Annotated in this window: 96 protein-coding genes, 1 other RNA gene and 1 riboswitch (2 of these 98 running past the window's edge); of the genes, 33 read left to right on the forward strand and 64 right to left on the reverse strand. The window is 37.3% G+C overall.

What is annotated here, in order from left to right:
* From CKV78_RS03935 to CKV78_RS10605, 10 genes are all read right to left on the reverse strand, one after another.
* On the reverse strand, window positions 1-3008 hold the 5' portion of the coding sequence (locus CKV78_RS03935; RefSeq protein WP_005762203.1) for a YadA-like family protein. It extends 7243 nt beyond the left edge of the window; only the first 3008 of its 10251 coding nucleotides appear in the window; its start codon is at window positions 3006-3008; the stop codon falls past the left edge of the window.
* 244 nt (window positions 3009-3252) lie between these two features.
* A complete protein-coding gene (locus CKV78_RS03940; protein ID WP_005762204.1) occupies window positions 3253-5709 on the reverse strand; it encodes a glycogen/starch/alpha-glucan phosphorylase in 2457 nt (818 codons plus the stop codon).
* A gap of 126 nt (window positions 5710-5835) precedes the next feature.
* Window positions 5836-7275 carry a glycogen synthase GlgA gene (gene glgA / locus CKV78_RS03945; RefSeq protein ID WP_005762205.1) on the reverse strand — a complete coding sequence of 480 codons (1440 nt, stop codon included), beginning with the start codon at window positions 7273-7275 and terminating at the stop codon, window positions 5836-5838.
* A gap of 78 nt (window positions 7276-7353) precedes the next feature.
* Window positions 7354-8661, reverse strand: a complete 1308-nt coding sequence (glgC, locus tag CKV78_RS03950; RefSeq protein ID WP_032855150.1) for a glucose-1-phosphate adenylyltransferase — start codon at window positions 8659-8661, stop codon at window positions 7354-7356.
* 75 nt (window positions 8662-8736) lie between these two features.
* Window positions 8737-10728 carry a glycogen debranching protein GlgX gene (glgX, locus tag CKV78_RS03955; RefSeq protein ID WP_005762208.1) on the reverse strand — a complete coding sequence of 664 codons (1992 nt, stop codon included), beginning with the start codon at window positions 10726-10728 and terminating at the stop codon, window positions 8737-8739.
* 74 nt (window positions 10729-10802) lie between these two features.
* Window positions 10803-12995, reverse strand: a complete 2193-nt coding sequence (glgB, locus tag CKV78_RS03960; protein ID WP_005762209.1) for a 1,4-alpha-glucan branching protein GlgB — start codon at window positions 12993-12995, stop codon at window positions 10803-10805.
* 33 nt (window positions 12996-13028) lie between these two features.
* Window positions 13029-15119, reverse strand: coding sequence for a 4-alpha-glucanotransferase (gene malQ / locus CKV78_RS03965; RefSeq protein WP_005762210.1), 2091 nt, complete (start codon window positions 15117-15119; stop codon window positions 13029-13031).
* Window positions 15120-15512: 393 nt separating this feature from the next.
* Window positions 15513-15725: a hypothetical protein gene (locus CKV78_RS03970; RefSeq protein WP_005762211.1), complete on the reverse strand. Its 213-nt coding sequence runs from the start codon at window positions 15723-15725 to the stop codon at window positions 15513-15515.
* A 137-nt stretch (window positions 15726-15862) separates the two neighbouring features.
* Window positions 15863-16120, reverse strand: coding sequence for a DUF1772 domain-containing protein (locus CKV78_RS03975; protein WP_005762212.1), 258 nt, complete (start codon window positions 16118-16120; stop codon window positions 15863-15865).
* A 179-nt stretch (window positions 16121-16299) separates the two neighbouring features.
* On the reverse strand, window positions 16300-18633 hold the full coding sequence (locus tag CKV78_RS10605) for a MuF-C-terminal domain-containing protein (RefSeq protein WP_005762213.1): 2334 nt from the start codon (window positions 18631-18633) through the stop codon (window positions 16300-16302).
* 209 nt (window positions 18634-18842) lie between these two features.
* Between CKV78_RS10605 and CKV78_RS03985 the strand changes: the two genes are divergently transcribed.
* Entirely contained in the window at window positions 18843-19376 is a 534-nt protein-coding gene (locus tag CKV78_RS03985) for a tyrosine-type recombinase/integrase (protein ID WP_005762215.1), read from the forward strand.
* Between the two features lie 92 nt (window positions 19377-19468).
* Here the strand turns inward: CKV78_RS03985 and CKV78_RS03990 are convergent, their stop codons facing one another.
* From CKV78_RS03990 to msrP, 3 genes are all read right to left on the reverse strand, one after another.
* Window positions 19469-19912 (reverse strand): YcgN family cysteine cluster protein, encoded by a 444-nt coding sequence (locus CKV78_RS03990; RefSeq protein ID WP_005762216.1) that lies wholly within the window; start codon window positions 19910-19912, stop codon window positions 19469-19471.
* A gap of 73 nt (window positions 19913-19985) precedes the next feature.
* The gene (locus CKV78_RS03995) at window positions 19986-20585 is read right to left on the reverse strand and encodes a protein-methionine-sulfoxide reductase heme-binding subunit MsrQ (protein ID WP_005762217.1); all 600 of its coding nucleotides are present in this window, start codon (window positions 20583-20585) and stop codon (window positions 19986-19988) included.
* Window positions 20585-21538, reverse strand: a complete 954-nt coding sequence (gene msrP / locus CKV78_RS04000; RefSeq protein ID WP_032855151.1) for a protein-methionine-sulfoxide reductase catalytic subunit MsrP — start codon at window positions 21536-21538, stop codon at window positions 20585-20587. The genes CKV78_RS03995 and msrP overlap by 1 nt, the downstream gene beginning before the upstream one ends.
* Window positions 21539-21756: 218 nt before the next feature.
* Here msrP and CKV78_RS04005 point away from each other — a divergent pair, with 218 nt between their 5' ends.
* A complete protein-coding gene (locus CKV78_RS04005; RefSeq protein ID WP_175270893.1) occupies window positions 21757-22077 on the forward strand; it encodes an HI1450 family dsDNA-mimic protein in 321 nt (106 codons plus the stop codon).
* 61 nt (window positions 22078-22138) lie between these two features.
* On the opposite strand, the gene thiI is transcribed toward CKV78_RS04005, so the two are convergent.
* Complete coding sequence (thiI, locus tag CKV78_RS04010; RefSeq protein WP_005762220.1) at window positions 22139-23581, reverse strand: tRNA uracil 4-sulfurtransferase ThiI; 1443 nt, start codon at window positions 23579-23581, stop codon at window positions 22139-22141.
* 310 nt (window positions 23582-23891) lie between these two features.
* On the opposite strand from thiI, the gene CKV78_RS04015 reads away from it, so the two are divergent.
* The 5 genes from CKV78_RS04015 to dxs all read left to right on the forward strand — a co-directional run bounded on the left by CKV78_RS04015 (window position 23892) and on the right by dxs (window position 30885).
* Entirely contained in the window at window positions 23892-25007 is a 1116-nt protein-coding gene (locus tag CKV78_RS04015) for a NapC/NirT family cytochrome c (protein ID WP_005762221.1), read from the forward strand.
* A 2-nt stretch (window positions 25008-25009) separates the two neighbouring features.
* Window positions 25010-25146, forward strand: a riboswitch (molybdenum cofactor riboswitch).
* A 23-nt stretch (window positions 25147-25169) separates the two neighbouring features.
* The gene (gene torA, locus CKV78_RS04020) at window positions 25170-27656 is read left to right on the forward strand and encodes a trimethylamine-N-oxide reductase TorA (protein ID WP_005762222.1); all 2487 of its coding nucleotides are present in this window, start codon (window positions 25170-25172) and stop codon (window positions 27654-27656) included.
* Between the two features lie 177 nt (window positions 27657-27833).
* A complete protein-coding gene (gene xseB / locus CKV78_RS04025) occupies window positions 27834-28079 on the forward strand; it encodes an exodeoxyribonuclease VII small subunit (protein WP_005762223.1) in 246 nt (81 codons plus the stop codon).
* A gap of 10 nt (window positions 28080-28089) precedes the next feature.
* Complete coding sequence (gene ispA, locus CKV78_RS04030; protein ID WP_032855152.1) at window positions 28090-28977, forward strand: (2E,6E)-farnesyl diphosphate synthase; 888 nt, start codon at window positions 28090-28092, stop codon at window positions 28975-28977.
* 63 nt (window positions 28978-29040) lie between these two features.
* Window positions 29041-30885: a 1-deoxy-D-xylulose-5-phosphate synthase gene (gene dxs, locus CKV78_RS04035; RefSeq protein WP_005762225.1), complete on the forward strand. Its 1845-nt coding sequence runs from the start codon at window positions 29041-29043 to the stop codon at window positions 30883-30885.
* A 106-nt stretch (window positions 30886-30991) separates the two neighbouring features.
* Here the strand turns inward: dxs and CKV78_RS04040 are convergent, their stop codons facing one another.
* From CKV78_RS04040 to glnS, 4 genes are all read right to left on the reverse strand, one after another.
* Window positions 30992-31531, reverse strand: a complete 540-nt coding sequence (locus CKV78_RS04040; RefSeq protein WP_032855267.1) for a hypothetical protein — start codon at window positions 31529-31531, stop codon at window positions 30992-30994.
* 44 nt (window positions 31532-31575) lie between these two features.
* The gene (locus CKV78_RS04045) at window positions 31576-31851 is read right to left on the reverse strand and encodes a hypothetical protein (RefSeq protein ID WP_005762227.1); all 276 of its coding nucleotides are present in this window, start codon (window positions 31849-31851) and stop codon (window positions 31576-31578) included.
* A 91-nt stretch (window positions 31852-31942) separates the two neighbouring features.
* The gene (locus tag CKV78_RS04050; protein WP_005762228.1) at window positions 31943-33391 is read right to left on the reverse strand and encodes an alanine/glycine:cation symporter family protein; all 1449 of its coding nucleotides are present in this window, start codon (window positions 33389-33391) and stop codon (window positions 31943-31945) included.
* A 163-nt stretch (window positions 33392-33554) separates the two neighbouring features.
* Window positions 33555-35234, reverse strand: coding sequence for a glutamine--tRNA ligase (gene glnS / locus CKV78_RS04055; RefSeq protein ID WP_005762229.1), 1680 nt, complete (start codon window positions 35232-35234; stop codon window positions 33555-33557).
* Between the two features lie 361 nt (window positions 35235-35595).
* Here glnS and tdeA point away from each other — a divergent pair, with 361 nt between their 5' ends.
* A complete protein-coding gene (gene tdeA / locus CKV78_RS04060) occupies window positions 35596-36963 on the forward strand; it encodes a toxin/drug exporter TdeA (protein WP_005762230.1) in 1368 nt (455 codons plus the stop codon).
* Between the two features lie 47 nt (window positions 36964-37010).
* Window positions 37011-37751: a copper homeostasis protein CutC gene (locus tag CKV78_RS04065; protein WP_005762231.1), complete on the forward strand. Its 741-nt coding sequence runs from the start codon at window positions 37011-37013 to the stop codon at window positions 37749-37751.
* A gap of 3 nt (window positions 37752-37754) precedes the next feature.
* Here CKV78_RS04065 and rnpB read toward each other — a convergent pair.
* Window positions 37755-38133: RNase P RNA component class A (rnpB, locus tag CKV78_RS04070), an RNA gene on the reverse strand.
* A 192-nt stretch (window positions 38134-38325) separates the two neighbouring features.
* Here rnpB and CKV78_RS04075 point away from each other — a divergent pair.
* Both CKV78_RS04075 and CKV78_RS04080 read left to right on the forward strand, forming a co-directional pair.
* The gene (locus CKV78_RS04075) at window positions 38326-39261 is read left to right on the forward strand and encodes a KpsF/GutQ family sugar-phosphate isomerase (protein ID WP_005762232.1); all 936 of its coding nucleotides are present in this window, start codon (window positions 38326-38328) and stop codon (window positions 39259-39261) included.
* Entirely contained in the window at window positions 39261-39806 is a 546-nt protein-coding gene (locus CKV78_RS04080; protein WP_005762233.1) for a KdsC family phosphatase, read from the forward strand. The genes CKV78_RS04075 and CKV78_RS04080 overlap by 1 nt, the downstream gene beginning before the upstream one ends.
* A 56-nt stretch (window positions 39807-39862) precedes the next feature.
* On the opposite strand, the gene CKV78_RS04085 is transcribed toward CKV78_RS04080, so the two are convergent.
* From CKV78_RS04085 to CKV78_RS04165, 17 genes are all read right to left on the reverse strand, one after another.
* Window positions 39863-40324, reverse strand: coding sequence for a ClpXP protease specificity-enhancing factor (locus CKV78_RS04085; RefSeq protein ID WP_005762234.1), 462 nt, complete (start codon window positions 40322-40324; stop codon window positions 39863-39865).
* 6 nt (window positions 40325-40330) lie between these two features.
* Window positions 40331-40969 carry a stringent starvation protein SspA gene (gene sspA, locus CKV78_RS04090; protein ID WP_005762235.1) on the reverse strand — a complete coding sequence of 213 codons (639 nt, stop codon included), beginning with the start codon at window positions 40967-40969 and terminating at the stop codon, window positions 40331-40333.
* Between the two features lie 203 nt (window positions 40970-41172).
* Entirely contained in the window at window positions 41173-41565 is a 393-nt protein-coding gene (rpsI, locus tag CKV78_RS04095) for a 30S ribosomal protein S9 (RefSeq protein WP_005762236.1), read from the reverse strand.
* 16 nt (window positions 41566-41581) lie between these two features.
* A complete protein-coding gene (gene rplM / locus CKV78_RS04100) occupies window positions 41582-42010 on the reverse strand; it encodes a 50S ribosomal protein L13 (protein ID WP_005762238.1) in 429 nt (142 codons plus the stop codon).
* Between the two features lie 303 nt (window positions 42011-42313).
* Entirely contained in the window at window positions 42314-42658 is a 345-nt protein-coding gene (locus CKV78_RS04105) for a YegP family protein (protein WP_005762239.1), read from the reverse strand.
* Between the two features lie 89 nt (window positions 42659-42747).
* Complete coding sequence (locus CKV78_RS04110) at window positions 42748-43395, reverse strand: GrxB family glutaredoxin (RefSeq protein ID WP_032855153.1); 648 nt, start codon at window positions 43393-43395, stop codon at window positions 42748-42750.
* A gap of 27 nt (window positions 43396-43422) precedes the next feature.
* Window positions 43423-45417, reverse strand: a complete 1995-nt coding sequence (gene recD, locus CKV78_RS04115) for an exodeoxyribonuclease V subunit alpha (protein WP_005762241.1) — start codon at window positions 45415-45417, stop codon at window positions 43423-43425.
* Window positions 45417-49121 (reverse strand): exodeoxyribonuclease V subunit beta, encoded by a 3705-nt coding sequence (recB, locus tag CKV78_RS04120; RefSeq protein ID WP_005762242.1) that lies wholly within the window; start codon window positions 49119-49121, stop codon window positions 45417-45419. Before recB ends, recD begins: the two co-directional genes overlap by 1 nt.
* Window positions 49122-49209: 88 nt before the next feature.
* A complete protein-coding gene (locus CKV78_RS04125; protein ID WP_005762243.1) occupies window positions 49210-49566 on the reverse strand; it encodes a DsrE/DsrF/TusD sulfur relay family protein in 357 nt (118 codons plus the stop codon).
* A 1-nt stretch (window position 49567) separates the two neighbouring features.
* Window positions 49568-50878, reverse strand: a complete 1311-nt coding sequence (locus tag CKV78_RS04130; RefSeq protein WP_005762244.1) for an NCS2 family permease — start codon at window positions 50876-50878, stop codon at window positions 49568-49570.
* A gap of 199 nt (window positions 50879-51077) precedes the next feature.
* Window positions 51078-52172 (reverse strand): lytic murein transglycosylase, encoded by a 1095-nt coding sequence (locus tag CKV78_RS04135; protein ID WP_005762246.1) that lies wholly within the window; start codon window positions 52170-52172, stop codon window positions 51078-51080.
* A gap of 10 nt (window positions 52173-52182) precedes the next feature.
* A complete protein-coding gene (locus CKV78_RS04140; protein ID WP_005762247.1) occupies window positions 52183-52986 on the reverse strand; it encodes a glycosyltransferase family 2 protein in 804 nt (267 codons plus the stop codon).
* Complete coding sequence (locus CKV78_RS04145) at window positions 52986-53870, reverse strand: glycosyltransferase family 2 protein (RefSeq protein ID WP_005762248.1); 885 nt, start codon at window positions 53868-53870, stop codon at window positions 52986-52988. The genes CKV78_RS04140 and CKV78_RS04145 overlap by 1 nt, the downstream gene beginning before the upstream one ends.
* A complete protein-coding gene (locus CKV78_RS04150) occupies window positions 53870-55105 on the reverse strand; it encodes a hypothetical protein (RefSeq protein WP_005762249.1) in 1236 nt (411 codons plus the stop codon). Before CKV78_RS04150 ends, CKV78_RS04145 begins: the two co-directional genes overlap by 1 nt.
* Window position 55106: 1 nt before the next feature.
* Window positions 55107-55886: a glycosyltransferase family 25 protein gene (locus CKV78_RS04155; RefSeq protein ID WP_005762250.1), complete on the reverse strand. Its 780-nt coding sequence runs from the start codon at window positions 55884-55886 to the stop codon at window positions 55107-55109.
* 1 nt (window position 55887) lies between these two features.
* On the reverse strand, window positions 55888-56814 hold the full coding sequence (gene lst, locus CKV78_RS04160; RefSeq protein WP_005762252.1) for a CMP-N-acetylneuraminate:beta-galactoside alpha-2,3-sialyltransferase: 927 nt from the start codon (window positions 56812-56814) through the stop codon (window positions 55888-55890).
* The gene (locus CKV78_RS04165; protein WP_032855271.1) at window positions 56811-58016 is read right to left on the reverse strand and encodes a flippase; all 1206 of its coding nucleotides are present in this window, start codon (window positions 58014-58016) and stop codon (window positions 56811-56813) included. Before CKV78_RS04165 ends, lst begins: the two co-directional genes overlap by 4 nt.
* 130 nt (window positions 58017-58146) lie before the next feature.
* On the opposite strand from CKV78_RS04165, the gene CKV78_RS04170 reads away from it, so the two are divergent.
* Entirely contained in the window at window positions 58147-58896 is a 750-nt protein-coding gene (locus CKV78_RS04170) for a YdcF family protein (RefSeq protein ID WP_005762254.1), read from the forward strand.
* A gap of 86 nt (window positions 58897-58982) precedes the next feature.
* Here the strand turns inward: CKV78_RS04170 and CKV78_RS04175 are convergent, their stop codons facing one another.
* Window positions 58983-59954: an oxidoreductase gene (locus tag CKV78_RS04175; protein WP_032855154.1), complete on the reverse strand. Its 972-nt coding sequence runs from the start codon at window positions 59952-59954 to the stop codon at window positions 58983-58985.
* Between the two features lie 56 nt (window positions 59955-60010).
* On the opposite strand from CKV78_RS04175, the gene ybaK reads away from it, so the two are divergent.
* The gene (ybaK, locus tag CKV78_RS04180) at window positions 60011-60493 is read left to right on the forward strand and encodes a Cys-tRNA(Pro) deacylase (RefSeq protein ID WP_005762256.1); all 483 of its coding nucleotides are present in this window, start codon (window positions 60011-60013) and stop codon (window positions 60491-60493) included.
* Window positions 60494-60579: 86 nt separating this feature from the next.
* Here the strand turns inward: ybaK and fabA are convergent, their stop codons facing one another.
* A complete protein-coding gene (gene fabA / locus CKV78_RS04185; protein WP_005762257.1) occupies window positions 60580-61110 on the reverse strand; it encodes a bifunctional 3-hydroxydecanoyl-ACP dehydratase/trans-2-decenoyl-ACP isomerase in 531 nt (176 codons plus the stop codon).
* Window positions 61111-61227: 117 nt separating this feature from the next.
* Window positions 61228-63018 (reverse strand): AAA family ATPase, encoded by a 1791-nt coding sequence (locus tag CKV78_RS04190; protein ID WP_005762259.1) that lies wholly within the window; start codon window positions 63016-63018, stop codon window positions 61228-61230.
* A gap of 140 nt (window positions 63019-63158) precedes the next feature.
* On the opposite strand from CKV78_RS04190, the gene matP reads away from it, so the two are divergent.
* Window positions 63159-63605 (forward strand): macrodomain Ter protein MatP, encoded by a 447-nt coding sequence (gene matP, locus CKV78_RS04195; protein ID WP_005762261.1) that lies wholly within the window; start codon window positions 63159-63161, stop codon window positions 63603-63605.
* Between the two features lie 89 nt (window positions 63606-63694).
* Here the strand turns inward: matP and cspD are convergent, their stop codons facing one another.
* The 4 genes from cspD to CKV78_RS04215 form a co-directional block, all read right to left on the reverse strand.
* Window positions 63695-63904, reverse strand: coding sequence for a cold shock domain-containing protein CspD (cspD, locus tag CKV78_RS04200; RefSeq protein WP_005762262.1), 210 nt, complete (start codon window positions 63902-63904; stop codon window positions 63695-63697).
* Window positions 63905-64110: 206 nt separating this feature from the next.
* The gene (locus tag CKV78_RS10610) at window positions 64111-64272 is read right to left on the reverse strand and encodes a YoaH family protein (protein ID WP_005762263.1); all 162 of its coding nucleotides are present in this window, start codon (window positions 64270-64272) and stop codon (window positions 64111-64113) included.
* 69 nt (window positions 64273-64341) lie between these two features.
* A complete protein-coding gene (gene truC, locus CKV78_RS04210) occupies window positions 64342-65067 on the reverse strand; it encodes a tRNA pseudouridine(65) synthase TruC (protein WP_005762264.1) in 726 nt (241 codons plus the stop codon).
* 3 nt (window positions 65068-65070) lie between these two features.
* On the reverse strand, window positions 65071-65382 hold the full coding sequence (locus CKV78_RS04215; RefSeq protein ID WP_032855156.1) for a YqcC family protein: 312 nt from the start codon (window positions 65380-65382) through the stop codon (window positions 65071-65073).
* Between the two features lie 134 nt (window positions 65383-65516).
* Between CKV78_RS04215 and CKV78_RS04220 the strand changes: the two genes are divergently transcribed.
* The 3 genes from CKV78_RS04220 (at window position 65517) to ppnN (ending at window position 68709) form a co-directional block, all read left to right on the forward strand.
* On the forward strand, window positions 65517-66299 hold the full coding sequence (locus CKV78_RS04220; protein ID WP_005762266.1) for a Zn-ribbon-containing protein: 783 nt from the start codon (window positions 65517-65519) through the stop codon (window positions 66297-66299).
* 193 nt (window positions 66300-66492) lie between these two features.
* Window positions 66493-67332 carry an NADPH-dependent 7-cyano-7-deazaguanine reductase QueF gene (gene queF / locus CKV78_RS04225; RefSeq protein ID WP_032855158.1) on the forward strand — a complete coding sequence of 280 codons (840 nt, stop codon included), beginning with the start codon at window positions 66493-66495 and terminating at the stop codon, window positions 67330-67332.
* Between the two features lie 9 nt (window positions 67333-67341).
* Window positions 67342-68709 (forward strand): nucleotide 5'-monophosphate nucleosidase PpnN, encoded by a 1368-nt coding sequence (gene ppnN, locus CKV78_RS04230; RefSeq protein ID WP_032855159.1) that lies wholly within the window; start codon window positions 67342-67344, stop codon window positions 68707-68709.
* Window positions 68710-68783: 74 nt separating this feature from the next.
* Here the strand turns inward: ppnN and pgi are convergent, their stop codons facing one another.
* The 5 genes from pgi to fdhD form a co-directional block, all read right to left on the reverse strand.
* Window positions 68784-70433, reverse strand: coding sequence for a glucose-6-phosphate isomerase (gene pgi, locus CKV78_RS04235; protein ID WP_005762269.1), 1650 nt, complete (start codon window positions 70431-70433; stop codon window positions 68784-68786).
* A 42-nt stretch (window positions 70434-70475) separates the two neighbouring features.
* Window positions 70476-71552 (reverse strand): alanine racemase, encoded by a 1077-nt coding sequence (alr, locus tag CKV78_RS04240; RefSeq protein ID WP_197696251.1) that lies wholly within the window; start codon window positions 71550-71552, stop codon window positions 70476-70478.
* Between the two features lie 5 nt (window positions 71553-71557).
* Window positions 71558-72961 carry a replicative DNA helicase gene (locus CKV78_RS04245; RefSeq protein WP_005762272.1) on the reverse strand — a complete coding sequence of 468 codons (1404 nt, stop codon included), beginning with the start codon at window positions 72959-72961 and terminating at the stop codon, window positions 71558-71560.
* Between the two features lie 199 nt (window positions 72962-73160).
* Window positions 73161-75338 carry a DNA helicase II gene (gene uvrD / locus CKV78_RS04250; protein ID WP_005762274.1) on the reverse strand — a complete coding sequence of 726 codons (2178 nt, stop codon included), beginning with the start codon at window positions 75336-75338 and terminating at the stop codon, window positions 73161-73163.
* Between the two features lie 139 nt (window positions 75339-75477).
* A complete protein-coding gene (gene fdhD / locus CKV78_RS04255; protein WP_005762275.1) occupies window positions 75478-76299 on the reverse strand; it encodes a formate dehydrogenase accessory sulfurtransferase FdhD in 822 nt (273 codons plus the stop codon).
* Between the two features lie 291 nt (window positions 76300-76590).
* Between fdhD and fdnG the strand changes: the two genes are divergently transcribed.
* From fdnG to fdhE, 4 genes are all read left to right on the forward strand, one after another.
* Window positions 76591-79656, forward strand: a complete 3066-nt coding sequence (gene fdnG, locus CKV78_RS04265) for a formate dehydrogenase-N subunit alpha (RefSeq protein WP_155811607.1) — start codon at window positions 76591-76593, stop codon at window positions 79654-79656.
* A gap of 1 nt (window position 79657) precedes the next feature.
* Window positions 79658-80563: a formate dehydrogenase subunit beta gene (gene fdxH / locus CKV78_RS04270; protein ID WP_005762280.1), complete on the forward strand. Its 906-nt coding sequence runs from the start codon at window positions 79658-79660 to the stop codon at window positions 80561-80563.
* On the forward strand, window positions 80556-81236 hold the full coding sequence (locus CKV78_RS04275; protein WP_005762282.1) for a formate dehydrogenase subunit gamma: 681 nt from the start codon (window positions 80556-80558) through the stop codon (window positions 81234-81236). Before fdxH ends, CKV78_RS04275 begins: the two co-directional genes overlap by 8 nt.
* A 100-nt stretch (window positions 81237-81336) precedes the next feature.
* Entirely contained in the window at window positions 81337-82260 is a 924-nt protein-coding gene (gene fdhE, locus CKV78_RS04280) for a formate dehydrogenase accessory protein FdhE (protein ID WP_005762284.1), read from the forward strand.
* Between the two features lie 86 nt (window positions 82261-82346).
* On the opposite strand, the gene CKV78_RS04285 is transcribed toward fdhE, so the two are convergent.
* Complete coding sequence (locus tag CKV78_RS04285; protein WP_032855161.1) at window positions 82347-82703, reverse strand: MliC family protein; 357 nt, start codon at window positions 82701-82703, stop codon at window positions 82347-82349.
* Between the two features lie 251 nt (window positions 82704-82954).
* Between CKV78_RS04285 and accA the strand changes: the two genes are divergently transcribed.
* Genes accA through tilS form a run of 4 tightly spaced genes read left to right on the forward strand, consistent with a single transcriptional unit; the run spans window position 82955 to window position 86899 of the window.
* Window positions 82955-83908, forward strand: a complete 954-nt coding sequence (gene accA / locus CKV78_RS04290; RefSeq protein WP_005762286.1) for an acetyl-CoA carboxylase carboxyl transferase subunit alpha — start codon at window positions 82955-82957, stop codon at window positions 83906-83908.
* A gap of 52 nt (window positions 83909-83960) precedes the next feature.
* A complete protein-coding gene (locus CKV78_RS04295; RefSeq protein ID WP_005762288.1) occupies window positions 83961-84674 on the forward strand; it encodes a DUF4850 domain-containing protein in 714 nt (237 codons plus the stop codon).
* A gap of 1 nt (window position 84675) precedes the next feature.
* Window positions 84676-85536, forward strand: a complete 861-nt coding sequence (pdxY, locus tag CKV78_RS04300; RefSeq protein ID WP_005762290.1) for a pyridoxal kinase PdxY — start codon at window positions 84676-84678, stop codon at window positions 85534-85536.
* 55 nt (window positions 85537-85591) lie between these two features.
* The gene (gene tilS / locus CKV78_RS04305; RefSeq protein ID WP_005762291.1) at window positions 85592-86899 is read left to right on the forward strand and encodes a tRNA lysidine(34) synthetase TilS; all 1308 of its coding nucleotides are present in this window, start codon (window positions 85592-85594) and stop codon (window positions 86897-86899) included.
* A gap of 62 nt (window positions 86900-86961) precedes the next feature.
* Here tilS and CKV78_RS04310 read toward each other — a convergent pair whose 3' ends face one another.
* On the reverse strand, window positions 86962-88275 hold the full coding sequence (locus tag CKV78_RS04310) for an NCS2 family permease (RefSeq protein ID WP_005762294.1): 1314 nt from the start codon (window positions 88273-88275) through the stop codon (window positions 86962-86964).
* Window positions 88276-88578: 303 nt separating this feature from the next.
* Here CKV78_RS04310 and galE point away from each other — a divergent pair, with 303 nt between their 5' ends.
* The 3 genes from galE to adk all read left to right on the forward strand — a co-directional run bounded on the left by galE (window position 88579) and on the right by adk (window position 91688).
* Complete coding sequence (gene galE / locus CKV78_RS04315) at window positions 88579-89595, forward strand: UDP-glucose 4-epimerase GalE (RefSeq protein WP_005762295.1); 1017 nt, start codon at window positions 88579-88581, stop codon at window positions 89593-89595.
* 2 nt (window positions 89596-89597) lie between these two features.
* Window positions 89598-90881: an AmpG family muropeptide MFS transporter gene (locus CKV78_RS04320; RefSeq protein WP_005762297.1), complete on the forward strand. Its 1284-nt coding sequence runs from the start codon at window positions 89598-89600 to the stop codon at window positions 90879-90881.
* A 162-nt stretch (window positions 90882-91043) separates the two neighbouring features.
* Window positions 91044-91688, forward strand: a complete 645-nt coding sequence (gene adk, locus CKV78_RS04325) for an adenylate kinase (protein WP_005762298.1) — start codon at window positions 91044-91046, stop codon at window positions 91686-91688.
* Between the two features lie 69 nt (window positions 91689-91757).
* Here adk and sucD read toward each other — a convergent pair whose 3' ends face one another.
* The 4 genes from sucD to sucA all read right to left on the reverse strand — a co-directional run bounded on the left by sucD (window position 91758) and on the right by sucA (window position 98442).
* Window positions 91758-92627, reverse strand: coding sequence for a succinate--CoA ligase subunit alpha (gene sucD / locus CKV78_RS04330; RefSeq protein WP_005762300.1), 870 nt, complete (start codon window positions 92625-92627; stop codon window positions 91758-91760).
* A 1-nt stretch (window position 92628) separates the two neighbouring features.
* Window positions 92629-93795, reverse strand: coding sequence for an ADP-forming succinate--CoA ligase subunit beta (gene sucC / locus CKV78_RS04335; RefSeq protein WP_005762301.1), 1167 nt, complete (start codon window positions 93793-93795; stop codon window positions 92629-92631).
* 564 nt (window positions 93796-94359) lie between these two features.
* Window positions 94360-95580 (reverse strand): 2-oxoglutarate dehydrogenase complex dihydrolipoyllysine-residue succinyltransferase, encoded by a 1221-nt coding sequence (odhB, locus tag CKV78_RS04340; protein WP_005762302.1) that lies wholly within the window; start codon window positions 95578-95580, stop codon window positions 94360-94362.
* 69 nt (window positions 95581-95649) lie between these two features.
* Window positions 95650-98442 (reverse strand): 2-oxoglutarate dehydrogenase E1 component, encoded by a 2793-nt coding sequence (gene sucA / locus CKV78_RS04345; RefSeq protein WP_032855164.1) that lies wholly within the window; start codon window positions 98440-98442, stop codon window positions 95650-95652.
* 323 nt (window positions 98443-98765) lie between these two features.
* Between sucA and CKV78_RS04350 the strand changes: the two genes are divergently transcribed.
* Window positions 98766-100052 carry a citrate synthase gene (locus CKV78_RS04350; RefSeq protein ID WP_005762304.1) on the forward strand — a complete coding sequence of 429 codons (1287 nt, stop codon included), beginning with the start codon at window positions 98766-98768 and terminating at the stop codon, window positions 100050-100052.
* Window positions 100053-100142: 90 nt separating this feature from the next.
* On the opposite strand, the gene metC is transcribed toward CKV78_RS04350, so the two are convergent.
* Entirely contained in the window at window positions 100143-101336 is a 1194-nt protein-coding gene (gene metC, locus CKV78_RS04355) for a cystathionine beta-lyase (protein ID WP_005762305.1), read from the reverse strand.
* Between the two features lie 167 nt (window positions 101337-101503).
* Here metC and CKV78_RS04360 point away from each other — a divergent pair, with 167 nt between their 5' ends.
* Entirely contained in the window at window positions 101504-102106 is a 603-nt protein-coding gene (locus CKV78_RS04360) for a peroxiredoxin C (RefSeq protein ID WP_005762307.1), read from the forward strand.
* A 66-nt stretch (window positions 102107-102172) separates the two neighbouring features.
* Here CKV78_RS04360 and rlmM read toward each other — a convergent pair whose 3' ends face one another.
* Both rlmM and CKV78_RS04370 read right to left on the reverse strand, forming a co-directional pair.
* Complete coding sequence (rlmM, locus tag CKV78_RS04365; RefSeq protein WP_005762308.1) at window positions 102173-103273, reverse strand: 23S rRNA (cytidine(2498)-2'-O)-methyltransferase RlmM; 1101 nt, start codon at window positions 103271-103273, stop codon at window positions 102173-102175.
* Window positions 103266-104153, reverse strand: coding sequence for a transcriptional regulator GcvA (locus tag CKV78_RS04370; RefSeq protein ID WP_005762309.1), 888 nt, complete (start codon window positions 104151-104153; stop codon window positions 103266-103268). Before CKV78_RS04370 ends, rlmM begins: the two co-directional genes overlap by 8 nt.
* Before the next feature lie 466 nt (window positions 104154-104619).
* Between CKV78_RS04370 and CKV78_RS04375 the strand changes: the two genes are divergently transcribed.
* Window positions 104620-105645, forward strand: coding sequence for a branched-chain amino acid aminotransferase (locus CKV78_RS04375; RefSeq protein WP_269457968.1), 1026 nt, complete (start codon window positions 104620-104622; stop codon window positions 105643-105645).
* A 198-nt stretch (window positions 105646-105843) separates the two neighbouring features.
* Window positions 105844-106671, forward strand: coding sequence for a DNA ligase (locus tag CKV78_RS04380; protein WP_032855166.1), 828 nt, complete (start codon window positions 105844-105846; stop codon window positions 106669-106671).
* A gap of 61 nt (window positions 106672-106732) precedes the next feature.
* Here CKV78_RS04380 and aroG read toward each other — a convergent pair whose 3' ends face one another.
* The 5 genes from aroG to CKV78_RS04405 form a co-directional block, all read right to left on the reverse strand.
* Window positions 106733-107812 (reverse strand): 3-deoxy-7-phosphoheptulonate synthase AroG, encoded by a 1080-nt coding sequence (gene aroG, locus CKV78_RS04385; protein ID WP_005762313.1) that lies wholly within the window; start codon window positions 107810-107812, stop codon window positions 106733-106735.
* Window positions 107813-107953: 141 nt separating this feature from the next.
* The gene (lolE, locus tag CKV78_RS04390) at window positions 107954-109207 is read right to left on the reverse strand and encodes a lipoprotein-releasing ABC transporter permease subunit LolE (RefSeq protein ID WP_005762315.1); all 1254 of its coding nucleotides are present in this window, start codon (window positions 109205-109207) and stop codon (window positions 107954-107956) included.
* On the reverse strand, window positions 109207-109890 hold the full coding sequence (lolD, locus tag CKV78_RS04395) for a lipoprotein-releasing ABC transporter ATP-binding protein LolD (protein WP_005762316.1): 684 nt from the start codon (window positions 109888-109890) through the stop codon (window positions 109207-109209). The genes lolE and lolD overlap by 1 nt, the downstream gene beginning before the upstream one ends.
* Window positions 109891-109906: 16 nt before the next feature.
* Window positions 109907-111097, reverse strand: a complete 1191-nt coding sequence (locus CKV78_RS04400) for a lipoprotein-releasing ABC transporter permease subunit (RefSeq protein ID WP_005762318.1) — start codon at window positions 111095-111097, stop codon at window positions 109907-109909.
* An 80-nt stretch (window positions 111098-111177) separates the two neighbouring features.
* Complete coding sequence (locus CKV78_RS04405; RefSeq protein WP_005762319.1) at window positions 111178-112128, reverse strand: 2-hydroxyacid dehydrogenase; 951 nt, start codon at window positions 112126-112128, stop codon at window positions 111178-111180.
* A 219-nt stretch (window positions 112129-112347) separates the two neighbouring features.
* Here CKV78_RS04405 and CKV78_RS04410 point away from each other — a divergent pair, with 219 nt between their 5' ends.
* Window positions 112348-114222: an acyltransferase family protein gene (locus tag CKV78_RS04410; protein WP_005762320.1), complete on the forward strand. Its 1875-nt coding sequence runs from the start codon at window positions 112348-112350 to the stop codon at window positions 114220-114222.
* Window positions 114223-114291: 69 nt separating this feature from the next.
* Here CKV78_RS04410 and CKV78_RS04415 read toward each other — a convergent pair whose 3' ends face one another.
* Window positions 114292-115233: a tetratricopeptide repeat protein gene (locus CKV78_RS04415; RefSeq protein WP_005762321.1), complete on the reverse strand. Its 942-nt coding sequence runs from the start codon at window positions 115231-115233 to the stop codon at window positions 114292-114294.
* 29 nt (window positions 115234-115262) lie between these two features.
* Window positions 115263-115343: the 3' end of a 3-deoxy-8-phosphooctulonate synthase gene (gene kdsA, locus CKV78_RS04420; protein ID WP_005762322.1), read on the reverse strand. It continues 774 nt past the right edge of the window; only the last 81 of its 855 coding nucleotides appear in the window; the start codon falls outside the window, past its right edge — the gene reads right to left on this strand; it ends in the stop codon at window positions 115263-115265.

Consider the following 115343-nt stretch of genomic DNA (forward strand, 5'->3'; position numbering starts at 1 on the left):
TTATGGTTATTTTTAACTTTTGCAACTTGTGAAGGTATGGATTGACTGCTAGCTTGTTTTTCAATAATAAAACCTGAATTATTGATCGACTCAGCAACATTTTTAGCTTTAGCTAATGCATGCTCATCAGTAGGCAGAACAATATCACCAGCAGTATTTGTTGTAATATCTGCTGTTCTTGCTATAAAACTAAGTATAGCACCATCAGTAGTATTTGTTACCGTCGCATTCACATTATTGCTATTCTCAAACTTGACTTTATTATTTGCCTTAATTGCTTTCGATACAGAGGCATCACTATTCTCAATTGTCCAACCTGCCTGAAGTGTTGTAATGTTTGCTTTATTAGCATCAATTACTTGGGAATTTTGATCAGCTTTATCTTTTGCAGCGTCTGCTATTGCTTTGGTCGTATTGAGTTGAGATAAATTTACTGCATCAGTATCTGAATCACCATTCTTTAATCCTGTAATTTTTTTATCTTTCATATTAATACCATCAGTATTAATAGTTGGACCATTATTAATGTCAACAGATGTAAAAGTTGGTGTTTTTGATATAGCAATTGTGAAGTTTGAGCTTGTGCGAGTAATATCTACATTATCGCCAGCAGTCAACGTTAAAGTTTCTCCCAAGGAGAATTTATTATCTGCTGCATTATTATCATTTGCGACTCCTGAACCTGATTGAGCAGCTTTTAAGGTGAATCCCTGATCAACCTTATTATTCAATGAGTTAATCTTATTTGCGTTTTTTTCAGTCAAGACCTTAGCCTCATCGGCTGTATTCTTAGCTGTATCTGCAGTATTCTTAGCTGCATCCGCAGTATCCTTAGCTACATCTGCAGTATCCTTAGCTACATCTGCAGTATTCTTAGCTGCATCTGCAGTATTCTTAGCTGCATCTGCAGTATCTTTAGCTACATCCGCAGTATCCTTAGCTACATCCGCAGTATCCTTAGCTACATCTGCAGTATTCTTAGCTACATCTGCAGTATTCTTAGCTACATCTGCAGTATTCTTAGCAGTTTCTGCCGTTTGTTTTACTTGATTCAATTGCCCCATATTTACAGCGTCATTAGGTGCACTTCCTGCCTCCAAGCCAGTGAGTTTCTTATTCATCATCTCGATACCACTAGCATTAATAGTTGGTCCGCTAGTAACGCCTATAGAGTCTGTGGCTGTGACAGAAGTAAAATTTGGGCTATCTACAGTCTTAATAGTAATATTTGAACCTGATTGTTCAATCTCAATATTTTTCCCTTTATTAATAGTTACTGAATCCCCATTAGTAACAGCATGACCAGTTACATTAGCGCTTGATTTGAGAATAAAACCAGAATTATTAATTGCTGTCACAACTTCTGATGTTTTCGCTAACCCATTACCTTGTAGTACAGTATAATCTTGAGCTGTTTTAGTAGATGCATCTGAAATCGCAGTAACATTCACATCAAATTTAACTGTCGCATTTCCATTCTGAGAAGTCACCACAGCAGTGGTATAGGTTCCGTCAACAAATTTCACAACACTATCATTATTAATTCGTGATTTGGGAGTATTTCCTTGATAAATATTAAACCCAAGATTTTTTGCAACATGATAAAGTTGGCTACCGTTGATAGCATCTGTTGAAGTAGCTGTAATTCGTCCCGCAGCTACATTATGTAATTGGCGTTCTTTGCCCTGTGAACCAAAAGAAATTGAGCCATTAGCTGTAGTTGGGGTTCCTGTAGGATTTGGTGTCACATTGCCATAACTAGCATTTTTGAAATTAATCATTGTGTCATTGGTATTTACATCGCTAGTTTTTGCACCTTGTCCTAATGCAACGGAGTTCTGATGAGTTGCATTAGCGCCTGTACCTATCGCAACGGCATGCTCTGCAGAAGCTGTCGCATTGAGACCGAAAGTGGCAGCTCCTGTTTTAATAGCACCGCCTTTTTCATCTACTTGACCTTCATTTGTTGTCGCATTACCGGCACCTTGCTTATTGTCCCCAGTGTTAACATGTGCATATATATTTCTTTCTGAACGCTCTGTAAGAATTTTCGCAATACTGTATAGCTGTGAGCCATTAACAGCATCCGTTGAGTCTGCAGAAACTTTACCTGGTGCAATATTTTTTAATTGACGCTCTGCACCTTTCCCCCCAAAAGAAACAATATCACCATCTAAAACTTGCTCACCACCAGCCCAAGTAAAATTAGTCTTGCCTATTGACACATTACTCTGTTTCGTTCCTTTATTACTTCCATCAGCTATTGCTCCCCCCCCAATAGCGATTGAGTTTGCTAATGTAGCTGTAGCCCCAGAGCCTATAGCAACAGTGTTAGTTGCTCCTGCCTTGGAATTTGTACCTAAAGCCAATGATAAATCTTGTGCATTAGCTTTTACCCCAATTGCTACTGCTAAAGTTTGGCTTTTAGTATTTATATAACTTAAATCTAAATCCTGCCCAGTTAAATCTTTATATGCATTTTGAATAGAGCCGCTTTTAGAATTACCTAAATTATCAATATAATTAGTCTGTTTCTTCGCAGCCTCTTTCAGATCATCTCCCCCTATAGCTATAGATGAATCCCCCTCAGCAATAGTATTACCACCTATAGCAATAGATTGATCTCCTTTAGCCCAAGCTCCGTCATTAGCACCATTGCCAGAGCCAATCGCTATGGACTGGTTAGTATTTCGACCTGAGATACCAGCTTGAGCGTTTTTACCAATAGCTATTTTTTGATTTCCTCCATGTACATTAGCAACATAACCAGCCCCCTTAGTAAATATATTTAAGTTGCTAACTTCTAGCTTAACCTCTGCAGCTATTGTTTGAAGAGATATTATACTTAAAGTTATAACCGTAGCACTTAAAGAAAACTTAGATAATCTATTTTTTTCAAGACTCACTTTTTTAGCGCTCGACGATTTCACATACCCACGAGCTAGTTCTGATACCGCAACCCAAGATTGTGTTGATTTATTCCAGATGGTTTTAAAAATATTATTCATAAAATTCCTTACTTAAGTAGTAATATTTACTCGGTTTTTTACTGAGATGCGGGTATCAGATATAGCGGCTATACAGAGCTGAAGTTTTACTAAGTAATACATCAGGGCTGATATAAAATAATTACTGAACCTGCTAAATATTGTTAGAAAATTAATGTTTAGCTTAGGTCAGTAATTATTTTGTGCATTTGCTAAATAACGGGTTTTTTAACCGCACTTTACACTCTTTTGGATAATTTTAGCCTTATTTTACGGGCTTAATTTTCCAAATTTTTTCTGCGTACTCTAAAATTGTACGATCTGACGAAAAATAACTCATATTTACAATATTTTGCAATGTACTGTCAAGCCAAGCTTCTTGATTTTGATATTTTCTATCAACTTCTTGTTGCATATCCACATAACTACGGAAGTCCGCAAATGCTTGATAATAATCGTGATATTGCAATGATTGTAATAATTGGTGATAGCGATTTGAGTCTGTTGGTGAGAAACGACCAGAAATAATTTGATCAACAACTTTACGTAACTTTTCATCATTTTGATAATAATCAAATGGACGATATCCATTACGGCGTAATTCTTCCACTTGTTCGACTGTATTACCAAAAATGAAGATGTGCTCTTTGCCTACATTATCTAGAATTTCAACATTTGCACCATCTAATGTACCAATTGTGAGCGCACCATTTAATGCAAATTTCATATTACTTGTACCAGATGCTTCCGTACCTGCTAATGAAATCTGTTCTGAAATATCTGCCGCTGGAATAATTAATTCCGCTAAACTTACACTGTAGTTTGGAATAAAGACAAGTTTTAAACGACCTTGTAAACGTTCATCATTATTAATGATATTTGCCACATCATTAATTAAGTTGATTGTTTGTTTAGCCGCATAATAGGCTGATGCTGCTTTACCCGCCAAAATGAATACACGTGGTACCCAATCTTTTTCTGGATTTTCAATCATTGCATTGTAACGTGCAATAATATGCAATACATTTAAGATTTGACGTTTATATTCGTGAATACGTTTTACTTGTACATCAAATAATGCGTTTGGACTTACTTCAATACCTAATTCATTTTTAATGTAGTTCGCTAATTTAACTTTGTTGTTGTACTTAATTTGTGCAACTGCTTTTTTCAGTTCAGGATCTTGTACTTTATCTTTTAACAAGGTTAATTGACTTAAATCTCGACGCCATTCTTTACCAATATATTTATCAAATAAAGCAGATAATTCTGGATTTGCAACCCCAATCCAACGACGTGGTGTAATACCATTTGTTACGTTAGTAAAACGTTCCGGGTAAATACGTGCAAAATCAGCAAATGTTGACGTTACCATTAAATCAGAATGGATTGCTGCTACACCATTGACTTTGTTTGAACCAACCACAGATAACCATCCCATACGTACTTTACGATGATCACCTTCTTCAATTAATGATACTCGACGAATAAAGTCAGCATCTGTTGTCACATAAGTACGGACATATTCTAAGAAGTAGTCATTGATTTCGAAGATCATTTGTAAATGGCGCGGTAAAATATGTGCCATCATTTCTACTGGCCAGGTTTCTAATGCTTCGGACATTAATGTATGGCAAGTATATGAGAATACACGACGAGTAATATCCCATGCTTTTTTCCACTCGAAACCTTCTTCATCAATTAAAATTACCATCAATTCTGGAATTGCTAATGCTGGGTGTGTATCGTTTAAGTGGATAGCCACTTTATCAGCAAAGTTTTCCATTGTGTTATGAATACGTTTATGGCGATAAATAATATCTTGTAATGATGCTGAAACTAAGAAATACTCTTGGCGTAAACGTAACTCACGTCCACTCCAAGTAGAATCATCAGGATATAAAACACGTGAGATATTTTTACTTAAAGTGCGGTCTTGGACAGCTGCAAAATAATCCCCTTTGTTGAAGTCAGCAAGATCAAAACGATCACCTGCATAGGCACCCCATAAACGCAGTGTTGCCGCAGAATCATTTGCATAACCTGGGATCATTTGGTCATATGCTAAAGCTACGACTTCTTCTTTACTTGTCCAAATACATTTTTTACCTTCAAAATGGATACCTCCACCAAAACGGATTGTGTGGCGTTTAGAAGGACGAATAAATTCCCAAGGTGCACCTTTATCTAACCATGCGTCTGGAGTTTCAACTTGGTGACCATCTTCAATTTCTTGCTTGAACATACCATATTCATAACGGATGCCGTATCCCACACCTGGTAACGCAAGTGTTGCAATAGAGTCCATAAAGCACGCAGCTAAACGACCTAAACCACCATTACCTAAACCTGGATCGACTTCTTTCTCAAGCACATCTTCCAAATTAACATTTAATTCAGCAAGTGCTTCTTTTGCTACATCGTAAACACCTTCTGCAAGCATTGCATTAGAAAGGGTTCGACCAATCAAAAACTCCATTGAAAGGTAATAGACTCGACGTGTTTCTTCATTTCTTGCTTGACGAGCCGTGGTGATCCAACCTTCAGTCACAAAATCACGAACAGCATACAATGTTGCATTTAACCAATCACGTTGGCTTGCTTCTTTTGGTGAACGACCTATAGAGAAGATCAATTTTGAAACAATACTTTTTTTCAAAGAATCGACAGTAATTTCTGGGCGATTATAGAGAAAAGGAGAATCAAAGTTATCCATAATCATAATTATTTTTACACTCCTAGTTATTTTTAAAAACGGTGCAATTTAGTCATTTTTGACTAAAAATGCAACAGATTTTTATTAAAAAATCTCAAAAAATCCAATTCACACAATTTGTGTCAACATGTATTAAATTGATAAAATACGCTGATATAACTCTTTATATCCCATTGCAGCGTTGCGCCAGCTAAAATCTTTTTCCATAGCAGTACACCTTACAGCAAACCATAAACGTTGTTTTTGCCATAAAGTAAAGGTATTTGCGATTGCTTGGCGTAATGCTTCACTAGTTGCCTGCTCAAAAACAAAGCCAGTTGCAGTATGATTTTTGATATTTTCTGCATTCGAGTTAACCACTGTATCGGCTAATCCACCTGTTGAACGTACTAATGGTAAGGTGCCATATTTCAAGCCATATAATTGTGTTAATCCACAAGGCTCAAAACGGCTTGGGACTAAAATCACATCACCACCGGCAATCATTAGATGTGATAAGGCCTCATCATAACCAATCTTTACTGCAATATTTTGAGGATATTGCTGTGCTAGGTGCTGAATACCCGCTTCTAAGTGTGGAGATCCAGAACCTAGAATCGCTAATTGACCGCCCTGCTTCACAATTTCATCAGCACTATCAATTAATAAGTCCACACCTTTTTGTTCTGTTAAACGAGTCACCATCACAAATAATAAAGTTTCTGGCTCTTGTGGTAAGTTAAAGTATGCTTGTAACTCGTTTTTATTTTTACGCTTACCTGTCATTGACTTCAATTTGTAGTGATGCTCAATATAATCATCATTATTTGGATGCCAGATTTGCTCATCTACTCCATTCAAAATACCGACTAATTTACCTTGTAAATCTAATGTAGTTAATAAACCTTGTAGTCCATAAGCAAATTCAGGCGTCGTAATTTCTTTCGCATAAGTTGGGCTAACAGCTGTTACAGCATCAGAATAATATAAACCTGCTTTCAAATATGAAATTTGTCCATGAAGTTCTAAACCATCAATATGGAACATTCCTGATGGCAAACCGATTTCAAACAAATGATGATATGCAAATTGCCCTTGATAAGCTAAGTTATGAATAGTAAAAATAGATTTTGCTGGGCGACCTTTATTGAATAAATAGGCACTGGTTAAACCCGCATGCCAATCATGTGCGTGTACAACTTCAGCTCTCCACCAACTATCTAGACCAGTTGTAAGTTCTGCTGCAACCCAAGCTAATAATGCAAAACGTTTATAATTATCGCCATAATCGTTATACCACTGGTCATGATAAGGATTACCCTCACGTTGATATAAATGTGGAGCATCAATTAGGTAAACACCAACACCTTTATACTCACCGTAGCGTAATAGAATATGCCCTGCAAAATTATCAAACTCACTCACAACAGAGGTATGAGGAATCCCGGCGACAATAGCAGGATAGGCTGGTAATACGATACGTGCATCAATCCCAATTTCTTTTTGCGCAAAAGGCAATGCCCCCATTACATCCGCAAGTCCACCAGTTTTTAATAAAGGATATAACTCCGAGCAAACATGTAATACTTTCATTTTTTATCCCTTTAAATCAATTACAAAAGAAAATACGGTATAACGTCTCACCGTATTTTCTCCTAAGTTTATCGCTGATTAATCAAGATGTGCTTCTGAAACAATTTTTTCACCATTCAATTTCTTTAACATTGAAGGAGTCACAAGCACCACTCCACCAGAGCTTACTCTGAAACGTTGGCGATCTAATTCAAGATTTACACCAATTTCCATACCATCAGGAATAACAGAATGGCGATCGATAATACAACGTTTTAATTTACAGTTTTTACCGATAGTCACTTGTGGTAATACAACACAATGCTCAATTTCAGAACCTTCATTGATCTTGATACGATCAAATAATACAGAATTACTAATTGAGGCATCTGTAATAACACAGCCACCAGAAATCAATGAATTATCCACTGGACGTACATTTTCTTTTTTATAGAAGAATTTTGATGGATAAGTTTGCACAGGATTTCCGCGGATTGGCCAAGTTTGGTCATAAATATCTAATTGTGGATTTTCGCAAACTAAATCAATATTTGACTGCCAGAAGCTATCTAATGTCCCGACATCACGCCAATAAATTTCACCTTCGGTATTACGCCCCATGCAAGAACGGCTGAATGGATGTGCGTATAATACGCCTTCTTCTAGTGCTTTTGGTAATACATCTTTACCAAAGTCGTGGGAAGTATAAGGTGAAGTCACTTCACGTTCTAAAACATCATAAAGGTAATCTGCATCAAACACATAAATACCCATTGAGGCTAATGATGTATTTGGTTTACCAACCATTGCAGGTGGATCTTTTGGTTTTTCCACGAAAGATTTCACTTTCAAGTTTTCATTCACTGCCATTACACCGAATTCACTAGCTTTTTCACGCTCAACTTCAATACAACCCACAGTACATTTCGCACCGCTATTGATATGGTCTAATAACATTTGGCTATAGTCTTGTTTATAAATATGATCGCCTGCCAAAATCAAGATATATTTCGGACAATAATGATCACGGATAATTGCCATATTTTGATAAACAGCGTCCGCAGTACCACGATACCATGTCGAATCATCAATTTGTTGACGAGCTGGTAGCATATCAATAAATTCACCACGCTCTGCGGGTAAGAAAGACCAACCATTTTGTAAGTGACGTAATAAAGAATGTGCAGCATATTGTGTCACAACACCAATACGGTTTAAGCCCGAGTTCAAACAGTTTGATAATGCAAAATCGATAATACGACGATTTCCCCCGAAATACAGTGCTGGTTTAGCTCGTTTATCTGTTAACTCATACAAGCGTGAGCCTCGTCCCCCTGCAAGAATCAGCACAAGTGTGTCTTTAACCAACTCATATTTATTAGGTAATTTAGCGATGCTACTATTCATAATGACCTCCATTATTGGGCAATGCTGCACTCCCTATATCAACAGCCCTTTTTATTGTTTACATATTACTTCTGCTTAATTTAATTTTTGCAACACACCAAAAGAGACGTCCTCTAGCTCAATAATACTTCTTTGAGCCTTTAAGTTTGTTGCACAATACACAACTTCCCAATCACCTTTTGGTAACAAAAAAGTTTGTAATTCTGCTTTGGTATTCATCAAGAACAACCATTGATCATCTAATAGAATTTGTAAGGCTTTAGTGTCTCGATTATGCCAATCTTCTACTGTCATTGGCTCACCTTTCGGGTTAAGCCATTGCACATTTGCATCAGACCACCACTCGTCTTTTTGCAAACTCTTAATTTGTTTTCTTAAAGCAATCGTTTGCTTGGTTAAATCGAAGAGTTTTTGATTAAAATCGTCCCACTTCAACCATGCAGTTTTATTATCTTGGCAATAGGCGTTGTTATTACCCAATTGTGAGTTGCCAAATTCATCCCCCGCTAATAACATCGGGGTACCATTGGCTAACAGCAAGCTACTCAACAATCCAGCACTGCTTAAAAATCTCGCATTTCCGACCGCACTTGGCACATTCTCAATGCCTTCTACACCATGGTTATAGCTATAGTTTTGGTTGCGACCATCACGATTTTCTTCTCCATTCGCCCAGTTATGCTTTTCGTTATAGCTCACTAAATCACGCAAGGTGAAGCCATCGTGTGCAGTAATGTAATTCACCGTACAATGTGGTTTACGATCACCACGTTTAAAAATATCACTTGAGCCTGCAAAACGTTGTGCAAATGCACCATTTTCACCACTCTTCCATAACCAGAAACGAGTCATATCATCACGGAAACGGTCATTCCATTCAGCAAAATTATCAGGGAAATTACCCACGTGATAACCAAAATCACCGATATCCCAAGGTTCTGCGATTAATTTGCATTTTTGTAAACTTGGTACTGCAATCATATCGGCAAATAATTGTGCCTGTCTGTTAAAACCACCTTCACCTTCTCGTCCAAGTACTGCACCAAGATCAAAACGGAAACCATCAACGTGACATTCCTCAACCCAATATCGCAAACAATCGATAACCCAACGGCGGGTCATCGGATGCGATAAATTGACAGTATTGCCACAGCCCGTCCAATTACGATAATATCCATTCTCATCTTGCCAATAATAAACAGCATCATCTATGCCTCTTTGGCTCAAAGTTGGGAAATGTTTTTCAGATTCAACGGTATGATTGAATACCACATCTAAAATCACTTCAATGCTAGCTTGGTGCAAAGCTTTGACCATATTTTTAAATTCAGTTAACGGTGTGCTATTGGCTTGTTTTGACCAATACTTTGGCTCAACAGCAAACATCGCTAATGGGCTATACCCCCAGTAGTTTTGTAAACCAAGTTCCTGCAAATGAATCTCATCCATTTGGTAATTAACTGGTAATAACTCCACTGCTGTTACACCAAGATCTTGCAAATAAGCAATCATTGTTGGGTGAGCTAACGCAGCATAAGTACCTCGAATGTTCTCGGGCAGATCATCACGTAATTTAGTCAAACCTTTCACATTCATTTCATAGATCACCGTTTGTGACCAAGGTGTATGTAAAGGCTTATCTTGTTGCCAATCAAATTCTTCATCGATAACCACAGCTTTCGGCGCAAGATGTGCATTATCTCGGTTATCAGATAAATCAAACCAAGCACGTTTTTCTGCAGTACTTAAGTCTGGTTTACCTACAACGGCTTTCGCATAAGGATCAAGCATTAGTTTGTTAGGATTCGCAAAAGTGCGGTCAGATTTTCCTAAAATTCGATAACCATATTCTGTTCCAACTGGAACATCACTTAACCAAATATGCCAAACACCCTCATCATTCGAAGTTAATTCAAATTTCTTCTCATTTCCTTTTGAATCAAAAAGGCACAACTCAACTTTTGCAGCTACGCTTGAAAAAAGTGCAAAATTACAACCAACGATTCCATTTTCAATTTGTTTTGAACAGCCTAATGGATATGGCTTCCCTGTTTTTATTACGTTCATATTTACAACAATTCAATTAATTACAACAAAATAAAGTTTTAAGGGGGATGTGCATCAATACACACCTAATTTATTTATTCCCCTTGATATTTCAAATAAATAGTTGCCAATGGTGGCACTGAAATAGAAATCGATTGTGGTTTCTCGTGGCTTTCAATTTCTTCAGAGACCACCTCACCATAGTTACCCACATTAGAACCTTGATAGAATTCAGAGTCTGTATTTAAAATTTCAACATATTTTCCAGCCACATTCACACCGATACGATAATCGTGACGAGGCACTGGTGTGAAGTTACTCACAACGATAATACGCTCATCATTTTTGCTACGACGCTCAAATGCGAATACTGAATTTGCACGATCTTCTACCACTAACCAATCGAAACCTTTTGGATCACCATCTAACTCAAAGAGCGGTGCATTTTTTTGATAAATATGATTCAAATCTTTCACTAACAATTGCACGCCTTGATGCCATTTACCACCGTGTTCTTCTTCAAGTAAGAACCAATCCAAACTTTCTTCATAGTTCCACTCACGACCCTGTGCAAACTCATTGCCCATAAATAGCAATTTCTTGCCTGGGTAGCCCCACATATAGCCATAATAGGCTCGTAAGTTTGCGAATTTTTGCCACGCATCTCCCGGCATTTTGCCTAACAATGACTGTTTTCCATGCACAACTTCATCGTGTGAAAGTGGCAATACAAAGTTCTCGCTGTATTGGTATACCATACCAAATGTCATTTGATCGTGATGATATTGGCGATAAACAGGATCTTTTTCCATATAGGATAGTGTGTCATTCATCCAGCCCATATTCCATTTGAAATGGAAACCTAAGCCACCATCTTCACTTGGTTTTGTCACTCCTGCGAATGAAGTTGATTCTTCTGCGATCGAAATTGCACCTTCTACTTCAGAGCCTATTTTCCAGTTAGTATGTTTTAAAAACTCAATCGCTTCTAAATTCTCGCGACCACCATATTGATTCGGAATCCACTCACCTTCTGCTCGGCTATAATCTCGATAAATCATTGAAGCAACAGCATCAACGCGAATACCGTCTAAGCCAAAACGCTCTAGCCAATAAAGTGCATTACTGGATAAGAAATTACGAACTTCATTACGACCATAGTTATAAATTAATGTGTTCCAGTCTTGATGGTAACCTTCACGAGGGTCTGCATGCTCATATAATGCTGTGCCATCAAATGCCGCTAATCCATGTGTATCACTTGGGAAGTGGCCTGGCACCCAGTCTAAAATCACATTAATTCCAGCTTCGTGTGCTTTTTCGACTAAACGTTTAAAACCTTCTGGTGTACCAAAACGGCTAGTTGGTGAATAAAGTCCAAGTGGTTGATAGCCCCAAGAACCGTCAAATGGGAATTCTGATAATGGTAAAAATTCAATATGCGTAAAGCCCATTTCTTTTACATAAGGGATTAACTCATCTGCAATTTGGTCGTAATCAAGCCAGAAATTATTTTCTAAATTACGACGCCAAGAGCCTAAATGAACTTCATAAATTGAAATGGGTTGATCAAATTGGTTTGCTTTGCGACGTTTTTCGGTCATTTCTACAACCGATGGCAGCATACTAATTTGTGATGCTGTATCTGGGCGTAATTGAGAACAGAATGCATATGGGTCAGCTTTTAAACGTAGCTGACCATGACAATCAATTAATTCAAATTTGTACAGTTGTCCGAGTGAAGCTTTTGGTAAAAATAACTCCCAAACACCGCTTTTTTGGTGGAAACGCATTGGGTGGCGACGACCATCCCAATAGTTAAAATCCCCAACCACAGAAACACGTTTCGCATTTGGTGCCCATAAACGGAAATTCACACCAGACACGCCGTCACATTCCATAAAATGTGCACCTAACACTTCATAAGGACGTAAATGCGAGCCTTCACTTAACAACCAGTTATCTAAATCGCCTAACATTGGGTGAAAGCGGTATGGATCTTCAATAATTTGTGATTCTTTACCCCAAAACACCTGTAATTGGTATGCAAAAAAGCTACGTGTTTCAGGAGCTATTCCAACAAAAAAGCCTTGTTCATCAACGCAAGTTAATTCGATGATTTCTCTACCTGTTTCTTTTTCAAGTACAATGACTTTGTTTGCATCTGGTAATAACGCACGAATTTCGATACCATTTTCAGTCTCGTGCATTCCTAATACAGAAAATGGATCAGAATGTGTTCCTTCAAAAAACTGATTGATAACTTCTGTTGAAACTAATTGAACCATAACAAATCCTCAATAAATAAACGGTTGTACAGACTATGCTTGGCGAGCTTGCGAAATTGTTCTTAAAAATGACGTTATGTTTTCGTCATTGAACATCACATCTAAAGAACAAGATAATTTCTTACGCCAATTAGGATACTCCCTATCCGTGCCTGGTAAGTTAAACGATACTTCTTGACTTAATAAATTTTCTAATTGCACCCCAATAAGTTGCGTACGACTTTTGGCAAGATATTGGTGGATAACATAATTCAAATGTGCGTGCATTGCCATCGATAACGCATCCCCCTCATAATTAGGTGGTAAAAATTGATCACGATGTAAGCTATTTAACAGTGCTTGTTTATCAATCACTCGTTGTTCGTATTTTTGTTGTAGCACATCGCCTTGCAGCACCCCTAATTGGTTGAATAAGTTCAAATCGACACAATGCCAGAAACTTTGTAATGACGGCACATCGTGTGTCCCAATCGTAGCAAAGGCTTTTAATGGGAATTCGTGGCCTAATGGGAATTGGTTGTTTCTTTGCTCAAAATACAGAACAAAATAAGAGAACACTTGAAACTCATTTAATTTTGACCGCACTTCATCAGGTACAGTGCCAAGGTCTTCACCAATCACTAAGCAACGATTACGCTGACTTTCAATCGCTAAGATCGCCATAAACGCATCAAATGGATAATGGACATAAACCCCGTCAACCGCAGTTTTTCCTTCTGGAATCAACCATAAACGGAATAAACCAAGTACGTGATCAATACGCAGAATACCGAAGTGTTGCATATTAGTGCGTAACATTTCGATAAACGGTTGGAAACCACGAGCTTTCAATTCTTCAGGATTATAAGGCGGTAAATTCCAGTTTTGACCAACAGGACCAAGCGGATCTGGTGGTGCACCCACTGACGCATTGACAAAATAAAGATCAGGATCAGACCAAACATCTACACTACCACGCGAGCTATTGACCGCTAAGTCGCCATAAATACCTAACTCCATACCGCAAGATTGACAACAAGCTTTAATCTCTTTGAGTTGTTCTTCCATTAGCCATTGTTGCCAAGCGTAGAATTCAATTTGTTTTTGATATTTTTTGAAAAATACTTTTTGCCCAGTCGCAGTCAGTTGTTTCCATTCATCTCGCCAACCAAGCCAGCCGATATCTAATTCTGTCGGTTCGGTTTCGTGCGATTGATGGTCTAGCACCTCAAATAAACCTTGCAGCAATAACGCATCGCCTTGCGCTTGCATAAATTGTTTAAATGCATCTCGACGTTGGATAATTTGAGCAGATTTACTACGTTTAGAAAACTCGAAAAGTTGTAAAAGTGCGGTCTGTTTTAAAGCAGTTACTGCAGAATAATCAACAAGTTCTGATTCTCTTAATGCAACGACTTGTGATTGCACTTCTGCACTTGTAAACCATTCTTGCGCAACTTTTGAGAATTTGAATTCGGGTAATGCTTGAATATCCAAATATATTGGATTCAACCAACGACGAGAAGAAGAACTATAAGGACTTGCCCATTCTGGTACAGCAGAGTACATTAAATGCAATGGGTTAATACCAATAAAATCAGCCCCTTGTTTTGTGGCTTGCTCAATTAAATAACGTAAATCACCAAAATCACCAATCCCCCAGTTTTGTTGTGAACGTAAACTATAAAGTTGAATGTTTAGCCCCCAAGCTTTCTTCTGATTTAGCAAAGGTGGTTGATACGCTGTTTTTGGTGAAATGATTAAACGTACTCGATATGTTTTTTTATTCGCTTTAATGACTAAAAAGTAATAACCATAATCGAGAGGAGCAAGAGAAAGAAAGTCGTTAGAAGAGAGAGAATTCTCGGACAATAACTGCCCATGTTCAGAAAATACTTGATAAGTAAGAGAGTGTTGAGAAAGGGATAAATTCGTTAAATGATATTGAATCGGCTCACTCTCAAAAAAAACGACGACATCATCAAAATAGTCAGCAGATTTTTTCTTTTTCCCTGATTTTTTCAATAATTCTGTGAAATACGTTAATGTTTCAGGACTGGCGTGAATCAAATGCCCATCAATGTCATAATGCGATGTTGCGATCCCCAGTTGCTTAGCTTCCTGCATTAAGTATGTAATATCCATTTATTACCTACCTACAAATTTGAATAATACTTAATAAGTATTCTATCCAAGCAGTCTACAAAGACAACAATTTTTATCCAAATTAGTGATCTCCATCAATAATAATTTATTTTCAGTATTTTCAATATCTCAAGGCATTTTTATGTTCCAAAAAAAATCTAAAAATGATTGTGATTTTTCTTTTAAAATCAATGTGCTTCATTTTTGTTTAGGAACACTTTTTGAGCGCTAAGAATTAGAAGTGACAGGGTTATTAATTAAGAGGAATTTACAATAAAAGGGCTGTATAGCCCTTTTACATTACTAGCTAACATAATACTTCTGACATAAATTGTCTCTATAAAAAAGCCCAACATTTGCTGATGCTTCTCGCTAATATTTCGTTTGTTCAGATTATTTCCAGTTTTTCACTACATTAATCGTCACATTAAAAATAAAACCACCTAAAAGACCTAAGGCTATGACTCCCCACCAAGGTAAATTAATATCAAAATAAATAAAAGTACTGGCTAAGAGACCAAGTGGGATTAACACAATTAGAAAAAGAATCAGAAAATAACCAACACTTTTTACTACAAAATCAAATAAGAATTTAATTTCCCTCATGTTTTTCCCTCCTTATTTACATTTGAATATAACAAAAACAACTTGTTTTGTTTAATATTTTATTAAAACAAAACATAGAGCGTTTTTTCTAGTCTAATAAAAAGACCTCTAAATTGTGTTTTTGAAAGAGGATAGATCTACTTAATAATGACGTATTTAACTTGATTTTGTTTATCTTCTTCTCGTTTCATTTCTTCAAGCTCTCTCTCGATCTTTTTATTGATAATATAAAAGGTGATTACCGCAGCGAATACTAAAAAACATAAGCCTCCAATAACATGATACCAATACAGGTTATTTAGAACAAAAAACAGCACGAAGAACAGTAATAATGGGATAAGAAAGAACCCTACCACAACACTGACCTCTTTAAATAAAAAACGCCACATTCCCATATTTCACCTCCTTATTTACCTTCAAACATAACAAAAATAGTCTATTTTTTCAACCGCACTATAAAAAGTGCGGTCGGTTTTTCAGTGGTTTTATGCTCTTACTCCAGTTAAATTTCTCTTATCAATAATCTTTTCAGCTAAATCTAACCAGTGGATACATTGTGCTTGGCAATCATAGGCTACCCCACAACAAATGCTGTGGGGTTGTTGGTTACTTCATCGGTTGAACCGTTAGCTTTGGCGTTATCTAATACCTTTTCAGCCTCTAGCATTGCTTGTTTGTCAGTTTTTAATAGTTCAATATTTTTTTCAATAGAATATCGTGCTGATACCCAATATGCAGCCTTTTCCTTAGCTGTTTCTTCATTAATTTTACCGTTAGATTTTTTGGCAATCTGTGCAATTTTGGAAAGGATTGATTTAAGGAAGTTAGTTTCTAATTCAGAATTTAATGCATCACGTTTACCTTTTGCGGTGTACATTGCATCTTTTAGTCTGCGTTTCTCGTGGTCGTGACTTGAAGTTTTTCCTGTATCATCACTGAATTTCATTTCATCAATCCAATCATTAACAGGTCGTAGGCTATCTGCTAACCACTCGTCTAATTTTGCAGCCCCTTTATTAACCGCCTCTTTGAGGTTCTTGCGTGAAGTGAATACATCCCACCATTTAGGCTCTGGATTGATATTGCCCCCGCGAGATAATTCTAGGACGGATGTATTTCCACCTTGAGAAAATGGAGTAGTTTTAGAAAACTTCATTTGCTCATTCTGATATTGACTTAGATCGGTTCCGGTTTTAATATTGAACGCAAAAAGGTTATCAACGCTAGTTAGCATATTGGGCAATTGAAGCCCGCCACTTCTAGCAAATTGATAGCCTTTTGTTTTGTTCCAATATATTGTTCTTGATAAATCATTTCCAATTTGAGTATTCCAATCACGTCCATAAACACTGGTAATATTGATTACTTCTAGCTTATCGTCGACACGCTTTAATTGTAGTGCAGCAATTAGAGGTTTATCTTTTCCATTTACGACTTCACTTAATTCAGTTAAAACTACTAATCCGTTTGGGTTCATTGAACTCGGATTTGAACGCATAATAGCGACTGGATTATTGATTTGCTCTGGCAAACGTTTTAAATCATCCCCTGTAACACTATGTTCAAAAAGGGCTTTTTTAATGACACTTTCACGCATTGCAATTTTTACCTCACTTAGTCCTAACATTTTCAATACAGGCGGTGTTGTTCCCATATTAATATAACGTTTTGGATTGGACGGTCCAGCATTTTCAATACGATCAACCGCCTTTGCAAAACTCGAACTTGGTTCCTCGTTTAAACTGAATTTGGCGTTATTAAATTTATTATTACTTAGAACATCTCCACCAGCACTTTTATTGATATCACTTAATAGACTAATTAAATCATTATGACCGAACTTATCCGCCGTTTCTTTACCAAATAATTTTGCAATAAACTCACGAATTCTTTGTGCGGTCATTTCAAACCAAGATTTAAGCCCTTTTTCATGTCCTTTTGGAATATCAATTCCATAGCGACTTTTAAGCTCGTCTAGCTTACCTGTTACATAGGCTGCGTGTAGCTCGGCTAATGCTTCTTCTACTGCTAAGTGACGATTCTGTGCGGTTTCTGAGCGTTGTTTTTGAATGGCGTTAGCAAGTTTATTAATGGTGCTGTTCTTATCAATCTTCGCCATAAGTTCGTTAAACTCCGCACCAAACTTAACGCCCAATCCTCTGTGTGCTAGTTCATGCCAAGCAACCCAAGCTAAACGCTCATCACGAGTTAAAACGTTACTTGCTCGGATGTTATCTGCAACAATGAAGATTTTACCTGTCTTAGGATTGTAGCCAGCTTCTACCGTTGGATCTGTAATACCTATTTCAGTAGCAGTTACGATTTCGACATGTTTGGATAGGTGCTTGCCGACAAAACGAGAGATTTTATTATGGATAGATGTAAGATTTGGGTTTTGAGGTTGTTTTTTGTTCTGAGTGTATTGACTTAGATCGGCTTCGGTTTTAATATTCTTTGCAGAAAGGTGGATATCTGAATCGAGTCCAGGGGGCAATTGAAGCCCGAGACGATTCATAAGATGTCTACCTTTTGTTCTATTAAGATAAAGCAGATCATTGTGTAAACCATTTTGGATTTGCGACTCACTTCTGCCATATACACTGGTGATGTTAATTAACTCAATACCCTGATTTGTTTTCTTCAAGTGAAGCGCTGCAATTACTGGCTTATCTCTATTCCCTTCTTGTTCTATTAATTCTGTTAAAACAACGTAAGAATTATCTCTTGTTGATGACTTCATTACTGCAACTGGATTATTAATTTGAGATGGTAATTGTTTTAATGTTTCAGATGTCACATTGTGTTTATCTTGCATTACTTTGTGCAACACTGCACCACTAATAACAACATTAGCATCAGGCAAGCCTAGCATTTTTAACACATCAGGCGTTGTGCCAACATCAATCACTTGTTGCTGTGTTGTTTTTGCGTTTCTTTCACAAGCAAAGCAGATGTACCACGTGCTACTACTTGCATATCGCCTTTCACCTCGTTATCGTCGCTCATTACCATATTGTATTCGTAAAAACGTCTAATCAATGGCTTAGTGACGGCATCATCCCACTCTTTTACCTGACGTCTTTACCTAGTCCTACTCTTGGAATTAAAAAGTTCAAAATGTCTGCAAGAGATGTTTATGTTGAAGATCATATCTATAAAATTTTTTACGATCTAGCGAATCAAGATATGAAAGACTTAATGGATATTGCATATTTAACTGGTCAAAGACCTGTTGATATCGTTGGTATGACCGTACATCAAATACATGATGGCATATTACATATTAATCAGAAAAAAACAAAAAAACGATTACGTTTCAAAATGACAGGTCAATTAGCGACTATCATTGAACGTAGAATCAAAAACACTTCACAAGTATTTTTATTTCAAAATAAGCGGAAGCAAAAACTTTCTCGCCAAACATTAACAAATTGGTTTAGTGATTTAAGAGAACTAGCATTGGCTCAGTATCCGAGCTTAGAAAGTGAAATAAAAGAAGTCCAATTTAGAGATCTACGAGCTAAAAGTGCGACAGATATATTCTTGTTACAAGATACAGAGACAGCGAAAATACAGCTAGGTCATACAGACCAAAAAACAACAAAACGTTACATCAGAAAAGACAAAATTATATTGCCGTTAAACTGTTAGTTTTGGAACACTTTCCCGTATTTCGGAACGTAACTTTTTAAAATTAGCTACAAGCAATTGATTTATAAGGCTAAAAAATAAGGCTTTTCAGTTTAATTGTTACCATCAATAACAAACTCAAACCAATCAATCACATCTTTTTCATGAATGCCGTTTTGAATTAGGATATTGGCATTTTTAACTGAATCAGCTGAACCGGAAATTAAGGGATGCCAATCAAAGAGAGGTTTGTTTTCGTGTAATAAACGATAGGCACAAGTTGAAGGAAGCCAATGAAAATCAGGTAGATTCTTTTTAGTGAGTTTTATGCAATCAGGTTCAAATTTAAAGCGCTGGCAATAATTGGTACATTTGCCAGTGTCTAAATCTAACAAGTTACACGCAATCCGAGTGTAGTATAATTTTTTGCGCTTGCCTCGCCCTTCAATGAATTTTCGGTAGCAACATTTACCACAGCCGTCACAAAGAGCCTCCCACTCTGCGTCATTCATTTCTAGCAATGTTTTATGTTTCCAAAATTCTGGATCTAGCTGCATTAGATTAATCACTCAATTTGCCCAAAAAATTAAGTGCGATATTTTACCGCACTTAATTTACAGATCAATGACTTTACATCGCTCTTGGCTTTTTATGGATAAAACTGAAATATAACTCCCAAATCACAATGATAGCCGTCAAGCTTAGATACACAATTGAGGCTAAAGTAATATTTTTCACTGACCAATAATAATGTATTGCTCCAAACAGCAAGGCAAAATAACCGAGTTTATGCACATACCGCCAAGATTTCCCCATTACATTTTTTACTGCAGGCAATGAGCTCACAGACATCAAAGTCAAAATCAAGAATGAACCAAGACCTATAATTAAATACTGTCGTGAAACAAGTTCTTGCAAAAACAAACTGAGATCACCGCCTAGCTCAAGAAGAAAATATGAGGCAATATGTAAAATAGCATAAAACCACCCCCATAATCCCAATGCACGACGCAAAATTTGTAACTGAAATTGTTTCAATAAATTAAAAATAATTCCTAATACAAATACAATTAACAAAATCGTGATCGCTGTGAATCCAAGAAAATGTTGAATTTCTTTAATCGGATCTGCACCGAGTTGCGTTTCATCGCCAGTTAATAATACACAGGCTAACCATAGTGCAGGTAATGCAGATAAACTATGTGCAACAACTCTTAACATTTTTAACATTAGAAATATTCCCTTAAATCTAAGCCTTTGTATAAATGAGCCACTTCTTTTTCATAGCCATTAAACATCAAGGTTGGTTCACGTTTGATGCCTAAGATGCCACCGCCACCAATGACACGTTCAGTTGCTTGTGACCAACGTGGATGATCCACTGTTGGGTTTACGTTTGCATAAAAACCATATTCTTGTGGAGCTGCTTGATTCCAAGTTGTTACTGGTTGCTCTGAGGTTAATTTAATTTTGACAATAGATTTAATATTTTTAAAACCATATTTCCAAGGTACAACTAAGCGAATTGGTGCACCATTTTGTGGTGCTAATGTTTTGCCATACAAACCAACGGATAATAGCGTTAATGGATGCATTGCTTCTTCGATCGTTAAGCCTTCAACATAAGGGTAAATTAATCCACCACCAAAGAAAGGATTTTTCACACCTGGCATTGTTTCTGGATCATATAAGGTTTCAAACGCCACATATTTTGCTTTGCTAGTTGGTTGAACTAAAGCAAGTAATTTATTTAATTCAAAACCGATCCAAGGGATCACCATTGACCAAGCTTCTACACAACGAAAACGGTAAATACGCTCTTCCAATGGTAATTGTTTCATTAGTTGATGAACATCAAAAGTCATTGGCTTTTCAACTTCACCTTCTACACGCAATGTCCAAGGTTCTGTTTTCATCGCCGAGGCATATTTCGCTGGCATTTCTTTGGCTAAACCAAATTCATAAAAGTTGTTATAACCAATAACTTTATTTTCAGGCGTTAATACGAGCGATTGTGAATTGTTGTCTTTTGCAAATGAAAGTACTTTACGCCCATCATCATTTGCTTGTGCAATATTGGGTATAAGTGACGCTGCCCCCATTACGCCCATTGCTTGAATCAATTTTCTACGTTCAAAAAAGATATGTTCTGGTGTGACATCATTTTCAGTAAATTTTCGCATTTTTCCCCCAATGTATGATTGGTTTATAAAATAAAACATAACTTCATTAATTATTGATATGATGAATTAGACGACAATCTGCTCAAAGTTCTTACAGGAAAATAACAATATTCTTCATATAAGAAAAGTGCGGTGGATTCTCCATAAATTTTTTATCACTTATGTTATGATACATCAGGTAAATATATAGCATATTTGAATTTAACAAAGGAATAATGATGACCGAAATTATAAAACTCGATCCGGATCAAGCTATTGATATTGCTTATGACATTTTTCTCGAAATGGCACCTGAAAACCTAGATCCTGCTGATATTTTATTATTCAACTTGCAATTTGAAGAACGTGGTGCAGTAGAATTTGTGGAAACCGCTGATGATTGGGATATGGAAATTGGTGTACTAATCGATCCTGAGGCTTATGCCGAAGTTTGGATTGGTTTAGTGAACGATAAAGATGAAATGGAAGATGTGTTTGCAAAATTCTTGATTTCACACCGTGAAGAAGATCGAGAATTCCATGTAATTTGGAAGAAATAATCAACATACACAAACAAAAATGCTGAGCTTTCCCTCAGCATTTTTTATTTTTCATATGAAATTAACGGCGAAAAACCTTCACATTTCTAAAACCTTGTTCTTTTAAGTACAACGCTTGTAGTTTACTCATTACGCCACGCTCACAATATAAAAGATAGTTTTTGCTTTGATCTAATGTTGAGAATTGTGAAGACAATTTATAGAACGGCATTAACTTCACATTATCCATTTTTAATGGATTTTCATCGGTTTCTTCAGGGCTACGAATATCCAGAATCACATCCTGCGATGCGAATACAGAAACAGTATCGACTTCAACCACTTCTCTTTCGGTTTGCTCTGCAATTTGACGAATATCTAAATATTGCGCATTTTGTACCGCACTTTCTAACACATCAAAATTGAAATTCCCCTCTTCCAATTCAATTTTTTCTTTTATCGCTTTTACTGTTGGATTTTTTGAAATCACACCACAAAATTCAGGCATTGATTTTGCAATATCATCTGTACCTATCTCTTTTGCCATTGCGATGATTTGTTCTTTATCGTGAGTGATCAATGGTCGTAGCACTAAGCAGTTAGACGCCTCATCAATTAAACGTAAATTCGTTAAGGTTTGGCTAGAAACTTGCCCCAACGCTTCGCCAGTGACAATGGCTTGAATACCAAAACGTTCTGCGATACGACTTGCCGCACGCACCATCATACGTTTTAACACAACGCCCATTTGCCCGTTATCGACTTTTTCTAAAATCTCGCCAACAACGCCTTCAAAATTGATCGCCACAAAACGGACTTTGTGTGATTCGCTATAACGTTGCCAAATATGATACGCCATTTGTTTCACGCCGATCTCGTGTGCTGCACCGCCTAAATTAAAGAAACAATAATGAACACGGGAACCACGACGAATCAACATATAACTGGATACGCCTGAATCAAAACCACCAGAAATCAACGAAAGCACATCTTCTTGTGTACCAATCGGATAACCACCAATCCCTTGGTGACGAGCTCTCACCAACATCATTTTGTCGTTTTCAATGTCAATGCGCACCGTCACATCAGGTTTACTTAACTGTACTTTTGCTGAAGCAATATGTTGGTTTAAACCACCACCTACATAACGCTCTACATCTAAAGAATTAAACTCGTGTTTCCCTTTACGTCTCACACGTACACAGAATGTTTTATTCTCAAGGCTTGAACCTACATCTTGCAATGTTTGCTCAAAAATATCATGCATTGTTTCAAATGGCTTTTCATCAACTTCTAAAAAGTGATGAATACCAGGAATACGCTGTAATAATTCTATCAAGTGCGGTCTATTTTCTTCATTTTTTGAGCGTACTTCAATGTAATCCCAATGGCGCACTACTGCTACTGAATCATCGTATTTATTTAAAATATTGCGAATGTTCCCTGTTAAAATCTTCACGAATCGTTTACGCACTGATTCACTTTTAATCATAATTTCAGGGAAAAGTTTGATGATAAATTTCATAATTTCCGTCTATTTAGTCACATAAATTTATAAGCCGTGCATTCTAGCAGATCACATAAAGAATAAAAAATCTTTAAATTATTTTTAAATACAACCCCATTATAAAAATAATTATATAACAATAAAGAATAAACATATTTAACGACCATTAAATAAGGCATTATTCCTCCCATACCCTTCCAATCTTTGATTTAAATCAAAAACAATTCTGCCTATACACCTACAATAAACTAACTATTTTTAAGTATTCAATGGTATCCATATCATTTTGTTATATAAGTAATTATATAACATTATTTTGGAGTGACTTATGTCAAAAATAAAAAAACGTTCTTTAATTACAGCCATAGGCTTAATGGCATTAGGAGCAAGCGTATTATATGGTGTTCAGTACGCAATGCATAAAACAAGTTCACCAGAATTTTGTATCAGTTGCCACTCAATGAGTTTTCCACAAGAAGAATGGGAAGCAAGTGTGCATTTTTCTAATCCAAAAGGTATTCGTGCAAATTGTGGTGATTGTCATGTTCCTCCTAATGGCTTGCATTACGTTAAAGCGAAAATTTTCGCATTAAAAGATGTTTGGTATGAACTCAATGGCAAAATTCCTGATCGTGAAGCCTTTGAAAAACACCGTTATGAAATGGCTAAAACCGTTTGGGATGATATGAAAGCTACAGACTCCGCTACTTGTCGTAGTTGCCACAGTTTAGAAGCAATGGAAATTTCATCACAATCTAAATCCGCACAAACAATGCATGAATTAGCTAAATCCAACGGACAAACTTGTATCGATTGCCACAAAGGTATTGTCCATTTCTTACCAGAAATTCCTGAAGATACAACACTATCATCGATAACAGACAACAAAATAACTGCTGTAGCAGATAATTCTCAACCACTTTACGCTCAATCTATTTCAACAGCACAAACAACAAGTGGGGGCGAAGTTCGTTTAATGCCTTATGCGACATTAATAAATTGGAAAAATGACGGACAAAAAACAACTGCAACATTAAAAGGTTGGCAACAAGTTGGAGCAGAATCTATCGTTTATATGGAACTCGGTAAACGTATTATTTTGGCGTTATTAGAAGAGGACGCTAAAGATCAAGTCAATGTGCTTAAAACAGTACAAGATGATATCACTGACTCTGAATGGAAAGAGGTTACACTTGAGCTCAGCATACCACAAGATAAATTAACGCCTAATTTGGTAGCTCTTAATCAAATAGGTAACAAGTTAAATCAAACCCATTGTAGTGGTTGCCACGCTGTAATTGAGGCCAATCACTACACTGCAAATCAATGGATTGGCGTCGTTAATTCAATGAAAGATCGTACTGCGTTAACGGCTGAAGAAGTGAGAGCATTAACTATTTATTTACAACGTAACAGTAAAGATATGGTAAATGCTAATCACTAGAAATTCATTACTGACTCCGAGCTTGTGATCCTAAGTCGAAAGATATGGTAGCAAGCCAGCAATAAGTTCGCTTATGCCATGGATAAGCAAGAAATTGATTATCCACTCATATTTAGAAAGGTGTCAAAACTTTAACTACTTATTAAATAAGCGAGGCTTTATATGAAAAAAGAGAACACAATAGACCTAAAACGCAGAGAGTTTCTCAAAAACTCATCTCTTGGTATTGCTGGTGCCTCTTTAAGCAGTGGTGTTGTAGGTACATTAGTTGCACCAAATGCGGTTGCAACTGAAAGCAAAACTGTGGTAACTGCTGCACATTGGGGGCCATTAGGTGTTGTAGTTGAAAATGGCAAAGCAGTAAAATCAGGTCCTGCGATACCAACAGTCATTGAAAATGAGCTACAATCTGTTGTACCTGATCAGCTTTACAGTGAAACTCGTATTAAATACCCAATGGTACGTAAAGGCTATTTAGCTAACCCAGGTAAAAGTGACACAACAATGCGTGGCCGTGATGAATGGGTACGCGTAACTTGGGATCAAGCTCTCGACTTAATCGATAAAGAGTTCAAACGTGTTCGTTCAGAAGGCGGATTTGAAAATATATTTGGTGGATCTTATGGCTGGAAAAGCTCTGGTTCTCTCCACTCAAGCCGTACTTTACTACACCGTTACCTCAATGCCACGGGTGGTTTCGTAGGACATAAAGGCGACTACTCTACTGGTGCTGCACAAGTGATTATGCCACATGTATTGGGGACAATCGAAGTCTATGAACAGCAAACCAGCTGGGAAACCATCTTAGAAAGCACTGATATTATCGTACTATGGTCTGCAAACCCACTTACCACACTACGGATTGCTTGGACTGCAACTGACCAACAAGGCATTGAGTATTTCAAAAAATATCAAGCAACAGGCAAACGTATTATTTGTATTGACCCAATTAAAAGTGAAACCTGTAAAATGCTTAATGCTGAATGGATCCCAACCAATACAGCAACAGACGTTCCATTAATGTTAGGAATTGCACATACTTTAGTAACGCAAGATAAACATGATAAAGCCTTCTTGAAAAAATACACCACAGGTTATGCAAAATTCGAAGAATATTTACTTGGTAAAGTAGATGGACAAGCAAAAGATGCTGAATGGGCAAGTAAACTTTGTGGTGTGCCTGTTGATGTAATCAAACAACTTGCGGCTGACTTCTCTTCTAAACGTACCATGTTAATGGGTGGATGGGGTATGCAGCGCCAACGTCATGGTGAACAAACTCATTGGATGATGGTAACGCTAGCTTCAATGCTCGGTCAAATTGGTTTACCTGGTGGTGGTTTTGGCTTTAGTTATCATTATTCAAATGGTGGGGCACCAACCACAACAGGTGGTGTAATTGGTTCAATGTCTGCAACATTAGATAGTGATACGACAAACACTGGACAATCTTGGTTATCTAAATCTGCGAAAATCAGTTTCCCTCTTGCGCGTATCGCCGATGTATTACTCAATCCAGGCAAAACAATTCAATATAATGGTACTGAAATTACTTATCCTGATATTAAATTAATTTACTGGGCAGGTGGTAATCCATTTGTACATCATCAAGATACCAATACATTAGTTAAAGCATGGCAAAAACCAGAAACGATTATCGTCAATGAGATTAACTGGACACCAACTGCACGTATGGCCGATATTGTGCTACCTATCACCACAAGTTATGAACGCAATGACTTAACGATGACGGGTGATTACTCAATGATGCACATTGTGCCTATGAAACAGGTTGTTGAGCCACAATTTGAAGCACGTAATGATTATGATGTCTTTGCGGAATTAGCCAAACGTGCTGGCGTAGAAGATAAATTCACTGAAGGTAAAACTGAAATGGATTGGTTAAAATTCTTCTATCAATCCGCCTTTGATGCCGCGCGTAAAAATCGTGTTCTAATGCCTAAATTTGAGAAATTCTGGGAAGAAAACAAACCAATCACATTTAATGCAAGTGAAAAAGCGAAAAAATGGGTGCGTTATGGTGAGTTCCGCGAAGATCCATTATTAAATCCACTTGGTACACCTTCAGGTAAAATTGAAATCTACTCTGACACAGTTGCTAAAATGAATTATGATGATTGTCGAGGCTATCCTTCTTGGTTTGAACCTGAAGAGTTCTCAGGTAATGTGACACCTGAGCACCCATTAGCGCTAGTTACACCTCATCCTTACTACCGTTTACACAGTCAATTAGCACACACTTCACTTCGCCAAAAATACGCAGTGAAAGATCGTGAGCCAGTGCTTATTCATACAGAAGATGCAAAGACTCGTGGTATTGCAGACGGCGATATTGTCCGTATATTCAACGGCCGTGGTCAAGTACTTGCTGGTGCAATTGTGAGCGATAATATCATTAAAGGTACAGTTGGTTTATGTGAAGGTGCTTGGTACGATCCATTAGACTTAGGTATGAGCGAGAAACCATTGTGTAAAAATGGTTGTCCAAACGTGTTAACGATGGACATTGGCACATCAAACCTTGCACAAGGTAATTCACCAAATACTTGTATTGTTCAAGTGGAAAAATTCACAGGTGAAGCCCCTGAAGTAACGGTGTTTAAACAACCAAAACAAGCAAACGCCTAAATTGGTTTTAAACAATGGGCTAAAACAAAAAGTGCGGTTAATTCGACCGCACTTTTTTATTAAATTCAGTCCAATAAAGCAAAAAGCTAGAGATAAAATCCACAAATATTTTTAACATAAACTGAAAAATAAAGTACAATATCCCACTTAACATGTTCAACCATTAAGGATGCTGATATGGCAAAGAAACCAACGGAAAAAGCTGAGTTAGATTTTGAAACTACCCTTAAACAACTAGAAGGCATTGTAACTCGTTTGGAAAGTGGTTCATTACCATTAGAAGAAGCATTGAAAGAATTTGAAAATGGCATCGTGTTAGCAAATTTAGGTCAAGAACGTTTACAACAGGCTGAACAACGCATTCAAATTCTGTTGAAAAAAAACGCTACCACTGAATTAAGTGATTATCAAATTGAAGAATAATAAGAAAATTATGTATCAATTTTCTCAAGATTTACAACAAGTCCAAGAACGAATTAATGCATTCTTAGCGCAACAACTGAATTTAAACACAGCCCCATCACCATTAATTGAAGCCATGCGCTATGGTGTTTTATTAGGTGGAAAACGTATTCGCCCGTTTCTCGTCTATGCCACGGGGCGTATGTTGGGGGCTGATTTAATCCAATTAGACTATGCTGCAGCTGGACTCGAAGCGATTCATGCTTATTCTTTAATTCACGACGATTTACCTGCAATGGATAATGACAGTTTGCGTCGAGGTCAACCCACTTGTCATATCGCATTTGATGAAGCAACAGCCATTTTAGCGGGTGATGCATTACAAGCATTCGCTTTTGAGATTTTAACACAAGCCCCCGCACTTTCTGCTGAACAAAAGCTTGCATTAGTTAGTACACTTGCACAAGCCTCTGGTGCCAAAGGAATGTGTTTAGGACAAAGTTTAGATTTGATTTCTGAACAAAAACAAATTAGTTTAGCTGAGCTAGAACAAATTCACCGCAATAAAACTGGTGCTTTACTCACTGCCGCACTTCAATTAGGTTTTATTTGTTCACCACATTTTGGTGACAAAACATTAGCACAACAACTACAGCGTTATTCCAGAGCGATAGGTTTAGCTTTCCAAGTGCAAGACGATATTTTAGACATCGAGGGTGAAAGTGAGGTATTAGGCAAAACCGTAGGATCAGATCTAATGGCAGATAAAAGCACTTATCCTAAATTATTAGGTTTAGATGGTGCTAAACAAAAAGCACAAGAGCTTTATCGAGAAGCCATTTCGACACTAGATGAGTTACCTTTTGATACACAAGCCTTACGCGCTATAACAGAATTTGTTGTAAATAGAAAAAGTTAAATCGCACACAGTTCAAATAAAGTGCGGTATGTTTTTTAATTATTTTGGAATTGACTAACGATTATGCAAAATTATCCTCTTTTATCTTTAATTAATTCGCCTGATGATTTGCGTTTATTAAACAAAGATCAACTTGCGCAAGTATGTCAGGAATTACGTGCATATTTATTAGAGTCAGTTAGTCAAAGTAGCGGGCATTTGGCTTCTGGCTTAGGTACAGTAGAGTTAACCGTTGCCTTACATTACGTGTATAAAACACCGTTTGATCAGTTAATTTGGGACGTGGGTCATCAAGCTTACCCACACAAAATCCTTACTGGCCGTCGTGATCAAATGCCGACAATCCGTCAAAAAAATGGAATTCATCCATTCCCTTGGCGTGAAGAAAGTGAATACGATGTGTTGAGCGTTGGTCATTCTTCCACTTCAATTAGCGCAGGATTAGGTATTGCTATTGCTGCTCAAAAAGAAAATGCAGGGCGCAAGACTGTCTGTGTAATTGGTGACGGTGCAATTACTGCTGGTATGGCATTTGAAGCAATGAATCATGCTGGCGCATTACATACTGATATGCTCGTGATTTTAAACGATAACGAGATGTCAATTTCCGAAAACGTTGGAGCGTTAAATAATCACCTAGCACGTTTATTAACCGGCTCATTTTACTCTTCAATTCGTGAAGGTGGAAAAAAGATTCTTTCTGGTATGCCACCAATCAAAGAATTTGTAAAGAAAACGGAAGAACACGTTAAAGGCTTTGTATCTCCTGTTGGTACAATGTTTGAACAGCTTGGATTCAATTATATTGGCCCAATTGATGGACATAATTTAGATGAGTTAATCAGTACACTCAAAAATATGCGTTCTTTAAAAGGTCCACAATTTTTACATATTATGACCAAAAAAGGCAAAGGTTATGCGCCAGCAGAAAAAGACCCAATTGGTTTCCACGGTGTGCCTAAATTTGACCATTTAAGTGGTCAATTACCAAAATCTAATGCTAATCCAACTTACTCAAAAATATTTGGTGATTGGCTATGTGAAATGGCAGAGAAAGATCAAAAATTAGTAGGTATCACCCCTGCAATGCGAGAAGGTTCAGGAATGGTTGAGTTTTCAAATCGTTTTCCTGACCAGTATTTTGATGTAGCCATCGCAGAACAACATGCTGTCACCTTTGCCGCTGGGCTAGCAATTGGAGGCTATAAACCAGTTGTAGCAATCTACTCAACTTTCTTACAGCGCGCTTATGATCAACTTATTCATGATGTAGCAATTCAAAACTTACCTGTTTTATTTGCCATCGATCGTGCAGGGATCGTAGGCGCTGACGGTCAAACCCACCAAGGTGCATTTGATATTAGCTTTATGCGCTGTATTCCCAATATGGTGATTATGACCCCAAGCGACGAAAATGAATGCCGTCAAATGCTTTATACAGGATACCACTTAAACCAACCAGCTGCAGTACGCTACCCTCGAGGAAATGCTATTGGTATAAAATTAGAGCCGTTAGAAATGTTGCCAGTAGGTAAATCAAAACTTGTTCGCCAAGGTGAGAAAATTGCGATTTTGAATTTCGGTACATTATTACCAATTGCATCAACAGTGGCAGAAAACCTAAATGCGACCTTAGCCGATATGCGTTTCGTGAAACCAATTGATATTGAGCGTATCATTGACATTGCAAATACACACGATTTAATCGTAACTTTGGAAGAAAATGCTATTCAAGGTGGAGCTGGTAGTGCGGTATCTGAAGTGCTTCAAGCACAACAAAAACAAGTGAAACTATTGCAGCTTGGTCTACCTGATTTCTTCATTCCACAAGGCACTCAACAAGAGATTTGGACCGACTTAAAATTAGACGCCGCAGGCATTGAAGAACAAATAAAAAATTTTTTATAAAAAATTAAATTTTTTACTGAACTATTTTTAAAATACTCAGTCTTAGATAATGCTAGTGCACTGCAAATGCAGTCGTCTTTTAACTTTCTTATATTAAGACCTCCCGCTACATCTTCTTAGTGTAGCGGTTTTTTCTTTTTGGGGCTTGTAATTTTTCAATTTCTGACCGCACTTTTGCTGACATCGGCTGAATAACTGGCACAAAAATCTCATCTTCCACTGGATTTTTCATCAAATTCAGATACATTTCGTACACAGTTTGTCGATTAACACAATGTGTATTCTCAAAAAAATTCTGCAAACGATAAATTTCTGTTTGTAAATACAATTCTGCTGCTCTTGTTTTCATTTGCAATATTTCTTGCGCATTACCGCCCACATTACTTACTACAATTAACACATCTTGCATTTTGTATCGTTGGCAAAAAATAAATGCCTCATCTAACAAGGCTTGGGCCTGCTGTTTCGCCTCTAGAAAACGTTCTGGTGTCCAGAAATATTCACTGTCTAGCATCAAGAAATGATCATTTTCAATATGAAAAACGCGCCCCAAAGGATAATCCTGTTGGAACGCGAGAATTTGGTGATGAGCAAACGTACTCTTACCTGAACCCGAATGCCCTCTGATAATAATTAATTTTTGCACGTCTAAAACATCTAAAATATTCACCGCACTTTTATGCTCACAAATTAATTGTATTGCATTGTTTGCGGAATTTCTCGGTTAAGTTCTACATACACTGCGTGGCTTCCATAAACAAGCACACAAAGTAACATCAAAATAATTGGCAAATTTTTTCTACGTTGTTTATATACCGTAAAAATAAGCCATAAATAAGCAAAATAAAAAATGAAAAAGCTCGATAATACAATAAGTTCGTTATAACCATCTAATAAAGACACATACAGCAAGATGTTGAGTAAAAATGGTAATACGAACGCAATTAGCCATAATACAATTTTCATAGCACCTCCTGACAATAAAAAACCGCACTTATTGATAAGTTAATCTTACCTAAAAGTGCGGTCATTTTAAAAGCAAATTTTATTTATGCGATTAAGACCAAATGTCTTTATCTACACCACGTTTTAATAACTCAGGATGTTCTTCAATGTTAAATACTGGCTCTTTGTTACCTGCTTTTGATTGTTTCATATAGTCTTTTAAGATTGTTATTACAATCGGTGATAATAAAACAATCGCCACTAAGTTAATCATCGCCATAATCGCCATTACGGTATCAGCAAAGTTCCACACGATATTGCCGTGGTTCACTGCGCCGAAATAAACGAAGAACAATACTACTAAACGGAAAATTAAAACGAAAGATGGTTTATTGCGAATAAAACGAATGTTACTTTCTGCGTAAGCATAGTTACCAATGATCGAAGAATACGCAAATAAGAACAAAATAAACGCTAAGAAGTGTAAACCAAAATCGCCTACGTGATATTGCAACGCGTTTTGTGTTAATGAAATGCCTTTTAAGGTTTCGCTACCATAATTGTCTGATAATAAGATAATCACTGCGGTGCAGGTACACACGATCATTGTATCAACAAACACACCTAGCATTTGGATTAAACCTTGGCTCGCTGGGTGTTTTACATCCGCTGTTGCAGCAGAGTTTGGTGCAGAACCCATACCCGCTTCGTTAGAGAATAAACCACGTTTAATCCCCATTAACATTGCTTTCGAGAAAATAGCACCGAACATACCGCCTGCTAATGCGCTAAAGTCGAATGCTTGGGTCACAATGCGAGAAATAATAGCTGGAATTGCACTCATATTCATACCTAAAATGATGACTGCAATGATCAAATAGAATAATGCCATCATTGGTACAAGGGTCGCACTAACCACTCCGATGCGTTTGACCCCACCAAAAATGATGAATGCAGTTAAAACAACCAAAGTAATACCCACATATTCCGGATCCCAACTCCAAGCATTACGCGTTGCTTCCACAATGGAGTTAGATTGAACTGCATTGAAAGCAAAACCAAAAGTGAAAATTAAACTCACAGCAAAACAAGCACCTAACCAAGGCGCTTTTAATCCTTTTGTAATGTAATAGGCAGGTCCACCACGATATAAACCACAAGGCTCTTTTACTTTAAATAATTGTGCAAGAGAAGACTCAGCAAATGCACTGCTCATACCAATTAGTGCAGTGACCCACATCCAGAAAACTGCACCCTCCCCACCGATTGCAATTGCGGTTGCCACACCACCGATATTGCCGACTCCAACTCGGCTTGCTAAACCTGTTGTAAATGCTTGGAAAGGAGTTAATGAATTTCCTTCTGCAGTACGTCCCGACCACATTTCACGCAAACTACGTGGTAATAAGCGAAGTTGAACAAAGCCAGTAATCACTGTAAAAAATAGGCCAACACCTAATAAAGTAATGATCGTGATATCCCAAAGTGGACCATCTACTTTTGTTACGAACCAAGTTAATGCTTGCTCTACACTACCAACAAACGTGTCAAATAAATTCATTTATGCTCCTCATTTTATGGGTAAATTAACTAAAAGCTTATTGTAATGATTTTTTCAAAAAAATATATGAAAAATAGAGTTTCATCTAAATAGTAAAACTTTAATTAAATTTTCTCAAAAAAATAAGGGTGTTTTTTAAACACCCTTATAAATTAAGGTTATATTAGAATCCTTCTTTTAAACTCACAGTTAAGTTAAAAACTAAATGCTCAGGTGAACTGTCTTTGCTATCTGCACAATAATACCCCTCACGCTCAAATTGATATGCTTTTTCTGGTTGTGCATTAGCTAAACTTTTCTCAACAACACCTTGTTTAACCACTAAAGATTCTGGATTCAGGACTTCATGAATATCATCTACTGCGCCTGGATTTGACACAGTAAATAAACGGTTATATTGACGGAACTCTGCTGGTAAATACTCTTCAGCAGATACCCATTGAATTACCCCTTTCACTTTGCGACCATCTGCAGGGTTTTTACCTAAAGTTTCTGGATCATAGGTACAATATACAACTGTGATATTACCATCTATATCTTTTTCAACACGCTCTGCTTTAATCACATAAGCATTACGTAAACGAACTTCTTTGCCTAATACAAGACGTTTATATTGTTTGTTCGCTTCTTCACGGAAATCTGCTCTATCAATATAAATCTCACGAGTAAATGCTAATTTACGTTGACCTAATTCTTCACGATTTGGATGATTTGGTGCAGTTAAAATTTCTTTTTCAGCAAAGTTCTCAATCACAATTTTTAAAGGATCAATGACTGCCATTGCGCGAGGTGCATTTTCGTTAAGATCTTCACGAATACATGCTTCTAATGCACTAAGCTCGACTACATTATCTTGTTTTGTTACACCAATACGGCGACAGAATTCACGTAGTGAAGCCGGTGTGTAACCACGACGACGCAAACCCGAAATGGTTGGCATACGAGGGTCGTTCCAACCATCTACAATCCCTTCATTGACTAATTGTAATAATTTACGCTTAGAGGTTAAGGTTGCCTCTAAATTTAAACGAGAAAATTCATATTGATGAGGTAATGGGCGCTCAATAGAAATATTTTCTAAAACCCAGTCATATAAACGGCGGTTATCTTGGAATTCTAATGTACAAAGTGAATGAGTAATACGTTCAATTGCATCAGAAATACAATGGGTGAAATCATACATTGGATAAATACACCATTTGTCACCTGTCTGATGATGGCTTGCAAATTTAATGCGGTACAACACAGGATCACGCATCACCATAAAAGGTGATGCCATATCAATTTTAGCACGTAAACTCGCTTTTCCTTCCTCAATTTCACCGTTTTTCATTTTTTCAAATAAAATAAGGTTTTCTTCAACAGAGCGATCACGATATGGGCTATTCTTACCTGGCTCAGTTAAGGTGCCACGATACTCACGCATTTCTTCTGGTGAAAGCTCATCAACATAGGCTAATCCTTTTTGAATTAACTCAATTGCATAGCCATATAACTGGTCAAAATAATCTGAAGCATAACGAGGTTGACCGTCCCATTTAAAACCTAGCCATTCTACGTCTTGCTTAATTGAATCCACATATTCCACATCTTCTTTCACTGGATTTGTATCATCAAAACGTAAATTACATAGTCCTTGATAGTCCTCTGCAATACCAAAGTTTAAGCAAATTGATTTGGCGTGACCAATATGTAAATAACCGTTTGGCTCAGGTGGGAAACGGGTTTGAACAGCTTGATGTTTACCCGAAGCTAAATCTTCATCAATGATTTGGCGAATAAAATTAGTAGGACGTTTTTCTGTATTTTCAACTGTTTCTGCACTTTCAATTCGGTTATTCATTCTGACCTCAAATTACAATAAATATTTTGCTATAAAAAATGCTATCTATTCTACATTGTTTGCCCTCAGAATACAAAAGTGCGGTCTATTTTCTTCTTATTTTGATCTTCCTATTTTTTGTTTTAATGATAAAATGAACGAACGTTCATTCACTAACTCATTTACGATATATCAAGCTACAATTGATTTAACAATTAACCTAATTTGAGTAAAACAATTAGAGAATATGATTATATTTTACTCAACATATGGCAAATTTAAACAAAATTAACGCTTTAGAAACCAAATAGAAAATTGCTATAATTTACACAATCGAAAGTGTGCAAAAATAGACCGCACTTTTTAATGGAAGGACAACAAAATGTTAAAACGTAATCAACTTACTTTGATTATCCTCTCAACTGCATTAGTCGGTTGTGCCAATATTGACACTTCATTTAACGAAGCCAAACAAAATTTCCAACAATATCAAGAAATTACTCAACAATATAGTGTGAAAGAAGATTGGTGGACGTTATATCAAGATCCACAACTGAATAATCTCATTGTGCAAGCCTTAGAAAACAATAAAAACCTTGCGAAAGCAGCGATTAATGTCAATAAAGCACTTTACGCAGCTAATTTAGTGGGCGCAAATTTAGTACCTGCGTTTAACGGGAAATTAGAATCCACGGCAGCACGTAATATTGAACATAGCCAACCATCAAGAATAAACCATAGTGGCGCACTGAATGTAGGCTATACATTAGATCTTTGGCAACGTTTAGCTGATTCTGCGTCTGCTGCCGAATGGACATACAAAGCATCTGCACAAGATTTAGCAGCAGCTCGTCTTGCATTAATCAACTCGGTGATTGCTACTTATTATCAACTATCATTTTTGAATGATGCAATCTACGCCACGGAAGACAGTATAAAATACTACAATCAAATTAGCCAAATTATGCAAAACCGCTTTAAATTAGGTGTAGCAGATAGTGCAAGTACCGTTCAAGCACAACAATCTGTATTGCGTGCAAGCAATCAGCTTTTAACGTATCAAACACAGCGCAAAATAGCAGAACAAACTCTACGCAATTTACTCAATTTAAAGCCAAGCGATCCATTAAATCTTAACTTACCAAAAATATTGAATGTCAAAAATGTTGGTATTAACACAAATGTGCCAGTTTCAACCATTGCAAACCGACCAGATATCAAAAGTGCACAATATCGTCTAAATGGGGCATTTAAAGATACTAAAGCAATGCAAAAAAGTTGGTTCCCAACTGTTACATTAGGTGCAAGTTTATCATCTGCAGGTACTAAAGTAGATAACGCATTACATACTCCAATTGCGGCAGGTTTAGTCAGCGTTAATTTACCATTTTTAAACTGGAATGTGGTGAGATGGAATGTCAAAATCTCTGAGGCAAATTATGAAACAGCACGTTTAAACTATGAGCAAAGTATCACAAAAGCCCTCAATGAAATTGACACGAACTACTTTGCTTACCAACAATCAAAATCGAGTTTTGACAACCTACAAAAAGCCTATACACATAACAAACGTATTACACAATATTACAAAAATCGTTATGACGCTGGTGTATCTCAATTACGTGATTGGCTAATGGCTGCAAATACTGAAAATGACTCTCAACTCGCTATTTTGAATGCAAAATACCAACTCATTCAGCAAGAAAATGCCATTTACAGTGCAATGGCTGGTTATTACACTGCGAAATAACACATCAGAAGAGGCGATTAAGCCTCTTTTTCTTAGGTAAAAATCAAATGAAACTTGAAGTTTGCATCGACAATATTGAATCGGCTATTACTGCTGAAAAAGCTGGTGCAGATCGCTTAGAGCTTTGTGGCTGCTTATCAGTGGGTGGTGTTACACCGCCTTATTCACTGATCAAAAGTGCGGTCAATTTAGTCAAAATTCCCTGCTATGTAATAATCCGCCCACGTGCAGGCGATTTTCTTTTTAGCGTAAATGAAGTGCAAATGATGTTAGATGATATCCAAATTGCAAAAGAGCTTGGTGCTAAAGGGATTGTGATTGGAGCATTAACTGAAGAAGCAAAAATCAACTTAACTGTTTGTGAAAAACTGATCCAAGCAGCAGATGGAATAGGCATTACATTTCACCGTGCTTTTGATTTATGCAAAGATCCATTTGAAAGTCTTGAACAAGTCATTTCATTAGGTTGCGAACGAGTTTTAACATCGGGGCAAAAAGTAACCGCACTTCAGGGCAAAACTTTACTCAAACAATTAGTCGAACAAGCAAGTGATCGCATTCAAATTATGGCAGGTGCTGGTATAAGTCCAGAAAATGTACAAGACTTAATTAATAGAACCAATGTTCAAGAATTACATTTATCTGGTAAAAGTTATCGTTTAAGCGCGATGAAATTAGAATCCGATGCCGTAATGGGCAATAACGCCGAAGACGATCAAAAGATTTGGATAACAGATTTCAATAAGATCCAAGCAGTACGAAAAGAATTGGATAAAAAAAGAAAATAAGAAAAGTTGAGTTGGTCGATAAGCCGAGTTCTGTCGTGGACAATCATTCCTCTAGGCGTACATTCACATATACGCTCAAGCAACCTACCCGAATCCTGAACGGGCCACTCATTGGATTCCTATTTGGTCTTGCTACGAGTGGAGTTTACCCTGCCGTGAACTGTTGCCAGCCACGCGGTGCGCTCTTACCGCACCCTTTCACCCTTACCAGCCGAAACTGGCGGTCTACTCTCTGTTGCACTTGTCGTGGGCTCACGCCCCCCAGGCGTTACCTGGCACTCTGCCCTGTGTAGCTCGGACTTTCCTCTCGTTTACTTGTCCCACTAGGTCGTCATAAGACGGTTAAGGGCTTCAATAAACCAGCGATTGCCTGACCAACTCAAGGCGAAAAGTATAATGGAATTCCTGATAAAAAAACAGATTTATTTAAAATTTCCGTAAAATGGACCGCTCTTTTGCTGAATTTTACTCATAGCCACTAATAATCCTCTTTCTCTATAAACTAAAACGCAAAATGAATAGAAAATCTTGTGCTATAATCAACCCAGTTTTTATGTAGATAAAGGACTCAGAAATGAATTATTTACAGATTGCCCGTGAAACCTTGCAAGTAGAAGAGAAAGCCCTTTCACGTTTGAGTAAAAATCTAGATGACAGCTTTAGCGATATTGTAGAGCTCATCCTCAATTGCCAAGGACGTTTAGTTATTGGCGGTATCGGAAAATCAGGATTAGTTGGAAAGAAAATGGTAGCAACATTTGCTTCAACAGGCACGCCAAGTTTCTTTTTACACCCAACCGAAGCCTTCCACGGCGATCTTGGAATGCTAAAACCTATTGATATTGTGATGCTTATTTCTTATAGCGGTGAAACTGACGATGTAAATAAATTGATCCCAAGTCTGAAAAATTTTGGTAATACCATCATTGCATTGACAGGCAATCCTAATTCTACTCTAGCCAAACATGCAGATTATGTACTAGACATTAGTGTCGAGCGTGAAGTTTGTCCAAATAATCTCGCTCCAACGACCTCTGTACTGGTGACAATGGCATTAGGTGATGCACTTGCAGTTTCACTGATTAAAGCTCGTGATTTCCAACCTGCAGACTTTGCAAAATTTCACCCTGGTGGTAGTCTTGGTCGCCGTTTATTGTGCCGAGTAAAAGATCAAATGCAAACTCGCTTACCAGTGACCGCACTTCATACGCCATTTACAGATTGCTTAACCATCATGAATGAAGGCAGAATGGGGGTGGCATTAGTAATGGAACAAGGTGAGTTAAAAGGCATTATTACTGATGGTGATATTCGTCGTGCATTAAGTGCCAACAGTGTTCAAACCCTTAGTAAAACGGCACAAGAATTAATGACATCAAATCCCAAAACTATTCATATGGATGCTTTTTTGTCGGAAGCTGATGCTTTAATGAAAGCAAAAAAAATTCACTCACTTGTTGTTGTTGATGATAACAATAAAGTTGTGGGCTTAGTGGAGTTCTCAAGCTAATGATTACTGAAAAATTAAAGAAAATTAAGCTCGTAATTACCGATATTGACGGTGTATTAACAGATGGCTTATTACATTATGATGCTAATGGAGAAGCAATAAAAAGTTTCCATGTCCGCGATGGATTAGGTATTCGAATGCTGATTGAATCTGGTATTCAAGTGGCTGTTTTGTCAGGCAGAGATTCGTCTATTTTACGCAAGCGCATTGCCGATTTAAAAATTTCGCACTTTATTTTAGGTAAACTTGAGAAAGAAAGTGCATGTTTCCAGCTAATGCAACAAAATAATGTAGCTGCTGAAGAAACGGCTTATATTGGAGATGATAGCGTGGATCTTCCTGCATTCGCAGTTTGCGGACTTTCATTCACAGTTGCAGACGCACCACAATATGTTAAAACTTGTGCAGACTATGTATTACAATTGGGTGGTGGTAAAGGCGCATTTCGTGAAATGTCAGATATGATTTTAGAAGCTCAAGGTAAAAGTGAAGTCTATGCTACAGCAAAAGGATTCTTAAAAACTGTAGAAAAAATGACACAATAGTCGATTACGCAAAAAAAACGCTACTCAAAAGTAGCGTTTTTTATTGAATGTTTTTACTATTTCACAATTCTTAAATGAGAAGGTGCTTTTTTCTCAGTTGATTGTGCCTGTGGTTTTGGTTGAGTTTTCGGCTTATCTACCGCTTCAGCAAAACTTAATGGCTGTTCAGACATTGTCTTCTCAAGCTCATCATAAATTTCTTCTGGCTCAAACATTACACCATCACCATTCTCACGTGCATAAATCGCTAATGCAGCACCCATTGGGATATAAATATCCTGTGGCACACCACGAAAACGTGCATTAAACGCAATAAAGTCATTAGTTAACTGCAAATTTCCAGTCGCATTTGTAGAGATATTCAACACAATTTGTCCATCTTTCACATATTCAACCGGTACTTTCACACCAAAATAAGTTGCATCAACAACCAAATAAGGGGTGAAATCGTTATCCACTAACCAATCGTAATAAGCACGCAATAAATATGGTCGCTTTGGTGAAGACTTATATTCCATTATACGTTACTTCTCATCCATTAAATTTTTTGGTGCTGTTGCGCCTAAAGACTGCATAAATGAATCACGTTCAAATACACGAGCCATATAAGTTTTAATTGCTTTACTACCAGCCCCTGTGAAATCAACGCCTAATTCCTGCATACGCCATAATAATGGTGCAATATAGCAGTCAATTAAACTAAACTCTTCACTCATAAAATAAGGCGTTTGTGAAAAAATTGGCGCAATCGCAAGAATTTCTTCTTTTAGTTGTTTTAATGCAGTTGCACGTTCAGCATCTGTACCTTTTTCTGCTTTTACTAGCGCTGGATACCAATCTTGCTCAATTCTTAACATCAATAAACGGCTTTTACCACGAGCAACTGGATACACAGGCATTAATGGAGGATGAGGAAAACGCTCATCAAGATATTCCATAATAATACGAGAATTAAATAATACTAAATCACGTTCGACTAATGTCGGTACAGTACCGTAAGGATTTAACTCCATTAAATCTTCTGATACAACTTGAGGATCTACAACTTCCGTTTCATAAGCGACACCCTTTTCTGCTAATACAATTCTCACTTGATGACAGTAAATATCTGTTTTATCTGAAAAAAGTGTCATTACTGAACGTTTATTTGCAGCGCTTGTCATCTATTCCTCCGACAGCTCTTAAATGAATTAAAATATCGTTATCATATCGCCTAAAATCAGGCATTACATCATATAAAAAATGGGTATTAATTCTATCATAAATAGAACCTATTTTTACAAAATAATCAAAATTTTTTTGCTAACAAAAAAAATTGCAAGCCCTTTTGGACTTGCAACTTGAATATAAAACGTAAAATATAAAATTAACGTTTTGAGAATTGTGGACGACGACGTGCTTTGCGTAAACCCACTTTTTTACGCTCAACTTGACGCGCATCACGGGTAACGAAACCAGCTGCACGTAATACAGAACGTAAGCTCTCATCATATTCAATTAATGCACGAGTGATACCGTGACGGATTGCACCCGCTTGACCTGAAATACCACCACCTTTAACAGTGATGTATAGGTCTAATTTCTCAGTCATTTCAACTAACTCTAAAGGTTGACGAACGATCATACGAGCTGTTTCGCGACCGAAATAAACGTCTAACTCACGTTGGTTGATAGTGATTTTACCACTGCCCGGTTTGATAAATACACGAGCTGAAGAGCTTTTGCGGCGACCTGTGCCGTAGTTTTGATTCTCTGCCATATCCTAAACCTCGTGATTAAATGTCTAAAACTTGTGGTTGTTGTGCTGCATGGTTATGTTCTGAACCCGCATACACTTTTAATTTACGATACATTGCGCGACCTAATGGGCCTTTTGGCAACATACCTTTAACCGCAATTTCAATCACTGCTTCAGGACGGCGTGCGATCATTTCTTTGAAAGTCGCTTGTTTGATACCACCTACATAGCCAGTGTGCCAGTAGTAAAGTTTATCGTCTGCTTTGTTACCTGTTACAGCAACTTTATCCGCATTGATAACGATGATGTAATCACCAGTGTCAACGTGTGGAGTATATTCAGCTTTATGTTTACCACGAAGGCGACGTGCTAATTCAGTCGCTAAACGACCTAAAGTTTTACCTGTCGCATCTACTACATACCAGTCGCGTTTAACCGTTTCTGGCTTTGCTACAAAAGTTTTCATTAATTAATTACCAAAATAATATTATTAATACCCAGTGTTTGTTGATAAATTCTTTAAAACAAACACAACCATTAATCTTAATCAAGCACCCCTTCGAGTGTGATCTCGATAAATAATGTGTGGTGGGAAATCCGACACATTTTACAGGGTCGCAAAATTATACATAAGAAAAATAGGAAAAGCGACTATTTTTTTAGAAGAATCAATAAGAAAAAATAACAAAGTAGAAAATAAAGAAAGGAAAAAATTTGCGGACAGTTTTTTCTCTCCGCAAATAGATAAATTAAGCCATAAAAAAACTGATTATGCTTTGGCTGTAAGATCTTTAATTACTGTTGTTGCAGAATTCCGAATAACAGACTGAATCCCTTTTTGTGCAGATGCAAGTGATGCATAATATTGACTACGCCCAATTTCTTGATGATTTTTTGCTTTTAACACAAAATAAGGTTTGTCATTTTTTGCGACTTTTACTTCAAAGCTTTCTGCTTCTAAACCATTTTTTTGTACCGAAGCAATACCATTTTCAGCTGCTGCTCTAGAACGATACAATTCACTAGTTAAAATCACTTGGCTATTTGCCGCCACAAGATTAAACATAAATTGTCCGTCTTTTGCTAATTTTAATTCATACCAGCCTAACGCCATAAGTTTCTCCTTATTTTCTTTCCTAGTGAGATGAATTTCTCATAGGCAAGAATAGATCCTCTGGTGAAAATTGCAACCTTTTTAATCAATTAAAGTGCTTGTTGCGTGTAAAGTTTTACTTTACTTAGTTCAGACATTTTATTTACATAACAACCTAATTTTTCAGGAAATTCTAAACCTTTCACACAGGTTAAGTTACGTAAAGTTGGAAAAACTAAAATATCTTCTAAAGACAATTCAGTATTCAATGAGCCTTCGCCTAAAACTAACGGCTCTAATTTTGCTAAATCAGAATGTAATCTGTCTAAATATTCATTGGTTTTTTCCCAATGCATTGCAAAATCGCCCACATATTCGGTTTTCTTTTTAGTGAAATAATCGACCGCACTTTGTGTTGCAAATTCTGGCACATCGAGCTTAATAAAACGTGGCATTAAAAGATAATTTGAATAGCTGGTAATCTCACTTAAAATCGCTTGTACTTCTGGACGAACCTCACCTTTTAATACTGGTTCTCCATAGTGTTGATCAACATAATGAACAATATCTAGGCTTTCAGGCATTGCTGTACCATCTTCTTTGATCAAGATTGGGACAACTTTCTTCCCGACCAAACTTATCGGTGTTGCATCATCATCGTTTAATAAAATGTGAAATTCAACGGGCAAATTTTTCAACCCAAAGATCATCATCGCACGCACACAATAAGGGCAATGATCGAATACATATAATTTCATTGTTTTCTCCTGTATAAAAAATAACAACTACACTTTACTGTTTTTTTGTAAGAATTCAACTAACAACTTGCCTAACCCACTTTGTCTTTTTACTGGATTTTTGACCGCACTTTTCCAAATATCCGGCGTGGTAAACACGGTCAGTTTTTCTTTAGCACGCGTAATGCCCGTATAAACAAGCTCGCGAGATAAAATTGGATTAGGTTCTGTCGGCAGCACTAAAAATGTATGGGTAAATTCTGAACCTTGTGATTTATGAATTGTCATCACAAATGCTGTTTCATAGTTCGGCACGCGGCTGGCTAACACCGTTTTATAATGCGCTTGCCCCTGTTCAAACCATACTTTCCCATCTCCTAGAAACAGACCTATATCCCCATTATATAAACCAACGTGGCTATCATTTTGAGTAATCATTATAGGTTTACCAATATACCAATCTCGCTCATGTTTAAAGTTTAACAAGCCTTTCTGTTTCAATTTATTCGCAATTTGAATATTTAATTGTTCTACACCTAACTCACCGACTCGCAAAGCGGTCAAAAAACGTACTTGATTAAAAGATGCAAAAATTGCCTGAATTTGCTGAGGACTTGGCGTTTCTCGTGCAAAGTTAAGTTGTTTGAGTTTTATTAAATATTCTTGATATTTTTCGACCGCACTTTCTACTACTAAATTAACGCAAGCTCGAATAGAGACTTTTTCTTCGTCGCTACTTTCCTCTGAGGCACAATTCTTTAGGAAATCAATCATTTCAATATCATTAAAATTGTCAAAATGTTGCCAACTTAATGTCGTTTTCCCTTTATTGATCGCATCTGCAAGCTGACCAATCCCCGAACTATCAGAGAAACGATGGCTATGATGTAAACGGCAAAGACTATCTCTAATTGGATGACCGTCTGGCTGTGAGGATACTTGGCAATCTGTCACCTCAAACAAATACTGTGCTAATTCAGTACTATAACCTTGGCTTGCGAACTGCCCTAATTCACCTAACGTTTCACCTGCTTCAACTGGCGATAACTGGTTCTGGTCACCTAACAAAATCAGTTTAGTTTGAGGTTTCAATGCCTGTAAAAGTTTCGCCATAAGTGGCAAATCAATCATTGACGCCTCGTCTACCACCAGCACATCTACTTGCAAAGGATTTTGACGATGATACGTGGTTCGCTCTTCAAAAAATCGTGTCCCCAGCAATCGATGCAAGGTTTGAGCAGAAGTTGGAATAGACTCAATCAATTCATTATCTAATGAAATATTTTCACGCACTTGCAGCGTATTCAATGCACCGTTAATTGATTCCGTTAGACGTGCTGCTGCTTTCCCTGTTGGAGCGACCAATTTAATATTCAGTGTGCGATGATGTAGCTCTTGTAACGCAAGCAATAAACGTGCCACCGTTGTAGTTTTACCCGTTCCCGGCCCACCCGTAATTAAACAAAAACGCTGGCGTAATGCGGTTGCCACTGCCACTTTCTGCCAGTTGATATCAGTCTCACTTTTCGTCGGAAAATATTTGCGTAAAATAGCTCGAATTTGTGCCCTATCAACCATATTCTCTGTAGAAGAAATTTGAGAATTATCGACTGCACTTTGTAGATAATCCGCCACGCGATATTCATCTTGCCAAATGCGATAAAAATACAGTGCATCAAATTGAAACACTAAAGGGGCGATTTTCTGTTGTGGTTCTGTACTAAAGGCAGTATTGTTTTGTAAACTTGATTGCCAATTTTCTACTGGTAAGAAATCGATTTTTTGTTGAATCTCACTTAAATATGGACGTTCAAATTGACGATAAGCCAAATTAAATGGGTTGCGCTCAAGGGCTTTATCTAAGAAAAGACAAGTATTACCTTGCTGATAGTTATAGCTACAAAGTGCGGCTAATAATGTGGCAAGATTGCGAATAACCTCAGGCGTTTCAGTGGTTTGTTTGTCTGCTATTAATTTTGCAAAATAATAATCACCTTGGCTAATCACCTGTTGCTGCTTTAATTCGTGTAAAATGCTAAGCATTAAAATAACTCCTCTAATTCCTGAATTAATGCAACATCAGGCACTGTAAAATAGACACCCCGAGCTGATTGACCATTCATTCCACGTAAAAAAGCATATACAACACCACCAAAATGTGACTCATATTGATAGTTTGGATCGCGTTCTTTTAAATAGCGATGCAATGCCACACAATAAAATAAATATTGCCAGTGATAATAGTGTTTACACATTGTCTTTTCGAGGTTTTCTGTACTGTAATCAGATAATAAGTTGCCTAATTTATTAGATTTATAATCAAGCAAATAATATTTACCATTATGACGGAAAACTAGGTCAATAAAACCGCGTAACATTCCTTTTATACCTTCTCGCACCACATCAAGTTGTAAAGGTTCCGAAAATAAATGGTATTTTTGCAATAAGTGATTAAAACGTACCACATCAAAAGTATTTTCTAATTTCAAATAAAATTCTAATTCTTTCAAGCAATCCTTCATCGCCAAATCAGATAAGCAAAATGTTGATGTGCTAAATAATGGTGTATGTAAAATTTGAGTTAACCAACGTTGTAAAGTGATTTGCCAAACATCTTCAAGCTGTAATTGTTGGCAAATTTTTTCGACTGCGTCCATTTCCACAGGTTGATTAAGCGGATATTTCTCAAAATAGCTATGCAACACTTTCCCTACTCGGGCACTAGCAGGAAAATCAAATGGGGAATAGTCAGCTTCATAACCTTCTAATATTGTCGTTCCAAAAGAAACTAACGCTGTATTGTCAATAACTACGTTTTGGTCATAATCTTTCTCTTGACTTAAAAATTGAGAAAAATCAACCGCACTTTGTTTAGCATCTAAGTAATGTTGTAAAACGGACTTTTCATGGAAATGACTAATCGCACTAAAGCTGGTCACTTGCCAGTTTTGTTCAATACTGCCAGTAAAAGTTGCTGCACTTAATTGTTCGTTTGGTTTTGCAAGCAATAACGGTGCTTTGCCTTCAATATCAAGCAAATCATCAATCGCAATTTGCACATTTTGTTTAGCCATTCGATCTTTAAATGCCGTCAATGCAGTTCTCACACTTGCCACATCCATTCTGCCTTGGGTTAACAAATATTGAATCGCATTCCAATTTGAAGAAAAGTTTTCTGGCATTGCGATTATCACTTGATATTTCGCACGCGTTAATGCTACATACAACAAACGCATTTCTTCTGCACGCAACTCACGTTGGATTTCGTCAGAATGTTCTCCTTCCATATCCCATAAAACGGCTTTTTGTTCTTCATTAAAATACGTTTGAATCAGGCTATCGTTGGATTTTGGTGGGTTAGCAATAAACGGTAACCACACAAGGTCATACTCTAACCCTTTTGATTTATGGAATGTCACGATTTTGACTAATTTGCGTTCGCTTTCTAAACGAATTTGCAGATCACCTTGGCGGTTTTCACCTTGGATTTTTTTCTCAAACCAACGTAACAAACTCGCTGGACTTTCGTTGAGCGGACTTGCTTCTTGCAATAATTCGGCAAGATGTAATAAGTCGGTTACCGCTCGTTCCCCCCCTTCAGTCATAAGTAGATTTTCGGCAATTTTCTTTTCTAAAAATAGCTGATGTAACATTGCTAAAATACTTTGCGTTTGCCAAATACGTTGATAACGTACAAAATCATCGACAGTATTCGTCCAACGTTGTTCATCTTGCTTGATTTGATTGATTTCTGCTGACGTTAAGCGCCAAATACTGGTTGCAATCGCATTTAGAATATTACGTTCACTAAATGGATTTAAACACGCCTTTAAAATCAAAACTAACTCTTGGGCTTGCGGACAATCAAATACATTGCTGTTATCAGACAAATATACCGATGCAATACCTACTTTTTGTAAAGCGGATTTAATGACTTCGGCTTCTTTCCAATCTCGCACTAAGACTGCAATACGTTCTTCTGTTAATGGTTCAATCTCTTCTTTGCTATCTCTTGATGCTTTAAAAACAGCTTGATTTTCGACCGCACTTTGTAGCCATTGATAAATAGATGCGGCACAGGTTTCCGCCAAAATATAACGTTGGTCTTCATTCAAACGCCCATTTCTACTCTCTTTGCCTAAATCACCGATATAACACTGAACCGCAGGTTGTACCTTACCGTTCAAATAGAATTTTGGCTTATTCGCTCGGAAAGAAACAGGCTGGAATTGGATTTGCTCGTATAAAAATGGTTGTACTAACGGATTTTCATCAAAGTCAAATAAACCATTCACTGCATTCACCACCGTTTCTTCAGAACGCCAGTTGGTACCTAAAGTGAATTTCTGTTTCGTTTCAAGTGCTGCTTTAAAATAAGTGAAAATATCTGCACCACGGAATTTATAGATCGCTTGCTTTGGATCACCGATCATAATAAAACCCGTTGGTGAAGAAGATAATTGGATATAAATTTTGGAAAATATTTGATACTGAATGTTATCTGTATCTTGGAATTCATCAATCATTGCAAAAGGATATTGCAAGCGAATAAATTGCGCTAATTCATCGCCTTTTTCGGAATATAACGCCTCTTGCAATAAACGTAATAGATCATTAAAGCCTTTTTCTGAATGGTCTAATTTATGCTGAATCAGTAGTTTCTGCACACCTTTCAAATAGTGATACATAATCACTTTGCGGTAAATACCTTGCATTTTTTGTGTTGCAACAGCCTCATCTGCCAATTCAAAGAAAGGATGAGTGATTGGGGTTACATCCTCTTCTGCATAGCCATTAAGTGCTTCTTGATTGAAATATTTAACCAGCACATCAGGTAAATTCACTCTATTGTTAGCACGAGCCCAATCTTTCATTGTTTGTAGCCACTTCGGCACAAAATTGCACTTAAATGTCGTGCGTTTTAAAGCTTTCTTTTCGCCTTTTTTGTAGCTTTTCGCTAACTCATTTTCAATTAATCCGATAATTTCGTCTTCATCTTTTAGCCACGCCTGTTTGAGATCGAGAATTTGTTGTTGGATTGGCAAAATGTATTCGGCAAGAAACTCTCTCAACGACAAAGCTAACAATTCAGTTTGCTTGATTTGTGGGCGTAAACCAAAATCAGATATTTGCGAGTATAGCTCACGACGCACCGCTTGCGGTGAACTCAACGCATTATAAATATAATTCGCTTCAGCAAAAGACAGCGGATAAAACTGCTCACGCCAGTATTCATTAAAGCAATGTTGGATCAGCTCCCCTTCGTCTTTGACTAATTCAAGATTGAAATGTACGCCTGAATTAAAGGCATATTGCATTAACATTCGGCGACAGAAACCGTGAATGGTATAAATCGCAGCCAAATCCATACTCTGTTCTGCGATTTTTAAACGCTGAATAGCAATATCAATATCTTCAATGTGTTGGATTAATTCTTGTAAAAATGGTTCTTCAGAAAGTGCGCTTTCACCTTGTTCTTTATAGGCAATAAAGGCTTGTTTGGTTTGATGAATACGTTCACGAATACGCCCTTTCAATTCGTTAGTCGCAGCTTCAGTAAATGTCACCACGAGAATTTGCTCTACTGTCAATGGTAAAGGGAAATTCTCTACGCCTGCTTGTAGCAACAAACGTAAATACAATGAACCAATAGTGTAGGTTTTTCCTGTACCTGCCGATGCTTCAATTAAACAAACAGTATTCAGTGGAGTACTGACTGCATTCAAATTACGTGGTGAATCCATCATAGAATATTGCTCTCTCCTGAGTAGTAATGCCAATTTTTACAAGGGATAGATGAGAAAAAGTGCGGTCTATTTTACCGCACTTTTTTGATTAAAAGTTTAATACTTTATCGGCTTCCATTGTCCAATCTGCAAGTTCAGACAAAGTGCCAATTTCAACGCCTTCAGCAAGCGGAAGCTCTGTCACACCTCGTGCATTGGTACAGGTTTTACATAGTTTCACTGCTGCACCTTGTGCAGTTAAAATTTCCAAAGCCTGTTGCAAGTGATAACCTTCAGCAGGATTTTGTTTAGCAAGCCCGCCTGTCACTGCATCTGACATTAAAAATAATTTTAAATCCACCGCACTTTTATGTTGTTCTTGCAATTGCAAAGCCAATCTTAACGCACTGAAAAAACTTTCATTGCCGTAAGGTGCTGCGTGAATAATAAACAGAATTTTTTGCATATTAACCAACCCAGATAAATTTCGCCATAAATAGAAGTGAAACAACCCACACTGGCGCATTAACTTCTTTAATACGACCTGTGCATGTTTTCATAATGCAGTAGCTAATGAAACCAAATGCGATACCTTCCGTAATTGAATAAGTAAATGGCATCATTGCTGCGGTAATGAACGCGGGTGTTGCTTCGGTTAAGTCTTCCCATTTTACACGAATCAAACTTGATGCCATTAAAATCCCTACATACACCAATGCACCTGCCGTCGCATAAGCTGGCACAACACTTGCAAGTGGTGATAAGAAAATGGTCAGTAAGAATAAAATACCCACTACAATAGCAGTTAAACCAGTACGTCCTCCAACTGAGACACCAGCCCCACTTTCAATGTAGGTACTGATCGCTGAAGTCCCCATATATGAACCAGCAACGGCACTCACGCTGTCCACATATAAAGCTTGTTTCATTTTAGGGAAACGTCCTTTCTCATCACTAAAGCCCGCTTTATCGGTTACGCCTAATAAAGTGCCTGATGAGTCAAATAAGTTCACGAGTAAAAATGAGAAAATAATGCCCAGTAATGCGGTATCTAATGCGCCTGCAATATCCACTTTACCCACAACTGGCGCTAAACTTGGTGGTAGAGAAATCACACCCTTGAATGTTACCTCTGGATCAACGAAAAAGGCTAATCCAGTCACTACCGCGATAGACACTAGCACACCAGAATAAATATTACGTGCAGCTAATACCACGATAATAAAGAAACCTAAGATACCTAATAACACTTTTGGATCGTGCAATTCACCTAATGCCACTAAGGTCACAGGGTTTGGCACAACAACGCCCATATTTTTGAAGCCAATAAGTGCGATAAATAACCCAATACCAGCACCAATACCAACACGCAAGCCTAAAGGAATTGAGGCCATTAACCAATAACGAATTTGAAAAATAGTTAATACGAGCAAGCCAATTGAGCCCCAGAAAATGGCTCCCATACCGATTTCCCAAGAATAGCCTAATTTACTTACAACCACATAAGCAAAAAAGGCGTTAAGTCCCATTGCTGGCGCAAGTGCGATCGGCAAGTTACTGAATAATCCCATTGCGATTGTTCCCAAAGCCGCAATTAAACAGGTGGTAACAAAGACCACTTGTTTGTCCATACCTGCATCACCCAAAATTGATGGATTAACAAAAACGATATAGACCATTGTGAAGAACGTTGTAATACCGGCGATAACTTCAGTTCTTACGCTAGTGTTTTTCTCAGATAATTTAAAAAATCGATTTAAAAAAGATTGGTTTTCCATTATTGTTTCCAGGTTATTTTAAAAATAAAGAAGAAGTGATGAAAAACAGATAAAAAAGAGAGGTGTTTTTCCAGAGGATTCTAGCAAAAGAATGCTAGTAATGCATCGTTTTTCTCTGGCAAATTAAATTTCAAAAGACAGAATATAAAAAGTGCGGTGTTTTTTAAAAAAGTTTTAAAATTCCACCGCACTTAATCGGTTATAAACCGACTTGTTGCTTAATTCTGTCGGCAAACATACCAATACTCACCGCAAAATAGTTTGAACGATTCCAATCTAACAAGGTGCGATAATTATTTGACACGAGGAAAACACGCCCTACTTCACGATCCGGACGAACTAACCATAAATCACTCGCTGAAAGTGCGGTCAATTTTTGTTGTTCTTCTGGAGAGAAAGATTTCAACGTAATGCCTAAATTTTGCCATTCATTTAAAGAACGTTTTTTCTCTTTTTCGATACCCGAAATCTCAAGCGATAATGGTTGAGTTAACTGAACCTCTACCCCCCAAGGCACATTTTTATTCCAGCCGACGGTGCTTAAATAACTGGCGATAGAAGCAAAAACGTCATAATGATTTTTCCAAATATCTTTTTCACCATCTTGGTTGCCATCAGCGGCATAACGCAAATAAGAACTTGGCATAAACTGTGTTTGCCCCATTGCACCGGCCCAAGAACCTAACATTCTTTGACGTGGAATATCCTGTCTTTCCAACATTTTCATTGCAGACACAAATTCTTGGCTAAATAATTTTTCCCGACGTCCTTCAAATGCTAATGTTGCTAACACAGAAAGCACATCATAATTGCCTTGATAATAGCCAAAGCTACTTTCCATTCCCCAGAGTGAAAGTAAATATTCTTTTTGCACACCAAAGCGCTGACTCGCTTGCTCGAGCTGTTTTTGCTGTTCCCAATAACGTTCAGAAGCAATATCTACTTTACGTTGTGTCAACACTCGATTGAGATAATTCGTTGTACCATTTGGATTTAAACGAACAGGTTCATTAGGATCACGCTTACGAATTTTGCCTGCCTGTTGGCGATCCAAATCCACTGCTTTTTGAATATAATTAATTTGCTGGTTTTCGTGTAACACTTTATCCGATACACCTTCCCCCTTCGCTTTACCTTTTAAGAATTTTACATAATCATCAAAATTCTCGACAGTGCGCATATTGTTATATTGCATATTGCTGTCTAAGGGATTAATTTCAGGCTGACTTGAACAGCCCGCAAATAGAATACAAGCCAGTAATGTACTGGCTTTATAAATAGGTTTTAATAACACGATAACTTTCCTACTTTCTTAAAAAGAATCGATATACGATTTGTAATAACGATGTTGGTAATAAACGTGGTAAGGAACGTAATAAAAAAATGAATAAACCGCTGAACAAACCTTGCATTTGCAAGCGATGTTTCAGTTTAAATAATCGCCACTCTGCTTTTGCTTGCTCAATGCCACGACGACGTCCCACCATTCCATTGCCAACTCGTGCATAAACTAATATTTCAGGTAAATTAGCCACATTTTTGCCGCTTGCCACTAATTTGATCCATAAATAATAATCTTCTTGTAAATCTTCATAACCGCCACAAGCTAGCACCGCACTTTTTTGATACGCCACCGTCATATGGTTAAAAGGACAACGTTTATGGGTAAATTTAACAATATCCTCTTTATCTGTTGGCACATTACGGTAGCTTACAATCTCATCAACAGTCTGACCAAATTCAGCAATTTGTCCACCTACGATGACAGTATCAGGGCTTTGTTTAATAAAATTAACTTGTTGCTCAAAACGTGATGGCACGCAAATATCATCAGTATCCATTCGGAATACCCAATCATAACTGCAATGCAATAATCCTTCATTTAAAGCTTTGCCTAAACCGAGATTTTTCTCCAGCTTCACTTTTTTAATCGGTAAAACGGTTTCAAATTCAGTCACAACCTCTTCTAGTTTTGGCGTTACGGGGCCATCAAATACCAAAACGATTTCATCCGCTGGCAATGTTTGCGCTTGTAAGCTTTCAAAACATTCCCTTAAATATTGCGGATTTTCTTTAATATATAACGACATTAAAACAGAAAATTTCATTACACGAACCTTTTGAGGTTAATTGCTAACGTTGGTGAAATTAATGTCACTAACGTTACAACAAGATATTTGATCTTTAAGGTTTTTCTAAATAGTGCAAAATAATATTTTGCGGCTTTGCGCGATAAGTTCATCACGTGCGGATAAGCGAGCATATACTGAGCATTTTGTGCAAAGTTTTTTGCTTGAATTTCTGTTTTTACATACCGCGCTTTGATTTGCTCTATCGCCTTTTCAGTATGTTGCGTATTCGTTGAAACGCTAGCTCGATTGGTATGGAAAGTACAAATTGTTAACGCACGATCAACATATAATGGCTTAAATTCAGGATCTGAAATGAGCTTTAACAAAAACTCATAATCTTCTAACGATCGTAAATCCGTAGCCAATCCCCCCACTTTCAGAAATAGATCTTTTTTCACACCAATCATTGGCATTCCACCGATTTTATTGGCTAACAAAATGTTATCTAGTGTCAACGCTTTAGTATCACTGAATGGGTGCGTAACATAGGAAAAGCTTTCATTCACCATAATGCATTTAGCGGGGTGATACACAAAATTCACTTCAGGATTTTGTGCAATTCTTTCCGCTAAATAAGCACATTTTTCCGCATCAAAACGGTCATCATCGTCCAAAAAAAGTAACCAAGGTTTCGTTGCAGCTCTCGCCCCAACATTTCGACTTTCCGCCGCACCAAGATTTTTCTCATTGCGAATCACTTGATATGCAAATGAATACGCAGGTTTAATTTTAACTGGCTCAACTGAACAATCGTCTACAATAATGACTTCAAAATTATGCGACTTTTGCGCTTCTAAACTGGCTAAAAGCGCTGGGATTTCGTCTTTACGATTATAAGATGGCACAATAATGCTAAACATTATCCTGCTCCTTTGTTTGAGGAAGTAGGTCTGAATAAATAAATCATTTTACCGTTTTGTCCAAACAGAGATAAGAACATAATTAACACAAACATCAGACCAGGAAACGCATAAGTATCCGCTTTAATATGTAATATGCTTAACAGGAATAATGTAGATAGTAAGAACTTATAGCTACCATCAAACCAATTGTCTGCAATACGTTTTATAAAATAGACGGTAAATAAGAAACAGATGAATAAATAACCTGCGCCACCATATAACACTTGGCGTAAAAAGCCCGAGTCAGTACCACCATAATAACGACCATCGGGAGTGAAATAATAACCGTCCCCAACTAAAATTTGTTTCATTGTTGGAATAAACAAATGATTTTTCACTAAATTTTCTGAAGATGAACTCAGTTTTGTAACATCTTGAGTTGATAATAAATTGATTACTGGCTCTAAAGCGTGGGCAACATATTTATTATCGTCAAAATTCATTGCTAGTACTAACACCATTACCACAAACACAATTAATGCGGGCAAATAGCGCCATTTAAAATACAACAATATACTCAACACCGAGAAGACAAAAAAAGTGCGTCCTGAGATAACGCCAATACAAAGTAATAAAAATAAAATAATTGGTGATAAGCCTTTACCCTTTGCTTGATATGCTAATAAGAAGTGTAATAAAAACAGATAGAAAATACTTAATTGGAAAAATGCCGATGAGGTAATGTTATATAAACGATATTCTTGCTCTGAGCCATAAAAACGTGGCAACATCACATTAGTTGATAGCGCTAAATCAATGGCAAGTGACAATCCGGTTAAAGCAACGAACCCTATCACAGCTTGGATTACAATACCAATATTCATATCACGCACGCATTGCGCTTTGCCTAGATTGTGGTGATAAAACAGGTTATAAATAGCTACACCAAATAAAAAAAGTATTAAAGTTTTGGCATACATTTTCACAACACCAAGCTCGCCTGTATTGTGAACAAGCATTGGCAGTACACTAGCCAAAATAAGGGCTATAATCACTACGATACTATCAATGGGTAATGCTATGCCTTGTGGCAAAATCATTGAACTTTTATTGTTTTCAATACGAACCTTACTTTGGCGGTAAAGATAATAGGCTAATGCAAAAATGGCAATACCACCAACAAAAAATGCCATTCGGAAAAAATGCCATAACCAAGGATCATAAAGATAAAAAAAGTTAAATACTGCTGACATACTAGCTTCCTAAATTTCTCATAATAGCGAAGAGTTTTTTTAATGGATACTTCATCAGTTTTTTCCAAAAACTATTAGCCATTGACCCACGCAAAGACTCTAAATTGCTAACTAAAGCCGGATTTTCAATCGCTAATAAAGGGCGTACTACTTTATTTTTTATCCCAAATTGTTGTTGGAATAAAATAAAATCGTCTGCCAACCAGAAAGGTGGGGGATTCTGTTGTACTTGAATTAAAAAGGATCGTGCCGCAGATTTTTTAATCAAATACGCCACTGTGCCAGCAAAATAATCCTTATAAGGGTAAGCATAGCAAAACTCAGTATTCGCAATTTTTTTACACAACCACGAAAATGTCACTGGGTAATTAATCTCTAACTCATTATCATCAAAATGTAAAATTTTTGATTGTCCGACGAGAATCAAATCAACTTGCCTTTCTTGCTGTAAAAGTGCGGTCACATTATTTAGAAAATGCTGGTTAAATAGTGCATCATCTTCACACACTAAGCAATATTCATCTTCGCTAATTGCTTGATCATCAACAATTTTTTGATACACGCCTAAATGACTTAACGTACAACCAATTTCACCTTTAGTCACGGCTCTGCCATAACGTTGTTGGAATTGTTCAACATTAAAAAGTGCGGTCAACTTTTCCCAAGTTTCGTTCATCGTATTAATCGCAGAATACACCTCAAAATCTTGTGTATCAGGCTGTTGAAAAAACAGCTCACGGCGATACTCATCTTTTTCTAAAGAAATCAAAAACTTTTTCATATCAATCTCTTATATCAATGACATTTACACCGACTTCGTCAAATAAATCATAGCACGCATCAAAATCAGAGTTACCTGTATCAATTTTCAACGCAATTACTTCAATATTGTCGCTTTTATTCATAATATTTAAGATAGCACTACTGAAATAGGTATAAATACGATATTTTTTCTGGTTACATTGCTGAATAATATAGTCTTCAAAAATAAATTCGGTATCAATATATTCAACATTCTCTAATCGATATTTCTCTCTCGGGTGTGGCAAATAGTAGTGAATATGAAATTGTGAAATCACTTTATTGGCTAAAGCAATATTTTTGTCATCTTCAAGAAAAACAGGCTGACCAAGCAACACATTTATTGGTTCCATTTCCACAGACTGGCTATCACAATGTCCAACTAAGTCCACGTATTCCACATTCTCAATAATATTTTTGAAACCTTTGTAGATACTGTAATGCTTTTGCGATAAGTTTCTTAAGGCTTGAATACTATATTTATTGCCCAAAAGCGTATTAATCAATTTACGTATAACATTCGGTGTTTCATTCTGGTAAAAAAGACTATTCTGTACAATATTTATAGTGCCATCATCAAAGGTATGAAATTGCTTAAATTTAACCGCACTTAATAAAAATTGAATTTGTAGATCATTAATATTCGCTACAAAAACTTTATCAAAAGATTTTCCCGAAAATTCGCGTTTTAAATACAGAATTTCTTTAAGTAAATTCAGACGATCCTTATGTTGGACCATCTTAAAAAATTGACCGCACTTTTGAGCTAAACGTTGGCCATAATAATCAAATTTTTTATTGCTGATTGTTGATAACATCACACCATAAAATGACTCATTTGGGTGTTTCTCAATAATTTTTTCTGCAATCAATACCTGTAATGGAGTGCAACAAATCATTAAATTCATAAAGTTTTTCCTACTCTCGCAGTCATAATGTACAACACTGGCAAAATCATAAATGCCCCTATAATACTCGCATAAGGCACATACTCGATTTTAGTAAACATCAATGCAACCAAACTTATTGCGTAAATTACGGTGGATAAGACAGAACAAATGGAAATAAGTTTATTTTTTCCATAATAAAACAGGTAATTGACCAAAATGATATACGGTACAGCTAAGGTAGTAGCAACCAAAAAGAGGATAATGTAGTATTTTGTACCAACAAATTGTTCCCCCAACAGCCAAACAACAACAGCCTCTGGAATCACCCACATTACTAGCGACGGAATTGGTACAAATAATAAACTGTACCATGCCCATCTATGAATATGCTTAATATTAATCTTCTGCTGCTTAAATGCCTCAAAGAAATATGGCACCGTCGCACGATTTACCGCTTGAATAGCAATCATTAAAATAGCCGCAAGTTGAGCCCCCATTGCATACAAGCCGAGCTCTGCTTCACTAAATTGGTGATAAATAAAAATACGATCCAATTGCCCACGTAAAAACAAACTCACATTATGAAAAATTAATGGAAATCCAAAACCACATAAGTACCATAATGCACTTTTATATTGTGCTAATTTGAAAAATTTAATCCGAGTCTTACGACTATACAACAAATAAGCAATAACAAAAGCAATTAAATTCCCAAATAAAATCGCTAAAATACGCTTTTCAACTAAATCCGTTTCATACACTTCTAACAATACAACAGTTAGTATAGTAGAGGCGGCAGAAAGTAAAAATTGGATAACTGAATACGCAACAGCCTGTTTTTGACATTGCCGTACACTCAATTGCACATTGAGAAAAGACTGGAAAATTGCGGAAATAGCTAAATAAGCCATAATTTCTGAGCGAAAAATTGCACAAAAGACTAAAATAATCCCTGCCATAAACAGAGAAAAAGCATAGCCTGTTGAAACAACTAAATTGAGAGAACGTTTACCGTAAAAATAGAAATAACGGGCAATTGCACCTTCTTGGCTCAACCCAATAATAATCAAAAATAATGCTAGATATGTTTGGAAGTATGACAGCTCACCAAAACCTTCAGCACCTAGCTTGCGCGATAAATAAGGCAGAAGTAGAAAAGGAATAACTTTAGAGAACAGTTCACTAAATAGATAAATCGCACTATCTTTAATTACTTTCATTTGTTTTGTTACATCTCGTGAGCTGAGAATTTCATTGACTTGCCATTTTAACAGCAATCTTTTTTTAAAAATAGACAATGTAAACAAGATAATGAATAATATTCTCTCGTTTAACTATTTTTTATCTATTATGTTCGTACTAACAAAACTGATCACCGCTATCCTTTTACCTCCATTCAATGTAATTCTGCTTTGGATATTTGCATTCCTTTTATCTCTATTTAACTATAAAAAACTCAGCCGCGCCTCTGCATTTCTTGGTTTTATCATTCTCTACTTATCGAGTATTCCATATGTCGCACAAAAATTAGAAGATAGCCTTGTTACTGATGATAATTTAACTCTCTCCGATTATCAGCAAGCTGAAGCTATTGTATTATTAGGCGGTGGCATTAGAGATAGTAAAGAATTGTACGCAAAATTAACTGTCAATTCGATTCCTTTAGAGCGAGTACGCTATGCTGCGTATTTACAAAAAGAAACAGAATTGCCACTACTTATTACTGGTAGCTCCGGTGCTCCACAATCAGAAGCTGAAGTTGCCGCAATTGAATTACGTTATTTCTTTAATGTGCCAACAAAATGGATTGAACCAAAGGCTAGAACGACCAAAGAAAATGCAATTTATACTGCTGAAATACTGAAAAAAGAAGGTATTAATAAAATTATTTTGGTCACAAACCAATGGCATATGCAGCGTGCAACGCTGCTATATGAACGCCAAGGATTTAAAGTATTACCAGCTAGCGTTGGCTCTGGCGAAACACCAGCAGTTTATGGAGTTGGAATATGGCATTTTCTGCCACAAGCTGGTGTGATTAATAAAAATATGTTGTTATTAAAAGAATGGTTAGGTTATTTGAAAGAAAAACTAGGTTAATCTCATTAAGTAAAAGGCGAACAAATTAGTTCGCCTTTATCACATATAGATTTGACACAAAAAGGTGGTCTATTTTGAAGACTTTTTTAATAGCCCTGCTCATAAACTAATTCTGCTAATTTTACTCCCATTAAGGCTAGATTAAAACGTTGTTCATCAGCAACAGACCAAAATTGTACACCATTTTCTATCGTATTTAATGCACTAATATGTAACTTCACTATTTCTTCTTGGCTTTCAGCTTCCCCATTTGTTACTGGTGTAATCATTTTCTCTGAATGATAATTCAGTAACATATTATCTGCCCAATTTGATAATGCCACTTGAGCATCCATTTCATAGTCAGAAACCAAGGTAACCATTTGCCCTAAACCATAAAACACAGGCACTTGAATTTGGTGAAATGCTACATTATCCAAATGAGGGAAAATTTTCTGCATTTGTGCAGTTAAATTATTAGCTGGCAATGGGAAAACATCAAACGCTAAACGCTGCTGATCTTCATCTAAAGGAATACCATTCAATAATTGTGCTGTTTGTCCAGCAAGTTTACCTACTGTTTCACCACTCACATAAGAGGCTGGTAACAACGAACTCACTATTACATTACGTATATTGTGATTTTCTAACAGAGGGTAAATAGCCAATGCCAATTGTGTTACTTGTGGATCGGGCAGTGACACAATATTACGCTGTCTTAACTCAACTAATTGAGCATCATTCACTGTTGGCACAACCACAGGTACATCGTTCAATACCGAACATACGCCTTTCATATCAATGATCAGACAACCTGCTTCTGCTGCTTTAGCAATATGTGGCACTTGTTGAATATCGCCTGCAAAAAATAGGTAATGGCATTCTGGCCATTCCATTTCTTCAGGCTTAACTTGGGCAACACTTTTATTATTAAAACGGATTCCTTGCTCTTCACTAAATGGATAGATTTCAACAATAGATAATTGCTGAATATGCAACTTACTTTTTTCTAAGGCTTCTGCAATTTTTTCACTTAATTCAAATTCCGCCGCAATGGCAACATTTAAGGTTGCGTTCATTTTTCTCTCCGCTGTAAAATAATTGGCACATTTTACTGGAAGAATAAGAAAAGACAATGACGCCCGCAATTGATTTGCTGAAAAAGCATAAAATTCCTTTTACTTTACATACTTATGATCACGATCCAAACAACACACATTTTGGTGATGAAGCTGCCGAAAAGTTGGGGATCGATCCAACCCAATCCTTTAAAACTCTACTTGTTGCAGAAAATGGCAATCAGAAAAAGCTTGCTTGTTTTGTGCTACCTACCGCCAATATGCTCAACTTGAAGAAAGCGGCAAAATCTATTGGTGTGAAAAAAGTCGATATGGCAGATAAAGATATTGCCCAAAAAACCACTGGCTATTTAGTGGGAGGAATTAGCCCATTAGGTCAAAAGAAACGTTTGAAAACGGTCATTACCGAATCCGCACAGCAATTTGAAACTATTTTTGTGTCAGGTGGGAAACGAGGCTTAAGTGTAGAACTTGCACCACAAGATTTGGCTAAGCTGTTGAATGCAGAATTTATTGATATCGTTGATGATGTCGAATAAAAAACAAAAATACCAGACTTATTCGCTGGTATTTCTTATCGCTCGCATTAAGTGCGGTCAATTTTTTAGAAGTTTTATCGCTAGAATTAAAATGCAGTTGTATCTTGGAATAAACCGACTTTCAAATCTGTCGCAGTGTAAATCACACGTCCATCGACTTCTACTTCACCGTCAGCCATACCCATTACTAATTTGCGATTAATCACACGTTTCATATGAATACGATAAACCACTTTTTTCGCTGTTGGTAGGATTTGACCCGTGAATTTCACTTCGCCCACGCCTAAAGCTCTGCCTTTACCTTTACCACCAATCCAGCCTAAATAGAAACCAACTAATTGCCACATCGCATCTAAACCTAAACAACCAGGCATCACAGGATCACCAATAAAATGACAAGCAAAGAAAGGTAATTCAGGTTTAATATCAAGTTCTGCCTCGATATAGCCTTTTTCAAACATCCCACCAGTTTCATTCATTTCAACAATACGATCCATCATCAACATTATTGGTGCAGGAAGTTGTGGCCCCTCTTTGCCAAATAATTCACCACGGCCCGATGCAAGTAAGTCTTCGTAGCTGTAGCTACTTTTTTTATTTGGTGTACAACTGTTCATTATTTTAAATCCTCCAATATTTAGGAATATTCAAGCAAAATCTGCTTAAAAGGATTTTAACAGAGTTGTAATAATAAAAAAATAGCTAACACTTGTACGCTAAACTTATCGGATCAGTTATTTTTTCTTAAATAACCAATCAAATAATCCTCTCTTACCAAATTGTTGTTCTGCTCGTTGCTCAAGACGGTATGTAATAACGTGGGATAACGCTGGATTATCTTCTTGCGCAAGTTTATCTTCCTCATCAAGAAGTGGACGTTTGAATAAAATTTCACAAGCTTGATGCACATCTTCCACTGGGAAAATAAAAAATTCTCCCTTTTTGACCGCACTTACCACTTCTTCGTTCAAACTTAATTGATGAATCACTGCACTAGGAATAATGACTCCTTGAGAACCAGTTAAACCACGGCTTGCACAAATACTGAAGAAGCCTTCAATTTTGGCATTAACACCACCGACAGAATGAACTAAACCAAATTGATCAATCGATCCTGTAATTGCAATAGATTGTGGCAATGGCATATCCGCTAAAGCACTTGCTAATACGCAGAAACTTGCTAATGAAGCACTATCCCCATCAATTTCTCCATAAGATTGTTCAAATACTAAAGAAGCCGAAAATGGTAGCTGTGACGGGAAAGCCAATAAATTGGCTAAACACGCCTCAGCAATCATAATACTCTTACCGTGAATATTACCTGCAAGCTCGCTCTTACGCTCAACATCCACCACCTCACCATCACCAAACTGTACAAGGCAACTGATCCGTGATGGCTCACCAAATGCCATTGGCGTACCGGGATATTCAATCACTGATAAGCCATTAATTTGTCCAACGATCTCCCCCTCAGTGGCAACATAGACTTGCTCGTGTAAAATATCTGCGTAAGTTTGTTGTTGTAAAAAGCCTTGCTGATTCGCTTTTTCCTGTAAAAATGCCTCAAAATCGACCGCACTTAGCTCATTATCCGCCGATTTACCACTCAAAAGCGTCGTGCCGGCTAACACTTCTTTCAGTTTTAATGGCGAAACAGACACAAAGCAGCGATCTTCACTTTCACGTACTAATAATTGATAAAGTGCATTTAAAGCAGATAAGTTTAAACGTGGAAAATTATGCTTATCCGCAAAAGTTTGCACGTATTGTGCCCAAGATTGTTGTTGCTCCATATTTTCAAGTGAAGTATAGCTTTCAATTTCTGAATAATCTGCTAAATCATACAAATCCGCTTCCAAATCAGCGAACATTGCTAATTCTTCACGATTACCTAATAAAATCACCTTGAGAGATAATGGATAACTTGGAATATCACAAGGTAAATCCTTGAAAGGATGTGCTGAATACCAGTCAAATGTTTTGGTTAATAAAATCTGCTTTAAGCGTAACCATAAATCAAACTGAGCCAATAAACTCGCTACACTTAAAATTAGCACACCACCGTTTAACTGATGCACCAAACCTGAACTAAGTTGAATTTCTTGAGAGTTTGGGTGCAAACGCAATGCCCCTAATAATTTAAACTGATCGAAATACAACGCACTTTCAACGCTTTTACTGTTTGCAAAGTTGGCTTGATGCGACTGGGCAGATTCTGTATAAACTTTTGGGAAGGAAAAAGAGTCCCCTTGTTCAACCACATAATTCACCCCAAACAAAGGCAATTCAGACGGTTGTTGATTGCGAATGAATTGGGTTAATAACTCAGCATACTCCCCTTGTTCGTCTGCTTTTAACACTAACAAAGAGCGGTAGGGATTTTGTAAGAATTGAGAAACCGCAGAACTCGCACGTGGCTGTAATGTAAAAAAGTCCGTCAGACTATCAGAAATTTCGGTTAATTGTAGTACTGGTCGTAAGTCTTGCCAGGAGAGGCTTTTTTCAGCTAAAGGGGATGAACTCACTGTTATTCTCTTAGGTTATTTTGAAGGAATTGGGCATTATCGCACATTTCAATAAATAGTAAAAATATACTAGATAAAAAGGATGAAACAGCGTACACTATTTTAGTGACCACGTAACTCAGCCAGTTTGGATTAGCGCAATGAAATATCAAAAACTTGAAAACCAAGAAGCACATTGGAAATGGTTATATTTAATTAAAAAACATCGTGAAGGTGAAAATATTACCCGCTATGAAGAAAAAAGTTTACGTGAAAGCATTACCCTTCAGCTCGTTGAAAAACAAAACCAACCACAACAAATTGAAGAGTGGATTCAATCCCACCTTGCTCAAGATTTAATCGTTAAATTAGATCAAGCCATTCGAGCCAGACGTAAACGCTTTTTCAATGGTGAAAAGCAATCTACTAAGAAAAAATCAATTGATCTAGAATATGCTGTTTGGCTACGTTTATCGCGTTATTCACGTAAAATGAAAATGACTTTATCAGAAACTATTTCTTATATGATTGATGAACGTGAAAGCAAAGCACAATTTGAAAATCAAATGTCTGCAATGAAAGCTGGCTTAAAAGACTTATTAAAATAACTTTTCTATAAAAAAGTCGCTGTTCAAGAAACAATAAAAGACAAGAGGATCTTGTCTTTTTAGGATACTAAATTGATAAGAGAAAAGAATTATTCAACGATTGGAACAATTTTCGTTGCATGTGAGCCTTTATCGCCATGTACAACTTCAAATTGTACTTTTTGTCCGGCTTTTAATGAACGGTATCCTTCCATTTCAATCACTGAGTAATGTGCGAAAATATCCGCATCACTGCCTTCAGCTGAAATAAAGCCAAAACCTTTTGCATTATTGAACCATTTAACAACGCCTACTTCCATAATAAAACCTCTAATGGTCTCACGACCTCAATTGATTACTTTTATTTTAATAAGACTACTGCCTTACCACCCGAAATATGGTTAAATATTCAATGAATTTTCTCGTTTTGGCAATTAGAAATAGTTCAAAATCAAACCAAGATCACAAAATTTTTTACTTACTTACGTCTTGCGCCATTTAACGAGCACAAAAAAGAGTAAAATTTTTATTTTTGTACATTTTCTTGTGAGTATTTCTCACGTAATGCCTGCGCTACTTGTGCGATTGCCTCTCCGCTTCCAATACCTTGTGCCATGAGCAACTGAATTTGCTCTACGGCTTTTTGTTGTTCTTCATGAGTTAAGTTTAATAAAAAATTATCTAACATTCTTTTTTCCTTTCAATTATGTATTTAACTTCTCAAATAAAAAGTTACTCCAAATAGACCGCACTTTGTTTATTTAAACTGGGACCAACCAAATATCTCTAACACTTTTAGCCAATCTGCATCTAGTTCAGCGGTTAATTTTATAGGTTCTCGTATGATCGGATGAATAAAAACTAAAGTTTCTGCGTGCAACATTAAACGTTTCACTTCCGTGTACTCAGTAAAAGCTCGATTTTGGTGTAAATCTCCATATTGAGTATCACCTAAAATTGGATGAAAAATATGTTTCATATGGCGACGCAACTGATGCTTTCGTCCCGTTTGTGGCAAAAGTCGTACTAATGAATAACGAGTTGTATTGTATTTTTTAACTGAATAAGGCATTTCAACCGTCAACAAGCCTTGATAATCGGTCACAGCATCCTGAGGCGCTTTATCTTCTTGTACAAATTTATCCGCAACCTTATCTAATTTAACTTTAAGTGGATAATCAATCCTTTCTTTTCCAGTTAAATAACCTCTCACAATCGCCAGATAGCTTTTTTCTACTTGTTTATCTTCAAATTGTAAACACAGTAAATTCGCAACTTCACTACTTAATGCAAATAATAAAACGCCAGAGGTTGGGCGATCTAAACGGTGAATAGGGTAAACATGCTGTCCAATTTGATCACGTAATGTTTGCATAACAAATTGTGTTTCATGCATATCTAGCCAGCTTCGATGTACTAACATTCCAGCAGGTTTATTGACCGCAACCAGATAGTCATCTTGGTATAAAATTTCTAATTCCATTGGCTATTTCTGCAACACTTTTTCAATTTCGCTGATCGGTCTTAATAATTGTGCCAATCCGTCCATTTCTTTCAACGCTTCTTCAATATAAGGCGTAATGGAAATTTTAGTTGGCAATGGCGATCCACTTTCGATCAATGCGTACATACGGGGGATAAAAATCCATTGTAACCATTCCGTTGGCGACATCGTATCTAAAGCAAATGGCTCTTGGCTCAAAAATGCACTTTCAGCAGGCGCTGTCATTTGCCATAAATTTAACTCCACCATCACGCTTTGAAGTTCTTGCAAATGTAATTTCGTTTGTTGATACATAATTCTTCCTTTCAAAAATGAGGCGGCTATTTTAGGGGATTTTCTCGCATTGTGCCACTTATACAAAAAGTGCGGTAAGTTTTATAGAAATTGTTTAGAATACCCAACAATAACAACCCAAATTATACTGAATTATGTACCTTATTGAGATCTTCTTTCGTTATACCCCAACAGATACTGAACAAAATCCAACCTATCCTCTCAATCAAATTATTGATCAATGGCGTTACAACGGACAAATTATTGGTCGTGAAATTCCGCTTTATTTTGCAGAGCAAGAAAATACCCAAGGTTTTGCTATTCGTGTCATTTGCCCAGAACAGAATAGCCTCTTACCAGAATACAATAATCAAGAAGTGGACAAAGCACTTGAGTATGCCCAAAAGTGCGGTCTCTTTTTAGATAGTTTTCAAGTAGTGGCAGATGACCTCAATTCTGATACAACTAGCGAAGTAGATAAACCCTCTTGGCAAGTGCTTTATACCACCTATTTACAATCCTGCTCTCCCCTACATAGCGGCGATGACCTTGCACCAATTCCTTTATATAAATCACTTAAAAACATACCGCACTTAAGTATGGATGTGATCAAATGGCAAGAAAATTGGCAAGCCTGCGATCAGTTACAAATGAATGGTTCCGTTTTAGAACAACAAGCATTAGCCGAAATTTCCAATGTGGATAGCACACTGAGTAAACACGGGCGTTATTTAGTCAAAGAAATTGAGCAACAAACTGGCGTACCGACCTACTACTATTTATATCGTATTGGTGGTGAAAGTTTGGCAACTGAACAGAAACGTTGTTGTCCAAATTGTGGAAGCAATTGGGCGCTAGAATCACCGTTTTTTGACTTATTCCATTTTAAATGTGATGATTGTCGCTTAGTTTCGAATTTATCTTGGCATTATGCTTAACGCATTTTTGTGAGAAAAATGACGTTAAATTATACGTAATTCCCTGATTTTTTTAGCTTGCTGCACAAATGCGAGGGAAAAATCAGGGGTTGCTTTCTTTGCTTATTTTCTTAATCACTACTTTTATCGCCAAAAGAAAATAAGTCGCCCTCAGGCGAAATCCTGAGAATTTAATATGAAAGGACAAAATAATATGCACTATCAAGACGATAGTTTAAACAAACTGACACTCGGACAACAAACACAATATGTGTCAAATTATGACCGCACTTTATTACAACCTGTACCACGCAAACTCAATCGTGATGGATTAGGCATAACTGAACAGAAACCATTTAATCAAGGTGCTGATATTTGGACAGCTTATGAAATCTCGTGGTTAAATCCAAAAGGCGTGCCACAAGTGGCGATTGCTGATGTGGAAATTGATTTTCGTAGCCAAAATTTAATTGAATCAAAAAGTTTTAAACTTTACTTAAACAGCTTTAACCAAACCAAATTTGACAGTTTTGCTGAAGTTGAACGCACATTAGCAGAAGATCTTGCACAATGTGCACAAGGTGATGTAAAAGTGACATTACATTCTTTATCAAAATATCGTGCTGAACCTATCGCTGAATTATCAGGCGTTTGTATTGATGAACAAGATATTGAAGTCGAGAGCTATGAATTTAATGCGGATATTCTACAAAACTGTGTTTCAGAACAGATCGTTGAAGAAAATCTAGTGAGTCACTTATTAAAATCAAACTGTTTAATTACCCAACAACCCGACTGGGGAAGTGTGCAAATTCATTATGTAGGTAAGCAGATTGATCGTGAAAAATTGCTCCGCTATTTGATTTCATTCCGTCAACACAATGAATTCCACGAGCAATGTGTAGAGCGTATTTTCTGTGATTTAATGCGTTTTGCAAATCCAGAAAAACTCACTGTATATGCACGCTATACAAGACGTGGCGGATTAGACATTAACCCGTTTCGTTCAAACTTTGAACCTATTCCACACAATCAGCGTTTAGCTCGTCAATAGGAGGTTGCAATGAGCAATAATATCCATTATGTCAATCCTCGTGGGAGTATGGATCAGCTTTCCCATTTGGAAGTTGAGTTACTCACGAAAAAAGTAAAAAGTAAACTTTATACTCTTTATCGCAACTGCTCACTGGCAGTGTTAAATTCAGGTGCGGTAACAGACGACAGCCGTGCATTATTGAATAAATACCCTGACTTCGATATCCACTTAGTAGCAAGGGAACGAGGTGTTTCGCTGGAATTACATAATCCACCAGAAGATGCGTTTGTAGATGATCGTATTATTCGTAATATTCAATTCCATTTATTTGCAGTGTTACGTGATATTTTATTTGTTAACGTGCTAAACCAACGTATTAATCCTTGTAACATTCAAGACAGCAAACATATTACCAACTTTGTTTTCTCTATTTTACGTAATGCTAAAGCTTTACCTGTTGGGACACATCCGAATTTAATTGTATGCTGGGGTGGTCACTCAATAAATCAAGTGGAATACCAATATTGTCGAGCAGTGGGAACTGAGTTGGGCTATCGTGAACTTAACATTATTACAGGTTGTGGACCGGGTGTAATGGAAGCACCAATGAAAGGGGCTGCGATTGGTCACGCCAGCCAACGCTACGAAAAAAGCCGTTTCATAGGGATTACAGAACCATCAATTATTGCATCAGAACCACCAAATCCGATCGTGAATGAATTGATTATTATGCCAGATATTGAAAAACGCCTTGAAGCTTTTGTGCGTATGGGACACGGGATCATTATTTTCCCAGGAGGTCCGGGAACATTTGAAGAGCTACTTTATATTCTCGGCATTAAATTAGCGGAAGACAACAAAGATCAACCATTACCACTCATTCTCACGGGTCCAAAAGAAAGTGAAGAGTACTTTAGAACCATTGATCGTTTTATTGGTGAAACTTTAGGTGAAGAAGCACGTTCACTTTATGAAATCATTATTGATGATCCTGAAAGTGTAGCTCGTAAAATGAGCCAATCGATGCACAATGTGAAAGTAAAACGCTATCAAACTGGCGATTCTTATGCATTCAATTGGTCTTTAAAAGTACCAATGGATTTCCAAATGCCATTTGTACCAACGCACGACAATATGGCGAACCTAAATTTACATCGTAACCAATCGACAATGGATTTAATTGCTAATTTACGTCGTGCCTTTTCAGGAATTGTGGCAGGAAATATTAAACCAGAAACTCAAGATCGTATTGAAGAACTGGGTGTATTTAAACTACACGGTGATGCAGAGTTACTTGAAAAAATCGACCAAGTGCTACAAGACTTTATCGAACAAGATCGTATGAAATTGCCAGATGGTACAGATTACGAGCCTTGTTACGAACTCGTCAAATAAACCTAAAAAAATGCACCTCAAATGATTTTCACTTGAGGTGCAATATCAAAAAATGCGTTTTTTATACCGCGCTTTTATCTCCAAGCTTTATATTGATTGATCAAACCGTTCGTTGAACTGTCGTGACTTACAATTTTCTCATCACTTGATAACTCAGGTAAAATACGGTTGGCTAATTGTTTACCTAACTCAACGCCCCATTGGTCAAAGCTGTAAATATTGAAAATCACGCCTTGAACAAAGATTTTGTGCTCATACATCGCAATTAATGCACCTAATGTGAATGGTGTAATTTTTTGCACCAGAATTGAGTTAGTTGGTTTGTTACCCGTAAACACTTTAAATGGCACGATGTCTTTGACTGTATCTAATGATTTACCTGCTTTCACAAATTCTGCTTCGACTTCTTCTTTCGATTTACCAAACGCTAATGCTTCAGTTTGTGCAAAGAAGTTAGATAACAGTTTTTGGTGGTGATCTGCTAATGGGTTATGTGTTTGCGCTGGTGCAATAAAATCACAAGGAATTAATGTTGTACCTTGGTGAATCAATTGATAAAACGCATGCTGACCGTTAGTACCCGGTTCACCCCAAATAATTGGACCAGTTTGATAGTTATCAATTACTTCGCCATTGCGATCAACATATTTACCATTTGACTCCATATTACCTTGTTGGAAATATGCCGCAAAACGGTGTAAATATTGGTCATAAGGTAAAATTGCTTCGGTTTGTGCACCTAAGAAGTTAGTGTTCCATAAACCCACTAATGCTAACGTGGTTGGAATATTTTTTTCAATTGGTGCCGTGCGGAAGTGTTTATCCATTTCATGTGCACCGGCCAAAAGTGCTTCAAAATTGTCAAAGCCGATTGATAATGCAATAGATAAACCAATTGCAGACCATAATGAATAACGACCACCAACCCAATCCCAGAACTCAAACATATTATTGGTATCAATACCAAATTCAGCAACTGCTTTAGCGTTAGTTGAAAGTGCTGCGAAATGTTTTGCAACGTGGCTTTCTTCTTTCGCACTTGCTAAGAACCAATCACGTGCAGACAATGCGTTAGTCATTGTTTCTTGTGTCGTAAAGGTTTTTGAGGCAACTAAGAATAAAGTCGTTTCTGGGTTTACTTTTTTCAACACTTCAGCAATGTGTGTACCATCAATGTTAGACACAAAGTGTAAATTCAAATGGTTTTTATATGGACGTAATGCTTCAGTCACCATATAAGGGCCTAAATCTGAACCGCCGATACCGATATTGATCACATCAGTGATTGCTTTGCCGGTATAACCTTTCCATTCACCTGAAATCACACGATGACAGAAGTCTTTCATTTTTGCTAACACCGCATTCACTTCTGGCATCACATCTTTGCCATCAATTAAAACTGGTGTATTAGAACGGTTACGAAGTGCAGTGTGTAATACTGCGCGATCTTCTGTTTTATTGATTTTTGCACCAGTAAACATTGCTTCAACCGCATCTGATAATGCACATTCATTTGCAAGTTGACGTAATAAACCCAATGTTTCTTTTGTGACATTATTTTTTGAGAAATCCACTAACAGTTCATTGTTAAAAGACAATGAGTAATCGGCAAAACGATCTTTTTCTTGAGCAAAAAGTTGTTGAATTGTGACCGCACTTTGCGATTTATGATGTTGCTCTAATGCCTTCCAAGCATTAGTTTTTGTAGGGTTGATGTTTTTCATTGTTGTTTTCCTTATTTCCAAATATAAAAATAATTAATTTAACTAATCGACATATTCTGTAAGCACGCGTGGAGTTAATTTTGTAATCAACTCATAACTAATCACACCACTAAGCTCAGCAATTTCCTCAATTGGTAATTCTTTGCCCCATAAAATCACTTCATCGCCTACTTTATCTTGACTGTCTTGCCCTAAATCTACAGTGAGCATATCCATTGATACTTTACCAACAATTGGCACACGACGACCATTTAGATAAACCGGTGTACCCGTTGGAATATCACGCGGATAGCCATCGCCATAACCAATTGCAACTACACCTATTTTCGTGTCTTTATCACTCACCCAAACACCGCCATAACCTACTGGCTCGCCTTTTTTATGTGCCTTAACTGAAATTAGCGAAGAAGTTAAGGTCATTACTGGAGTTAAATCATATTCCCTTGCTGGCACATTAATTGGCGCAATCCCATACATAATGATACCCGGACGGATCCAATCTAGATGAGAATCTTCCCAGAATAAAATGCCGCCTGAAGCTGCAATACTACGCTCACCTTTTTTATCCGCAGTAGCTTGCAAAAAACGGTTTAACTGAAGTGCGGTGTAATCTGAATGAATTTCATCCGCCCGACTGAAATGACTTACAAAACCAATATTAGGATCCACATTTGGCGTATTTTTTAATGCTTGGTAAAATTCATCCACTTGCGATAAATCAACACCTAGACGATGCATACCTGTATCAATTTTCAGCCACACTTTAATTGGATTTGGCAAATCGCTACTTTGTAACGCTTCTAGCTGTTCAATATTATGCACAACTGTTTGAATATTATTCACTGCTAAAATCGGTAAGTCTTGAGTGCAAAAAAAACCTTCTAATAGCAAAATAGGTTTGGTTATCCCATTTGAACGTAAACTCAAGGCCTCTTCTAAACGTGCGACACCAAAACAATCAACCATTTTCTCAACAGCTTCAGAGACAAAAACTACACCGTGGCCATAAGCATTAGCTTTCACAACAGCAATAATTTTTGCATTTGGGGCTTTTTGTTTAATAGTTTGAATGTTGTGTTTTAATGCAACGGAACTAATTTTTGCCGTTGCTGGCTTCATATTCATTAATAATCGTCTCTCATTTCTCTTTGTTCTGCCAAATTATCGAAGCGAGAATATTGACCTCTAAAAGCAAGCCTTACACGTCCAATCGGACCATTACGTTGCTTACCTATGATAATTTCGGCAATGCCTTTGTCTTCAGAATTATCGTTATATACCTCATCACGATAAATAAACATAATTAAGTCAGCATCTTGCTCAATAGAGCCTGATTCACGTAAATCTGAGTTTACAGGGCGTTTATCTGCTCGGTTTTCCAAAGTACGATTAAGCTGTGACAATGCAATAACAGGCACTTCCAATTCTTTTGCTAATGCCTTAAGAGAACGTGAAATTTCTGCGATCTCTAAAGTGCGGTTGTCCGCAAAACCTGGCGCACGCATCAGTTGTAAGTAATCCACCATAATTAAGCTCAAGCCACCGTGCTCTCGGTAAACCCGCCTTGCACGAGAACGTAACTCTGTTGGCGTTAAACCAGAAGAATCATCGATATATAAATTCGGTTTATTAGCAAAAATGCCCATTGTACTACCAATTTTTGCCCAGTCACTTTGATCAAGCCCTTGTCCAGTACGGATTTTTACCTGATCAACACGCGATAATGATGCTAAAGAACGCATCATAATCTGTTCCGCAGGCATCTCTAAACTGAACACTAAAACAGGTTTATCACTTTTTAATGCTGCATTTTCACATAAGTTCATCGCAAAGGTTGTTTTACCCATTGATGGACGTGCCGCCACGATAATTAAGTCTGAAGGCTGCAAACCCGCTGTTTTTTTATCTAACGCATCAAAGCCTGTGCTTACACCCGTAATACCATTATGCCCTTCGGTTTGGCTTAACAGCTCAATGCGGTCAATAGTTTTTTCTAAAATAGCACAAATATTCTGTGGACCTTCGTTTGACGTTGTGCGTTTTTCTGAAATTGCAAAGACTTTACGCTCAGCTTCATCTAAAATATCTTTAACTTCCATTCCTTTGGTGTTATAACAACTTTGTGCCACTTCATTACTCACACCGATCAAATCTCGCAAAATGGCTCGATCACGTACGATCGCCGCATAAGATACGATATTCGATACACTTGGTGTATTTTTTGACAGTTCAGCTAAATAAGCAAAGCCACCCACTTCGTCACTTAAATTTTTCTCACGAAGAAATTCATAGATATTGATAAGATCGATAGGCTTGCCTTGCCTCACGAGATTTTCCATTTCTTGGAAAATCACACGGTGACCTGCAAGATAAAAATCATCGGGAATAAGCATATCACTGATGCTATCCCAGTGCGCTGGATGAATTAAAATACCGCCTAACACTGATTGTTCTGCTTCCAAAGAATGTGGTGGAACAACGATTTGCTCCAAAGATTGAGGTGTGTTTCTTGAGGTATTTTTCGCCATAGAATTGGTATTTTATGAATTAAAAATTGGGGTATATGATATACCAATTCGCATTTTTATTTAAGAGAGAATTAAGTAAAAATATGATTTGCCGCAAAACAGATGGCGTAAAAATTCATAAAAAAACGACCGCACTTTGTCAACCTAAAGTGCGGTCATTTTGAGTGAAATTTTCAAGGTCAAAAATCTAACCAGATAATTAAACTTTTTCTAGTTTTGCTAAATGTGCAATAAGCCATTTGATCCCTTGATTTTGGAAAGCAATTTGCAAACGAGTGTTATTGTCAGAACCTTCCACATTAATAATTGTACCTTGTCCAAATTTAGCGTGTAGCACTTTTTGCCCCATTTTCCATTCGTTGTCAGATAACAATGGTGCGACAGAACCGACTTTTTGTTGATTCATTGCACGTGTCACAGTACCACGCAAACGAATATCTTGGATACATTCTGTTGGTAATTCGGCAATAAAACGTGAAGGTAAATGACGTTCTTCTTTTGCATATAATCGGCGGCTTTCTGCATAACAAATCGTCAGTTTTTGTTTTGCACGAGTAATGCCCACATAGGCAAGGCGACGCTCTTCTTCTAAACGTCCCGGCTCTTCGAAAGAACGGAAACTTGGGAAAAGCCCCTCTTCAACCCCTACCATAAACACACGAGGGAATTCCAACCCTTTTGCTGAGTGTAATGTCATCATTTCCACATATTCTTGGTGTGGTGAGGCTTGTTCTTCGCCAGCTTCTAAAGAAGCGTGAGTTAAAAATGCGGTTAAATCAGAAAGGTCTTCTGCTTCATCTGGTTTCACAAACTCTTTTGTCGCAGTCACTAACTCTTCCAAGTTTTCGATTCGCACTTCCCCTTTCTCGCCTTTTTCTTGCTTGTACATTTCATACAAACCAGAATGTTTAATCACGAAGTCTGTTTGTGCAAACAATGGCATTTCTGCGGTGTCTTGCTGTAAGGAATGAATAAGTTCCATAAAGCGCAATAAAGCAGTTGCCGCTCGGCCAGTAAGTAAGTTTTCTTGAATAGCTAATTGTGTGGCTTGCCATAAAGTCACTGATCGTTCTCGCGTTAAATTACGCAAAATATCTAACGTGCGGTCACCAATGCCTCTCGCCGGTGTATTAATCACACGCTCAAATGCTGCATCATCATCTCGATTTGCAATTAAGCGAAGATATGCCAATGCATCTTTGATTTCTTGGCGCTCAAAGAATCGCATACCACCGTAAATACGATAAGGGATTTGTGAACGAATCAAGGCTTCTTCAATCACACGTGATTGGCTATTGCTACGATAAAGCACTGCACAATCATTTAATTTGCCACCATTTTCTATCCATTGTTTGATTTGTGCTGCAACAAATAAAGCCTCGTCTAATTCATTGAATGCCGCATAAATTCCGACAGGATCGCCTTTTTCTCCTTCGGTCCATAAATTTTTACCTAACCGGTTAGTGTTATTGGCAATTAAATGGTTTGCACTTTCAAGAATATTGCCTGTTGAACGATAATTTTGCTCTAAGCGAATAGTTTCAGCTTTCGGGAAATCATCTAAAAAACGTTGAATATTTTCAATTTTTGCTCCACGCCAACCATAAATCGATTGATCGTCATCACCAACAATCATTACGTTACCTTGCTGACCAGCCAACAATTTAACCCAAGCATATTGAATTTTATTAGTATCTTGGAATTCATCCACCAAAATATGTTGGAAACGTTCTTGATAACGTTGCAAAATCACAGGCTTTTTGATCCAAAGTTCATAAGCTCGTAACAATAATTCAGCGAAATCCACTAAGCCAGCACGATCACAAGTATCTTGATAAATTTGATAAATTTTAATCCACTCTCGTTCGTGTTTATCATTATTATCATCTATTTGATGTGCTCTTAAACCATCATCTTTTTTATTATTAATGTACCAACACACCTGTTTTGGTAAAAATACCTTTTCATCAAAATTGTGCAATTTAAGTAGGCGTTTAACTAAACGAAGTTGATCATCAGAGTCTAAAATTTGGAAATCTTGTGGAAGGTTTGCATCAAGATGATGCGCACGAAGTAAGCGATGAGCAATACTGTGAAAAGTCCCCACCCACATACCGAATAAACGTTGAGAAGAATGGTTTGCAAGTGTACTTTCAATACGATGACGCATTTCTGCTGCTGCTTTATTAGTAAAAGTTACCGCCATAATGCTACCTTCAGAAATGCCTTCTACCGCAATCAACCATGCGATACGATGAGTTAATACTCGAGTTTTGCCACTCCCAGCACCCGCCAATACTAAATAATTGCCTAACGGTGCAGCCACGGCCTTACGCTGTTTGTCATTTAACCCATCTAATAATTCTGAAATATCCATTCACTTTTCGCCTTATCTGATTTTTTATTCAAAATAATGTTATTTGCACATAACATAAATTAGGGCAGTTTTTGTTCTGCCCTACATATTACTACTCATTTAAACTGTCTTTTTATACAGTAAATTATAGACAAAACTCTTAAAAAAACAACCGCTCTTTTCCAGCATAAACTGTTGCACGCCCTTCTCTCGCAAAACCAACTAACGTCAGTTGATAATCTTTTGCCATATTGACTGCTAGCTCTGTTGCAGCTGAAATTGCCACTAACATTTCAATGCCACAGGCGGCTGATTTTTGCACCATCTCATAACTTGCACGGCTAGTCACTAACACAAATCCATTTGGGAATTGTTGTTTTGCTCGCCAGCCTAATAATTTATCTAATGCAACATGACGACCAACATCTTCACGAATTGCAAGCAAATTACCTTCTAGATCAAAAAAGCCCGCTGCATGCGTTGAGCCTGTTTCTTTACCTAATTCTTGCGCTTGTTGTAATTGTTTTAAACAACTGTCTAATTTATTCAAATCAAATTGAAAAGTGCGGTCTAATTTTGGCAATTTTTTATTTACCTGTTCTAATTGCTCTGCCCCACAAATTCCACAACCTGTTCTGCCAGCGAGTGTTCTACGTTTATCTTTTAAGCGAATGAAACAACGTGTTGCCAATTCAATTTGCACTTCAACCCCGTTGCAAGTTGGTACCACATCCATTCCATAAATATCACTTGTTTTATCAATAATGCCTTCTGCTAAAGAAAAGCCTAGTGCAAAATCCATTAAATCTTGTGGTGAACACATCATCACAGTGTGAGAGATGCCGTTATAAACGAGTGCAACAGGCGTTTCTGTCGCAAGACTTTCTTCTCGCTCCACATAAGTTATTTTCTCGTTAGAAAAATGTTGTTTTTTTGTTAATTTGCTGAAAAAACCAACTATTGATTTTGTGATCCAGTTCAAAATATTTTTCCTTAATTATTAAATTTGCTTATAGATTTAGCAATGAAAAGCCGGTATCCTAAATAGCATAAAATTGCTGGTAATTTGACTATTTTAAGATTTATATCAACAATTCCTACTTGTTAAATTGTAAAACAATTTTAACACGCAAAAATAAAGTATGCGAAAATAACGCATCTTAACGTTCGGTGGATATTAGTTATACCCTTTAATATTCACTGTTTTCTACAAAAACGAATTTACTACGATCAAAACTAACAAATTGACTTTGTTAGGTAAGGAGTATTGATTATGCAGGTCAGCAGAAGAAAGTTCTTCAAGATCTGTGCAGGGGGAATGGCAGGAACGTCAGCTGCAATGTTGGGTTTTGCACCAGCAACCGCACTAGCAGCTCCTCGCGATTACAAATTATTACGTACACTTGAAACACGTAATACCTGCACATATTGTGCTGTAGGCTGTGGTATGTTGTTATACAGCCTTGGCGATGGTGCAATGAATTCTAAAGGAAAATTAATTCACATCGAAGGGGATCCAGATCATCCTGTAAGCCGTGGTGCGCTTTGTCCAAAAGGTGCCGGCGCATTGGATTATGTAAACAGCGATCGCCGTGTAATGTACCCAGAAGTACGTGAACCAGGTTCAAATGAATGGAAACGTATTTCTTGGCACGAGGCAATCTCTCGTATTTCTCGTCATATTAAAGATGACCGTGATACCAACTTCATTGAGAAAAATGAAGCAGGTGAAACAGTAAATCGTTGGATGACGGCAGGTTTCTTAGCCGGTTCAGCTTGTAGTAACGAAACGGGTATCTTAACGCAAAAATTCGTTCGTTCCCTCGGGATTATCTTTACAGACAACCAAGCGAGTATCTGACACGGACCAACGGTAGCAAGTCTTGCTCCATCATTTGGTCGCGGTGCGATGACTAACCACTGGGTTGACATTAAAAACTCCGATCTCGTCATTGTAATGGGCGGTAATGCTGCGGAAGCTCACCCAGTTGGGTTCCGTTGGGCGATTGAAGCAAAAAAACAAAACAATGCAAAATTGATAGTCGTCGATCCACGTTTCAATCGTACTGCTTCAGTTGCTGACATTTATATGCCATTGCGTGCAGGTACGGATATTGCATTCTTATCAGGTGTTCTTCGCTATCTTTTAAATAATGATAAGATTCAACACGAATACGTTAAACACTATACAAATGCAACGTTCTTAGTAAACGAAAACTTTAAATTTGAAGATGGTTTATTCTCTGGTTACGATCCTGAAACACGTAAATACGACCGTTCAACTTGGGGTTACCAATTTGATGAGGAAGGACAGCCAAAACGTGATATGACAATGCAAGATCCACGCTGTGTGATTAACTTGCTGAAAGAACACGTTCAACGCTACACCCCAGAAATGGTGGAACGAATTACAGGTACTCCAAAAAAAGACTTCCAAATATTCTGTGAAGAAATTGCAAAAACTTCTGCACCAGATAAAGCTGCAACCTTTCTATATGCGCTAGGTTGGACTCAGCATACTGTAGGCTCACAAAATATTCGTACTATGGCAATAATCCAATTGCTTTTAGGTAATATTGGTGTGTCTGGTGGTGGTGTAAACGCATTACGTGGTCACTCAAACGTACAAGGAATTACTGATTTAGGTTTATTCCCGAACCGTTTACCAGCGTATCTTCCATTACCAACGGAAGCGGATAAGAACTTAGAAGATTTCTTAAATCGTATTACGCCGAAAACCATGATGAAAGATCAGGTGAACTATTGGAAAAATACACCTAAGTTTATGGTAAGTATGCTCAAATCATTCTATGGTGACAAAGGCACTAAAGAGAATGAATTTGGTTACCACTATTTACCAAAACTACCAAAAGGCGGTACAGACCAATTCCGTTACATTGAGGATATGTATAACGGCAAAGTTAATGGTTTCTTCTGTCAAGGTATGAATCCTGTTGCATCATATGCAAACTCACAAAAAATCATTAAAGCATTAAGTAAATTAAAATACTTAGTGATTTTCGATCCATTGATTACAGATACATCAGAATTTTGGAAAAACTACGGCGAATTTAATGATGTAAAAACAGAAGAAATTCAAACCGAAGTATTCCGTTTACCGACAACTTGCTTCGTTGAAGAAGATGGTTCGATTGCCAATTCTGGTCGTTGGTTACAATGGCACTGGAAAGGTGCTGAACCACCAGGTGAAGCTAAAACGGACGGAGAAATTCTTTCGGAATTACGCGCAGAACTTATTCACCTTTATAAAACTGAAGGTGGAAAAGCACCACTTGAACCTTTAGAAGCAATGTCGTGGGATTATGCAAACCCATTAGAGCCAAAAGCGGAAGAAGTGGCTAAAGAAAATAACGGATATGCATTAGAAGATCTCAAAGATGGCGATGGCAACATTATCTTGAAAAAAGGTCAATTGCTTTCTAGCTTTGGTCAAATGCGTGATGATGGTACAACTTCCGGTGCTTGCTGGATCTATACGGGTCAATGGACAGAAAAAGGTAACCAAATGGCGAATCGTGATAATTCAGATCCGTCAAATTTAGGTAACACATTAGGCTGGGCATTTGCATGGCCATTAAACCGTCGTATTCTTTACAACCGAGCAGGTGTTGACTTAGCCGGTAATCCATTTAACCCAAAACGCCAATTAATTAAATGGAATGGTAAAAATTGGAACTATGTAGATGTTGCTGACTATGGTGCAGCGCCACCGAATAGCCCTGTACTACCATTTATTATGCAACCAGAAGGTGTGAGTGGTTTATTCGTGCGTGAGCGTATGGCTGATGGTCCATTCCCAGAGCACTATGAACCAATGGAAACACCAATTGGCACAAATCCACTGCATCCAAATGTGGTTCAAAGTCCAGTTGCACGCATTTTACCAAGTGATAAAGCAGAACTTGGTACAAGTGTAGATTTCCCTTACGTGGGAACAACTTACCGCTTAACAGAACATTTCCACTATTGGACAAAAAATGCATTGCTGAACGTAATTGCACAACCAGAACAATTTGTTGAAATTGGCGAAGCACTTGCAGCTGAAAAAGGTATTAAGCAAGGTGATGTGGTGAAAGTAAGCTCTAAACGTGGCTACATTAAAGCTGTTGCAGTGGTAACTAAACGTATTCGTGCGTTGGTTTCTGATGGTAAGCCAATTCATACTGTGGGTATTCCAATCCACTGGGGCTTCGCAGCAACAACTGGTGCCAAAAAAGGCTTTTTTGCCAATAATTTAACTGTTCGGACAGGTGATGCAAATACACAAACACCTGAATCAAAATGTATGTTAGTTAATATTGAAAAAGTGGGGGCATAAAATGGGTGTAGTTCAATCTCAAAACATTATTAAAGCCTCTGCAACTTCAGGTTTAACGCCTCCACCACACGTGCGTGAACATCAAGTTGAAGTGGCAAAATTAATCGATGTAACCACCTGTATTGGTTGTAAAGCCTGCCAGGTAGGTTGCTCGGAGTGGAATGACTTACGTGCAGAACCCGAAACTTGTGTTGGCGTATATGACAACCCAATCGATCTTAACGCAAAAGCGTGGACGGTAATGAAATTCAATGAAGTTGAAGAAAATGACCGATTAGAATGGCTGATCCGTAAAGATGGTTGTATGCACTGTACTGAACCCGGTTGCTTAAAAGCTTGTCCTGCACCAGGTGCAATTATTCAATATGCTAATGGTATTGTAGATTTTCAATCTGATAAATGTATTGGCTGTGGCTACTGTATCGCAGGCTGTCCATTTAATATTCCTCGTATTAACCAAGAAGATCATCGTGCTTATAAATGTACGCTCTGTTCTGACCGTGTTAATGTAGGCCAAGAGCCTGCTTGTGTGAAAACTTGTCCGACAGGTGCAATCCGTTTTGGTAGCAAAGAAGAAATGAAAGTCTATGCAGAAAAACGCATTCAAGACTTAAAATCTCGTGGCTATGAAAACGCTGGGTTATATGATCCCCAAGGAGTGGGTGGTACACACGTTATGTATGTATTACATCACGCAGATAAACCAGAATTATATTCAGGTTTACCAAAAGATCCGAAAATTGACCCAACAATCACACTTTGGAAAGATGTTCTCAAACCAGTGGCAGCGATTGCAATGGGCGGCTTAGCACTCAGTGCGGCAGCACACTATATTGCTATCGGTCCAAACACTGAAGAATTAGATGAACATCACGAAGAAGAAATCGAAGGAGGCAAAGATGAGTAATATCAAGATCAGTGACGATCAACGTATTGTTCGTCATAAATTGCCAGCTCGTTTAAGCCACTGGTTATTAGTGTTGTGTTTCTTCATCACTGGTTTATCTGGCTTAGCCTTTTTCTTCCCAGATTTTTCGTGGTTAGTACAAATTTTAGGTACGCCACAACTAGCTCGAATGGTTCACCCATTTACTGGTATTGTGATGTTCTTCGCCTTCTTAAATATGGTGAGAATTTACTGGCATCACAATATTCCGGAAAAAAACGACTGGATTTGGTTAAAAAACATCCATGAAGTATTAAAAGGTAACGAACATGCAGTTTCAGACAATGGTAAATATAACCTTGGTCAGAAAATGTTGTTCTGGACATTGATTTTAGCAATGTTCACCTTATTAATTACTGGTATTATTATGTGGCGTCAATATTTCGCTCATAACTTCTCAATTCCAGTGATTCGTATTGCGATCTTATTCCACTCAGCTTGTGCATTCTTATTATTCACAGGTATTATGGTCCATATGTATATGGCATTCTGGGTGAAAGGATCTATTCGTGGAATGGTGGAAGGCTGGGTAACTGTACGTTGGGCGAAAAAACATCACCCTCGTTGGTACCGCGAAGAAGTTCTACCTGAACTCGAAAAAGAGCTAGCAGAAAAACAAAAATCTGCGAAGTAACAACTCGTTAAGCATTAAAGTGCGGTAAAATTTACCGCACTTTTGTTTATACCCAACCACATTGCGCATTTCTGCAATGTATAAAAGAAGCTAAGATATTATGAGCATCCGAATTCTACCTGATACTGAAATTAAACAAGCAGCAAGTTCGTTCCATCACCCACAATTATTGTTTGCCAACCCGAAAAATTTATATCAACGTCGTGCCGATCGTTTCACAACATTGGCTAAAGCGCATCCTTTAGAAGACTATCTCAATTTTGCCAGCCAAGTGGCACAAGCTCAATTAGCAGTGTTACAACAAAAACCGATTGAGAAAGATCCACACTTAGATGAAAGCGTATTGACGGAAGAAAAGTTAGCAGAACAGCCTTTGCACTTTAAAAATTGGCAGCGTTCGCCTGTTTGGCAAGAATTACTTTATGCGATTTTAGAAGAAGTTAAACCGCACGCCAATGACACTATTCTATCGACAATTGAAGATTTACAAAAAATCGCAAGTAGCGAATTAGAACAACTTGCTGATGATTTACTTGCACAAAATTTCTCACAAGTGCCAAGCGATAAAGCGTTATTCCTTTGGGCTGCACTGTCTTTATATTGGCTTCAACTTGTGCAACAAATTCCACATTCAAGCCATAGAGAAAGCGGTGAAAACTTACATCTTTGCCCGATTTGTGGATCTTCGCCAGTAGCGAGTGTAATTCACTTTGGTAGTGAACAAGGTTTACGTTACCTTCATTGCTCTCTTTGTGAAAGTGAATGGAATATGGTGCGATCAAAATGTACCAATTGCGATCAAACTGGTAAGTTAAATTATTGGTCATTAGATAGCGAAATGGCAGCGGTTAAAGCCGAAACATGTGGCGATTGCCATAGCTATTTGAAAGTAGTTTACCAAGAAAAAGATCCAAAAGTAGAACCTGTTGCTGATGATTTAGCGAGTCTATTTTTAGATGTAGAAATGGAAGAAAAAGGCTTTCAGCGTAGTGGGTTAAACCCATTCTTATTCTCAAACGAATAATTTACTTCAATAAAAATGGTTAGAAATCATTACTGATTTCTAACCATATAAAATCTCTATGTTTGATTTTGTCTATTTAATTTGAATTATTCAGTCACACAATTCTTAAGGATTGCCTTACCATCACCAAATAAGCTTGCAGTATTACCTTTTGTTTTAAGCTCATAAGTATAATTTTTATTAATCGCTTTATAGTTTGCACCAGAAGCCGTATTTTCGATTTCAAGAGGAGTCATTTCATCCACTTGATTGATAATCGCAAAAGAATTTTTATCTGTATTGATAAAAATCACATCTAAAGTCTTTTTACCTTCGCAACTGTAAATAATTTTGCTCAACTCACCTTTTGAACTATTTTCTATAATACTTGCTTGTGCAGAAATTGCAGTTAAAGATAAGGCTGCTGCCACTGTTGCAATAAGTGTTGCTTTATTTAATTTCATAAATACTCCTATAAAGTTTATCACGCTCATAAGCGCACTTCCTTTGACTTTACTATATGAAAAAAAGTTCGCTAAGAATAATTCCTTCAATAAAATTTTACTTAAGCTACAGACTAACAATACGATAAAAAGTAAAAGAACCAATGATTTTTGATGAAAAAAAGCATACAATACAACCCACATTTGCACCTTAGCTAAAATCTTGATAAAGTGCGGTAAGATTTGTGCGAATTTAATATATAGGAATAAAAATGAGCCAAGAATATTTAGATTTTGAATTACCGATCGCAGAACTTGAAGCAAAAATCGAGTCACTTCGTTCTGTAGCAAGCCAAGACGATGGAATCAACTTGGATGATGAAATTGCCCGCTTACAAAAGAAAAGCGCAGAACTTACTCAAAAAACCTTTGCAAATTTAGATGCGTGGCAAGTATCAAAAATGGCTCGCCACCCAAATCGCCCTTACACTCTGGATTATATTGAACGTATTTTTACCGAATTTGAAGAATTAGCTGGTGATCGTGCATTTGCTGATGATAAAGCTATTGTTGGTGGTTTAGCGCGTTTAGATGGTAAACCAGTAATGGTGATTGGTCACCAAAAAGGCCGTACTGTAAAAGATAAAGTAAAACGTAACTTTGGTATGCCCGCACCAGAAGGCTATCGCAAAGCATTACGTTTAATGCAAATGGCAGAACGCTTTAACTTACCTATCATTACATTTATTGATACACCAGGTGCTTATCCTGGTGTTGGCGCAGAAGAGCGTGGGCAATCAGAAGCAATTGCACGTAATTTACGAGAAATGTCATTGTTAAAAGTGCCTGTGATCTGTACTGTTATTGGTGAAGGTGGTTCTGGTGGTGCATTGGCAATCGGTGTCGGCGACAAAGTGAATATGTTGCAATACAGTACTTATTCTGTCATCTCACCTGAAGGCTGTGCTTCTATTTTGTGGAAGAGTGCAGACAAAGCGTCAACTGCGGCAGAAGTAATGGGCTTAACTGCAAGCCGCTTAAAAGAATTAAACCTAATCGATAATATCGTTGAAGAGCCACTTGGTGGGGCACATCGTGATTTTGATGTAATGGCACAAAATCTAAAACGACGTTTATTAGATGATTTAAAAGATCTTGAAATGCTTGACCAAGATAATTTATTACATCGTCGTTATCACCGCTTGATGGATTACGGCTATTGCTAAATCTTTAACTAAAAAGTGCGGTAAAAATACCGCACTTTTTTTGGAGAGCATTATGCGTTTCGTTCTATTCTTCTTATCTGCTATTTTCTTTTCAAGTTACTCGCCCCTCACTTTTGCTGACCAATATCAATTCTCATTTGAACCTCGTGAATTGACTCAACCAGTAATGATGAAAGCCCAATTTATTAAGAAAATGATGTTGAATAAACAAGAAATTGACCTTTATCAAACAGAATACGAAGATAATATTGAGGGTGGCTGGTTAAAAAGCGCGATTACTCAATTCTCAACCAAACTAAAAGCAGAAACACTGGCACATTTTGATCTCTACGCAATGCCCTATGAGCAAATGTTATTAGTGCCAAAAGGCTGGCAATTACTCAATGGCGCTGTAGGTGCAAACGGCTCAACATCTTATGTCTTTGTACCGAAAGAAGGTCGTGGACATTTTTCCTATTATCACGCAGCAAGTTGTATGGGCTGTGCAATGATGGCCGCTTCAATATTCTTTCCTGAAGCGAAAAAAGATGCCAAAGAGAATGACTTTTTATTTTACGACAGCACCAATCTCCCTATTTCACAGGTGTCGCTCAATCCACATTTAATTGCCTATCAAGTGAATCAAGGTAAAAAACGACTTGATGGTGTTGCCTATTATAATATCAACGAAGATTCCCCATTTTGGCAAGCTGAAATCAGCTTACCTGAAAATCAACAAAAATTAGCGACTCCGCTACTTAATCAATTTATTCGAAAAGGAAACTAGAATGAAGCACGTTCTGTCAATACAATCCCACGTCGTTTATGGCTATGCAGGCAATAAATCAGCGACTTTTCCTATGCAGCTTTTAGGCATTGATGTCTGGGCATTGAATACTGTTCAATTTTCCAACCATACGCAATATGGTAAATGGACAGGGATGGTCATTCCTAAAGAACAAATTGGTGAGATTGTACGTGGCATTGATGCCATTGACTCTCTGCACTTATGTGATGCTGTTGTATCTGGCTACATTGGCTCCGCAGAACAAGTTGAAGAAATTATCAACGCTGTTCGTTTTGTAAAATCGAAAAATCCAAACGCACTCTATTTATGCGATCCTGTAATGGGTCACCCTGATAAAGGCTGCATTGTGGCAGACGGTGTGAAAGAAGGCTTAGTGAATTTAGCGATGGCTGAAGCCGATCTAATCACGCCAAATTTAGTGGAATTACGCGAGTTAAGTGGTCTACCTGTTGAAAATTTCGAACAAGCATTAGAAGCCGTGAAAGTTATCTTATCTAAAGGTCCTAAAAAAGTACTTGTTAAACATTTAAGTAAAGTGGGTAAAGATGCCACACAATTTGAAATGCTATTAGCAAATCAAGACGGTATGTGGCATATCAGCCGTCCATTACACCAATTCAAAAAAGAACCTGTTGGTGTAGGAGACTTAACTGCAGGCTTGTTTATCGCAAATCTACTTAATGGTAAATCTGACATCGAGGCTTTTGAGCATACAGCCAATGCAGTAAATGATGTAATGACCGTTACACAGCAAAAAGATAACTATGAATTACAAATTATCGCTGCACGTGATTACATTATGACCCCCGTTAGCCAATATAAAGCCGTAAAAATTGCTTAGTCCGAAACAAAAAGGGCGTTACAATTAACGCCCTTTACTTTTATCTCACACGTTTATGTTATTAACAAAATTCCAAGCCCAAATTGATAAATACGCCTCAACACAAAAGCAATTTTTAATTGGTTTTAGTGGTGGTTTGGACTCCACCGCCTTACTTCTGCTATTCACAAAACTTCGTGAAAATCGACCGCACTTACAAATGCGTGCCATTCATATTCATCACGGTTTGAGTGCAAACGCAGATAGTTGGACAGAACACTGCAAACAAATTTGTGAACAGTTAAACGTGCCATTAATTATTGAAAAAGTGCGGGTAGATACCTGTAATGGCATTGAGGCGGGGGCGCGTGAAGCACGATATCAAGCTATATCACAACATATTTTACCTGATGAGATTTTAGCGACTGCACATCATCTACAAGATCAAACAGAAACATTTTTTCTTGCCTTAAAACGTGGAAGTGGTTTGCAAGGATTGGGGGCGATGCAATTACAAAGCACAGTCTATAATTTGCCGGTTTTTCGCCCTCTACTCCATTTTACTCGCCCCGAATTAGAGCAATTTGTGCAAGCCACAAAATTGGATTGGGTGGAAGATGAAAGCAATCGTGATAACCGCTATGAACGCAATTTTCTGCGTAATGAAATTTTACCTGAACTACGTCAACGCTGGGCGCATTTTGATTTAGCAGTGCAACGTTCTGCACAGCATTGTTTTGAACAACAGCAATTAATCAATGAATTATTAGCCGATGAGTTTGCACAAAACTTTGATAAAACTGACCGCTCTTTCAGTATTCAACAATTCGCACAATATTCTGCGACCAAGCAGAAAGCGTTATTGCGCTTATGGCTCAATGAATGGCAATTGCCAATGCCCTCATTAGTGCAACTTGAACAGATTATTCAGGATGTCATTTTTGCCAGATCTGATAGCAATCCATTATTCCAATTAGGTGAAAAGGTTGTTCGTCGTCATCAACAAAAATTGTATTTAACGCCACAATTTACGGATATTTCAACCCATAAAGTCGACATTAAAATAGGTGAAACAGTTTGCTTACCTGATAATTTAGGCACATTAACGCTTACGCAGCAAGCCGATAAATTACTTGTACAGTGGAAAAATAAACAGCTTGTGACTCAAAAGTTACCTTTCACAAACTCCCCGATTCAAATACGTTTTAGCTACTCTAGCAAAATTCGTTTAACAGAAAAATCCGCCAATAAAGAAATGAAGAAGATTTGGCAACACTTTAATGTGCCAGTGTGGCAACGCCAACGTATTCCATTGATTTTCTATGGTGATAAGCTCAAAAGTGCGGTCGGTTTGTTTGAAGTTTTCGATGAAAATAACGAATAAGGAAAAAATAAGGGCAGAATATTCTGCCCTTTGTTTTATTTTAGCAAGTTCGGTGAAACGAATTAAATCGCCCAACCACCTACATAGAACGCCACTAATGCAACAGCGATCACGATAGTACCGATATTTAATTTTTTATATTCACCAGATACTAAACGACCAATCACTAATGTTGCGAAACCTAACATAATGCCAGTTACGATATTTGCAGTTAATACGATAAATACTGCACAAACTAAACCACTCATCGCACCGATGAAATCATTGAAATCTAATTTGCTTACATTGCTTAACATTAATAAACCTACATACATTAATGCTGGTGCAGTTGCATAACCAGGCACTAAGAATGCTAATGGTTGGAAGAATAACATTAATAGGAATAACACACCCACAACGACTGCGGTGATACCTGTTTTACCGCCTGCTGCTGTACCTGCTGCAGATTCAATATACACTGCTGCTGGCGCTGTACCAAAAATACCAGAGAAAATACTACTTACAGAGTCTGAAGTTAATGCTTTACCACCGTTGATAATTTGACCATCTTTATCTAATAAGTTTGCTTGGCCAGCAACTGCTCGGATTGTACCTGTTGCATCGAATACAGCTGTCATCACAAGGGCAAATACCACAGGTAAAATAGCAGGTTGTAATGCGCCCATAATATCTAATTGTAAGAATAATGAATTTTCACCGAAAGTTGGCATTTGGAAAACTTTACCACCAAATTTCACATTTGGATCGAAGATTAAACCTACGATAGTGATCGCAATAATCACCCATAAGATACCACCTTTTACTTGCATTCTTTCTAAGCCGATAATTAATGCCAAGCCGATTAATGACATTAATACAGGGAATGAAGTGAATTCACCTAATTTCACTGGTAAACCAGCTTGGTTGCTTACCACTAAACCAACGCCGTTTGCAGCGATTAATAATAAGAATAAACCGATACCGATACCCGCACCATGTGCAATGCTGATTGGTAAGTTACGTAAAATCCAAGCACGAACACCTGTTGCAGAAATGAGTGTAAACACAATACCCATTAAGAACACTGCGCCTAATGCCACAGGGATACTCACTTGTTGACCTAATACTAAGCTGAATGCGGTAAAAGCTGTTAATGAAATCGCACAACCAATCGCCATTGGCACATTTGCCCATAAGCCGATTAGAATAGAGCCTAAGCCTGCCACTAAACAGGTTGCGATAAATACAGATTCAGCAGGGAAGCCTGCTGCACCCAACATTTTGGGTACAACTATCACAGAGTACACCATTGCTAAAAACGTCGTTAGTCCAGCAATCACCTCTTGGCGAACACTTGAACCACGTGTGGTGACTTCAAAATGTTTTTCTAAAGACATATTGTTTCCTTAAATTAAAATAGTAAAAGTAAAAAATAAGCGCATATTCTACGCTAATTTTTATAATAGTAAACGTTTGCGTAAAATGATTAAGATAAAAATTAATATAAAGGGAATTTATAAGAGAATGTGTAAAATAATGAGGTAAATAAAAAAGGGATCCTTCTCTTTACTTTTTATAGAAAATTCAATTACTCATTCAGCATACTTTGTCATTATGGTATAGATCTTTCACTTACTGCGCAAAAGATCTATACTAACTATAATTTTCAATCAGATAAACGAAGCAACTAAGGACAAAATATGGCAATTCTTGTAACTGGTGGCGCAGGCTATATCGGCTCACATACAGTTGTTGAGCTACTTAATGCAAATAAAGATGTTGTTGTTTTAGATAATCTTTGTAATTCTTCCCCAAAATCCCTCGAGCGTGTTTCCCAAATCACAGGTAAAACCGTCAAATTCTATCAAGGCGATATTTTAGATACCGCACTTTTACAAAAAATCTTCGCAGAAAACAAAATTCAATCGGTGATTCACTTCGCTGGGTTAAAAGCCGTTGGTGAGAGTGTGCAAAAACCAGCTGAATACTATATGAACAACGTAACAGGTTCGCTAGTGTTAATCCAAGAAATGAAAAAAGCAGGTGTGTGGAATTTTGTATTTAGTTCTTCTGCCACAGTTTATGGCGACCCAGAAATTATTCCTATTACTGAACATTGCAAAGTCGGCGGCACAACCAACCCTTACGGCACATCAAAATTTATGGTGGAACAAATTTTAACAGACGTTGCTAAAGCAAACCCTGAATTTAGTATCACTATCTTACGTTACTTCAACCCTGTGGGCGCACACGAAAGTGGCTTAATTGGTGAAGATCCAAACGGTATTCCAAACAACTTATTGCCTTATATCAGCCAAGTAGCTATCGGTAAATTACCACAACTCTCTATTTTTGGTAGCGATTATGATACTCACGACGGCACCGGGGTACGTGATTATATCCACGTTGTGGATCTTGCTATTGGTCATATTAAAGCGCTTGATCGTCACGAAGGCGATTCTGGTTTACACATTTATAATTTGGGAACGGGCACTGGCTATTCCGTATTAGATATGGTGAAAGCCTTTGAACAAGCTAACGACATCAAAATTCCTTATAAATTAGTTGATCGTCGCCCTGGTGACATTGCAACCTGTTATTCAGACCCAAGTTTAGCGAAAAATGAATTAGGTTGGACGGCAGATCGTGGTCTTGAACAAATGATGAAAGATACATGGAAGTGGCAAAAAAATAATCCGAAAGGCTATCGAGATTAGCTATGGAGAATAAACCAACCGTATTATCACAAATATTTAGCCGTAATATGTTACTCTGTATTTTTACAGGGTTCAGTTCTGGTCTACCATTATATTTGTTATTCCAAATGGTTCCTGCTTGGTTATCTTCCAATAATGTGGATATAAAAACTATTGGTTTTTTTACTTTGATTGGTTTTCCTTATACTTGGAAATTTATCATTTCACCACTACTCGACCGTTATTATCCAAACTTTCTTGGCCGTCGCCGTAGCTGGATGTTTATCACTCAAGTAGGATTACTTGCTTTGATTGCACTACTTGGTCAATATAACCCAATAGCCAATATCCAAACTGTCGCGCTCATTTCAACGACTATTGCCGTATTTTCTGCTGTGCAAGATATCGTCATAGATGCTTACCGCCGTGAAATTTTAAGCGATGAAGAACTTGGATTAGGTAACTCTATTCACGTTAATGCTTACCGAATTTCCGGTTTAATCCCCGGTGGTTTATCTTTAATCCTTGCAGATACACTGCCTTGGAATATCGTATTCATTTTCACTGCGTTGTTTATGATCCCAGGTTTGATTCTTTCGCTCTTCCTAAGCAAAGAACCAAACGTGCCACAAATTGACCGCTCTTTACCGTTTTATCATACTTTTGCTTTACCATTTAAAGAATTTTTTAACCGTAAAGGTGTTTCTTCTGCCTTAGTTTTAATTCTCTTTATCTTTTTATATAAATTTGGTGATTCTCTAGCAACATCGTTACAAACTAAATTTATTTTAGATATGGGCTTCAGCAACACTGACATAGGAACTGTAGTAAAATTTAACTCACTTTGGGCATCAATTATTTCAGGTATGTTAGGTGGAATTGCGATGCTACGTTTAGGTATCAATCGTTCATTATGGTTATTCGGCTTGGTTCAATTAATCACGATTCTCGGTTTTGTATGGATGGCAAGTTACGGCAAATTCGAAACCATTGGTTCATTTGAATTTTTTGTTTTAACTACTGTGATTATTGGTGAATACATCGGGGTAGGCTTAGGTACAGCAGCGTTTGTTGCATTTATGGCAAAAGAAACCAATCCTCTTTATACTGCCACACAATTAGCAATTTTCACGAGTTTAGCTGCAATCCCAAGCAAGATCTTTAGTGCCTTTTCAGGGGTAATTGTCGCTAATTACGGTTACTATACTTTCTTCTGGATTTGTTTTGTTGCTGCAATTCCAGGTATGTTAATGTTATTTAAAGTAGCACCTTGGTCTGCGAAACCAGAAGTCAAAACTCAAAGCTAGGCTTATCAGCTGAGTAGTTGACATTTCTATCAAATTCGGCAACCATTAACTGTTTTGTTTTGTAAGAAAACAAGTAAATATTACACCGCACTTTGCTCAGAGTTATCAGATTCGATAAAAAGTGCGGTCAAAAATCCGATTATTTTAATCAATGAGGTCATTATGAAAATCATCCTATTAGGTGCGCCAGGTGCTGGTAAAGGTACACAAGCACAATTTATTATGAATAAATTTGGTATCCCACAAATCTCTACTGGTGATATGTTGCGTGCAGCAATCAAAGCGGGAACTGAATTAGGTAAACAAGCAAAAACCTTAATGGACGCAGGTCAATTACTGCCTGATGACTTAATCATTTCATTAGTAAAAGAGCGTGTTGCACAAGATGACTGTGTAAAAGGTTTCTTATTAGACGGTTTCCCACGCACCATTCCACAAGCAGATGCATTAAAAACTGCAGGTATCCAAATTGACTACGTTTTAGAGTTTGATGTACCAGATGAAGTGATCGTAGAACGTATGAGTGGTCGTCGTGTTCACCAAGCTTCAGGGCGTACTTACCATGTGGTTTACAACCCACCAAAAGTGGAAGGTAAAGATGATGTGACTGGCGAAGACTTAATTATCCGTGCAGACGATAAACCTGAAACGGTATTAGATCGCTTAAAAGTGTACCACTCAACAACCAAACCATTAGTGGACTATTACCAAGCAGAAGCAAACGCTGGCAATACTAAATACTTCCGTTTAGACGGTACTAAAAAAGTAGAAGAAGTAAGCCAAGAATTAGATTCAATTCTTGCTTAATTAATTTCCAAATCAACTAAAAAAGGCTGTGTCAAACAGCCTTTTTTGTTATCTACATAAAAGTGCGGTCTATTTTAAAAGCGATTTTAGGGCAGTGCCGATTTCCGCTAAACTGCGTACAGTTTTCACGCCGGCAGCTTCGAGTGCAGCGAATTTTTCATCTGCCGTACCTTTACCGCCACTGATAATTGCACCTGCGTGCCCCATACGTTTGCCTTTTGGTGCGGTCACGCCCGCAATGTAACTCACGACGGGTTTAGTGACGTATTCTTTAATAAAGGATGCAGCTTCCTCTTCTGCAGAACCACCGATTTCTCCGATCATAACAATCGCTTCAGTTTGAGGATCATCTTGGAAAAGTTTTAAAATATCAATAAAGCTTGAACCAGGGATTGGGTCGCCGCCAATACCTACACAAGTGGATTGACCAAAACCTTCGTCCGTTGTTTGTTTTACTGCTTCATAAGTTAATGTACCTGAACGTGAAACAATACCGATTTTGCCTTTTTTGTGGATATTACCCGGCATAATTCCGATTTTACATTCTTCAGGAGTAATCACGCCAGGGCAGTTAGGCCCAATCATACGTACACCAGCTTGAGTTAAGCGTTGTTTCACTTGTAACATATCTAATGTAGGAATACCTTCAGTGATACAAATCACCAATTTAATACCCGCATCAATGGCTTCTAAAATAGCATCTTTACAGCCCGGTGCTGGTACATAAATGACAGTTGCTGTTGCACCTGTTGTTTCAACCGCATCACGCACAGTATTAAATACAGGTAAGCCTAAATGCGTTGTGCCACCTTTACCTGGTGAAACACCACCCACTAATTGCGTGCCATAAGCAAGTGCTTGTTCAGAGTGGAATGTACCTTGACCGCCAGTAAAACCTTGGCAAATCACTTTTGTATCTTTATTAATTAAAATAGACATATTATTTCCCCTCCGCTGCTTTCACTGCTTGAATCGAAGCATCAGTCAAAGTGTTTGCCGCGATAATATTCACGCCACTGTTTGCTAAAATTTCACGACCTAAAGGCGCATTGTTCCCTTCTAAACGCACAACAACAGGCACATTGACACCCACTTCATTTACTGCCGCAATAATCCCTTCCGCAATTAAATCACAGCGTACAATACCACCAAAAATATTCACTAACACCGCTTTTACTGCACTATCAGATAAAATAATTTTGAAGGCTTCTGCTACACGTTCTTTGGTTGCACCACCACCAACATCAAGGAAGTTTGCTGGTTGACCACCGTGTAATTTAATAATATCCATTGTCCCCATCGCTAAGCCAGCGCCATTCACCATACAACCGATGTTACCTTCAAGAGCTACATAATTTAATTGATGAGATTCGGCTAGTGCTTCACGAGGATCTTCTTGGCTTGGGTCTTGCATTGCTTTTAATACTGGCTGACGATATAAGGCATTGCTATCTACCACGATTTTTGCATCTAAACAAAGTAGGTTGCCTTCTTTGGTCACGACTAATGGGTTCACCTCTAATAATGCTAAATCTTTTTCCACGAACATTTTCGCTATTTGCACAAAAATATGCGCAAATTGTTTAATTTGGTCGCCTTTTAAACCTAATTTAAAAGCAAGCTCACGACCTTGATATGGCATTCCGCCTGTTAATGGATCAATCGCCATCTTATGTAATAAGTGCGGTGTTTTTTCTGCCACTTCTTCGATATTCACCCCACCTTCAGTAGAAACCATAAATACAACACGTTGTGAAGCACGATCAAGCACAGCACCTAAATATAACTCACGCTCAATGCTCGAGCCTTCTTCCACATAAATTGTGTTTACTGGCTGACCATTGGCATCTGTTTGGAAAGTCACGAGGCGCTTGCCTAGCCATTGGTCTGCAAAGGCTCGTACTTCTGCTTCATTACGCACTAATTTCACGCCACCTGCTTTACCACGTCCACCTGCATGAACTTGGCATTTTACTACCCAAACATCACCATTGAGTTTCTTAATCGCATCCGCTGCTTCATTTGCGTTTTTACACGCATAACCTTTGCCAACTGGCAATTGATATTCAGCAAAAATTTGCTTCGCTTGATACTCGTGTAGATTCATAGCGTTGTATTCCTCATCGTCATATTATCAGCTCGTATTTACAGCTCGCTTTGTTTATTGCAAAATAGCAAAAGTGTCATCATTTCAAGTTATCACATTGATTGAATTACTTGTATTGAAAATGCAAGCAAATTTTGCTCCTCTCAGAATCTGAGATAACGGTATAAACCCCTTAATCACCAATACTTGTTTTGCCTTGTAACAACTTACCTCCAAATTTCACTGTTCGTTCAGTTTCTAGCGAACAGTTTTCACAAAAAGAGTAAAATTATTTCCTTTAACAACAGGAAGATCTTTATCTTCGTATAATATTCCTACCAATATTTGCTCATTTTCTGTAGAAAAGAAACACTGGCAGACTTATCTAACAGGCAATGTTCCTTCATCAGAGGAATCTTAAATACATCTTTATAAAACTATTTTGCTCGTTACAAATGAACAATCTAAATTTCAAGCCAAGAAGCAAAATTACTCATATTATCCTCTTAACAAATATTGCAAAGAATGATAAAAGAGCGGTCAATTTTTAAAACTTTTCTAAAAGTAACCGCACTTAGTAGATTATTAAATTTCTAAGAGCAAGCGTGTTGGATCCTCAAGTAATTCTTTAATTGCCACTAAAAAACCGACTGACTCACGCCCATCAATTAAGCGGTGATCATATGACAACGCAAGATACATCATCGGACGGATAACAACTTCACCATTTACCGCTACGGGGCGATCTTTAATAGCGTGCATACCTAAAATCGCACTTTGTGGTGGGTTAATAATTGGTGTTGACATTAATGAACCAAACACGCCGCCGTTAGTAATAGTAAAATTACCACCAGTCAGATCTTCTACAGTTAATTTACCGTCACGACCTTTATCAGCTAGCGCTTTAATTTCTTTTTCAATATCTGCCATACTTAATTTATCGCAGTTACGTAATACTGGAGTGACCAAGCCTCGTGGAGTTGAAACTGCAATACTAATATCAAAATAGTTGTGGTAAACGATATCATCACCGTCAATAGAGGCATTCACTTCAGGATAACGTTTTAAGGCCTCAACTACTGCTTTGATATAAAATGACATAAAGCCTAAACGAGTACCATGTTGTTTTTCAAATTTCTCTCCGTAAACTTTACGCAATTTCATAATTGGTGCCATATCTACTTCATTAAAAGTAGTTAGCATTGCAGTGCTGTTTTTTGCCTCTAATAAACGCTCTGCAATACGTTTACGTAAACGGGTCATAGGTACACGTTTTTCTTCACGATTACCCACGCTGAAATTTGCTGGTTCTGCTTCTCTCTCTGTTTTGGTTTGTTGTGCTTTCGATGCTAACACTTTTTCCACATCTTCACGTGTGATTCGCCCACCTACACCTGTACCTTTAATCTCTTCTGCATTGAGATCGTATTCTGCTATTAAACGGCGTACGCCAGGGCTTACTGAATCAGCACCAACAGATTCGCTACTTAATGTTGCATTATAGCGATCCGCTGGTGTTGGCTCTTGCGTCGCAACCGTATCTTTAGTCACAGCACCTGCAACAGCAACTGCAGATAGTTTACCTAATAGTTGTTTACTCACCACGGTTGCACCTTCTGCTTCAATAATAGTTTCTAATACACCGTCTGATACTGCCGGTACTTCTAAGACAACTTTATCCGTTTCAATTTCAACTAAGATTTCATCACGTTTTACAGTATCACCCACTTTTTTATGCCAAGTGACCACAGTTGCATCAGCAACGGATTCTGGTAAATCTGGTGTAATAATCTCAAAATTGCTCATTGTTTTTTCCTTTTTTCAGGTTTATTTTTCTAAAAAGTGCGGTCATTTTCACCGTACTTTTAGTCTAAATTAAGCTAAAGCCTCTGTGACAAGTGCTGATTGTTGTTCATTGTGCAATGACATATAACCTACTGCTGGCGATGCTGATGCTGGACGCCCTACATAGCGTAACTTGCCCTGTTCTGGAATTGATGTCACAAAGTTATGTTGACTACAATACCACGCTCCTTGATTTAACGGTTCTTCTTGACACCATACATAGTCGGTAACATGGCTATAAGGCTCTAAGATTACTTTCATTTCCTCGTGCGGATATGGATAAAGTTGTTCAATACGAATAATCGCAACATCCGTTTGATTGTTCTTACGACGTTGTTCTAATAAATCGTAATACACTTTGCCAGAGCACATCACTACTCGTCTGACTTGTTTCGGATCTAACGCATCGACTTCAGGGATCACATTTTGGAACTTACCATTAATTAGCTCATCCATTGATGACACTGCTAATGGATGACGTAACAAGGATTTTGGTGAAATCACCACTAATGGACGGCGCACTTTACGTAACATTTGACGACGTAGTAAGTGATAAATTTGTGCAGGCGTTGAAGGTACACAGACTTGCATATTTTGTTGTGCACAAAGCTGTAAATAACGCTCTAAACGAGCAGATGAATGCTCTGGACCTTGACCTTCATAACCATGTGGTAACAACATCACTAAACCACACATCCTGCCCCATTTTTGCTCCCCCGAGCTGATAAACTGATCCATAACGACTTGTGCGCAGTTTGCGAAGTCACCAAACTGAGCCTCCCAAATGGTTAATGTTTTTGGATCCGTTGTCGCATAGCCATATTCAAAGGCTAATACCGCATTTTCAGTCAATACAGAGTCCCAAACTTCAAAACGACCTTGTGAACCGTGTAAATTAGCTAATGGAATATAAAGCGTTGCATCTTTTTGGCTGTGTAATACAGAATGACGATGGAAGAATGTACCACGTCCCGCATCTTCACCAGATAAACGCACATGATATCCTTCATCTAACAAAGTAGCATAAGCCATTGTTTCTGCCATCCCCCAATCAAAAAGTTTTTCACCTTTTGCCATTAAAGTGCGGTCAGAATAAATTTTATTTACACGTGAATGCAATTCATGATGTACCGGATATTCACATACTTTATTGGCTAATCCTTTAAAGCGTTCTGCATCAAATTTGCTTTCATATTCACACCATTCACGACTGAGGTATTTCGTCCAGTTTTTTGCAGTCAGATCCATTTCCCGCCACTCAGACACGACACAATCACCTCGATCTAAGGCGTCACGATAATTATTGAGCAGTTCAGTAGCATCCTCGTCTTTGATCACACCTTGAGCCACTAAGCGATCTGCATATACTTTACGTGGTGTAGGATGTTTTTTGATACGATCATACATTAGTGGTTGGGTAGCTGATGGCTCATCCGCTTCATTATGACCATGGCGACGATAAGAGACTAAATCAATGAAAATATCACGTTTAAATAAAGTGCGATATTCCACAGCCATACGAGCGGCATAAGCAACAGCTTCAGGATCATCACCATTAACATGAATCACTGGTGCCTCGATCATTTTGGCGATATCAGTACAGTATTCTGTTGAACGAGTGTCATTTGGGTTTGAAGTAGTAAAACCGATTTGATTGTTAATCACAACACGTATTGTACCACCTACACTGTAACCACGAGTGCCTGACATATTTAAGGTTTCTTGTACTACACCTTGTCCAATTACGGCTGAGTCACCGTGGACAGTCACTGGCAATACTCTGGCTTTTTCATGATCGTTAATGCGCTTTTGTCTTGCTCTAACTGAACCAATAACCACTGGACTAACGATTTCTAAGTGAGATGGATTGAAAGCAAGCACTAAATGCACAATACCATCATCTGTCATAAAGTCAGAAGAAAAACCTTGGTGATATTTTACGTCTCCTGTACCATTCCCGTGGTGTTTGCCCGCAAATTCATCAAATAATTCTGAAGGTTTCTTACCTAATACGTTGACTAACATATTTAAGCGACCACGGTGTGCCATGCCCATTGCGATTTCGTCAATACCATTACGTTTACCATGACGAATAATTTCTTTCATTAAAAGGATAAAAGCATCACTACCTTCTAATGAAAAACGTTTTGCACCAGGGAACTTAGCACCTAAATAACGTTCTAAACCATCTGCTGCAGTCAATTCTTCTAGAAATTTCAATTGTTCTTTTTTATTGAAAGATTGAGTTAGGCGAGATTCTAATTTATTTTGTAGCCATGTTCTTGCTTCCACATCATTGACATGCATAAATTCAAGACCAATCGTGCCACAATAGGTTTTCTTTAATAAATCGGTTAAATCACGTAATGAAATTTTATCTTTATTTGCGACTTTACCGCCAACATCAAACACCTCATCAAGATCACTGTCATCAAAACCGTGGTATTTATAATCTAAAGTTGGCGCCTCCATTCGTTGCCACATATTCAGCGGATCAAGATTAGCGTGTAAATGTCCACGATTGCGATGAGCATTCACAAATTGGAGGAGTTTTACTAATCTTGCACTGACATTTGGATCAATGACACCGACTCCATTTGGAGAGTTATCACGAGCGAGTCGTTTAAAATAATCACGGACTTGAGAGTGGGGCTGTTCTACTTCAACTGTTTTTGGAAGGGAGTTAAAAATATCTTGCCAACTGGCATCAACCGATTCGGGATCTCGCAGGTAATCTTCATAAAGCTCTTCGATGTAAGTCTGGTTAATACCACCTAAAGCGCTTGAATTTAGCCATTCGCTAATTGAGTTTTTTTGTTGCATTATGTCCACCTGAGATAAGTACTTGATAACAATAATAGCGAAAATCACCTTTGCTATTATACAGAGGATTTACCAATAATAACTTCTTCTTTTTTCAATCATGCCTTTATATGATTAAAAAACAATTCACTCCAATAAGCAATAACATTATGTAACATTGCATTAACATTTTTGCTATTTTTTGATCTCTGTCTCACTTTCAAAAAATAACAATTTATTTACATTTTTTTTTCTTCATAATAAAGACACTCAACAAATTTAAGGTTATATTGTTTAAAAATGCGATAAAAAAACACACAACTCACTAAAATAAGGATGAACTTATGTCTGAATTAACTGCAAAACTCACCTTAAGCGATGGTCGTGAATACGATCTACCAGTGCACAAAGGTTCTCTTGGTTATGATGCGGTGGATGTTCAATCCCTAGTCAAAAAGAAGCTCTTTACTTATGATCCTGGTTTTATGTCTACTGCTTCTTGTCGTTCTGAAATTACTTATATTGATGGCGACAACGGTGTGTTACTACATCGAGGCTATCCAATAGCAGATCTTGCAAAAAATGCGGATTATGTTGAAGTTGCCTACTTATTGTTATTTGGTGAACGACCAACAGCAGAAGAATATAAAAATTTTACTCAACTTGTGCGACGCCATACCCTAGTTCATGAGCAAATTTCTCGCTTCTTCCATGGTTTCCGTCGTGACTCTCACCCAATGGCAATTATGTGTGGTGTAAGTGGTGCTCTAGCAGCTTTCTATCACGATTCATTGGATATTAACGATATTACTCACCGTGAAATTACTGCAATTCGCTTATTGGCTAAAATGCCAACACTAGCGGCAATGTGTTACAAATATTCCATCGGACAACCATTTATGTTCCCACAAAATCATCTTTCTTATTCAGGGAACTTCTTGTATATGATGTTCGCAACACCTTGTGAGCCCTATGTAGTAAACCCAGTGTTAGAACGTGCAATGGATCGAATTTTCATCCTCCATGCAGACCACGAGCAAAATGCCTCAACCTCAACAGTACGTACCGCTGCCTCTTCAGGAGCTAACCCATTTGCTTGTATTGCAGCAGGTATTGCTTCACTTTGGGGGCCTGCGCACGGTGGTGCAAACGAAGCCTGTATCAATATGTTAGAAGAAATTGGCACAGTTGATCGTATTCCTGAATTTATTGCACGTGCAAAAGATAAAAATGATCCATTCCGCTTAATGGGCTTTGGCCACCGTGTGTATAAAAACTATGACCCACGTGCAAAAGTAATGCGTCAAACTTGCCACGACGTGTTGAATGAATTGAATATCCAGAATCCACTGTTTGATGTAGCAATGGAATTAGAACGCATCGCCTTAAGCGATCCATATTTCATTGAACATAAACTTTATCCAAATGTGGACTTCTATTCAGGTATTATCTTGAAAGCAATCGGTATTCCAACATCAATGTTTACTGTAATGTTCGCATTAGCAAGAACTGTAGGTTGGATTGCACACTGGAAAGAAATGTTCAAACCGGGCAATATGAAAATTGTACGCCCTCGTCAGCTTTATGTTGGGGAGATGGAACGTCCATTTACTGCAATGGATAAAAGCTAAACTTAATCAATACAATAAAGGGGCATTATGCCCCTTCTTTTTTATATCTTACTTACGCTTTAATAAAATTTTCAAAATTTGCACCGCACTTTAGTCTTGCAAACGCTCAAATCCTGCTTTTAAATCATTAATTAAATCTTGTGTATCTTCTAAGCCAATATGTACACGGATTAATGTTCCTGTTAATTTACGCTGAATATTGGGACGAATACGTGCAATTTCTTCTGGTTGATTATATAAAATTAAAGACTCAAAACCGCCCCAAGAATACGCCATACTGAATAATTCAAAATGATTCATAAAACGTTCTAACTGCGCTTGGTTTAATTTTTGATGTAATTCAAAGGAAAATAAACCACTTGCACCTTTAAAGTCACGTTTAAAAAATTCGTGACCTGGACAACTTGGCAATGCAGGATGATAAACAGCTTTCACCTCTGGTTGTTCAACAAGCCATCGTGCCACCTCAATACTTTTCTCTTGATGTTGTTTTAAACGAATATCTAACGTTCTAATTCCTCTTGATGTCATATAGGCACAATCTGCCGACACTGTTTGCCCCATTAAATAAGAATGTTCACGTAATTGCGCCCAACAACGCTTATTTGCCACCGCCGTGCCAATCATTACATCGGAATGTCCAACTAAATATTTTGTTCCAGCTTGAATAGAAATATCAATATCGTATTCCAACGCATTAAATAACACCCCTGCTGCCCAAGTATTGTCAATCATAATCACAATTTCTGGATTAATGTTACGGACAGTTTTAACAATCGTAGGAATATCAGGGACTTCCATTGTGAGCGAACTTGGTGCTTCTAAAAAAAGCACTTTGGTATTGGGTTGTACTAAACTCGCAATTTTTTCACCAATAAGTGGATCATAATATGTTGTGTCGACTTGCAATTTTTTAAGCACTTGATTACAAAAATCCTGCGTAGGTTCATAAGCTGCACCTGTCATCAAAACGTGATCGCCGGCTTGAACAAAAGATAAAATCGCATTACTCACTGCCGCTGCACCACAAGAGTAAAGATAACACCCCTCACCACCTTCAATTTCCATCATTAAATCTTGTAATGCGAAGTGTGTTAAGGTGCCACGGCGTCCGTAAAATAATGCGCCTTGAGTACGGTTAATTGTGGCATATTTCTTATCAGCTAATGAGTCAAAGACAAGAGAGGATGCTCGCTGGATAACAGAGTTCACACTACCTAGTGTGAATTTTCTATCTCTACCTGAATGGATAAATTTTGTTGATTCTGCATATTTTTTTTTCATTACATTTCTCTATATTTAAAATAACTTAAGATTATAACAATCATTGCAATAGACGAAACCAATTATATAAACACTTTTATCTCTCCTACAATAACGAGGTCCTTTTTTACTATTTTACAACCAGTCAATATAGGTTAATCAATTTATTTAATAGGAGATTTTTTACTATGGTATTAGTTACACGTCAAGCACCAGATTTTACAGCATCAGCAGTTCTAGGTAATGGAGAAATAGTTGATAACTTTAATTTTAAACAACACACTCAAGGTAAAGCAGCAGTAGTTTTCTTCTATCCATTAGACTTCACTTTCGTATGTCCATCTGAATTAATCGCATTTGACCACCGTTATGAAGAATTCAAAAAACGCGGTGTTGAAATCATCGGTGTATCTATCGACTCACAATTCAGCCATAATGCTTGGCGTAAAACCCCAGTAGATAAAGGCGGTATCGGTGAGGTAAACTATGCATTAGTTGCTGACGTTAAACACGAAATTGCAAAAGCTTTTGGAATTGAACACCCAGAAGCTGGGGTTGCATTACGCGCATCATTCTTAATCGACAAAAATGGCATTGTTCGTCACCAAGTAGTTAATGATTTACCATTGGGTCGTAACATCGACGAAATGTTACGTATGGTTGATGCATTACAATTCCACGAAGAACACGGTGAGGTTTGCCCTGCTCAATGGGAAAAAGGTAAAGAAGGTATGCAAGATAACCCAGAGGGCGTAGCAAAATATTTAAAACAACATGCTAATGAACTTTAATTAAATCAAAAAGGGCTAAATAATTTAGCCCTTTTCTTTTCAACACACTTCAAAAATTGACTACACTTAATTCACTTTCGGCTTCACTTCAATATATACAGTAATTTCTTCACGATCATGATATAAATGTTTTGCTTGAATTTGATAACTGAATTCGTGTTTTGTTAATTCATTTTCAATATGTTCTAAACATTGTTGCACTTCTACATAACGTTTTTTCATTGGTAATTTTAAATTGAATATCATTTTATAGCACCAACCATTGATTAACCACTTCAACATTAAATGAGTAATACGAACAGGCTGCTCCACCATATCACACACAAGCCAATCAATTTTTCGACGTTTTGGAGGTTGGAATTTAAAACCATCTTCAGGGCAATGTTCAATGCGTCCCGTTTCGTGCAAACTCTCTGCCATTTTGCCGTGATCTACAGCATAAACAAACAAACCTCGTTTCACTAATTGATATGTCCAACCACCTGGACAAGCGCCTAGATCCACTGCGTACATTGTATCTTTCAAATGTTGCGCTTCTTGTTCCTTTGGAATAAAAGTTAAAATCGCTTCTTCTAATTTTAGAGTGGAGCGACTTGGTGCATCTGCTGGAAATTTCAAACGATGAATCCCCATAAAATGCTTAGAATGATTGTTATTATATGAATAGCCCACATAACAACTATTTGATTTAACAAAGAAAACGTGAAGTGTTACAGCACCCTTTTTCGTTTCATTGAAATTTAACCAGCCTTGTTTTTTAAGATGTTGGCGTAGTGGCACAGTAAATTTACGACAAAAACCAGATAACTCTTTCGCCTCGTTGGTATCAGCAGTCTCAACAAATAATTCGCTACTTTGTTTTAAATTCACAACACCTGCTAACTGTTGATATTGCGCTAAAATTGGGCTAATACGATCTTCTACTGACAAATCACTTAGCAGATCTGAAACCACAATCATTTGACGAGCAAAAATTAATTGATTGAATGGAATTTCTTTCGCAAGGCGATCTGCTTCACCAGCTTGATAACATTCAAAAATAACATAACCACTTTTTTCTTGTATACGAGCGAAGCCGAACACTCCAAGTGCGGTTGCTTTTTCTGAGATTTCTGCAGCAACTTCTTTTTCAAAGCCGCTGCGACAATATAAGGCTAATTTATTCATTTTTCTGCTTCATTGTTTCGATAATCCAAACACGAAAGGCTTGGACGCGTTCATCATTATTGTCAAAATGATTCACTACATAAAAGGATTTTGGATCACGCAATTGTGTTGGCAGTACAACTTGTAAATGCCCATTATCAATCTCTTGTTGAGCTAAAATACGATTTGCTAAAACTAAACCTTGTCCGTGAATGGCAGCCTGCAATGCCATAAAGGTATGGCTAAATAACGAACCTTGCTGAATATTTAAGTCATCTAACTGCAAAAAATTTGCCATATTTTGCCAGTTATCACGTGTATGAGTATGAATTAAGGTATGTGATTTTAAATCTTCTTTTATGTGAATCGGGTTTTGTTCTAAGAGTTTCGGAGAAGCCAAAATCAATAGATTTTCTTCTACCAATTTTTCAACTTGTAGATTATCCCAGTTTCCTTGTCCATAATAAATAGCAATATCAATTTCTTTGCTTAATAATCCCTCATCTTGATCAACACCTTTCAAACGCACTTCAATTTCAGGATACAATTTGTTAAATCCGCTCAAATGTGGCACAAGCCATTGGATACCAAAAGTTTGTGGCACACTAATAGTAAGATGCTTATCGTTCTTTAATGCTAATAATTTATCTGTTGCTTCCACTAAACGATGTAAAATTTTTGTCACATCTACAAAATAAGCCTTACCTAAATCGGTTAATTCTAATGCACGATTCTTACGCTTAAATAACTCAATGCCTAAAAAATCTTCTAACAGTTTTATTTGATGGCTCACTGCTGCCTGTGTAACAAATAGCTCTTCTGCCGCTTTTGTGAAACTCAAATGCCTTGCTGCAGACTCAAAAGCTTTCAATGAATTCAAGGGAGGCAAACGTTTATACATATTTCTTCTCAATGTTAATTTTTTGATCTATAATATAACAGATTTTATTCACATTACTTTTTTTAATGCATCAAATAAAAAAATATCCTTTGTCGATTTCCTACCTCTTCACTACAATGCACGCATACTTAATGATTGGTAATTCCTTACTGGTTAAAGAGTTTCAGACTTAAGTATGATGTTGTGTTTGCATATTGTTTGGGAAACCAAACAAAGTAACTTTTTTTGAAGTTACTTATTTTCACTTCCTGTATATTTATTTAAACCCTTTTTGGTTATACACCGTTCTTTTTGAACGGTGTTTTTTTATGTGCGGAATTCTAGCACATTCCTCTTTTTATTTCTTCTTAACTTTATAAGCTTACTGCTATTTCATTGATTGCCTAGATTTTTTTAACTGTAAATATTTGCAAGCTATCCAGAATGGTGTAGATTGAATAGTATTTTCGGACACAACAAAAAGGATATAACAATGACAAAAAATATTGATTGGCAGAATTTAGGTTTCGGTTATATAAAAACAGATTACCGATATATTGCTTATTGGAAAGATGGTAAATGGTCAAAAGGCGAATTAACTCAAGATAATGTTTTACATATTAGCGAAGGCTCAACTGCCCTCCATTATGGTCAGCAATGCTTCGAGGGCTTAAAAGCGTATCGCTGCAAAGACGGCTCAATCAACCTTTTCCGACCAGATCAAAATGCGGAACGTATGCAACGTAGCTGCCAGCGTCTATTAATGCCTAGTGTACCAACCGAAATGTTTATTGATGCGTGTAAACAAGTAATTAAAGCTAACCAAGAATGGCTTGCTCCATACGGCACTGGTGCAACATTATATTTACGTCCATTTGTAATTGGTGTCGGTGATAATGTTGGCGTAAACCCCGCTCCTGAATATATATTCTCGATTTTCTGTTGTCCTGTAGGTGCATATTTTAAAGGTGGATTAAAACCAACCAATTTCTTGGTGTCTAACTATGACCGTGCAGCACCACAAGGTACTGGCGCTGCAAAAGTCGGAGGAAACTATGCAGCAAGTTTATATCCGGGTAAAGAAGCGAAATCACGTGGTTTTGGTGACTGTATTTATTTAGATCCAACCACTCACACTAAAATTGAAGAAGTAGGATCTGCAAACTTCTTTGGTATTACTAAAGACAATAAATTCGTTACACCACTTTCGCCATCAATTCTTCCTAGTATAACTAAATACTCGCTACTCTATTTAGCAAAAGAGCGTTTAGGACTAGAAACAGTAGAAGGTGATGTTTATATTGACCAATTAAGCCAATTTAAAGAGGCTGGTGCTTGTGGTACAGCTGCAGTGATCACCCCAATTGGCGGTATTCAATATGGCGATAATTTCCATGTATTCTATTCAGAAACAGAAGTAGGTGAAGTGACTTTGAAGCTTTACAATGAATTGGTTGGCATTCAATTTGGTGATGTTGAAGCACCAAAAGGCTGGATTGTTAAAGTAGAATAATTAACTATTAAAACATACTTTTCATAATAAAAATGCGGTTAAAACTTTTAACGTTTCGACCGCACTTTTTTTCATATCCGAAAATCAATATGCAATAAAGTGATTTTTACGATGCAAGTCGCAGAATCACTTTCATTCTCTTTTATCCATCTATCTCATAATTAAAATTGATTCAGAATGACAATTAAGAGAGAAATTATGTATCAACTTATTATATTACTTTGTGTTTTTACGATAACTGCTTTCGCTCAATCACCTGAATTAATGTTGCTAGAAACATATAAAAATCAGAATATTGATGGTTGGGTGATGAGTGAGAAATTAGATGGTGTACGCGGTTATTGGGATGGAGAAAAACTTTACAGTAAGCAAGGCTTTGTACTTTCAGCTCCCACTTACTTTTTAGAAAAGTTTCCACCTTTTGCGATTGATGGTGAGCTGTTTTACCAAAGAAATCACTTTGAATTTATTTCGTCCATTGTTCGTTCTCAAGAAGATAAAGGTTGGCATCAGCTAAAATTATATGTGTTTGATGTACCAAACGCAAAAGGTAATTTATTTGAGCGGTTAGACACATTAAAACGTTATTTAGATGAAAATCCTACGCCTTATATCCAAATCATTGAGCAAATTCCTATTCAAAATAAAACGCACCTTGCCCAATTTTTACAAGAGATTGAGCGACAAAAAGGTGAAGGTGTAGTATTGCGGAATCCCAATGCTGGTTATGAAAGAAAACGTAGCCAGCAAATTTTGAAATTAAAGACCGCACTTGAAGAGGTTTGTAAGGTCGTTGCTCATCATAAAGGCAAAGGACAATTTGAAAATCATTTTGGTTCACTGACTTGTGAGAATCATTATGGACAATTCAAGATTGGTTCGGGATTTACATTGTCGGATCGAGCTAACCCACCACCAATTGGAACTGAGATTCGTTACAAATATCGAGGGTTGACGAATAAAGGGAAACCCAGATTTGCTACTTTCTTACGCTCATCTCAATCTTTATCCTCAAAGCGCAAATAAAAAATAAGGCGCTATCATTTAGCGCCCTTGTTTTCAATTAAGTTATCAATAAAGCTTATTCTTATAGACTGCGGCGAGCTGTCACCGCATTGGAAAGTGCTTCTAAAACAACTTCACTATCTTCCCAACCGATACAAGCATCTGTGATACTTTGTCCGTAAGTAAGTGCTTTGCCGTCCACAAGATCTTGACGCCCTTCCGTTAAATGGCTTTCAATCATCACACCAAAAATTTGCTTAGAGCCTTTTGAAATCTGCTCACATACAGATTGGCAAACGTCTAATTGTTTTTTAAACTGTTTGCAACTATTTGCATGGCTAAAATCAACCATTACGTGTGGAATCCGGCCGCTCTTTTGAATATCTGCACAAACAGCATTAATATCGTCCTCACTATAATTTGGACCTTGTTCACCACCGCGTAAAATAATGTGGCAATCCTCGTTTCCTTTGGTCGAAACAATCGCTGAATGACCAAATTTGGTCACTGATAAGAAATAATGTGGTGATTCCGCTGCCCCCATCGCATCTAAAGCAATTTTAACGCTACCGTTAGTGCCATTTTTAAATCCAACTGCACAAGAAAGCCCCGAGGCTAATTCGCGATGCACTTGTGATTCTGTTGTTCTCGCACCAATTGCCCCCCAGCTCATAAAATCTGCTAAATATTGTGGCGTAATCATATCTAAAAATTCACCTGCGGCTGGCACAGATAAATCGTTAATATCAGATAATAATTTACGTGCAATACGTAAACCTTCGTTTAATTCGAAAGTGCCATTTAAATGAGGATCGTTGATCAACCCTTTCCAGCCTACTGTTGTGCGTGGTTTTTCAAAATAAACACGCATAATAATTTCAAGAGTATCTTGGTATTTCTCACGCATTACCTTAATCCGTTTTGCATATTCCAATGCAGAAACAGGGTCATGAATAGAACAAGGACCAATAACAACTAACAAACGGTCATCTTTTTGGTGAATAATATTATGTGCCTTTTTACGGGTTTGTCTTACTACGTCAACTGCTACATCACTTGCTGGAAATTTTTCTAATAATGCCACTGGTGGTAAAACTTGTTCAATTTTATCAATTCTTGTGTCATCATTTTCAATATGAATTTCATTCTTATATTCAGTCATATTTTGCTCACTTACATCTATAAAAAAGTTAGACCTTAAGTTTTGTATTTCAATTAATTATATAAATCACTTAAGTGCGGTCAAATTTACCACAGGATTCTGCACTAGTAAACCAGTTCAATATCAGCTATTTTCGGTTTTTTAATGACTGCTCAAAACTTGTGCTGGTTCTAATTGTGCAGCACGATTTGCGGGGTATAAACTTGCCACCAAACTCAAAATCAGCGCAGCTAAAAAAACGATAATCACATCTTGCCAATGGAGTTCACTTGGTAAGAAATCAACGAAATAAATGCCGTCCGATAATAATTTTCGCCCCAACAACCATTCTATACCATGAATGATTTGGGTTAAATTGAGGGCGAGAATAATGCCTAAAAAGATGCCAATTAAACACCCTTTCATCCCTGCTTGCAAGCCATACCAAATAAAAATTTGTTTAATAAAGCGATTATTCGCACCAAGGGTTCGCATAATGGCAATATCGCCTTGCTTATCTTTTACAGCCATAATTAACGTTGAAATAATATTAAAACACGCTACACCAATCACGAGAACCATTGCAATATACATTACCGTACGAATTAATTGAATATCACGATACATATAACCAAATTTATTAATCCAATGTTGTGCATAGAGAGCTTGTGGATAATCCGATAACATCGGATATTCAAGTTGTCTTACTTCAAACGGATGTTTAACTTTGAGTTCTACTCCTGTCGCTTGTTCTGGTCTAAAGTTCAAAAACTGCTGTGCCTGTTCTAATGGTAACAACGCATAACTGTGATCTAACTGACCATCTAAACGTAAAATACCACTTACTTGGATACGATGCCTTGTCGGTTGAGAAAGCTGTTGTTCATCCGTAGTTTGAGAAATCAACAAACTCACCCAATCCCCTATGTTTACACCTAGCTCCTTTGCAATACCATAGCCTAAAATCAAACCACTCTTCTCATTAAAAGATTGCCATGCCTTGTCTAATACAAAGTTTCCAATTGAACTCACTTTATCTTGTGCTTGCTTTTCTACACCTTTAACTTGGACTACTTTTAACTTAGTACCATTTTCCACTAAGGCGGTAAAACTAACATAGGGGGATACCCCTATAATTTCACTATGACTCTCAAGTAAATATTTAAGCTTATGTTTAGATAGAATCACTCTCTCGCCTTTATGATTGGGATAAGCTGCAATTTCAGCATGAGGTACAACGGCAAGAATACGTTGATTAAGTTCACGCTCAAAACCATTCATTGCACTTAAGCCCACTATCAAAACTGCAACGCCAAGTGCGATACCAATACTTGAAAAAGTGGAAATTAAAGACACTAATCGATTTTTTTGTTTGCTACGTTGGTATCTCCAACTGATAAAAAACGGAGTATTCATCAGTTTTCCTCGTGTAAAACACCGTCTTGCATAATCAAGCGACGAGAAAGTTTTTCTGCCAAACTCAGATCATGTGTCACTAATAAAAAAGCAATATTTTGCTCTTGATTAAGATGTTGGATTAATTCAAAAATGCTTTCTGTGGTTTTACGATCAAGGTTTCCTGTTGGCTCATCCGCTAATACCAATGCAGGTTGATTGACCAAAGCACGAGCAATAGCAACACGCTGACGTTCACCTCCTGATAATGCAGATGGACGATGTGAAATTCGATGTGCTAAACCAACCGCACTTAGCATTTTTTCTGCTCTCGCTTGTGCTTCTACCTTGTTTTGTTTACCAATTAACATTGGCATCATTACATTTTCAAGTGCGGTAAAATCTGCCATTAAATGATGAAACTGATATACAAATCCTAAATATTGATTACGCAAACTTGCTAACTCATTAGCATTTGCTCTCTGTAAAGATTGCCTGTTAATAAATACTTCACCGCTAGTTGGTTGATCTAAACCACCTAAAGTGTGCAATAACGTACTTTTACCTGATCCTGAACTCCCAACAATAGCAACCAGCTCACCTGCGTTCATCGAAAATGACACATCTTTCAACACATGAGTTTGCAAGCTACCTTCTTGATAAAATTTATTAATATTCTGACAATGTAATAAATGCTGAGTCATTGATTATTCTACCTCGTTATTCATAACGCAACGCCTCTGCTGGCTCAATTTTGGCTGCGCGATATGCTGGATAAATAGTGGAAACTAAAGAAAGTAATAACGAAAAAATCACTATTGTCATTACTTGTATAAAGGATAAATCAGTTGGTAAAAACACTCCTTGTGGATTTACAATGTTCACTAATCGATCAAGATTGAGAGTCATAATTACGCCCAATATAGTTCCTATGATTGTCCCAACAATCCCGACAAGTAAACCTTGATAAATAAAAATTGACCGCACTTGTTTCTTAGTTAAACCTTGTGTTTGTAAAATTGCAATTTCACCTTGCTTATCCACCACCATTAAACTGAGTGAGGTAATAATATTAGACACCGCAACGACAATAATTAAGCTGATCAATAAGCCCATCATATTTTTTTCCATCCTTACGGCTTGGAAAAACTCACCTTTTTGAGCTCGCCAATCAAGAATTTTCCATTGTTCTACATTAAAGGAGTAAGGAAGCTCGTTAATCTGAAATGGATCAGATAAAAATAAACGATAGCCTTGTGCTTGCGTTGGAGCAATACGCATTAAACGGCCAATATCAGATAAATTAGCAAATGCTTGATAGCCTGAGGCTTCACTGTTTGAATAATAGATATCACTAATGGTGAACAGGCGCTGTACAGGCACGCGACCAAAAGGCGTGTATTGACTATTTTCAGTAATCATCACGCGCACTTTATCACCAATATTCAATTTAAGATTTTGCGCTAATTGACTACCAATAACTAGATTGAAACTACCTTGAGCTAAGATAGTTTCAAAGGAATCTTTAAGCACTTCAGATAATAAAGGATCATCTGATAATTGTTGTACGCCAATAACTTGCCCTGCACCTACTCCCGAACGAGTCTGTAAAATTACACCAGTTTGATTAACAGGTACTACTTTTTGCACAAAATCAGGTACATTTCTTAATTGTTCATTTACATTCACATTGCCTTCATTTGGCATTAAAATAGCGTGTGGAATATGAGACAGAACTTGTTTCTTCTGGTGTTGTTCTAAACCATTCATTACAGAAAGCACAATAATAAGTGCCATTACGCCAAGAGTGATACCGATGCTTGCCAAATTTGTCACAAGTCTGCCAAAACGATCCGCACTTTTGGCGCGCCAATAACGGAAGGCAATAAATAAAGGGACTGAAAATGTCATTTTTTCCTAGAAATCAACAATAAAAATATCGTGCTATTATTGCATAAACACTATACAACAACATCACGATATTTTATTAATTACGCATTTAATTCATCGTTTACAAAAGATTCGATATTTTGCGTTACTTTATTTACTAAAGTAGTAACTGCACTATCAGACGCCCAAGCAATATGAGGTGTTACAATCAAGTTTGGTAAACGCATCGCAGCTTGGATAATTGGATTGTCTCTTTGTGGTGGTTCTTTCACTAACACATCAACTGCTGCACCACCTAAATGACCACTGTCTAATGCATCAACCAATGCTTGTTCATCAACTAACGGCCCACGCCCCGTATTAATTAAATAGGCACCTTTTTTCATTAAGCTTAAAGTTTCTTTATTAATCAGGTTTTGTGTAGTTTCAGTTAATGGACAATGTAATGTCACGATATCAGCCTGCTTTAACACGTCTTCAAATGGAGTATAACCTTCACGACACATCGCTGCACCTTTATGTTCAGCATAAAGCACATTCATACCAAGTGCTGTCGCTAAACGACCAATTTCTGTGCCCAAACAACCTTTACCAATAACACCTAAGGTAGCCCCTTTTACATCCGTAATTGGATAATCGAAATAGCAAAATTGTTTGCTATCTGCCCATTTTGCTGAAAGCTGATCGCGATACCAGCTCATAATGCTGTGTTTTAACGCATAAATTAAACCAAGTACATGTTCTGGCACTGTAGTTGCTGAATAACCTGTCACATTTTTCACTGCAATACCAAGTTCTTTTGCTGCTACTAGATCCACATTGTTTGTACCAGTCGCTGTAATTGCAATCAGTTTGAGTTGGGGTAATTGTTGCATTACTTCGCGAGTAAATACGACTTTACTAGTCACCGCAATTTCTGCATCTTTCATACGCTCAATCACTTGATCTGCGGAGGTATATTCATATTCAATCCACTCATGTTCAAAACTTGGGCGAGGAACAGGAATATGTTTTGGAATAGCAGTACTATCAAGAAAAACAATTTTTAACATCTCTAACTCCTTTTTTGCAATGAATTTCTATTTTGTGCAATTTCTTTTCATATAGCAATATAAATTACACTTTTTATAAAAGTATAAGCATTAACCAATGTATAAAATTTTGATATTATATGTAGCTTTAATATGCTTGCCTAAAAATTGGCTATTATTTATGCCTTATGGCAATATTGATTCGATAACATTACATATTTAAAAAAGGAAAAGCACTTTATGCGTCACCTTGCTTACCGCCCAGAAATTGATGGACTACGAGCTCTTGCGATAATTTCTGTTCTTATTTTTCATTTGAATTCAAACTGGTTACCGGGCGGTTTTCTCGGTGTCGATATTTTCTTTGTAATCTCAGGTTTTTTAATCACCAAAATCATTACAAATGAGATTTTAGATAACCGCTTTTCCTATAAAAACTTTTATAACCGAAGAATTAAGCGGATTTACCCAGTTTTTATTCTTGTGATGGCAATGGTTTCTGTTTTTTCATCACTTATTTTCTTACGCCATGAAGCAGAACAATTACGTAAAACTATTGAGCTAGCAACCGTATTTTTTTCTAACTTTTACTTAGCCCATCGCCAAGGTTATTTTGATCTTAGTGCCAATGAAAACCCTGTTTTACATATTTGGTCTTTAGCTGTAGAAGAACAATATTATTTATTGTTCCCAATTTTTCTCACTCTGGCTTATAAAAAATGGAAAAATAAACAGACTTTCCTTTATGTAATTGTTGGATTGTTTATACTGTTTACCGCATCGTCTTTTATCCCAAACGAAGCATATAGCAAGGTGCTCTTGCATAATACTTATTATATTTCAAATATCCGTTTTCCAGAGCTATTAATTGGCTCATTCTTAGCTATTATTCCTACGCCACAAACACAGCAACATAACCACAGAGATTCATTCATTAGCCTCATTGCATTGTTTGGTATCGTAGCGTGCCTGGTATTTTTCCATAAAGAAATGAATTATTTACCAGGTATATCTTTGCTTATTCCCTGTGCATTTACCGCACTCTTAATTTATTTTTCTCAAACGGATAAGATCACAAAAGGCTTTTTCTCATTAAAACCAGTCGTATTCGTAGGTAAAATTTCTTATTCCTTATATTTATTCCACTGGGTATATATTGCCTTTGCGTATTACATTACAGGTGCAAAAGAACTCAATAACTCCATCATTATTGGGATCGTTGTGCTTTCATTTTTGTCATCAACATTAACTTATTATCTACTTGAACAACCTATTCGTAAATCTAACCTCACCTTCAAACAAGCATTCTTATTCTTATATCTCATTCCATCTCTAGCTGTGATTGGTTATAACCTCTCAATGCGTTCATCAATCAAAAAGGCGAAAGAACTATGGGAAACCTCAACAGCAAGTGTACAAGAAAAATTAGAAAATCATTACGAACCGAAAATTCTAACCATTGGTGATTCACACGCAGATCACCTATATCACTTCCTCAATTATGTGGGAAACAAAGAAGGGTGGAAAAGCAATATTCTCAACGTGGGCGAATGTATTTTATTTGTGAACAAAGAGGGACAGTTAAAAAATGCCCCTGAATGTACCCAATACTGGCAAAACATTGAAGATTATCCAGTAATCTTTATTTCAATGTTCTATGATATTAAGCGAGGTAATAAACCTGTACCACGTTTCTTACCAGAAAGTTTCGTTTTACCAAACTTTGATGAGGAATTCCGAGCAACTGTAGAATACCTAGCAAAAACAAAAAAAGTGTATGTGTTAGCCAATAATATGTCGACAACACGTTCCCCATTACGTGAATTCCGCTTAGCACGCTTTGGTATTGATAAATATTTAGAACCGATCCAAGAATTAGGCGATATTCGAGCCAGCAATGCACAAATTCGTAGCTTAATTGCAGATATTCCAAATGTGACTTGGATTGATGCACCGAAATACTTACCAAACGATTTATTCAAAGTGGAAGGTCAACCAATTTATGCTGACCAAGACCACTTTACTCACTTTGGTTCGTATTATTTAGGTAAACAATTCAGCCAACACGAACGTTTATTACCCCCTGAAGTTGTGCAAGAACTTTATCAAAAATAGACATCAATAATAAAAGTGCGGTAAAAATTTTGAATATTTTAACCGCACTTAACTTCCAAATCAGAGTTTTTATTTTTTATCTAGTTTTAATTTGATTTTCAAGTCATCCAACTTTTCTAATAAGAATTTCTTTTCAACAGGATCTTCTTCGTTTGTATAAGCTAGCTGATAATAATATAAGGCTTTCGATAAATCACTATATCCAAATACTTCTTCAGATTCATATAAACCTGCAATCGCAGCATAATCACCAATTGCCTCAAACTCCTTGAGTGCAAAATCCACATTTTTCTTTGTCCCCCACCCCATTAGTGAGAGTGTCGCTATCGTGTGTCTTGCTGGCTGTAAACCTTGATCTGCAGCTTTCTTGACCCAAGTAAAGCCTTTATCAAAATGCCCCCGATCTACATAATATAGCCCAACTTCATATTGTGATTTTGCATCATTTTGTTCCGCAGCTTGTAAAAACAATTTGAACGCTTGGTTATCATCATTCGGCAAATCGCCTTCTTGGTGCAAATAAGCTAAGTTTCTCATAGCACTTGGGTTGCCTAGCTTTACTGCCCGCTCATAAAGTGCGGTCGCCTTTTCAAGATTTTTCTCAGTACCATAAGCATTTTCATACATATAGCCTAAAGTATAAAGGTAGCTTGTATCACCGTTATCCACTTCACGCTGGATCAACTCAAGCGCTGTTTTGAAATACTTATGCGCAAGTTTTTCTCTTTCCTCTTGTGAAATTTGCTTTGTCTCGGGAGGTGTTGAGCGGCTACCATAAGCTAATTCATTCAGATGTGTGGTGGGATCACTACAATCTAATGCGCTAACCTCTTCAAATAATGCAATGACCTTGCCCTCATTCACATTATTTTGTCGACTTTGTTTATAAGGTAATTCAAATTGTGCTATGAACTGATCTTTCTCTATAGTATCCATTGCCAAAGCTACAAAAGGTGCCAATGAGGCACCTAATGTCAGAAAAAACAATGAAAAAGAATAAAGTCGTTTCATTCTTCTCTTTCCTATCAATTTCTTTCTTATTAATTTGATGTATCCAATTCTGGGAAACTTTTTACTAAATCATCAATCGCTTTCATTTGACTGACAAAACCTTCTAAAGC

The sequence above is a fragment of the Pasteurella dagmatis genome (genome assembly GCF_900186835.1).
Classification (GTDB): Bacteria; Pseudomonadota; Gammaproteobacteria; order Enterobacterales; family Pasteurellaceae; genus Pasteurella; species Pasteurella dagmatis.

What these genes read in the sequence shown, in the direction of transcription:
- accA (WP_005762286.1), top strand. Translation starts at nt 82,955, where the DNA reads ATGAGCCAAGAATATTTAGATTTTGAATTACCGATCGCAGAACTTGAA.
- CKV78_RS04220 (WP_005762266.1), top strand. Translation starts at nt 65,517, where the DNA reads ATGTACCTTATTGAGATCTTCTTTCGTTATACCCCAACAGATACTGAA.
- CKV78_RS04080 (WP_005762233.1), top strand. Translation starts at nt 39,261, where the DNA reads ATGATTACTGAAAAATTAAAGAAAATTAAGCTCGTAATTACCGATATT.
- CKV78_RS04140 (WP_005762247.1), bottom strand. Translation starts at nt 52,986, where the DNA reads ATGAAATTTTCTGTTTTAATGTCGTTATATATTAAAGAAAATCCGCAA.
- recD (WP_005762241.1), bottom strand. Translation starts at nt 45,417, where the DNA reads ATGCTTAGCATTTTACACGAATTAAAGCAGCAACAGGTGATTAGCCAA.
- CKV78_RS04085 (WP_005762234.1), bottom strand. Translation starts at nt 40,324, where the DNA reads ATGGAATATAAGTCTTCACCAAAGCGACCATATTTATTGCGTGCTTAT.
- uvrD (WP_005762274.1), bottom strand. Translation starts at nt 75,338, where the DNA reads ATGGATATTTCAGAATTATTAGATGGGTTAAATGACAAACAGCGTAAG.
- CKV78_RS03975 (WP_005762212.1), bottom strand. Translation starts at nt 16,120, where the DNA reads ATGGGAATGTGGCGTTTTTTATTTAAAGAGGTCAGTGTTGTGGTAGGG.
- tilS (WP_005762291.1), top strand. Translation starts at nt 85,592, where the DNA reads ATGTTATTAACAAAATTCCAAGCCCAAATTGATAAATACGCCTCAACA.
- CKV78_RS04155 (WP_005762250.1), bottom strand. Translation starts at nt 55,886, where the DNA reads ATGAAAAAGTTTTTGATTTCTTTAGAAAAAGATGAGTATCGCCGTGAG.
- xseB (WP_005762223.1), top strand. Translation starts at nt 27,834, where the DNA reads ATGGCAAAGAAACCAACGGAAAAAGCTGAGTTAGATTTTGAAACTACC.
- glgC (WP_032855150.1), bottom strand. Translation starts at nt 8,661, where the DNA reads ATGAATAGTAGCATCGCTAAATTACCTAATAAATATGAGTTGGTTAAA.
- CKV78_RS04400 (WP_005762318.1), bottom strand. Translation starts at nt 111,097, where the DNA reads ATGACATTTTCAGTCCCTTTATTTATTGCCTTCCGTTATTGGCGCGCC.
- sspA (WP_005762235.1), bottom strand. Translation starts at nt 40,969, where the DNA reads ATGACAAGCGCTGCAAATAAACGTTCAGTAATGACACTTTTTTCAGAT.
- glgX (WP_005762208.1), bottom strand. Translation starts at nt 10,728, where the DNA reads ATGAACGTAATAAAAACAGGGAAGCCATATCCATTAGGCTGTTCAAAA.
- fdhE (WP_005762284.1), top strand. Translation starts at nt 81,337, where the DNA reads ATGAGCATCCGAATTCTACCTGATACTGAAATTAAACAAGCAGCAAGT.
- CKV78_RS04015 (WP_005762221.1), top strand. Translation starts at nt 23,892, where the DNA reads ATGTCAAAAATAAAAAAACGTTCTTTAATTACAGCCATAGGCTTAATG.
- malQ (WP_005762210.1), bottom strand. Translation starts at nt 15,119, where the DNA reads ATGGATATTACATACTTAATGCAGGAAGCTAAGCAACTGGGGATCGCA.
- CKV78_RS04310 (WP_005762294.1), bottom strand. Translation starts at nt 88,275, where the DNA reads ATGTCTTTAGAAAAACATTTTGAAGTCACCACACGTGGTTCAAGTGTT.
- CKV78_RS04150 (WP_005762249.1), bottom strand. Translation starts at nt 55,105, where the DNA reads ATGTCAGCAGTATTTAACTTTTTTTATCTTTATGATCCTTGGTTATGG.
- CKV78_RS04275 (WP_005762282.1), top strand. Translation starts at nt 80,556, where the DNA reads ATGAGTAATATCAAGATCAGTGACGATCAACGTATTGTTCGTCATAAA.
- CKV78_RS04215 (WP_032855156.1), bottom strand. Translation starts at nt 65,382, where the DNA reads ATGTATCAACAAACGAAATTACATTTGCAAGAACTTCAAAGCGTGATG.
- odhB (WP_005762302.1), bottom strand. Translation starts at nt 95,580, where the DNA reads ATGAGCAATTTTGAGATTATTACACCAGATTTACCAGAATCCGTTGCT.
- CKV78_RS03995 (WP_005762217.1), bottom strand. Translation starts at nt 20,585, where the DNA reads ATGTTAAAAATGTTAAGAGTTGTTGCACATAGTTTATCTGCATTACCT.
- CKV78_RS04045 (WP_005762227.1), bottom strand. Translation starts at nt 31,851, where the DNA reads ATGAAAATTGTATTATGGCTAATTGCGTTCGTATTACCATTTTTACTC.
- glnS (WP_005762229.1), bottom strand. Translation starts at nt 35,234, where the DNA reads ATGAATAACCGAATTGAAAGTGCAGAAACAGTTGAAAATACAGAAAAA.
- CKV78_RS04380 (WP_032855166.1), top strand. Translation starts at nt 105,844, where the DNA reads ATGTATCAACTTATTATATTACTTTGTGTTTTTACGATAACTGCTTTC.
- CKV78_RS04285 (WP_032855161.1), bottom strand. Translation starts at nt 82,703, where the DNA reads ATGAAATTAAATAAAGCAACACTTATTGCAACAGTGGCAGCAGCCTTA.
- CKV78_RS03940 (WP_005762204.1), bottom strand. Translation starts at nt 5,709, where the DNA reads ATGATTATGGATAACTTTGATTCTCCTTTTCTCTATAATCGCCCAGAA.
- CKV78_RS04125 (WP_005762243.1), bottom strand. Translation starts at nt 49,566, where the DNA reads ATGCAAAAAATTCTGTTTATTATTCACGCAGCACCTTACGGCAATGAA.
- fdxH (WP_005762280.1), top strand. Translation starts at nt 79,658, where the DNA reads ATGGGTGTAGTTCAATCTCAAAACATTATTAAAGCCTCTGCAACTTCA.
- CKV78_RS04170 (WP_005762254.1), top strand. Translation starts at nt 58,147, where the DNA reads ATGTTCGTACTAACAAAACTGATCACCGCTATCCTTTTACCTCCATTC.
- CKV78_RS04415 (WP_005762321.1), bottom strand. Translation starts at nt 115,233, where the DNA reads ATGAAACGACTTTATTCTTTTTCATTGTTTTTTCTGACATTAGGTGCC.
- glgB (WP_005762209.1), bottom strand. Translation starts at nt 12,995, where the DNA reads ATGGTTCAATTAGTTTCAACAGAAGTTATCAATCAGTTTTTTGAAGGA.
- CKV78_RS03990 (WP_005762216.1), bottom strand. Translation starts at nt 19,912, where the DNA reads ATGCAGCTAGATCCAGAATTTTGGAAACATAAAACATTGCTAGAAATG.
- CKV78_RS04245 (WP_005762272.1), bottom strand. Translation starts at nt 72,961, where the DNA reads ATGGCGAAAAATACCTCAAGAAACACACCTCAATCTTTGGAGCAAATC.
- adk (WP_005762298.1), top strand. Translation starts at nt 91,044, where the DNA reads ATGAAAATCATCCTATTAGGTGCGCCAGGTGCTGGTAAAGGTACACAA.
- CKV78_RS03970 (WP_005762211.1), bottom strand. Translation starts at nt 15,725, where the DNA reads ATGAGGGAAATTAAATTCTTATTTGATTTTGTAGTAAAAAGTGTTGGT.
- CKV78_RS04175 (WP_032855154.1), bottom strand. Translation starts at nt 59,954, where the DNA reads ATGAACGCAACCTTAAATGTTGCCATTGCGGCGGAATTTGAATTAAGT.
- CKV78_RS04165 (WP_032855271.1), bottom strand. Translation starts at nt 58,016, where the DNA reads ATGAAAGTAATTAAAGATAGTGCGATTTATCTATTTAGTGAACTGTTC.
- lolE (WP_005762315.1), bottom strand. Translation starts at nt 109,207, where the DNA reads ATGAATACTCCGTTTTTTATCAGTTGGAGATACCAACGTAGCAAACAA.
- CKV78_RS04065 (WP_005762231.1), top strand. Translation starts at nt 37,011, where the DNA reads ATGAAACTTGAAGTTTGCATCGACAATATTGAATCGGCTATTACTGCT.
- ybaK (WP_005762256.1), top strand. Translation starts at nt 60,011, where the DNA reads ATGACGCCCGCAATTGATTTGCTGAAAAAGCATAAAATTCCTTTTACT.
- CKV78_RS04145 (WP_005762248.1), bottom strand. Translation starts at nt 53,870, where the DNA reads ATGTTTAGCATTATTGTGCCATCTTATAATCGTAAAGACGAAATCCCA.
- pgi (WP_005762269.1), bottom strand. Translation starts at nt 70,433, where the DNA reads ATGAAAAACATCAACCCTACAAAAACTAATGCTTGGAAGGCATTAGAG.
- rpsI (WP_005762236.1), bottom strand. Translation starts at nt 41,565, where the DNA reads ATGGCAGAGAATCAAAACTACGGCACAGGTCGCCGCAAAAGCTCTTCA.
- matP (WP_005762261.1), top strand. Translation starts at nt 63,159, where the DNA reads ATGAAATATCAAAAACTTGAAAACCAAGAAGCACATTGGAAATGGTTA.
- torA (WP_005762222.1), top strand. Translation starts at nt 25,170, where the DNA reads ATGAAAAAAGAGAACACAATAGACCTAAAACGCAGAGAGTTTCTCAAA.
- cspD (WP_005762262.1), bottom strand. Translation starts at nt 63,904, where the DNA reads ATGGAAGTAGGCGTTGTTAAATGGTTCAATAATGCAAAAGGTTTTGGC.
- CKV78_RS04110 (WP_032855153.1), bottom strand. Translation starts at nt 43,395, where the DNA reads ATGAAATTATATGTATTCGATCATTGCCCTTATTGTGTGCGTGCGATG.
- truC (WP_005762264.1), bottom strand. Translation starts at nt 65,067, where the DNA reads ATGGAATTAGAAATTTTATACCAAGATGACTATCTGGTTGCGGTCAAT.
- CKV78_RS03985 (WP_005762215.1), top strand. Translation starts at nt 18,843, where the DNA reads ATGTCTGCAAGAGATGTTTATGTTGAAGATCATATCTATAAAATTTTT.
- CKV78_RS04320 (WP_005762297.1), top strand. Translation starts at nt 89,598, where the DNA reads ATGGAGAATAAACCAACCGTATTATCACAAATATTTAGCCGTAATATG.
- aroG (WP_005762313.1), bottom strand. Translation starts at nt 107,812, where the DNA reads ATGACTGAATATAAGAATGAAATTCATATTGAAAATGATGACACAAGA.
- rlmM (WP_005762308.1), bottom strand. Translation starts at nt 103,273, where the DNA reads ATGAATAAATTAGCCTTATATTGTCGCAGCGGCTTTGAAAAAGAAGTT.
- lolD (WP_005762316.1), bottom strand. Translation starts at nt 109,890, where the DNA reads ATGACTCAGCATTTATTACATTGTCAGAATATTAATAAATTTTATCAA.
- msrP (WP_032855151.1), bottom strand. Translation starts at nt 21,538, where the DNA reads ATGCGAAAATTTACTGAAAATGATGTCACACCAGAACATATCTTTTTT.
- sucC (WP_005762301.1), bottom strand. Translation starts at nt 93,795, where the DNA reads ATGAATCTACACGAGTATCAAGCGAAGCAAATTTTTGCTGAATATCAA.
- CKV78_RS04050 (WP_005762228.1), bottom strand. Translation starts at nt 33,391, where the DNA reads ATGAATTTATTTGACACGTTTGTTGGTAGTGTAGAGCAAGCATTAACT.
- tdeA (WP_005762230.1), top strand. Translation starts at nt 35,596, where the DNA reads ATGTTAAAACGTAATCAACTTACTTTGATTATCCTCTCAACTGCATTA.
- CKV78_RS04075 (WP_005762232.1), top strand. Translation starts at nt 38,326, where the DNA reads ATGAATTATTTACAGATTGCCCGTGAAACCTTGCAAGTAGAAGAGAAA.
- CKV78_RS04360 (WP_005762307.1), top strand. Translation starts at nt 101,504, where the DNA reads ATGGTATTAGTTACACGTCAAGCACCAGATTTTACAGCATCAGCAGTT.
- CKV78_RS04130 (WP_005762244.1), bottom strand. Translation starts at nt 50,878, where the DNA reads ATGGAAAACCAATCTTTTTTAAATCGATTTTTTAAATTATCTGAGAAA.
- CKV78_RS04405 (WP_005762319.1), bottom strand. Translation starts at nt 112,128, where the DNA reads ATGTTAAAAATTGTTTTTCTTGATAGTACTGCTATTCCAAAACATATT.
- rplM (WP_005762238.1), bottom strand. Translation starts at nt 42,010, where the DNA reads ATGAAAACTTTTGTAGCAAAGCCAGAAACGGTTAAACGCGACTGGTAT.
- sucD (WP_005762300.1), bottom strand. Translation starts at nt 92,627, where the DNA reads ATGTCTATTTTAATTAATAAAGATACAAAAGTGATTTGCCAAGGTTTT.
- ppnN (WP_032855159.1), top strand. Translation starts at nt 67,342, where the DNA reads ATGAGCAATAATATCCATTATGTCAATCCTCGTGGGAGTATGGATCAG.
- lst (WP_005762252.1), bottom strand. Translation starts at nt 56,814, where the DNA reads ATGAATTTAATGATTTGTTGCACTCCATTACAGGTATTGATTGCAGAA.
- queF (WP_032855158.1), top strand. Translation starts at nt 66,493, where the DNA reads ATGCACTATCAAGACGATAGTTTAAACAAACTGACACTCGGACAACAA.
- metC (WP_005762305.1), bottom strand. Translation starts at nt 101,336, where the DNA reads ATGAAAAAAAAATATGCAGAATCAACAAAATTTATCCATTCAGGTAGA.
- pdxY (WP_005762290.1), top strand. Translation starts at nt 84,676, where the DNA reads ATGAAGCACGTTCTGTCAATACAATCCCACGTCGTTTATGGCTATGCA.
- CKV78_RS04410 (WP_005762320.1), top strand. Translation starts at nt 112,348, where the DNA reads ATGCGTCACCTTGCTTACCGCCCAGAAATTGATGGACTACGAGCTCTT.
- glgA (WP_005762205.1), bottom strand. Translation starts at nt 7,275, where the DNA reads ATGAAAGTATTACATGTTTGCTCGGAGTTATATCCTTTATTAAAAACT.
- galE (WP_005762295.1), top strand. Translation starts at nt 88,579, where the DNA reads ATGGCAATTCTTGTAACTGGTGGCGCAGGCTATATCGGCTCACATACA.
- fabA (WP_005762257.1), bottom strand. Translation starts at nt 61,110, where the DNA reads ATGAACAGTTGTACACCAAATAAAAAAAGTAGCTACAGCTACGAAGAC.
- CKV78_RS04005 (WP_175270893.1), top strand. Translation starts at nt 21,757, where the DNA reads ATGACCGAAATTATAAAACTCGATCCGGATCAAGCTATTGATATTGCT.
- CKV78_RS04105 (WP_005762239.1), bottom strand. Translation starts at nt 42,658, where the DNA reads ATGGCGTTAGGCTGGTATGAATTAAAATTAGCAAAAGACGGACAATTT.
- CKV78_RS04370 (WP_005762309.1), bottom strand. Translation starts at nt 104,153, where the DNA reads ATGTATAAACGTTTGCCTCCCTTGAATTCATTGAAAGCTTTTGAGTCT.
- recB (WP_005762242.1), bottom strand. Translation starts at nt 49,121, where the DNA reads ATGATGGATTCACCACGTAATTTGAATGCAGTCAGTACTCCACTGAAT.
- alr (WP_197696251.1), bottom strand. Translation starts at nt 71,552, where the DNA reads ATGAAGCCAGCAACGGCAAAAATTAGTTCCGTTGCATTAAAACACAAC.
- dxs (WP_005762225.1), top strand. Translation starts at nt 29,041, where the DNA reads ATGCAAAATTATCCTCTTTTATCTTTAATTAATTCGCCTGATGATTTG.
- CKV78_RS04295 (WP_005762288.1), top strand. Translation starts at nt 83,961, where the DNA reads ATGCGTTTCGTTCTATTCTTCTTATCTGCTATTTTCTTTTCAAGTTAC.
- CKV78_RS04350 (WP_005762304.1), top strand. Translation starts at nt 98,766, where the DNA reads ATGTCTGAATTAACTGCAAAACTCACCTTAAGCGATGGTCGTGAATAC.
- CKV78_RS10610 (WP_005762263.1), bottom strand. Translation starts at nt 64,272, where the DNA reads ATGTTAGATAATTTTTTATTAAACTTAACTCATGAAGAACAACAAAAA.
- ispA (WP_032855152.1), top strand. Translation starts at nt 28,090, where the DNA reads ATGTATCAATTTTCTCAAGATTTACAACAAGTCCAAGAACGAATTAAT.
- sucA (WP_032855164.1), bottom strand. Translation starts at nt 98,442, where the DNA reads ATGCAACAAAAAAACTCAATTAGCGAATGGCTAAATTCAAGCGCTTTA.
- thiI (WP_005762220.1), bottom strand. Translation starts at nt 23,581, where the DNA reads ATGAAATTTATCATCAAACTTTTCCCTGAAATTATGATTAAAAGTGAA.